Here is a 115343-nt window from a genome sequence, read left to right as displayed (position 1 = left end):
CATGAAAAAGGGCCACTGACTTATCCTGCACTTTAATCACTCGCCCTTTTCCCTCAGGCACATCATCTGTGCGGGCGATGGGGATGAACTCATCTAATTTGCGTTCTGTATTTTTAGATTCCACGGTGCTTCCTTCAAGATGGATGAACCATGCCACGATTACCCGGCAAATGGTGACAGATTACATACGAAGAATAAACTTTAACGGCTCACCCAGCTTCACCTTAGCCTGTCGAACAAACCCTGCACTCGCCTCAATCACGTAACGAGCATTCTTGGGAGGAGGGCCATACCAGGGACACGGATCACTTGAGCAAGGAGGAGCGGCCTCCACAATATGCACCACGAACTTACTTTCATCGACCCACAGGATATCGACCGGAATACGAAATTCTTTCGTCCAGACTTGATGGGCTGCCGATTCATCAAAAATATACAGCATGCCTTCGTCGGATGCTAAATGATTTCGAAACGCAAGACCAAACAGTAACTTCTCGGGTGTATCAGCCACTTCCGCCTTTAACACCTGCCCCCCTGGAAAGGACACGTGAATGCTTTTCGTCTGTTCAGGCCTGTTAAACAGAAGAGCTCCACTGATGAGGAGCAGGGACATGATGACCAAAAAAAATAGCCGTTTTTTATTCGGTTGTTCTTGAAAGAAGGCAGACATCATCAATTCTATTGGTGGTGTGACTTATACGATCTAGAAAGAGAGGGTTATGATTATGAGGCTCAAATGAATAACCTTCTCGTCATGCTCTGACACACAACGTTGTTTTCACAATCAAAAGAAAATCTACACAAGAAGAGTGTTAAAAATATGTGAGAAACCAGTCTGGCGCTCAACTTCTGGCCCCTTAAGAAGAAGTCCGCAGTCCAGCCCTCATGCCATGCTGTTTTTGCAGAAAACCGTCAGACTGCTCTAGGCTGAAACCTCATTCTATTGCTCATAACTCCCATTACGACTATGATGTTATTGAGTTTTTTCTCTAGAAGTCCGATAATTAACTAAGAGAATGTCAAAGGTCTCTGCTAAATAAAACGCCGATTCAGCAAAGGAGGCTCATGATGAAGCGTACCTTTTTCGTGACAATTACCCTATTGGCCGTGTTATTTGGACAAACCTTCACCAGCATTGCCAGCTTTACCAATGTCTCTCAAGCCATCAATGGGTTCGTTGAATCACTCTATCCTAAGGGAAGCCATTATTTTTGGGTGATTAACGATACAACAACAGAATCTCAACGTGAAATGGTGATTGATATTAACACGACCCTTCACGGGGAAGCCAACAAAGCTCAAGACCAACACCGCTTTCTGATTCTCATCGTCAATGGGGAATTTTTTGGTGCCCAGAAAATTCCACTGAATGCTGACGTCAAGTGCAAACCCGAACACGAGGTCTAAACGACGTCTCTCACCCTCTTCAAGATAGACATCCAACGAAAAAGCCCCACTCTCACAAAAGAGAGCGGGGCTTTTTCATTATAAACTCTTGAGCAATCTCTATCGTAAAATCAACAACTGTCCACCCAAGTGAGCGTCATGAAGCTGACACGAATACTTCAGCGTGTTGCTTGCGGTCACATAGGTCAAATCACTTGTTGGAACACCAATGTACTTGGTTTCCCCTGGCTTTAACACAATCTTAATGTCCATCACCCATGGTCCAGCCTGCTGAGAATCAGCTGACAAGTTAAAGCCATGCTCGGTATCCAGAGCATTTGTGACTTTCAGCAAAACGGGTCGACCAGCTCTTCCACCCGTTCCAGATTTTGTCAGATTTAAAACCGACGTTGGGGGATACCATACTTTTTTCCCACCCACCATCATTGCGGTAAACTCAAGATCGACGTCTAAGGCCTTAAATGATTGCCCGACAACGGATCCTGTCTCAAGGTCACCGATTTCCACACCACCAGACTGCAGGGCTAGTGCACCTGTTGATCCAGCCGCAACTAGCACAAGACTTAAAAGGACGGATAGAAGCACTCTGTGCATCGCCTACCTCCCCATGAAAAGCTTGTTAATAATAAAAGAGTTACCAACTCTAAAACGAAGGGCCTTCCAATTACCCTAATGCTCATTCTCAAAAAGAGGGTCCGTTATAGCATATGCCATCGCAGGACGCAAGAAGGATCTTCCAAAGATCAGGCATGAAACCATCTAAAACACACGCCTCTCGTCTCGCCAAGTTCAAGGCCTATGACGTTACTGAGAAAACAAATCGAATAGAATCAGTAGCCTGCGCCGTTCTTAAGGGTGAAACGATCACCGACGAGCAACCTACTACAATTGCACGTGCCCTTCTTCCTCAGTAAAAGATTTTCCTGCTGACTCTAGCAAACTACGCGACACCACGATAGGGGTGCGAAAGTGAATCGCCAGAGCAATAGCATCGGACGACCGACTATCAAATATTTTGAGTTGTCCATTCAAAGATAACGTCATGGTCGCGTAATACACCCCATCTTTTAAAGAAATGAAGACTCGGTCTACCTGAATGCTATACGCTTCCAGCATAGTATGCATCAGGTCATGCGAGAGAGGGCGGGGAAACTTCAGACCATTGAGCGCTCCTTGAATTGACCCAGCGACCGTCGGATCAACATAGATTGGAATGGTATGGTCTCCGGCTTCTAAGAGAACGACAGGTCCCTGAGAGGAAATCTGAACGTCAACTTTTTCAATCACCACCTCCTCATCGTCAATCTCAGGTTGTCCCTGAGCATTGACGCCGACCCCCATCACGACACTGAGAAGCACAATCAACGTCCATCTCATCACGGGTACACCTCGCATAGGGCTTCTCCTTGAGATAGTCTATTATCACGTTACCGACTCAGCGACTCTTAGCCTGTGATAAATGCATTGGATTGCCGTTCAATCCCTATTTGCGTTTCACGACCATGGCCAGGTACCACCACGGTGTTTTCTTGCAATGTATATAAACGTTCTCGTATGGACTCCTCTATCGCTCGTGGATCTCCGCCCCACAAATCCGTCCGGCCAATACCGCCGCGAAACAAGGTATCGCCAGAAAGGAGCAGGTTGTCCTGAGAAAAATAAAAACACAGAGATCCTGGAGTATGCCCTGGCGTATGAATAACAGTACCAACGGCTTCGCCGATATTGAACGCGTCGTCATCACCCAGCCAGGCATTCGGAGGGGGCACAGGAGCATAGGGCACTCCAAACATTTGGCATTGAACCTCTAACATCTCCCAAAGCTGTCGATCATCCTGATGAAGACCTATCGGAGCCTCTGTCGCTTGCTGGATAGCTCCCGAAGCCAGGAAATGATCAAAATGAGCATGGGTGTGGAGAATCATACTGACCTGAAGGCCAAGCTCTTCCACCTCTCTCAGTATTCGCTCAGCGTTTCCTCCTGGATCGACCACGACCGCTTGCTTCGTTTCCGGGTCTCCCAAAATTGAGCAATTGCACGATAGCGGAGGGACCGGAAATGTTCTACGAATAAGTGTTGGCATAGAGCTGTGTCGCGTCTCACGGGAGAACAGAAAGCAAAAGCATAGCCCCTTACCTCTTGCTGGTCAACATGCCTTTCGAACCTTTACATAACACAGCATTTGAAATAGTCTGAGAATCAGCATACAATAAGATTCTGCGAGCGTGTTCGATAGACTTTTTCTTCAAATTGACGATCCACATGACAAATTCACTGACTTGGTGAACGTGACAAAACTTTGGTCATTGTTGACCGATCACCAATTGCTCATACCTTCTCCGCAGAAACCCGACGTTTCTCGTGTTCCCGTCTTGATTGCTTGCGCTGGCATCCTGCTGTTCACTGGATGCCCGGCAGACAACACGTCCACACTCAAACAAGAGAATCTGCAACTCAGAAAACAAGTTGTCAAACTGGAGTCGGTTGTGTCGTCTCTTCAGGAAGGGAATAAAGCTATCCAGCAACAAATCGATTTACTGAATCGTGAGGCTCGTAGCATGCAAGAGGAGCACGAGCTAGAGCTAAAGAAGAAAGAAGACGCCATTAAAAATCTCTCGGCTGGGAACACAAAAGAAACAACACACCTGCACACGCTCGAACAGGAAAACAAAAAACTCCGAGGAGATGCCAGTTGGCTACGGACTCAGCGAAAACAATGGCGGGATGGACTCAGCGTCAAGCAGCAGGGAGGACAGTCAGAAAGCCTTCATTACCCGTTTCCAACCGTTGCTGCCGTGATTCGCTCAGCATTGACAGGAAACGGCTACACCATTCTGGCGAGCATGAAAACCGATCAAAAAGCCGTGTATATCACCAACAGAAAGAACTCACCCCCCGCTTCGATAGAAGTCACAGGCTTCAGGAATCAATACATTCTCACAATCGACAAACATTCTGCACAGGACTCACAGGTATGGGTCAAAGCCGACTTTGAAAAACTTTCCCAACACGGTCAACTTCTCGATGCCAGCAAACCTGAGATTAAAGATATTGAAGACCGATTAATCAAAGAAATTCAAGTGCACTTAGCCAAGCCCAAGCAGCCTTCTCCAAAAAAATAGAGATCTTTGAAGAACACGCTCCGTCCTTGTCCCCTGCACCAGCATCAATTCAATTGACATGCCAGGGCATAGCTGTTGCATAAGTCTGTGGCTTCTTGAGTCGCGAGCAAGGCGTCTTGCGGATAGACTTCCCGTATATACTCGACAAAGTAGTGAACTTTTAGCAGGAAAAAATCATAGGGCTCACACCGACGTTGGGGATGGGAATACCAGTACTCCATAAAACCGTTACCATCGAAGTTCACCCCCTCTAGAGCACGAAAGGTCTTGGGGAACATGTCTTGAAGGTCACCACCCCACTCTAAAACTTCGTGGGGAAGATAATAGTGACGATAACTGCTTACCTCTTTGAGATCGTGTCTCTTGTTCAGGCCAACAACCACAACATCGTCTACGTTTCGGCAGGTCACAAACTGAACATAGTCTTGATAGCACTGCTCGAGATAGGCGTCCTTTCTGTAGGACGAAGTATATGTGGAATTGGCGAATGATCCGCCTTGGGGATTTGATGGGCTAATCGGATTCTGCTCTCTGCGCCGTTGCGATTCCCACGGTTCAAATCTTCCACGAAGCCGTGAGAATTCGTCGACAATAAGCTCAACACCTTTAGTGTCCACTTCCATGGCAAGCCCTTTCACATTGACTAATTTTTGATGTGCCAGGACCTGTTCGAGCATATCAAATAGCACAGGAGGGATTGGAGCTTGATGTGCATCAATCCAGTTTGGCAAACAGGCCAGGCCCCGACCTTCATGCGGTACGGCAGGGTGATAGTCCAACCCGGCAATATGAATCTGAACAACACGCTCCAGAGGGAATTCATTGAGGAATTCTTCCATAAATTGACCATGAGTCTGATGTTCGCATGCCCCTGTATATCGGTAGACAGTCCAAATATGCCCAATATCGAGCACAAACCCACAGGCACACTGGTCTGCAATCATGCGGAAAAACTCTGCATACCCGGTATCTCCAAGAACAAAATAGGTGAGAGGAGGGGTCTCAAGCAGAAAAAGAGGAGAAAGCAACGCCTCTCTGTCTGCCTGTTCATCAAGATAGCCTTGAGCACACTCAACGTTGTGTGCCGTCATACGTGCAGAGGATTCGCTGAATAAGGGCGGGAGATACGTCCCAAAAGAATGCCCACCAATCTGTTTAGTGGCGCATTCTTGATTGATCCAAAAACACCCCATGCTGCGAAGGTGCGTCATAGCCGTCCGTAGTTCATCGTCATATGGATACACGACCGTCCAGTCAGGTTGCGTGACCCACAGACCATCAGCATGATATTCCAAGTACACAGACGGGAGACGTGAACGAACTTCTTCTATGGCACGCTGTTCGGCTTTAAACACCTCCAAATACCCATACGACAACCCATGACGCGTTAATTCTTCAGTCAAATCAAAAATGTCCGGTGTGTAGACATCAACGGAAAGACCGATCCCATGAAAGGGGATATGGTGTATTCGTTGAAAAAACTGTTTATTGATGTCGCTCATGTGAGCTTCTAAGTGAAGAGGGGATTTATGATCGACAGATTGACTCGCAACAATCGACGTAAGAACGCGTAGGCGAAAAAGTCAGATTTGAGACGAGAGGGCTAGCGGAAAAGACTCGTTGCATTGGCCATCAGATATTGATGAATTCCAGCCGCCGCCTTACGACCCTCAGCAATGGCCCAAACAATCAGAGACGCCCCACGCTTGGTATCTCCGGCAGCAAATACCCCATCGACATTGGTCATGAAGTTTTCATCCACATCCACACTTCCCCGAGCCGTATACTGCACCCCCGCAGCATCAAGCAGGCCCTGCTTGACTGGGCCGGTAAACCCCATGGCCAGTAGCACTAAATCGACATCCATCTCAAATTCTGTACCGGCAACAGGCGTTATCTTCCCATGTTCAAACTGCACTTGCTGGGCATGAAGCTTGGTGACATGGCCATTGTGTCCAGAAAATTTCGTTGTCGATACGCTCCACTGACGGTCGCATCCCTCCTCATGGGCATGAGATGTTCGCAATTGCATCGGCCACAAGGGCCAAGGCGTAGAGGTTGCGCGGGTCGGAGGAGGTTCAGGTAACAATTCAAATTGATGGACATCCAAACACCCATGCCGATGCGCCGTCCCCAAACAGTCGGACCCGGTGTCTCCTCCACCAATGATGACGACTCGCTTCCCTTTCGCGGTAATAGGCTCTGCAGTAATGGTATCTCCAGCCACTCGTTTATTTTGTTGCGTGAGAAAGTCCATCGCAAAGTGGACACCCTGCAACTCACGGCCTGGAACCGGCAAATCACGAGGCTGTTCAGCTCCGAGGGTAAGCAACACGGCATCAAAATCTTGTCGCAGCGCATCAATCGTGACATCGTGCCCTACATGCACATTGGTTTCGAAGTTCACACCCTCGACCAACATTTGTTCAAGTCGTCGTTCAAGTACCCACTTTTCCATCTTGAAATCTGGAATACCGTACCGTAACAGACCACCAATTCGATCAGCCTTTTCATACACCGTGACATCATGACCCGCCCTCGCCAATTGCTGAGCAGCGGCAAGGCCGGCTGGCCCAGAACCGACAATAGCCACCCTCTTTCCAGTGACGACAATGGGAAGAACAGGCTCAACCCATCCCTCGTCAAATCCTTTATCAATGATGTTCCACTCGATGACTCGAATGGAAACAGGGTCTTGATTAATTCCTAATACGCAGGCCGACTCACACGGAGCAGGACACAAACGACCCGTAAACTCTGGAAAATTATTGGTCGTATGCAGGGCTTTCAGGGCATCTTTCCATCGACCACGATGGACAAGGTCATTCCACTCAGGAATTAAGTTCACAACAGGACAACCCGATGGACTCTGGCAAAACGGCACACCACAATCCATGCATCGCGCCCCTTGATTCTTGAGTCGCTCATCAGGAAATGGCTCATAGAGCTCTTTCCAATCCAAGACGCGCAACTCCACAGGACGCCGTTGCGGTCCTTCCCGAGTAAACTTCATGAACCCTTTCGGATCAGCCACGACCAGCCATCTCCATTCCTCGTTGTGCATGAGCTTTGGCAAACGCGGCCTTCCGGGCTTGCAGCACACGCTTATAATCTGTTGGCATTACCTTGACGAATTTGGGAAGCATGGAATCCCAAGCATCTAAAATCATTTTCCCTTTTCGACTCCCTGTATAGTGAACATGCGCTTCGATCATGGTCCGTAAGATTTTCTTATCGTCTGGCGTTGACACGGTTTCCAGTTCAACCATTCCCAAGTTGCAACGGAGTTCAAATGTTCCTTCTTCGTTGAGCACATAGGCTTCTCCGCCTGACATGCCTGCGGCAAAGTTTCGCCCCGTCTTCCCAAGAACAACGACCACACCACCCGTCATATACTCACAACCATGATCTCCTACGCCCTCGATGACCGTCCGCGCCCCACTATTTCGAACGGCGAAACGTTCACCCGCCATTCCATAAAAATAGCCCTCGCCACCAGTCGCGCCATACAAAGACGTATTACCAATCAAAATCGTGTCTTCCGGTACAAAGGTGACACCTTGAGGAGGCACGACAATAATTTTCCCGCCGGATAAGCCTTTGCCAAGATAGTCATTCGACTCACCAACTAAGGTGAGGGTAATTCCAGTGGACAAAAAGGCACCAAATGATTGGCCGGCAGACCCTGTGAATCGAATCTTGATGGTATCTTCTGGAAGACCGTTAACTCCGTACTTCCTGGCCACATGACTCGATAGCATGGTCCCTACGGTTCTATTCACATTACGAATTGCAAGTTCATGGGATACGGGCTTGGCCTCATCAATCGCCGGACGACACAGCTCCACTAATTGATTGTCTAAAATGTGGGTTAACCCATGATCCTGCGTCTGAACGCAAGAGGTCTCCACAGTATCTCTCACATTCGGCTTCGTTAACAGTGGAGATAAATCTAATCCTTTGGCCTTCCAGTGATCCACAGCCGCTTCCACGTGCAACTTATCAACACGACCGATCATCTCTTTTACCGTTCGGAACCCCAGTTTTGCCATCAAGCCTCGAATTTCTTCTGCTATGAAGAAAAAGTAATTGACCACATGATCCGGACTTCCCGCAAACTGTTTGCGCAGTTCAGGATCTTGCGTTGCCACACCCACAGGACAGGTGTTGAGATGACATTTCCGCATCATGATGCAGCCTTCAACAATCAAAGGCGCCGTGGAAAATCCAAACTCCTCAGCTCCAAGCAAGGCCGCAATCACCACGTCACGACCCGTCCGTAACTGCCCATCCGTTTCGACTCGAATTCTGCCACGTAGATCATTCAAGACTAAAGTCTGATGGGTTTCCGCCAATCCCAACTCCCATGGAATTCCTGCATACTTGATAGAGGAAAGTGGAGATGCTCCGGTTCCACCGGAATCACCACTAATCAGTACTTTATCTGCATGCGCCTTTGAGACCCCGGCAGCGACAGTTCCCACACCAACCTCAGAGACAAGCTTCACGGAAACGGCAGCTTCTGGATTGGAGTTTTTTAAATCAAAGATTAATTGCGCAAGATCTTCAATCGAGTAAATATCATGATGAGGGGGTGGAGAAATAAGTTGCACGCCTGGAGTCGAATAGCGCAACTGCGCAATGACCTCATCGACTTTATGCCCAGGCAACTGCCCACCCTCTCCAGGCTTGGCACCCTGTGCCATCTTGATCTGCAGCTCTTTGGCGTTGACTAAATAATGGGCCGTTACCCCAAATCGGCCTGACGCCACTTGCTTGATATAGGAGTTTTTCGAATCCCCATTGTCCAGCACACCAAATCGCTCTGGGTCTTCTCCCCCTTCTCCCGTATTGCTTTTGGCCCCGAGACGATTCATGGCAATTGCCAACGTTTCATGCGCCTCTTTACTGATCGCACCAAACGACATCGCTCCGGTGGTAAATCGTTTTACAATATCTTTGGCTGGCTCCACGTCATCCAATGAAAGTGGTTCCTGTGCAAAAGAAAATTCAAACAGCCCGCGAAGCGTGGATCGCCGCTTTTGCTCTTCATTCACAAGTGTTGAAAATTCAGCAAATGTCTTGGGATCATTCGTCTTTGTGGAATGTTGAAGCTTATAAATTACATCAGGATTCCAATTGTGATGTTCGCCCTGAATGCGGTAATGAATCTCTCCGCCAAAATCAAGTTGACGAAGAGGCACAGGGGCATAGGCCTGGGAGTGTCGCCGTAAGGTTTCTTCTCCAATTTCCCGAATCCCAATTCCACCGATTCGAGAAGCAGTCCCCGTAAAGTATCGATCAATGAGTTCAGGGGCTAAACCCAATGCTTCAAAAATCTGCGCTCCACAATAAGATTGAAGTGTTGAAATCCCCATTTTCGAGAATATTTTCAACAACCCTTTATTCACCGCTTTGACAAACTTCCCTTCGGCGGTTTGAGCATCAACCCCTTCCGGGAGATAGTTTTCCCGCTCCATGTCAACGAGAGATTCAAACACCAGGTACGGATTGATGGCACCTGCTCCATAGCCGATTAAACTGGCAAAGTGATGAACATCCCGAGGTTCACCTGTCTCGAGAATCAAACCCACTTCTGTGCGAGTCTCCTGCCGAATCAAATGATGATGGACGGCTGACACTCCAAGCAAACTGGGAATCGGAGCCCATTCACTGTTGACCCCGCGATCACTCAAGATAAGAAACTTTTCTCCGTCTTGGATTGCCTTTGAGGCTTGAGTGCACAGTTGATCTAACGCGGAGGCCAAGCCTTCGGGGCCTTCCGACACTCGAAAACGTAAAGAAAGCGTTTTGCTTTTAAAGTGCGGATCGCCAAAGTCTCGAATTTTTTGGAGTTCAGCATTAGTTAAAATGGGTTGCTGCAATTTAATCCGCCGACAGGCCTCCGGCACTTCCGCAATCACATTGGGTTTCGGACCAATATTCGTCACAAGCGACATCACGAGATGTTCACGAATCGGATCAATTGGTGGATTGGTGACTTGCGCAAACAACTGCTTGAAATACTTAAACAGGAGTTGCGGCCTCTGAGATAGCACTGCCAACGGAGTATCCGTGCCCATGGAAGAAATAGGCTCTTCGCCAGTGACGGCCATAGGAATGAGCACCATTTTCAATTCTTCGATAGTGTAGCCAAACGCCTGTTGGCGCTGGCGAATCGTTGGGTGATCAGGCTGAGGAACGTTAAACGGCTCCGGCAATTCATCTAATGACACACGATATTCAGTCAACCACTGCCGATAGGGTTTCCGCTTCATGATATCTGATTTTATTTCTTCATCATCAATGATCCGACCTTCTACGGTATCGACCAGAAACATCCGACCCGGCTGCAGCCTGCCTTTGGAACGAATATTCTTGGGGTCAGCAGGCAAGACTCCGGCTTCAGACGCCAATACCACCAAATCATCCGAAGTCACTTGATAGCGACATGGACGCAACCCATTACGATCCAAGGTAGCGCCAATTAACTTTCCGTCAGTGAAACACACAGCTGCTGGACCGTCCCAGGGTTCCATCATCGCCGCGTGATATTCATAAAACCCGCGACGATCAAGATCCATTTGAGGATTCCCTACCCAGGGTTCGGGAATCAGCATCATCATGACGTGAGGCAGTGGACGTCCAGCCATCACCAAAAACTCTATGGCATTATCTAGACAGGCTGAATCGCTTTGCATTTCATCATCTGTAATCGGAAATAATTTCTGCAGATCATCCCCGAATAATTTCGAAGCTAAGCGGCCCTGTCGGGCTCTCATCCAGTTGACATTCCCCTTCAGAGTATTAATTTCGCCATTATGCACCGTATACCGGTAGGGATGAGCCAAAGACCAGGTTGGAAAGGTGTTGGTGCTAAATCGAGAATGCACTAATGCCAGCGCGGAAATAAATGTCGGGTCGGCCAGATCAGGAAAAAACTCAGGAACTTGTTCTGGGAGCAGCATCCCTTTATAGACAATCGTCTGACACGAGAGACTACAGAGGTAGACATGTTCACGCCCCACAATAGCCGACTCTCGAGCCGCGCGCGTAATGCGTTTTCGTATGACATAGAGTTTGCGCTCAAATTGCTCTTCATTCAGAAGGTCACGACGAACAAAAAATTGTCGGATAATCGGGAGGGTCGTTCTTGCTTGAACACCAATAGCCTCTTCTTTAACGGGAACATCACGCCACCCCAGAAATTCTTGACCTTCTTCCAGAATAACGTTCTCGATCAAGAGTTCGCACTGTCGTCGTGACTTCTCATCCTGAGGCAAATAGACCATTCCGACTCCGTACCCATCGGCCTGAGGGAGGTCTATTCCCTGTCCTTGTAAAACACGACTAAAAAACTTGTGTGGAATCTGAAGAAGAATCCCTGCACCATCTCCCGTACAGGGATCACATCCCTGAGCGCCACGATGGGATAAATTGTCCAAAATTTTGAGACCATTTTTGACAATACTGTGAGATTTCACGCCTTTAATATGAGCAATGAATCCAACCCCGCACCCATCTTTTTCATTTTTCGGGGTATAGAGACCTTGAGTCGGAGGAAAACCTGGAATGTTCATGAGTGCGCTAGATCCTTACACTGGGGATACAACAAGACTATTTTTCAATTTTCTCTAGAGTGTAGAAATCCATTCCTCATATCGGAGGGTCAATACAGCATGATCCATACCTGAGACAAGAGAATGATTAAGAATTAAGCCCTTGAAAACTAAGGAATCACATTAATCGAAGAATTCAGAGCCTGTCAAGACGAATGCTCCACGGAAAACTTGGACTCCAGTATCGCATTTCTTGTCACATTCTACCCTCATCACAATACGCTCATTTTGCTTGACAATTTTCCAGATACCACCTAGTATCGCCCGCCATGAGTGGTAACAGCCCAACTCTTCAAAACCTCACAAATATGGCCGACGTGTGGGATGCCTATCGAGAGGAATTGAATGAAGTTGAATTACAAGTCCACAAAAATCTGAATTCTGAAGCATCCCTGATCAATACGATCTCCAGCCAAATCATGGCGAGTGGTGGCAAGCGGATTCGCCCGTTATTACTGATCTTAAGCGCCAACCTTTGCGGATTTATTCAACGAGAATACCTCCTTCTTGGCAGTCTCATTGAGTATATCCACACAGCCACACTGCTTCACGATGATGTCCTAGACGAAGCCGATCTTCGTCGCGGCGAAAAAACGGCGCGGCGGATATGGGGAAATCACGCAAGTATCCTTGTTGGTGATTACCTTTACTCCCAAGCCATGACACAGATTGCCTCATTTCACAATCATGGCTTCAACGAATCGCTTGCCGATGCCTGTCGCAAAATGACCGAAGGCGAAGTGTTGCAATTGTGCGCCAATAGCCGCCCAGAGATCACAGAACCTGAATACCTTCAAATTGTCGAGTATAAAACCGCAACCCTCGTAGCTGCATCGTGTAAAATTGGCGCTGCCATTGGCGAAGGGACTCCAGCTGAACAGGCCGCGTTAGCACGATTCGGGTTAAACTTAGGAATGGCCTTTCAACTCACCGATGATTGTTTGGACTATCTAGCCGACGGTGCGCGACTCGGCAAGACCTTAGGCAAAGACATTCGGCAAGGGATGGTGACGCTCCCTCTGCTTCATCTCTTTCAAACGTGTGAAGATGACCAACGCCAGTGGATTAAATCCAAGGTGCAGAGTCGGGCAATCACTGAAGAAGATTTAACGACGATTATCGGTCTGATGCATGAACACCATTCGTTGACCTACGCCACACAAAGAGCTGAGGAATATGTCAAAGCGGCAAGTCTCGACTTAGAACCATTTGCCGATGGCATGGCCAAGCGATCATTGTCGATTGTGTCGCAGTACATGGTTAATCGAGATCAATAGAACGTTCCTCGTTGCTCTTCCTTTCAGTTCAAACACCATTCTCCACACCGGGTGCCTCGCTTCATCACCGCACTACTTCCTGTTGTAACAGAAATCGTTTTGCCCCACGCGCCTTAGACAATATGATGAGAATTATCTCGTATTCAGGATACCCTCGATACTGATAATATGAGAATAATCACGAACAGGAACAGGCATACACCGGCTAGTAATCATCCAGGATTTGCGATAATCTTTGCTCAACAAGAACCTCGTGCTTGCGATGGACTTCAGTGACGATGCATCACGTCGAAACGTGCAGCTGATCTGCCACCAACTCCGCAACAGCTTGATCCTCTTCGCATACTATGCCCAATGAATCTCCACATATTCTCGAACGACTCAAAGCCCTTCCACCAAACCATATCTATGCGCTCGCGCCCAAAGATTACATCCTTCGCGGATATGATTACTATTCACGAGAACGGTTAGAGTTCTATAAATGGAATACTGACCGAACGCTTCTCACCGCCTACGTCAAAGGCAGCCAGCGATACTCCGTTCAATTGTCTGCACACGAACCTGACTTGAGATACACCTGTGATTGCCCCGCCTGGACCTCTACGTCTCAATGCAAGCACGTCATATGCGCATTACTCACGACGATTAATGCCCTTGTGCCTGAGACCTTTTCGCTCCCAGGAAATCACACAGCCCGTCGAAATGTCCTGCGAAAAGAATTACTGCCACCTTCGTCCTCTCACTCGCTCCTCACACAACCAATGCCATCGGCGTCACGACTTGAAGTCGTGCTATCCGATCACGAATCACTACCGAATATCGCTATAAAAAAAGACGGAACATTATGCCGTTCGTTTTACGGCATCCCGACCGAACTCACGTTACTCATGAGAGGAACGTTTGATCCTGCCTGGTTAGCCTATGAAAACTTCATCACGTACTTAGAGCAATACGGTAATACCCATCCACTGGTCTTTGATACACAGGAAGAGCAGACAACGCTGACCTGGCGGCCATCGCGCCACTATCATTCAGCAACCGAACTTGATGTCCGGGAAGATCACATTGATGTCCACAACCGCTGTCTCTTGCGTGGCACGGTACATCCCAACGCGCGCCCATTTCAACGTCTCGTCGCCGACCTTGAGACGCAAACTCTCGCTCCACTCCACGATACCAAGGGTTGGGAAATCTACACCTTAATCGAGAACATGCTTGAAACAGAAATCTGGAGACGACCGTTAGGACTCCGACAACCGCACATCTTGTCAGTGACCAAACAACAGTCTGAGCACACGCGTACACCACCATCTCGCGTGCCAGGAACACGAACACCTCATCAGCCTTTGCAATTACCCATAGAAGCGTTTGGGCAGCTACAAATCAATTTCAGTCGAAAAGAAGACATCGCGCAACATCTCATTTTAAAAATTAATGGACGCAATGTTCCGCTTCAAGAATTCGACCTTCATGAGCATTCGACACCATCGCTCACCTATCGGCTCAGCATACTGCCATCCGATGATGTCACGGCTCCCATCCAGGCCAACTTACGAGAACCACTGGCGACCCTACAAACCGAATGCCGTCTAGGTGGACACAACATTGAAACTCACGCGCAACTGTTCCAAGCAATACTCATCATTGAACAGGCAAAGGATCTGCCTCACACCTTTCGATCGCGAAAACGCAAGACGCTTCTCCTTGAAACATTATTTCGCCTCTTTGGCACAATGCAGCCAACTGACGCCACTCGCATCATTAAAGACGCCATGACGGCAAACGACTTTCAAGCTTACGCCGTCAAATCGGAAGCTCAGCATTTACTCAAAAATTGGCATACGCTCTATCGAGAACAGGATTTCCGACTCGCCTATGCCGATAATCAGTGGGGCTTTTTCCCGAATGATAAAACGAAACAAGCACTCTTATATGCCATTCCCTATGAAATGTTTGGTCTTCACCTCTTCCGGAATATGAATCGACATGACAGGATGACCATCCCGCTATCCGCACTTCACGCGAAACTGCCAGAACTCCACGCCAAGTTGCAGGCAGCCGGCATAGAACTGTTCTATCATCAGAAACCCATCCTCACATCTGAGTGGGAATTTTCATTTGATGCCCAACGCCCACGCAACATTGACTGGTTTGAGATCCGCCCTGAAATCAAATGCAATGGCGTCGTGATGTCAGAAGCCACCTGGCTAGAGACTATGCAGAAAGGCAGTGTGTCCGAGACTGAGGAAGGTGTGCGGATTCTCGATGTGAATGCAATGGAAATCTTGCGTACATTGTCGTCTCTCTATCCAGCGATGCGGAACACGCCAAGCAAAGACCAAAAAAGTAAAGTGGTCCGTGTTCCGACTTTGCAAATTTTAGATTGGATGGTGTTACGAAAGCATGGCGTCAACATCGTACTCTCGGAACATGATGAAGCCTTATTCCAACGTCTCTTGAACTTTGAAAAAATAGACCCAGTCCCGTTGCCGGACAAGTTGAACGCGAAACTTCGGACGTATCAACGAAGAGGGTACCAATGGCTCAGCTTCCTCTATGAACATCGATTCGGCGCCTGCCTTGCTGATGACATGGGATTAGGGAAAACCTTACAAGCCATTAGCCTCTTGGCAGGCATTCAAGAGGGGTTGGTGACGCAACCGACGAACGCCACCAAGGCCCCACACCTCGTCGTCCTCCCCCCAAGCTTGCTCTTTAATTGGGAACATGAAATTACAAGATTTTATCCGGACTTCACCGTTCGTTGGTACAGCGGCAAAGACCGGACTCCCCAATTCGACGATTGCGATATTATCCTTACCACCTATGGCATTATTCGGCGTGACATTGAGATACTCGAAAAAATGCCTTTCAACGTCATTATTTTCGATGAGGCGCAAGCCATCAAAAACATTACCGCACATTCCACGGGAGCCGCGAGACGTTTGAAGGGAACGTTCAAGTTAGCGATGACCGGCACACCGCTCGAAAACCATCTGGGAGAATATTATTCCATCATTGACCTGTGCCTCCCAGGTCTACTTGGCGACTATGATACATTCAAATCTCAAATCAAGCCTCAGGACCCTCCTCGGGTGGAACAACTCCTCCAGCGTACAAAACCATTTGTGCTTCGTCGCACCAAATCGGAAACGCTCAAAGAACTGCCTCCTAAAATTGAAACCGATGTCTATCTGGACCTGACCGATCGACAAAAAGCACTCTATCAACAAACCATTGCACAGATTCGACCGACCATTGAAGATGCCTATCGGACCAAAACAGCTGCACAAGCGAGAATCATTGCCTTAACGGCCATCTTGAAACTTCGGCAAATCTGTTTATCACCTCGACTACTCAATGCTACCAGTACAGACTCTTCCCCAAAAATCACCTGCCTACTTGATCGATTGCACGAACTGTTGGACGAAGGTCATAGTGCATTAGTCTTTTCCCAATTCACTTCGTTTTTAGATTTGGTTGAACAGGAATTTACAACACAACACTTGCCCTACAGTCGACTGGATGGCTCAACTCCGACCAAAACCAGAAAAAAACTGGTGCAAACATTCCAAGAAAGCGAGCAACCATCGGTGTTTCTACTCAGCCTCAAAGCCGGAGGACAAGGACTGAACCTTACGAAAGCCTCCTATGTCTTTCATCTCGACCCCTGGTGGAATCCTGCCGTGGAAAATCAAGCCTCTGATCGCGCACATCGCATTGGCCAGCAACAAAAAGTCTCCATCATGCGGTTTCTCATGCATCACACCATTGAAGAAAAAATGATGGACCTCAAAAAACACAAACTCGCCCTGTACGACGCCGTGATGGAAGGCTCCACGCAACGAGGAGCCGGTGCCGGCATCAGCAAATCCGACTTTGATTTTTTATTGGGATAAAGGGACGAAAAATCCCTTTGACGGAAACAAGGGTTATTCTTTTTCGAATTTTGGAAGCGCCTCAAGAAAAGTATGCTTGAGGGACGGAAATCTTGAAGTCTTGTCGTGGCGATCTTATAGACGAGGGCATCATCGATCTCGCCATATTCATGAACGACAATATTCCGAAATCCCCTGATCGATCGCAGAAGTTCTGCCTGGCCTTTTGAGAGCACCGCATTTCTTTCGAGTTTTTCAAACAGATCGTTGTCTTCATTAGGCAAGCCGAGTTGAAGGCCGCTGACAAATAGCCCGCAGATATCTAACACGACCTCTACAGAAATTTGCAGCAATCGCTCACAGGCACGGCCTTTGTCGTTTGAAGCCACATATTGCGAAAAGTTTTCAGGAACAAGTTACTGGAGTTCGCGATAATATTCATGCAACGCTGAAATTCTTGATAGAATTCGCTCTCGATCACGCATGGGCAACCTGATCGAGATAAGATTGATAGCGTGGACGAAAATCACGATTTTTGAACACTGGCACTTGGCGTGTATCCAGGAAGGCCAAACACTTGCGCGTATGCAACCGCAAATGTACAAAGACCTATTCCATAACCAATGGCCACTCCAACATATTCAAATGCCAAAACAAACAAATTCAATGCAATTTCACCTGCCTCTTCAGAAACATTTTCTGCCAAAATACCCAGTTCTAATGAATGTTGCAGTGAGATCACGAAGAAGCTTTCGGGAAAGACAAAAGTTGCAAGCAAACTGGCAACACCTCCCGTCACCAAAGCAAGTACGCCCGCATTCAGCATCCATCCCAGATGAAGTAAAATCACTTTCACTGCATGATAATTGATGGCGCGAAGACTTGCGTCCAAGCCAACTTTGACACTCACTCCTCGATCGGCCATGAACAGAATTCCAAGCGAGCAACACAATAGAAGGCAAGCGTACAACACACCAAAAACCCCAACGCTGAGTGATGACAATAGTAGCTGGAAACCCCCTTCGTCTCCAGAAATTCCCTCCTGAGATAACCCAAGTAGCCAATCAAGTGCAAAACTTGAAAGCGTGGGTATAAGTCCACAGAGCAAAGGACTTTTGAAGACTGTCCAATCTGTAAAGGTTTCGGCAACGGTTCTTCTACGATTCTGTAAAACGTCCCAGGTCAGATATGCGATACAAACAGGAAGGAATGCCCAGAATATGGCTTCACCAATTACCCAATTCATCGTATAGAGAGAATTCCAACTATCTCTTAGTAGGAGAGCTAGAAAGCACAGAAAGAAGAGCCTGAAAGGACACGCCCTAAACACCTTCCACCCTTCCTTGAACACTTGAGCAAGATGAAAGGTTCGTTTATCTCGAACGACTTGCTCAATGGAGAGAGGAGCTGAGTATTCCATGCAAAGCCTTAGTTAGAATACACGTGTTGTAGAAATGCTCATGACAGGTCACACTCACGGCGCTGGACTAAAACCGATAACTCATGCCGAACGTCGCGCCATGTCGGAAAGTACGGAATTCATTCAGGTTGGCGGTGGACCCGCCGCCGGAGGCCGGGAAGTTTTCCCAATCACCGTCCTCGACGTTTAACCACCAGTATCGATAGCCGCCATGAATGAAGAATTGCTCGAAGATTCGCAATCGCACCCCGCCTTCCAGGTTAAACCCATAGCCTAACCCGGTCATTTTAAAACTCGGGTTGCCTCGAAGATCCGTTCGCAAATGATGCCGATCTTCGTTATGAAGCCACGCGAGCGGAAGAGCAATGGCTTCCCCCTCAAAAGTCAGGCGATCCCAAAAGGTCATTTCACCTTCGGCACCCACTCGCATGGATGTCCATTGGACCGTATTGGTAATGGCCTTGGTCCCGACAAAGGACGCGGTTCCCACCGCACGACAAAACGACCCAACCGACGTACATTCAAGTTGTCTGACACTCCGGGCGACATATTTTTCTCGCCAATATTGAAACCCGAGAACCGCATTCACCAACCCTTTATTGCCTGCAAATCGGTAAAACATCAGCCCAACATCCCCATTCAGGTAGAAGACATAACTATCACTGACGTCGCTTTCTGTGCGAGAGATGCGATGTGGGCCACTCACCGAGGCCCCAAATGCCGTCGCCCCACTCGCACTCACAAAGTCATCGTCAATCAACGTTCCGTCAGTAATGGCCCCATATCCAATTTTCCCTTTGAGCGAAAATCCTTTCTTATGAACCAACCGGGCATTCAACTCCACAATATTGCTCCACACATCTTTGTAATCTAGTGCAGATGTTGGATCCCCTAATAGCGAACTCAAGTTGGACGCATCGTGATTGAAATTGGAGCGACCTTGGCTCATCCAACTGGCTAGCCCCACATCAATGTTCGCCTTTCCATTCATGCTGCGATAAACAATTTTTTCATTTCGATTCAGAGAGTCATCAGCCCCAACCTCAGCGATATTTGAGACGATCGTACAGGCCAGTATCATGCCAATAATGGCTATTCTTCGAACACACTGAAACGGGCTTATAGGATTCAGTTGATACGCCATACTCATCCCCCACGTGAATGGCAAGATACAGGACACACGTGTCCTGACTTATTCGGGAAATTTTTCCAAGAACTATAGCGAATCCAAATACACATCAGTGTGCTTGGACACGGTCGTTGAATCACCTGGATAGGCCTGACGGACGTTCATCATTGCGACCTTGTTCCTACCACTGTCTCGATTACAGGTGTCCAAGTCCAATTGAACTATGAGGACTTTCTACGCGGTATCCAACGCGTCGGGGGTACGGAAGTTCATTGAATCGGCTATAGAATGCCGCGATACACGCACGAGCGGAACGACGGAGAACTGCCTGCATTCACGCCCGAAAATTGAAGCGGATTATTTCACAGATTATAGCGAATTCAAATAAGTTCCAGCTGAGGTCGATCAACTATAGCGAATCTCAAGTCGGTCCAGTTAATGCCTAAAGACTTTCAACGCAGTGTCAAAACCTTCAAGGGTTCGGAAGTTCAGTGAATCGGCTATAGCCCTGCGCGATTACTCACTTCAAGCATGTGGAAGTTATTTGAAACGGCTATAAGCCGGAGTCATTGAAGGGAAATGAAGAGAGCATGCGTATCATGCAAAATGAACACGGAGTTCAGCACGGATTGACTGCGTTGCTCGGAAAAGAAAGAAGAATGAATGAAGCAGAATGATGAAAACAATCGTCAATACATCACTTAATCAGGCAAGGCAATGGACCCGCCTTCGAGATCCATATCAATCCCGTTGAGTTCCAATTTATTACCAACACGCCACCACTCTGGGCTCACTTCAGACAATGTACCTTTGGAGGTATAGAACTTTGCCTGTCCCACAGTCAGACGTGCGTCTTCTTCGGCCTGAAGCTCAATCACGACATTTTTCAAAGTATGGTCAATAATTTTGAGACTCTTCGGTTCAGCCGTGAGCTCAAAGCGCTCACCGTCATTGGACATCCAGACATTACGCTCCAGCTTGGCCACCTGCGTCCCTGTTGGCATATACATATCCATCGTAAGGAGAATTTGACTATTGTCTTCTTGAATTTCGACGTGCAACTGTTGCTGCCCATGCGCTGTCATCACACCATTTGTATTTCGCAGCACATTTGATCCGATCACAATATCCACGGCTCTGTCTCCTTTATCAGAATCCATATCATCGTATGAAGCATTGCTGATTTTGCCAGCATTCGAAACATCAATCAACTCTAAGCCCATGTCGCCTGATTTTCGCAAACAGGCAAGAATGCGTTATCCCTTCGACGCAGCCAAATCATCTGGCTGAAGCGGCTTTCGCCCTTTAAGCATCAGGAGACACAGCAACCCCACGAGAATCCAGAGAATTTCTCGGAGACGTCGAATTAAGGCAAAGGTAATCCCAGTGACATCCGGATACCCATATGCCAGTAAGAGTAAGACATAGCCCCCTTCCTGAGCGCCCAAACTTCCTGGAATAAAAAAGGTACTACCCTTAATAAATACCGTTAACGCCGCTATCGATAGCGAAGTCAACATATCGACATGCACATCTAAATAATACAGGATGGCATAGACCTCTAGCGTTTCCAACATCCAGGCAATGAAAAACGTGAGCAAGGCCACATAGAACGTTTGACGGTGATGGCTGTAAAACGTTCGGATCGTGGCATCCAGTTCCTCCAGTGAGGCTTTTCGTTCCTCCAGAAATTTCAACTTGATTCGACAGAACCGCAAGACGCGAAGACAGCCCATCGCAAGCCCATATCGCTGAACCATCACAAATAGCAGCACCCCAAAGGCTAACAGCCCAACACTGACCAAAGCGGCAACCAGATAATGCTCGGATGCCCCAAGAATCAAAAATGAAAGGCCAATGCCCAGGACAATAAATAGAACCTGCGCGATGCTCATCGTCGTTTTGGCTGTAATCACAGATGCCAGCCCTTCGACAAACGGAATGCCATAGGGCTTCAATAGATAGGCTTTCAGAGGTTCTCCCCCGACATAGGCCGCTGGAGTCGTCACATTGACAGACTCTCCAGCCATTCGGATGGCAAAGAGTTGAGCAAATCCGATTCGTTGAGCATGCGTTCCAAGAGTCAGACGCCAACCAAGAGCTTCAAGGGCATACACGCCTACCATGGGAAGAAGAATCACCCCAAGAGCAAGGGGACCTAATTGTGCGGCCGTATTAATGATAGATGTTGGACCGATGTGCCAGACAATCCCAGCTAAGGCCACACAGCCAACAGCTAGAAAAATGAACTTAAGCACGGGAGAGAAGGGAGTTACGGAGAATCCACCCCATTGAGGCAATAAAGACCCATGAACCTACCGCGGCAATCCACAGAAACCATCCAAGAATATCCAAGCAGGCAAAGAGCAACACAATGACGGAAAAGTCTCGATTGGTCACGTTGCCAAGCATAAACTCCATCCGTGTTCGGGCCGATTCACCCAAGCGACGCAATTCACGGGGGCGAGATCGAAGAAAGCGTGCTCGATTGACGAGCCACAGTGAAATCATATTGGCCACAACGGCACAGGTTCCAAGAATCAATGGCAAACTCATGCCTTCCCACGACCCATGAAGATAGGCACCGGAAGCAATGCCAGCAAAGATCGCCATATGCACAACATTATCAGCCCAAATATCCAATTCTTGCCCAAAGCGTGACTCAGAAAATGTTAAGCGAGCCACCTCACCGTCACAGCAATCAATAATGACAGACAATTGAAAGAGCAACGCACCCACAATACCGAATTGATATGAACCTAACGCAAAAAATCCGGCCGCAATGAGTCCAACAACCATTGACACCATGGTAATCATATTAGGCGACACGCCAAATTTCAAAAAGGCGTGCGTGAAAATTCCGGATAATTTCCGGTTTACATATTGATCAATAATGCCATCCATCCCTCCCTTTAATGACTGAAGAGATTGATAGAGGCTACGTTCAGCCAATTGAAGTCCCTTGGGGCCTCGAACGTCACTATATTGTGAAGTAGAAGTTGGAATCGGCTGAATAATACCCTCGATCGCCGCTTGCTCTAACGCCAGGCGTATCGGGTTTCCTCCACCGGCTTGCAAAACACCAGATACGCCGAGCAATCGAGACGGCAACACGACGAGATCCTCAGCAATAAACGATGATACTGTCGAGGAAACCGTAGCCGATGGCTCTGAGACCACATCATGTTGATCATGAAAGACGACCGTCGTGCCTAAGGTGCTCGGGTCCACCTCTTCTTGAAAGACAACACCAGGATTACCCGTATGCCGATAGTCTTCTGCTTGCCCCACGGCAACCAGGACACGACCATCTGACCCAACCATGCGTAAGGATTGAATCAATGAAGGAGAAAAGACGGCATGACAGCCGATGATCACGCACGACCCTTTTACTTCACCTGACAACGCTTCCCAGGTTTGAGGATCCGTCGGAGGAAACTCTCGAACAGGCAACCAGCGAATGGCGGCTTCTATACGGCCGTCTCCCTGGATTATCGTCCGCAAGGCCTTCTCTTCCTGCCCGGCTAACACCCAGATTTGTGAAATCCCAGCTCGTTGTAACGTCAACACCGCGCGCTGAAACAGGGTCAACCCACTGACCTTCGTCAAGGTGCCGGTTCCGCTCCTCTCCCGATTTGCACCTAAAGTAAAGATGCCGGACGAGGCAAGCAAAATAGCTGTATCAATTACGCTTGTAGCAGGCTTGTGAAGTGTTCCATCCATCGCGACACAAAAATTGAAGGGTTGCGCCTATACGCTCAACAACACGATCGACAAAAGTTCAGACTGATGTATGAGGACATTCCCAGCCATGAACGACGGCTTGTTGCTAAACAACTTCTTTCTCCTGACATGACAACATCGGCAATATTTCGTGTTCGGCTCTCTGCACATCCTCAGGAAAATCAATTTCGATCCAGGGCAGTCCGCCTATCCGCTCATACCCAACGCTCACCTGTTCGAAGAATCCTTTGAGTGCATCTTCATACTCCATATCGAGATGCCCTGATTCAATAGGCCCTTCTACAGATTGAAAAAGCACGGCACTTTCCGCTTTGCCCACCTTTAAAAATCCAACCCCTTCGCCGGTGAAATCATACTGAGCTGGAAGCGTTTTACTCAGACTCGTCACTCGCTCTTCCTGAATCGCCACCATACATTCTTCTGTTTCTTGCGACACGGATTCATCAACTAACAAGGCATTCCGGTGTTTGGATTCGACAAGACGACGGAGAATATCAGGGTGATACAACACATCCGCATCCATGATAATCACGTCATCATCAACTTCCTTACGCGCTTCCCACAATGAAGTAATACTTCCTCGAGTATATTGTTCGTTCACCACAAACTGCACCGCACCAGGAAACGACGAAGACGCCACAGCTTCCCGAATCAGATCTTGCTGGTAACCCACGACCAGCACCACCGTTCGAACACCAAGAGCGGCAAGGTTGTCTAAATGTCGAGACAGAAGCGATTGGCCACCAACTTCAACCAGGCACTTGGGTCGCCCTTCCGCGACAGGACCCAATCGTTTGCCTACGCCAGCTGCTAAAATGATGGCCTTCATCCAGATTCGCCACTTTTCTTGAGAATGACTTCAAAGGCATCAAGAAATCCTGAAATGTCTTTGTCTGAAAGGGCTCCAATGTTGGCCACTCGAAAAATTTTTGATTCCATGTGGCCCTGCCCTGCATAAATGACATACCCTGCTTGCTTCAATTGATCATGCAACTGCTCATACGACATGTGTTCTGGAAGATAAAAAGCCGTCAAGGTATTTGACTGATGTTCCGGCGCGAGGACGGCCTGAATACCAAGCGAGGCCATTCGCTTGCGAATGGTTGTGGCATACCCTCGAAATCGTGCACACCGTTTCGCAACACCTTCTTCCAGTAACTCGTTGAGAGCTTCCCGGAAAGCGTAATAGACCTGCACGGCTGGCGTAAAGGGAATACTCCCTCGCTCTTGTTCTACATAATAATTGGCGAGATTCAGGTACCAATTCCGCTTCGGATAGGTCATGACGCTACGCTCCATGAACCCCTTGCGCACAATGACAAACGCCACACCAGGAAATCCTTGAATACATTTTTGAGACGCACTGGCCACCATATACATATGAGGAGTGGCAATATCGAGGGATTCTCCTCCGAGACCACTGACGGAATCTAAGAGAAACACACGATTCAGCCCATCAACGATTTCCGCAACTTTCTCGACTGGGTTCATAAACCCAAGCGTGGTTTCATGATGAACCATTGCCACAGTATGAATTTCTTTATGTTGACGAAGGGCCAACTTGATCTTATCGAGATCAGGAGCTTTCCCCCAGTCCAAACGTATCTCCAAGCCACCAAGCCGTTGAGTCAACGCCATGTCCCACAAACGCTGGCCATAGACGCCATTGATAATCACCATGATTCGCTTGCCTTGCGGCAAACTCGACAACAGCGCAGCCTCAGCGGCCGCAGTACCTGAACCGGTTAATAAAATAGCGGTATAGTCGGATTCATTTCCTGGAACAAACGCTTGCAGTAATTTTTGTCGAATATCAGCTAAGAGGTCAGCACATTCAGATTCACGATGACAAATGTCAGGCTCAAGCAGTGCTCGCCGTACTCGATCGGAAACATTCACAGGCCCAGGATTTAAAAGAATCATGTTGTGACTTTCGTGAGGCGTAAAACGTTAGACGTGAAACCTAAAGCGTAAGATGATAGCATGTGATTGTACAACCCGTCTTTTATGGCTTTTGGCTACAGAAATTTCACGTATCGAATGTCGCTTTAAATCGTCGTGTCATCTCAGCTGGCTCGATCGCCACTCGGTCAGCCTCTTCGATTTGTTCATTGATCTTAATTAAGAGAAAACTTGGCCCTTCGCTCGCGACCATATCTTTAAACTCATACACAATGTCTTCACGTTCACGAACACGCTCAACATTCACATACCCTGCGGCTTTAGCCACTTTGTCTAGATTCACCAGTCGCGAATAGGTTGGTTGATTCCCCGTCGTCCCGTACACTTCGTTATCAAACACGACATGCACCAAATTCTTTGGCTTCACGGCACCAATCGTCGCAAGCGTCCCCATGCTCATGAGGACATTGCCGTCACCGTCAAAGACCACGACAGTTTTTCCCGGCTGACTCAACGCCAGTCCCAGCCCAATGCCCGCCGTCGCTCCCATTGAGCCAATCATATAAAAATTGGCATCACGATCTCGAAGCTTCTGAGCTTCTCGCGAAGGAAATCCATTACAAATGATGAGGGGCTGATCCGTTATCAGCTCCAACAGCGCGCCCATCGCCTGGGCCCGACTCTGCATCACGCCTTCTTCAGGACCGATCATCTTATCTCCTGCACTAGATCATTAACATCAGAAAATTCATCAGATTTTTCGAAAAGAAAGTCCCCTGAAAACAATAAGGCAACAACATCAAGGCAAAAATTAACAATAATGTGTAAAACCACGATCTCTCTTAAATTTTGCCTTTTGAATTTTTTATTTTGCCTTTCCCACCCTATGGTTGTACGGTTTTGACAATACCTTTTTTCAGCAACAAGGCGAGTGGGATACGTTGCTCCATAAACGTCGCGGCCGTCCATTTCAGATCATCCACCACTGTTTCAGCGGATAACGTACGATGGGGAATTTTGACAGTATCTAACAGTTGCGTCATCGTTTGCCCCATAACCAGATGCTCTGGAGCATCCTTCCCCTCGAACCCACGCCAAGACACAAGGAGTAAACACGGAATCTGGTAAATGAGGTTCAAGGATTCAAGGACATTGAGCGCATTGCCTAATCCGGAGTTCTGCATCAATACGGCAGGAATTTTTCCACCCAAGTAGGCTCCGGCAGCCATCGCGACGGCTTCATCTTCTCGAACGGCGGGAACATACACGCGCGATTCAGTTAGTGTCGCGATGATGCCACCCAAAATAGTATCGGGAACTCCAGTAAAGAAGTCTATACCGATGTCTTGTAACGCCCGAACAAAATCGTCACTATCGATCATGATTCAATTTTCTACCCCAAAATACACACTGACAGTCTTCAGCGCTTCATCTCAGAAGCCCCAAAAAGGACGAGCGCCTTTCTCAGACAATCGTGGGTTTTTCAACAAAAAAATGGAATAGTTGGCTGTTAAAAGCCAGCTAAGAGATGAGTCGATTATAGCGGAGGGGTATAAACATTCTCAACAAAGGGCTTCAGCATATTGATAGAGTTCAGGAGATGAAGGTACACTCATGACACACAGGCCAAATTCTAGCAATTTCAACGAATACAATGACTCTACAGTGGTCCGTGACCAAGAGAGTTACCGAGCCAAGGCGGAATCTAAGCTGATGTTTATGGTGCAATTTCAACCCGACACGAACATCAGGGATTGGGATCTACGTGCCACGGCGAAGAATTGCGCTTCAAGCATCGAAATGTATGTGATTCAGCCACCAAGGAAAACTCGATTATGAAATCAACTCGCCGTAAAGCCGCAACTCGGTATACCGAACAACATGCGAAAAGTGGCTTGCGTACCAAACTGCCAGCCATTGAAACATGGCCCAACCAGTATCAAGGCTATGAAATTACGATTGAAATTCCAGAATATACGGCCATTTGTCCAAAAACAGGATTACCCGACTTTGGGAAAATTCGACTCACCTATGTTCCAAACCAATCCTGTCTCGAGCTCAAATCTCTCAAAGAATATATTCACGCCTATCGCGACCTTGGTATTTTCTACGAAAATGCCGTCAATCGAATTCTGGCTGACCTTGTGAAGGCCTGCCACCCAACCTCTGCCTCCGTCACAGGTGAGTTCACAGCCCGCGGTGGTCTCAGCAGCACGATTCAAGCCTCGTATCCGTAACTGGCCTATAGATCAGACTCCTACGTCGATAGAACGGGATCTACCTGCAGGTCAAACCCTTCAGGATTCTTCAAAAAATTTCTTAATCGTTTGAACAACGTATTGCATCTGCTCAGAAGGCAGTTCAGGGTAAATGGGCAGGGAAAGCACTTCTTGAGCCGCTTGCTCGGATACGGGAAGTTGCCCTTTTTGATAGCCAAGGACTTGGTAGCATTCTTGTAGATGAAGGGGGACTGGGTAATAGATCTTATTTCCTATACCCTGTTCGCTAAGATAGGCACTAAGCTGATCGCGCGAACTAGTCCGAATCGTATACTGGTTGAACACGTGATAATTAGACGGATCGACGGCTGGAGGCGTGACATGCTCTGCAAGACCAGCCTGGGCAAAGAGGCGCTCATATTCCTGCGCATTGCCCCGTCGCTTCTCGGTCCACTGCTCGAGATAGGTGAGTTTGACCTGAAGGACGGCAGCCTGTAACGCATCAAGGCGGCTATTCATCCCGATTAAATGATGATGATAGTCTGATCGACTTCCATGAACGCGAAGGGCACGCAATCGATTGGCAAGATTTTCATCATGCGTGGTAATCATCCCACCGTCCCCAAAGCCTCCTAAATTTTTCGACGGGAAAAAGCTAAAACAGCCTGTCGTCCCCATTCCCCCAGCCCGCACACCATTGTGTGCAGCCCCAATCGCCTGGCACGCATCTTCGACAATCGGGATGCTCCGTGGCGCCACGATCTGAGCAATTTTCTCTATATCCGCACATTGTCCAAATAAATGAACTGGAATAATGGCCTTTGTTCGCTCAGTTATGGCAGCGGCAAGATGATCGGGGTCGAGATTAAACGTATCGGGGCGAATATCGACAAACACTGGAATGGCATGAAGTCGAGAAATAACCCCGGCCGTTGAAAAAAACGTAAACGGTGTCGTAATAATTTCATCACCGGGCTCAATACCTAACGCCATCAACGAAAGCAGCAACGCATCACTTCCTGAGGCGACACCGACGGCATGTGCCGTCCCGGCATATTTCCCTAATGCTTGCTCCAAACAATCGACACGAGGGCCAAGCACAAAGCCCTGATCTTCACAGACCGCTTCAATCGAGGCCAGCAACTCATGTCGAATAGACTGAAACTGCGCTTGTAAATCAAGAAGAGGTACTTTCATGAAGTCCTTTCTACAGTAAAATGGAATAAAGAAACGACTCCAGTTCTCTTAACAACGCAGACTGATGGGAAGAAAAAGGTGTATCACTTCAAAACATGGAACGCAAGGACAATACTCTAGATGCGTTGAAGCAATCCTAGTCATATCTTACCTTGCAGTGGGCCTACACAATCCGCTTACATCACCGCAATAATGACGGCATAGCGAATCGCTTTCCCCAACCCGATATATAGCAAGGCGATGACGCCATTCACACGTAACCACCCGGCAGCCACACAGAGTGGATCGCCAATCACAGGAACCCATGAAAACAGCAACAACGGACTGCCCCACTGCTGTACCCTTTCCACGGCCTGGCGTTGGCGAGGCTTCGTCAAGCCGGAAACCGGAAAGCGCCAACTCATCAGAAATCCAAGTCCCCAGGAACTCATTCCCCCTAATGTATTGCCTGCCGTCGCCACACCAAACAATACCCAAGGATCATACCTGTGCTGTGCAACCAAAACGGCCAGAACAACTTCAGACCCTCCAGGAAAAAGCGTCGACGAAAGAAAGGCACTGAGAAAAAGCCCGCCAAGGGTATATTCCTCAGCCGACATGGACCTCAGGAAGACGGCCCAGCAGCAGCAGCACGCTCAATAGATACAAATTTCTTGTTGCTATCATAAGTGATGAAAAACTTTCCTACGACTCCATTCTGAGTGATGAAGGGACGTAGGACTCGAGCGGGAAATCGTATTTTCCGTCCATCCGAAGCACTCGCCACCACTTCATCGGCCACCCCTTCATAGTATGCTAAGAATCGATGAGGTGGGAGATTAAGGGACACACGGATTTTTGGCATGGACTTGAAATTTCATAAAGGGCAATAATGTGTAACCAGGATCATGACGCACGATTCACGGAAAGACATACGCCCACGTTCGAGTCGTACATGAATGTCCACATACTATGACTAAGGCAACATACGACGACAGCGCACATGAGGTAGCATACAAGCATATCGCTCTGTAAAATCTTACCTTTTTCAAGACATTAGGACAATCCTAGAAATGCGAGAGCAACTTTGACTCATTTTCGAATCACAATTATAGTGAAGCCAAGGAGCGTCGACACGACAAACACCAAATATTATGCAAACACCTCAATCACACACCAACGCCACACATGATCACACAGCTGCTGATTTTCTTCAGTTCATCGCTCGAGAAGCTGGAGCACGAGTCTTAGAGATTGCCAAAGATGGCTTTGACATTTCGATCAAACCCGATTCGTCTCAGGTCACAACGGCTGATTTCGAAGTCGATCGCATGCTGAAGGACCAATTACTTACCAAATACCCACAAGATGGCTGGCTTTCCGAAGAAAGCCCCGATGACCGCAAACGGTTAGAAAAAAGCCGAGTGTGGATTCTTGACCCCATTGATGGAACACGAAATTTCATTTCCAAGATTCCGCAATATGCGATCTCCATTGCCTTGGTAGAAAATCAAGAACTCACGCTAAGCGTGATTTTTAATCCGGCAACCAACGAAATGTTTTCCGCTGTGAAAGGTGAGGGTGCCTATCTCAATGACATGCCGATACATGTTAAAGATACACAAACAGAACAGCTCCTCTGCTTAGCCAACGTGTCACCAAAGCAACGAGCGGCACTAAAAGGGATTGAGCCGACCATTGCCTGTCAGGCCTTTGGTTCAATCGCCTATGCGCTTGCGCTTCAAGCCGCAGGACGCGTGGACATGACGCTCAATCCTGGAAGCCAACATGAATGGGACATTGCCGCTGGAGTTCTTCTGATTCAAGAAGCCGGAGGAACAGTCGCAGACCGGAATTGGCAACCAATTCCGTTCAATCAATCCAACACAACCACCAAGGGAGTCATTGCCACACGTCCCGATAAAGTGTCGACCGTTCGACAACTGCTTGGAGTCCTGCAATCTCCTTAGCCTCCCGTCTTCACCCTAAGAGAAACAACACGGAGTCGAAAAATCCCTCTCCCGTCTGACTGATGGCAAACCCCATACATTCAGATCAGGCTGGATGAGTGCGTAGCTTATTTTCAGCTTGAAAGCTAAGGGAAAACCACGATGTCAAAAAACAACTCATGACGAATATCCTCTCGGATTTCAACGCTACCCAGCTACTTTTCGTGGGATTAGTATTTGTTTGGACGGGCTTTGTTCGAAGTGGACTTGGGTTTGGCGGTGCCGCACTCGGTTTGCCACTCATGCTGTTTCTATACGATCAACCCCTCTTCTGGTTGCCCATCATCGGAACACATCTTTTATTTTTTTCCGCCCTCACTCTACGCACCCGTATTGACAATGTCGATTGGACCTATTTGCGACATGCCAGTCTCTTTATCATCCCTACTACGTTGGTTGGCGTGTTCGGACTGATCACACTACCCACAGAATGGCTTCTCATCTTTATCTATTCCGTCGCACTCTGTTACGGACTGATGTGGGCGCTCAACCTCTCCATCAGCAGCGAGAAAAACTGGAGCGATAGACTATTGCTTGCTCTCGGCGGATATGTGGCAGGCACTTCACTGACCGGTGCACCACTCATGGTTGCCGTGTTCATGAAGAATGTAGCGGCTGAACAACTCCGAAATACGCTGTTCGTACTCTGGTTTATCCTCGTCACAATCAAAATGAGCACCTTCCTTGCGCTAGGGATTGAACTCCATCTGCTTACCGCGCTGGCACTCCTTCCCATCGCCGCCATTGGTCACATGACAGGACTTAAATTTCATGATGCCATTCTGGAAAACGATCGACGGTATAAACAGGTTATCGGTGGAATGCTCGTCTTGATTAGCGGACTGGGATTAGCAAAGGTCTGGACATAACCACAACGTTAACATTAGCCCATATGAAGAAATGTATTTTCAAAAAAACGAGTAGAGCTAGAGCAATTGCAGAGGTGCCCATTTTGCGATGTGCGAAAAATCTTTATCGGTTGTGAGGAGATGACAATTATGGTTGATGGCTGCCGCGGCAATCTGACAGTCTGGAGTCGAGAGGCTCAGACCTTTTGCTGTCGCTTGACGGCGAAGTTTGGCTGCCGCAATAAAGTCACTTCGGGTTAAAGGGAGCAAGGGGAAGGCTTCAAAATGGGAAAGGACTTTCGTGAAGGTGTGTTCTTGCCTAAAACCCTGGAGAATTTCCTGCAAAATGATCCCAATGAGGACAATATCTTGCGTATCTAGCAGAAGGTGTTGGAGTTTCTTAACCGATACGTGATTTGCAGGACCATCCTTTCGAAGAGAGAGTGACCAGACCGATGTATCAACTAAGACGGTCATTTCCGTTTTCGTGCGGTTTTGTAATTATATTTTTGATCCCATTCAAGGGTCCCAAAAATCTCGAGGATTTTTTTCTGTTTTCGGCGAGTCACATATTCACGAAGGGCTTCATTCACGGCTGCTCGTTTTGTTGTGTGACCTCCTAAACGTTTCACTTCATCTACAAGTTTGTCATCAATGGCAAGATTCGTTGGCATACCCCCTCCTCTCTTCACACAACTACTCACACATTATTCTACACATATCCTACTCATTCAGCAATGCGCCAATTTGGAAAGATGATCGTTCATCCTTCGATGGTAAAGCTATAATCTACCCTTGTGTACATAGCTGAACAAAATTGAGTCATTTCCCCAAACGACCATTTCTTGGCAAAAAACTGTTGCTGGTCATAATTGACAGCCCCCAGCTTCTTTGATACTTTTTTCTCACCTCCGAATGACCATATTACATCTCTCTTTTTGGTTTCTTAAGTTTGAGATAACGACTTTTGCACAGAGAATCATATACTATATGTTGGAAGCGGATATTTGCAGGCAGATCTAGGGTTACGATTTAAAAGGAGCACGTATGGAGTGGAGAGCCAGTCATATATTAGTGAAAGAAAAAGGGTTAGCCGACGACCTGCGCAAACGCATTAAAAGCGGAGGGAAGTTTGCCGAATTGGCGAAAGAGTTTTCAACCTGTCCAAGCAAATCCAAAAGTGGTGATCTTGGGTGGTTCGGCCCAGGCAAGATGGTCAAAGCCTTTGAAGATGCCGTCAAACGCTTAGGCCATGGAAGTATTAGCAACGTGGTCAAAACCCAATTTGGATACCATATTATCAAAAAAACTGGGCAGAAGGATTAACCCTCATTACATCTAACGATACGCCAACCTCGCAAGCAAACATACCCATGGCTAGCGTACAGCCAGCCGAGTATTCTGAAGCAAGCGCCACACCCCTTTCACAGCAAATTCGACTTAAAAAGAAATTTGTCCTTATGGACAGATACTTTACGTATAGGCAAACACATTCTATTGTGGGACACAGCCAATTCTGACACCTGTTCTTGGGTGACAGTAGGAAGACAAAAATCCAAATAATATTAAAATGAAGCTATTTCTTTGGAAACCATAAGGGAATGATCTCGTAAACCGATAACATGAATACACCCGCGATATGTCTTGATGAGGGATTAAGGGGAAGGTATGGACGAGAAGACCCAAACTCTTTGGGAACGGTTGACGAGGTATCAACTCGACCCCCAGAACGTTGCCCTTCCTTTTTCAAAACGCCTTGCGCAAGAAAACGGATGGTCTGAACATTACACACAACGAGTGACCGAAGAATACAAGCGGTTCCTCTTACTTGCCGTCGTTGTCAATCACCCAATATGTCCAAGTACGCATATCGATACAGCATGGCACTTACATTTGACATACACACGGTCCTATTGGAATGACCTATGTGAGCAGGTTCTCAAGCAACCCCTCCATCATGAACCAACGCGCGGTGAAAATAAAGAATACAACAAGTATTCTACATGGTATGGCTCCACAGTTTCCGCCTACGTAAAGACATTTGGCGAGAAGCCTCCAACCGATATTTGGCCCGATCCTTCATCTCAATTCCCAAGCAATGACAACCTTGACATTCCTTTATTTCTTCGCCCTTTATTTAGTAGCCAACAGAGAGCTCGTCTTACTGCGACATTCGTCATAATTATAGTATTCGTTACGTTAATCTTTATGAGTCTCGCCGAATCATTAGGACATTGGCCCTCTTTCTATGAACTATGGACAACTCCGCTGCACTTTCTAGAACAATGGATTCGTGCAGACCCCGCGTTCTCAGCCGTGGTCGCACTTGCTGGAGCATGTGTGACGTGGATTCTTATTTCAGCATGGAAATCGTGGAGAGCAAGGCATCTGGAAAGCCAGGGAAGAGCCAGCTGTAGTCACGGTCTGTGTGGAGGAGGGTGTGGTGACTTTGATTGCTAAATTAGGAACTAGGAAAAGGGGACGAGGCACGAGTTTCATAAAAAAATTCGACTTGGGCAATCATCTCCTACGTTAGATGCTCGTCCCCATGTCTCTATCGTAAAAAAATTGAGTCCTTCATTTTTCTTAAAAAGAATGAAGAAAGATAAAAGCTTCCTATCCTGAGAATCTCCCCTCTTCACATTCAATGACATCGACCCAAGTCAACAGCTCGGGCAGTTCCGCAACGGAGACTCCCCGACTTTTGGCAAGTGCCTCGACTAACCCATTGAATCGCTGTTGTGCTTGTTCATTTTGCGGCTTACCAGTCAACACCATAGTGTTCCATTGCACCCGTTCTTCCTCTGAAAGTGTTTTTCCGTTTTTATTAATCCAGGCAAGCAATTCCTCGTCAGTACGCCCGTTCAAAACTTGCTTTTCCAATTCTTCACCGTTCACCTGAATCATCTCAAGCAAGTACCTATCAAACCCAGTTGTCAAATAATGATAATCTTGAATCAACCCCCTATGTCGCATGCGAATTTTGTCGACGACTAATATGCTCACCAAATCGATGACTGTTGATTTGCTACGTAAACTTGTCAAACAGGTTCTGGCACTGGGCAGCATCAACAACATCCTTCAACAAATGACACGTCAACATGTTCAAACCATTCGACCTCACAGTTCTGGGACAGGCATTAGGCTAATACCAGGATAGGTGGTCATGTAGTTGAATAGCGTATTAGTAGCCGGCCAAGGTGACAAATCCCATCTACCTGCATTTTCGGACTACGTGGATATTCTGACATAGGCATATCACTACATTCCTTTCCTCATAGAACAACGGCTTACTCAGACCTGAAACAAAACACTCATTCTTACACAAGCAATAATCCAATCTGTCGCGCCAAACGATACCCGCGTGTCTGTACAAACTCATCAAACCCATCGGCTGCACCAAACGGAAACGTCGAGCGGACGTCTTTGTACGATGGATATCCCTGTGTACTCATATCGCGTCCTGGGGTCGCACGTTGAATGAGATTCAGCAGCCAATCGGCATGTTCTCGTGGTAGCGTAACCTCCCCATCATCAGATCGACTCGGGAAAATAAGCCGACATCGCTTGCTTCCCCGAATTTCACTCACCGGCGTGCCTCCAATCCACACAAATTTTCGTTCCAAGATTGATGGATCTTCAGGTGGTCCAAATGAAAGCACTCGCTTCACCCAATCTCGTCGAACATTCGGACGAGGAACATGTTCGGAAAACCAGGACCGAACATCCCGGTCTAACTCTTCACCTTCCTTAAAGCACACAAGTGCCGTTTTCAAACCATCACCCAACCACTCAGGTACATCACCCACGGGATCATTATGACTCAAGTCATTCTCTGAAAACCCGCTAAACGCTGGCTTGATCAGACGTATACCGTACGTGTCAGGTTGAAGCCCTATTGGACTGTGCGATGTGGCAGTAAACCGATGCCAGAAGGCTGATTGAATCAAATCATGCGCAAACATCTGGCGTACACGCTCCAAGCTCTCCACCGTTTCCGGTATCGTCTCACTCGGTAACCCATACATCAAATAGGCGTGAACAAGAATGCCCGCTTTTTGAAAAGCCGAGACTACTTCAACGGTTTGATCGACGGTAATCCCTTTTTTCACTAATTCCAAGAGGCGATCCGAGGCGGCCTCTAAGCCAGCGCTTACGGCTATACACCCAGACGCGACCAATAACCGGCAGAGGTCTTGTGTAAAAGCTTTTTCAAAACGGATATTCCCCCACCATGAAATCGTGACTCCACGTTCCAACAATGACAAGGCCATGGCTTTTAGGCCAGCCGGAGGAGCCGCTTCGTCTACAAAATGAAATCCACGTCGACCAGTCTCCGCAATCAGTGCTTCGACTCGATCAACCAAGACTTCTGCGGGTGAGGCTTCATAGCGGCCAATGTAATCAAGACCGACATCACAGAATGTACATTGCTTCCAATAACAGCCATGCGCGACGGTGAGTTTATTCCAATGCCCGTCCGACCATAAGCGATGCATCGGGTTCAGCGTATCTAACACCGTCAAATAGTGATCTAACGGTAAGCCGTCGTAAGTTGGCGTCCCTAGGTCTGCTTGAGAAATATCACGCTCCTTCGCCTCATCACACCACATGACCGTTCCCTGAGACCGTAGCAACGTTCGGCATAACGCCGGGTTCTGCTTCGCATTAGCTAGATGCTTCAACAGACAGAGCATGGGCTGCTCGCCGTCGTCTAAGGTTACGTAATCAATCAAATCAAAAACTCTGGGATCGCTTAGCTTTCGTAATTCCGTATTGACATATCCGCCGCCAAGCATCACTTTGATGTCGGGTCTCTTGGCTTTTAGATCGCAGGCCATTCGAAACGCGCCATACACATTGCCGGGAAACGGTACCGTAAACCCCACTATCGATGGAGAGGTTCTGTCTATATGCTTCCAGAACCTCTCTAACATGAATTCATCCGTCAGACTTGGCGCTTCATCAATCGCGTGGCGAATTGCTTGAAATGATGACGCATCTCGCACGATCGATTCAGCATAACGGTTTAACGCAAAATGTGGACTGACGGTCGCCTGAATTAAATCTGTCAGGTCTTCCAGATACAGGGAGGCTAAATGCTTTGCATGATCGGTTTGATTGTTCGATCGGTGCTGTCCTTCATCATCACGATGCATCGCGGACACATGAAAACGTGGACCCTGAGGAAGAAACTCGCCTTGGCAGATACGCGAAGCCAGACTCACATCATGCCCCTGCATAAAACCGATGACTGCATCAATCGTGTCGATATAGGCACGTGCTAAACTCAACATCTGCATCGCTTCACCTGGGAGCTCTTGGCTCTTAAGCCGAAGTTGAGAAAAAACTCGCTGCAACCCAGCGCGTGAAAAGAGCTGCAGCACCATCTCTATTCCAACGTCTGCCTGCTCAACACAATAGCCTCGAGATCGAAGAAATCCTGTAAGGTAGGCGGTTGACGGATAAGGGGTATTCAATTGCGTCAAAGGAGGTATCACTAAAAGGAGAGAGGGATTATGCTTCATCACACAACCTACCAAGCGTTCGGCAAACTCCCGTAACGGGATGTATCGAAACGGCGCTGAGCCACAAGAGACGTGACGCCAGGAACATCTTGCTTTTCCATACATTCATCAGGAAATAATCTGATAATTCTGAAAAACAGCCTATCTGTTTCTCCAATTTCCTTGAAACCTTTTCGAAATACATGAAAGCACAACAATATACCGAGAACATTCAACTCTACACTGAAACGTCCCACAGTGCGACGCCGTAAAACTTGACGATCACCTACCAACACAAAGTCACTCATACTCGTAATAATCATAGGTGTAGAGAGAGAAACACCTGGAATGTCACAAGCCCATCACCAACATTTCCCGAGCCCAACGGGCTCACCGACTCCGCCTTCACTCACTACGAATTTCGACCGATACTCTTTACTGGAGAAAGCCGTGCATTCAGCCAAGGGCACTCGCATGAAGCCAACAAACAGATTTAGATTCGCTATAGCCGTTCCAGTTATGCCGAATCTACAGGGCACCCTATTGAATACTGATTGACCCTTCGTGATTGAACCGTCAATCGTCTGCAGGTCATCCAGGCGGGCATAACCTTCCTTATGTTCACGGTGTACCGCGCGGGGCTATAGCCGATTCACTGAACTTCGGAACCCTTGAAGGTTTTGACACCGCGTTGAAAGTCTTTTGGCATTATAGCGAAACCAAATAACTTCCAGCCGAATGTACATCATGTACACAGCGCAACAACACACGTCGTGCAGACGGAAGTAAATTGGAACGGCTATAACTGGACCGAATTGAGATTCGCTATAGTTGATCAGCCTCAGATGGAACTTATTTGGATTCGCTATAGAGCATTGTGATGACAAACTCTCTAAAAATTTTATTGGTCGAAAGCGAACACGATCAAATCCATTCCTTGCAAGAGGCCTTAAGCGTTGCTCAAATTGTGAGTGTCGAAATTCAAGAAGTAGAAGACGGCGAACAGGCCTTGGCCTACCTACGGCAAGAACATCCATTCATTGATGCCCCTCGCCCCGACCTCATTTTCTTACGATTGAAGTTACCTGGCATGAGCGGATTTGACGTGCTTGAAGAAATTCACCAAGAACCAGAGATCAGCACCATTCCCATTGCGATATTAACCCATACCACGAACCCACGGATTCTCGCCAAAGTACTCAAACCCTCACTACCTCGATATGTCTTTAAGAAACCAAAAAACTGCAATGAATGGATCTACATCCTTCGTTGCGTGGAAGACGTGTGGTTAACGATTCATAGTACCCCAGGACAACGAACGTTGTAGACACCCCGCACCGTCAAGTCATTGAGTGACAACCCCAGATCGACGGCTTTTTCGATGACCGCCCTGGACAAGTTTGAATTCATACAGGCGACATTCAAGATCTCCATTAAATAACGGGACCTTGCGTGTTGGCAACAAACGAATCATTTTGGGAACCCGTCGATCCGCTGTGAAGATATAGGCTCGCCACCCGGAAAACTTTTTCTTGAGCACATCCCCAAATTGCGGATAAAACTTTGCCAATTCCGCATATTCACCAAGCCTGACACCATATGGGGGATTGGAGAGCAAGATGCCTTCTCTCCGAGGAGCATCAAGCGTGAGAACATCCGCATGCTGTAAAGTCAGCATCTCCGATAGCCCCATCGTTTGGCAGTTCATCTCAGCAATCCGCAACGCCTTTTCATTTCGATCCGAACCAAAAAGCGAAACCGAGGTGGGTGCCTGCTGTTTTCCCACGCTGGCACGACAGATTTTCTCCCACAGTTGTGCATCAAACCCTCGGAATTTCTGAAACGCAAAACGTCGCCCAAGCCCTGGCGAAACTCGCTTGGCCATCTGCGCCGCTTCAATGAGAATCGTGCCACCCCCGCACATGGGATCTAACAACGTCTGTGCGTCAGTCCAACCGGCTAACATAAGGAGGCCGGCAGCTAAATTTTCACGAATTGGGGCTTCCGCTCTGATCTGAGACCACCCTCGTTTAAACAATGGCTCGCCAGAGGTATCCAGGTAGACTGTCACCATTCGTTCATCGAGAAAGCCGACAATTTGGATGTCTGGAGCATGTGTGTCGACGTGTGGACGAGCCTTTTTTTTCTTCATAAAGGCATCGCACACAGCATCCTTTATTCGCAATGTCACAAAGTCGAGACTTGAAAGAGGACAACGCTTTGCTTGGACCTTAACTTTTATCGTTTGCTGAACGGTAAACCATTCCCACCAGGCCATTCGAAGCACAATGTGATAAATATCCTGTTCACTGTAATAGTCCTCCTTCGCAAGTTGCAAAAGAACACGACTGGCAATGCGGCTTTCGAGATTCACGTGGTACCCAAGCGTAAACGACCCTTGAAACTCAACCCCTCCCTGCGTGGCGTCTATGGCCAAGGCTCCTAACCGTTCCAATTCGTGAACCAAGGCTGGCTCCAACCCTGGAGGACAGGAGGCAAAGAACGTGTGGGGTTGAGAACTCATAAGCAGGCAAACAAGGCAGGATAGGTAGAACTCATAAACACGATCTCGTTAATTCAAATTAATGAGATTGAGGGGGAACTCATCATGATGCCCTGGCGTTTCTGGATGTTCAAACGAAAAACCTTGAGACTCTTGAAAATCAAGGACAACGCCCTTCATCCGTGGAGCACTGTTTGCCTCTACCGCAATCATGAGTTGATCGATTTCTTGTACATCATCGTCGGGCTGCACCTTATCTTCTAAGGTAATGCTAAACGTAATTTTCTGGTCGTCTTGATCATGAACCTTAATGCGCACAATAGGATCTTCAGGATGCTCAACGACTAAGGCTTTGAGCTTCGCGATTGCTGATTGAGTGACTTTCACCATGGCATGTTCCTTGTGATCTAAGGTTGAGGCGTTTCCGTCTCCAATAATGTTCCCAATTGCTCGATCAATTTTCTACAATTCCCTATTCTAACAATCAGCGGGTCCGCATGCATCAACAATAGTTAGCCATCATACAAATGATGGTAGTCGTAGGCCTCACGCATAGACTTCAGGATTCACGACAAATGGCAATCGTGTTCCCTGCAGTCCTGCAAGGAGATTTTCTACGGCCATGACCGCCATTCTTTCCCGTGTCGCAACCGATGCACTTGCCATGTGTGGAACAATCAAACACTGTGGTTCATGGAACAAGGCATGGTCTAGAGGAATCGGCTCAGGATCGGTCACGTCTAACGCCGCATAGGCAATGTCTCCCGCAGAAAGCGCCAAGGCAAGCGCATTCGAATCAATCACTGCCCCTCTTGATGTATTGACAAGAATCGCACTGCCTTTCATCCGCTCAAGTTCACATTTCCCAATTAAATGATGAGTCGCCTGCGTGTATGGGACGTGAAGACTCACAAAATCTGATTCAGCCAAAATTGTCGGCAAATCGACAAGCTCAACGTCGTCATCATCCTCGCCATGCGTTGGTGCCTGAGCCGAGGAACGACAGGCCAAGATTCTCATACCAAACCCTTTAGCTCGCCTGGCGACAGCCTGCCCGATACGACCACATCCCACAATGCCCAATGTCGCACCATGAAGATCCTGCCCAAGTAATAATGTAGGACTCCACGTCTTCCAATGACCGTCTTTCACATACCTCGCACCTTCCACGATTTTCCGAGCAGCCGTCATGAGGAGGGCAAAGGCAAAGTCGGCTGTGGTTTCTGTCAGGACGCCAGGAGTATGTCCAACGAGGATTCCACGTTTTGAACATTCTTCAACATCAATATTGTCAAATCCCACCGCCATGGTGCTGACAACTTTGAGTGATGGTGCCGAACCAATGACCATGGCATCAATAGCATCAGTCAGAAGGCATAACACTCCAGTCGTCTCTCGAATATGCTCAAGCATCCAATCCCGTGGAGCAACGGAATCATGCTCCCAGAGAATCACATGGCATTGCTCACTCAAGAGGTCAAGCCCGACATCCGGGATTTGCCTGGTGACTAAGACGAGAGGCTTCGACATAGAAGACTACGCGACGCGTAACACCGCAATAAGAAAAATCAGATAGCACAGTCCATTGAAGAGTAAGTGATAGACTTTCACCGTACCCGCCCGGACGATTATCGACAGAAACGAGGCGGCAAGCAAAGTGATCGCCATACCGATAATGGTCTCAGGCTTCGGACTCCAAGGAGTCAGAAAAATACCTAATGCCGGCAAGAGACTTCCCTGAAAAACCATCGCTCCCGTAATATTCCCAAATGCCAGAGTATCGCGCCCTCGCCTAATCCAGAGCACACTGTTCACTTTTTCCGGCAATTCGGTTGCGAGCGGAATGACTAATAATGATAAGGCTAAAGCCGATATTCCCAACAGTGGTGCCAAATGCTCTACGCCATACACAAATCCTTTGGCTCCTAACATGATCAGGACAAAGCCAAAGCCCAATTGAAAGAGAATGACCACCATACGAGTCGGCAATCCTATTTTTGACAGATATAATGGGTGATCGGCTTCGGTCCCATGCCCATCATCAACGAGGTCTGCCGATGCGCGAATGGTCACGAGCAAATACAGTCCATAGGACAGAACCAATATCAAGCTGATACTTCCTCGCACCATGGTCCAATCTTGTGGCACCAGGGCCGCGATCACTCCCAGGGCAAAGACGTAGTTAAACCACGTCAAATCACGCGTCAGTCCAGACATTTCAGGCTGAAAGGTTCCGTTCCAACCTCGCTTCTGCGCAGCAAACCAGGTCATAACCAGAAAGGCTAACGTCGAGAGCATCAGGGGCGCACCTAAAATAGCCCCAACCCCCACTTCATGTCGTACTTCCAAAGATCCAGAACTCGACAGAATTGCAAAAATCGGCACCATGGTCTCAGGCAACGCGGTGCCCACGGCGGCAAAAATTGATCCCGTCACTCCCTCAGAAATACCTAACCGTTCACCCAAATGCTCTAGCGCATTGGTAAATACTTCCGCGCCGATAAGAATGACGACTAACGCGATACAAAGAATGAGAATTTCCATGATTTAGGCAAGAATACTTCGCAGACGCACGGTCAATGGGGATAGGTGAAAACCCACAAAAATCATCAAGCGACTCTGGAATTCAGAATGACCATACTCTAAAATACCTCTAAGCCAAAGAGTCAAGACTATTGGCTCATAACCACATAAACAAAGACTTCACGCGACAACGGAAAAAAGAACGACCGTGCTCTAGGACAACGACCCATGATGGACCTTTCAGAAATCCTCATTGTGGCATTTATCGTCTCCGTGGTCTATTTCCTCACTCATCGATGGTGGCGCCACCGACAAGCCGCAAAACTCGCCGATAAACTTCTCCAGGAAGTGGTGAAGGGAAAAGACTCATTTCGTCGTTAACGGTACCTCTTATAACATACCGCATCGCCTTCACTCACGATAATCCCAACATAACATATTGCTTCTCCTAGAATAGTAAACCGATTATTTTTCTATCCCGTATCCCTACACATCAGTATTCATTTACCCTGTGGTCACACAAGGCATCTTAAGCCAAAGAAGCCAACCCTTTTTGCCTATATGCACGCCTGGCTAATATTATGCGAAAATACGCAATCTACTTGTAGCCATCCCGATAGACAGCTCAAGGCAGAAATAGGTAAGGAGTTGTAGCATGTCCGACAGCGCAGCACGACTGGGAGAAATTTACTTACATCGTGGCAATCTGCTTAAAGCGCGTGAGTGGTATCAACAGGCCGTCCAGGAAGCGCGGGAAAGCGGGTCACGGGAAGACATATCACATGCCCTTGGAAATCTCGGCAATGTATATGCGTTACTCGAAGACCATGCATCCGCCGAAAGTCACTATCAGGAGGTTCTGGACATTCAACGCTCTCAACAAGCCGGAAACGCCATTGGCACAACCCTCGTCAATCTTGGCAATTTACAGGCTGATGCCGGTCGCCCAGAACAAGCTCTCGCCTATTACCTTGAAGCCATTGATCTGCTTACCTCGCTTGACAATGAGCAAGCCTTGGGGATTCTCTATACCAATCTCGCGCTTCAAGAACTTTTACTAAACAAGTCAAAACACGCCATCAATCATTTTCAACTAGCCTTGGACTATCATCGAAAGGTGGGAAATGAGGACGGGCTCGCCACGACCTACGGACAACTAGGGAAAGCCTATATGTTGACGGGTCACTTGAAAAAGGCTGAAGCCTGCCTGAACAATGCCTCAGAACATTTCATCAAGCTCGCCAATAAACCTGGCGAAGCTGGCGCACTCCGACTCCTGGTGACCATCTATCAGACACGAAACGACACCACATCGGCACTTCGATGCATCGAACAAGTCATTCAGATTGATCAACACTATTCGTTACCCCAATATGAAGACGATCTTCAACTCTATCGCCAGCTCCGTCAGTAACTCACGACAGAAGCGCCACACATCTATAGCGAAACATCCAATCTCTAGAGAATTTAAATAGCTACACGAGACTTCATGCGCGACATGGGATATTCACACATGGCTTGAGCGGGTAGAGACGATACAGAAAGGCCAATGGTCTTTACGGACAATTGTCCATCAAAAATCAAAAGCTAACTGTTGAGGCTTTACCTCATCAGACGTTCGAAACTTTCGTAGAGGGTCTTTGCGCAAGGACGAAGAAAAACACTCCGACTCACCTGAACGTTCCTGTTCTTCGATCGAGACATTCAGCAACACCTCTTCCAACCGTCCGTAACATTTTCCGCAACGATGACGACGAGAAGAAATCGTCCGCCGTTGCCGGCGATACGACGTGCCACAGGCAAGACAGCGCCACAAGTACTTGCTGAGCTTTTCCACTTCATGGTCTAACGTATGGCGAACCGTAATCCCCAATCCATCCAGATTCATACGGGCCATCACGTCATAAAAGTCAGGCCCGTGGTTTGGATATCGCTTTTTAACATCGTATTGCCATTGATGAATCATTTCATGTGCCAAGGTCCGGATGATCTCAGACTCTGGTTGATCTTGCAGGAGTGGGGCTGAGAGACGAATGCGGCGAGCCGCGCCATGCCGTTCTTCTTGACTGACATGTTGGCTCCGAGGTCCGACTTGACTGATAAACATTCCCGTCGACGCGGTCAGACGAAAACTCCACTCAATAATGATGGGTGGTAATCGATCGTCAAAATACCGATGAGCCACACGAGTCCATTGAGCCTGAAGAAACTCAACCGAAACAGGACCGGTTCGGGAAGAGGGTTTCGTTGATTTCACATCTACTCACTGAATGAGGTTCTATACACGATGAGAAGCCTCATGGTAGCATTTTCTTCTCCATTTTATCCAAAATAGCCTTCATTATTTGACCTCGTCATCCGAAAAGATGGGAGAAGCGTATAGGATGCTTCCCTGGAGCACGATGAGACGGTCGAATGCCCTTTGAAAACATTCTCACCGGGACATCCTATGACACAGGCGTTCACCACGCATCACGACGAGCCGTATATGCAACTGGCGCTAGAGCAAGCGAAAGAGGCCTTCGAGCGAGGCGATGTGCCTGTAGGGGCCATCATTGTCAAAGACGAGCACGTGATTAGCCAAGGCTACAACACTCGGGAACTCGATCAAGACCCAACGGCTCATGCCGAAATGGCAGCAATTCGTTCTGCCTCATCTAATTTAGGGACTTGGCGGCTGAATGACACCACTCTCTACGTCACCTTGGAGCCCTGTGCCATGTGCGCAGGAGCTCTGGTACAAGCCAGAATCAGCAGAGTCGTCTTTGGCGCATCTGACCCCAAGAGTCGGGCGTACGGATCAATCGCCGACTTTCTCAAAGAACCACATTTCAATCATCTCGTCGATGTGCAAGGCGGAATATTAGCTGATGAATGCAGTGCCATACTCCAATCATTCTTTCAACAATTGCGAGACGATCATGCGACGAACTCAGACTCTTAAGGAATGGATTACCAGAAAGATAGAATTAAGGTGCCACATGGGACAGACACTACTCTCGATCAGTTGTCTCATCATGCTTGGAATTGGACTCACTGGTTGTAGTGGCCCACAGTCAGCACTTCGATCATGGGTTGGGAAATCGGAAATCGAACTGATCAAACATTGGGGAAAACCTGATACCATCAACACATTTGCCAACGGCGAAAAAATCTATACGTGGATAGACCTCAAAATTAATAATGACGGTCCTCACACATGCCAAAAATCAGTAACGATCAGCGTAAAACATACCATCACCAAAGGTATATCGCGTGGATGCCCCTCCGTGGTGTCCTACCGTTAACACGACTGGCTTTGCACAAACCCCTGTCAATAGGGTAGTATCACATTCGTTGAATTGCTACACGCGACGGTGATACCAACAATGCGTTTCTTGCCCAACAAGTCTTCACCAACAGACGACATATAACATTCCTTCCTATGCGGAGAGGTGCTGGAGTCCGGTCGATCAGGACGGTCTCGAAAACCGTTGTCCCGAAAGGGACCGTGGGTTCGAATCCCACCCTCTCCGCCAGCCTTCGCTAAAGCTTCGGCTGGCATGCCAGCTTTGGAGAAAAGACTAAACAAGCAAGTGGCGGTAGGATTTCATTACCAGAAGCGAAGGCTGTCCGCCGAAGTCTTGCTATATCTGTCGATAGCTTTGAGCCCTCACAAGCTAGAAATTAGCTTTCATTGCAAGCATAACATAGTGACGAAGGAGGACTCTTAGTATTCCCCTCTCATGAAATATGTGTATCTTATCAGAAGCCAATCACATCCTAATCAGTGCTACATTGGTATAACTTCAGACCTGGAAAAACGAATATCCGTTCACAACAGTGGTGGATCTATGCATACAAAAAAATTCAAACCATGGAAGTTGGTCACTTACGTCGCTTTTTCAGATACCAAGAAAGCAATCGCTTTTGAGCGATACCTTAAGAGTGGATCAGGAAGAGCCTTTGCCCATAAAAGGCTTTGGTAATCGGGATACGTACAGATCAACATGTGGGCGTAGCGAAGGCACGAGGGGGCTAGCCCCCTAGTGGGAGCGCGAGACTCACAGCACGTGCGACTTCGAATTCCCACCCTCTCCGCCAGCATTTGCTAAAGCTTCGAGTCTACGAGCCGAAGCGCTTCGACGCGCAGGCGGGCTGGCATGCCAGCTTTGGAGAAAAAACTAAACAAGCAGTGCGGTAGGATTTCATTACCAGAGAGGCAATCGAATTACATTTGGAGGGAATGCGACAGATGGTTCCTCAATCCCAGAACCGAGTAGTCAAGTAGAGCACGTGAAAGTGACTGTCTGACAAATAAGGCCAAGCGAAGATAACTTGTTATAAAAAGATAATTTCGTTACCACACACCTTGCTGATGCAGTTTCACGAAGCCCTTCATGACATCACGCCGACTCAGCTGACCCACCAATCGATTTTCTTGTAAGACGGGATATCGTCGATACGGAGTCGTGGTAAATAATTCAGCAATCTCGACGATGCTGGCATCAGCATCAATCGTTTTCACTTCTCGAGTCATGTAATCCCCAACGGTGCCTCCCCATTCATCGTGATACGCCGCATTGAGGCCGACTCGAAGACAGTCTGTTTCTGAAAGCAATCCAACAAGATTTCCACGCAAATCGATGACTGCAGCCCCAGATAGCCACTGCTCCACTAAGGTTTTCATGGCTTCGTGAATATCCATATCTGGGGTAAAGGTCACCGGATTGGCCTTCATAAAATCTTTCACGAGGACCGAATGTAATTGCATACGTTTCTCCCTATGTCTAATTGACGTTTAGGAGACCATGACTTACTTCCAAGGCGTGTTTGCACCACCAGGAACACTACGAAGGATGACTGGGACCTCATGCCTGCGCGAATGAGGACATGGGCGCTCTTGGTATTGCTGAGTCTCACAAGGGGTTGGACAGACCATACAATCAAGCCCCTGGATCGTCTTGAGTCCGCCACAACTCCCCTCCAAACTGTTTCTTCCCGTGAGCACACCGACGGCCATCGCCAGAACCGTCAGGACCATCAACACAAATACGATACTAAAGATCACCATATCAGCCTCTTCTATGATTCCAGGTATTGAGTAAATTCCGTTGTGACTTTTTCATGAAAGCCGTCCTCGTCTATCGTGAGAAACATTGAAGCAATCTGCTCCTGCTCAGCCAGAGCAAAGCCTGCCTCTGGACCAAGCACAAGCAGTGCCGTAGCAAGGGCATCGGCGTTCATTGACGACTCCGAAATGACCGTCACAGAAGACAAATGATGAGTAACGGGTTTCCCGGTTTTCGGATTTATGGTGTGTGAAAATCGAATGCCGTCTCGTTCGAAAAAGTTCCGATAATCCCCGGATGTCGCCACACTGTGATGCTCTAATCGAACCAGACGTTGAATAGATCTTTTCATCGGCATGGGTTGTTCGATGGCTACATTCCAAGGGTTTTCTTGCGCATTATGTCCGTGCGCTCGAAGTTCCCCACCAATTTCAATCAGATAATTCGTGAACTGCAGCGACGTTAAATATTCGGCAACTTGATCGACGGCATACCCTTTCGCAATAGCCGAGAGATCGACGGAAAGGGCGGGCAACGTTTTTCGGATTGCAGGAGGGTCGTCTTGAACCTGTAGATGAGCGTAGCCAACGGCACGCAGTCGAGCATGGATCGCTTCGTTAGAGGGAATGATATTCTGGCGAGCACTGGGACCAAATCCCCAGAGATCCACCAGAGGTCCAACGGACACATCAAAGGCCCCGGATGATAACTCACCAACTTGCAACGCTTCTTTCACGACCCTGTGCAAATCCGGCGAAACGGATACCCACTGCGTCGTCTGATTTCGATTAAATTGTGACAGCTCAGAGTCTGCCTGATAGGTCGACATGCTCGTCGTAATCCGATCCAGAATCTGCTCGATATGCGCGTGAATCGTTGACCGTGAAGTCTGAAGAGAGGGATCAACAATGGTGACCGTATAGGTTGTTCCCATTGTCGAACCGGAAAACGTCAAAGGAGCCGTATCACGTACGAAGGAACTGCACGATGCCAAACTGACTAAGATGCTTGCAATAAAACAGGAGAGCAGACACACTCGGTTCATAAAGAAATAATGTGTCATTGAATGTCGTCCTTCAGAAAATCGTACAGACGAGGCCTATGATATTCGTTCAAGAACACACCGTTCACAATACTAGCCACCAAAATCATCAAGGAAAATTTGAGATCGCTCAACACCCAAGTCTTCTAACATTTTAATAACAGCAGCATTCATGACCGGCGGACCGCACATATAATATTCACAATCTTCAGGAGCTGAATGCTGCTTAAGGTACTCCTCGTATAACACGTGATGAATAAACCCGGTATACCCAGTCCACCGGTCTTCTTCTTTCGGATCCGAGAGAGCCACGTGCCATCGAAAATTCTCGTATTCTCCTTGCAGTTGATCAAAGTCCTCTTGATAGAAAATTTCTCGTTTACTTCTCGCCCCATACCAGAATGAAATTTTTCGCTTCGAATGAATTCGTCGAAGCTGATCGAAGATGTGTGAACGCATAGGAGCCATCCCCGCGCCTCCGCCGATAAAGACCATCTCATGTTCTGTTTCTTTGGCAAAGAATTCACCAAACGGACCAGAAATTGTTACGGTATCGCCAGGCTTAAGATTAAAGATGTACGATGACATTTTCCCTGGAGGAATTGAGTCCTGAGCGCCAAACGGCGGAGTGGCAATACGGACATTGAGCATGATGAGACCGTGTTCTTCCGGATAGTTAGCCATGGAGTAGGCTCGCATCACCGGTTCAGCCACATGGGACTCATAACGCCAGAGATCCGCTCCATCCCATTCTTCTCGATATTCAGGCTCGATAGCAAAATCGGAAAACTTGGCATCATAGGGAGGACATTCAATTTGAATATACCCACCTGCGCGAAAATTCACATGCTCTCCTTCAGGAAGGACGAGAACCAACTCTTTGATAAAGGTCGCGACATTATTATTTGATCGAACCGTACATTCCCATTTCTTGACGCCAAAGACTTCCTCTGGAATCTGAATAGCCATGTCTTGTTTGACTGTCACTTGGCAAGAGAGGCGATCACCTTCAACCGCTTCACGTTTCGTGATGTGAGACGTTTCAGTTGGAAGAATCGAGCCTCCTCCTTCAAACACCTTGACTTTGCATTGTGCGCATGTCCCACCACCACCACACGCCGAAGAGACAAATAATTTGGCTTCCGCAAGAGAACCGAGCAACTTTCCACCGACGGGAGCTTGAATCTCTTTTTCACCATTCACTCGAATAGTGACATTCCCTGACGGAACCAGTTGAGCTTTCGCGCCAATGATCATGAACACCAAAGAGAGGACAATGGTCGTAAACAACGTCACCCCTAATACAACTTCTACCATGTGTGGCCCTCAACAAAAATCATGATGTCACAATTGAATTCCGGAAAATGCCATAAACCCCAATGACATGAGGCCGACAGTAATAAAGGTAATCCCAAGCCCCTGCAGGCCTTCAGGTACATCGCTGTATTTGAGTTTTTCTCGCACTCCCGCTAATGCTGTAATTGCCAATGCCCACCCAAGACCACTCCCAATACCGTAGACCACACTTTCTCCAAAATTGTAGTCCCGTTCCACCATGAAGAGTGTGCCGCCAAGAATTGCGCAATTCACCGTAATCAACGGAAGGAAAATTCCAAGTGCGTGATACAACGCTGGGAAGTAACGATCTAGCAACATCTCAAGAATTTGCACCATCGCGGCAATCACGCCGATATAACAAATCAATCCTAAGAAGCTCAGATCAACGTCTGGAAATCCTGCCCAAGCCAAAGCCCCGTCTTTTAGTAAACACTGATACAAGAGATTATTGGCTGGAACGGTAATCATTTGAACCACAACCACCGCAATGCCTAACCCCGACGCGGTTTCGATTTTCTTGGAGACGGCTAAGAACGTGCACATCCCTAAGAAAAAGGCCAAGGCCAAATTCTCAACAAATACAGACTTGATTAACACATTGATATAGACATCCATTACAACACCTCGGTCCGGTGAACCTGATGGATCCGATACTCAGCTTTTTCCATCTGTTCGGTTTTCCATGCTCGCAATCCCCAGATAAACAAGCCGATCAGAAAAAATGCACTGGGAGGAAGCAACATGATCCCGATAGGGGTAAACCAGCCTCCCTCTGAAACTAGAGGAAAGATCGTATACCCTAAAAGTTTTCCAGCTCCCAGCAACTCCCGAAAGGTACCCACGAAAATGAGTATCACGCTGTAGCCAAGCCCATTGCCGATCCCATCAAGAAAACTGAGGCCCACCCCATGCTTCATGGCATAGGCTTCAGCACGTCCAAGGACAATACAGTTCGTAATAATCAACCCCACAAACACAGAAAGTTGCTTACTGGTTTCAAACGCAAAGGCCTTCAAGAGTTGATCAACCACTATGACAAGAGACGCAATAATGGTCATTTGGACAATGATTCGAATACTGCTGGGAATATGATTTCTGATGAGACTGATCGAGGCATTCGAACAGGCAGTGACTGCCGTTAGGGCGACACACATGATCAATGCCGTGGCCAGTGAAGTCGTAACGGCAAGGGCAGAACACACGCCCAAGACTTGAAGAGCAATCGGATTGTTATCTAACAGTGGATCTTTAACAACTTTTTGTGCTTCCTGGCTCATGATGTCCCTGTCGTCTGATTTCGAACGTTCTGTAAATACGGACCGAACCCGTCTTGACTCAGCCAGTAACGCAACAGGTGTGTCACACCGCGGCTTGTCAGCGTCGCACCAGCTAACCCATCCACTTGGTGGATCGATTCAGCCTTGCTTGAATCCACCGCTCCTCTGACAACTTCGATGCGTGGCGTGCCTTGCGTATCGTAGACCGTCTTTCCTGACCATTTGGTACGCCAGGCGGGATTATCAACTTCCCCCCCGAGCCCAGGCGTTTCGGCATGTTCGTAAAATTGAAGCCCATAAATCGTATTGGCATCGTTGTGAAGCACAACAAAGCCATAGAGCGTTGACCACAAACCATACCCATGAACAGGAAGAATAAAATACTTCATTTCTTCCTGTTCTTTAACTAAATAGACTGTGGCATACTTAGCCCGTTGTTTAATATGAGCGATATCCCGATCTGATGGAATGTGCACATTGCGTAATGGATCTTTTGCGGCTTGCCGTTGATCGAATTCTCCTGGAAGAATCTCATTCACATACTCTCCAGTAGCCAAGTCCACAACTTTTGGCTCAACCTGTTGAAACAGCGTATCAATAGGTTGACCTTCGCGATATAAGCCTGCGACTTGCAGAATATTCCGTTTCTTATCGAGACTTTTATTTTTGAGTTGGAACGGTTTCAGTGTCACAGCGGCGGTTGAGACAAGGACGGAACACACCAAACAGAGGAGGAGGGCCACCACAATCGTCTTGACCGTACTATCATTGGGTAAACGCAAAATATCCCTTATGCCTAAAAACGAAGATTGTTTTCTATCAGAAGATGTCGTCATGTTAGGTATTTCGTAATACTCGTTTTCGGACATTCACTTGAATCACCATGTAATCAATGAGTGGCGCAAAAATATTGGCAAAGAGAATGGCTAACATCATCCCTTCTGGAAAAGCGGGATTCGCCACACGAATGAGAATCGTCATGAACCCGATGAGCAGACCAAAAATCCACCGCCCCACCGTCGTCATCGACGCTGAAACGGGATCGGTGGCCATAAACACCATGCCAAAGGCTGAACCACCAACAACCAAGTGCCAATACCATGGAAGACTCACCATGGGGTTTGAGACACTGCCAAACACGTTGAAGAGAATTGTCGTGCCAATCATACCCAACGCAACCCCTGCCATAATGCGCCAGGACGCCACTCGCGTGTAAATCAAGAATGCCGCCCCGAGGAGACAGGCCAAAGTAGAGGTCTCGCCCATTGAACCTTGGACCGTTCCTAAAAATGATTGCGACCAGATGAGGCCGGCCTCTTGAATCGCGGCTAACCCGCCAATCGCACCAATGCCCAGCGCCGTAGCTCCACTAAACCCGTCCACAGCCGTCCAGACCGTATCGCCTGACATTTCGGCAGGGAAGGCAAAGAACAAAAATGCCCGTGCCGTCAACGCCGGATTTAAAAAGTTCTTCCCTGTTCCGCCAAAGACTTCTTTTCCAAAGACGACGCCAAAGGAAATACCAATCGCCACCTGCCACAAGGGAATATCAGGAGGAAGCGTCAAGACAAATAAAATTGACGTCACAAGAAAACCTTCATTCACCTCATGATTGCGAACAGCCGCAAATAGAACTTCCCACAGGCCACCGGCAACCAAGGTCACGATATAGACAGGAAAGAAATACAAAAATCCATGCCAGACGCAAGCAAAGATATTAGTTGGGGCATAGCCAACCCCCACACTGTCGAGAATGGTTCCTCGCCATCCATCAATCGACGACAATCCTAATTGCGCCATGGCAACATTGGCTTGATAACCTATGTTGTACATCGCCATCGCAATACATGGCGTCACAGCAACAAAGACATACATCATGACTCGCTTGAGATCGGCGCCATCGCGAACATGAGGAGCCGAACGTGTAACGGTCGATGGGGTATAGAGAAATCCATCGATCATCTCATACACCACAAAATACTTTTCGTACCGCCCGCCCTTTTGGAACAGCGGCTGCCAGCGATCTAAGAGTCGACGGAGCCAGGGCATCAACCTTCCCTCTCAATATGCTCAAGACTGGCTCGCAAAAACGGGCCAAAGTTGTATTTACTGGGGCACACGAATGAACATAAGGCAACATCCTCTTCATCCAGCTCAAGACATCCTAGCGCTTGTGCAGAATCCGTATCCTTGACGACCAATGCTCGCAGCAAGGGCGTGGGAAGAATATCCAACGGCATCACATCTTCATACACTCCCACTGGCACAATGGCGCGAGGACTCCCTTGCTCAAGAGAGTTCAATCGAAACGTGATATGTCGAAAGAAACTGGACACGAAGACATTCAAGGCCGAAAATTTCTCTGGGCCGGGAGACAACCATCCCAGGAATGTTCGCTCTCCACCCTCCGGCACCACAGTCAGTTGAGAATGATATCGACCAAGAAACGTGGCCCACCCAATGGCCCAATGGCCCGACAATAACGACCCTGAAATGACTCGACATCGAACAGATTCCAGTTGCCCTTCAACAAGGTCTTCCGTCCTGGCTCCAAGCCGAGTTCGAATCAACCTGGGCTCTCGTACCACTGGTCCTGCAAATGCGATGATGCGATCAGTCCATATTCTTCCAGTTGTAAATAGCTTCCCTACCGCAATCACATCCTGATAGCCGAGATGCCACACCGTTTTCTTAGGTCCCACCGGATCGAGAAAATGAATGTGTGTCCCAACTAATCCCGATGGATGCGGCCCGGCAAATTCGGCAACGGTGAGTTGTGTCGTAGAGATGGACGGAATATCTTCGCCCAAAGCCTTACAGAGAAACACGTTGCCGTCGGTCAAATGGCCGATCAAACGAAGGCCATGAATAAAATCATCTTTGTATTCTCGAATCACACGAGAGACTTGAGGGGCCAAGGGATTGGTATCCATGGCCGTCACAAAAATGGAATGGGGCGTGGTATCTGGAGAAGGGACTTTACTATATGGCCGTGTTCGCAACGCCGTCCACAATCCAGAATCCACAAGATGATCCCTCACGTGATCACGAGTTAATCGAGGAAGCTCTTCGTGACTGTATGACGTAAACGTTTCTTCGTCATTGCCTTCGAGTTGGATCACCACTGACTGCAAAGCACGCTTCGCTCCACGATGAATAGCCGTCACCACTCCACTTCCAGGTGAGGTATACATCACACCAGGATTGGCTTTATCTAAAAAAATTGGCTGCCCCAGTTTAACGCGAGCGCCTTCGTCAACGAGCACGCTAGGCTTCATGCCGACATAATCTTGACCAAGCAGGGCCACGGACTGTACCTGCGGACCGTCGTAAATCACCTGCTCCGGCTCCCCAGTTATGGGGATATGCAATCCATTGCTTATTGAAAAATGTACGGAGTTCATACGTCTAATTACCTAGAACGTAACACACAACTACGCCTATAGCCGTTCCAATATACTTCCGTCTGTATGACGTGTGTTTTTGCGCTGTGTACATGATGTACATTCGGCTGGAAGCTATTTGGTTTCGCTATAGACCTCTTACTCCTTTTCGGTCCTCTTCGTTACATTCTTTAGGTCGTTACCTGTCATCTGAACAAATGTTATCGAATATAGCGAATCCAAATACGTTCCAAACGGAAAAATAGAACAAACTCCGCGCTGTGCAACGTTTGAATCAATGGAAGGTTATCCCCGCTTGAATGTCCTGACAATGCTTGACGTATTCTCTCACGTATTGGATATCACTCGCGGACAAGATCGCGTGTGATCGTTTCGGAATAACTGAGACTATAAACCCAAGAGATGACGTGAGAAGATGATTGATGAGACTCCACACTGATCGTGGAATATTTCCTACCGTACGCATGAGGGTACGTTGAGGATAGACAACAACAGAATACCCGACTGTAGGGACAAGGCTGCCTATCTGTCGTTGATGGGAAAAACGGCTGGAACGTTATTGCTTGGAAAGCGACTGAGGAGGACAAACTTGTGGGGACAGTTGAAAATTCTGAAGTTCGTCTAATATTCGATCGGCAACCATACGTTTGGACATTCGCGGCATAGGCGTGATCTTTCCATGCCGAGTCAACACAATCACTTCGTTCGTCTCATTATCAAAGGCAGACTCAGGGCCTCCGACTTGATTCACCACAACCATATCTAAACGTTTCTTTTGCAGTTTTTCTCGCCCGTTTTCTATCAAATCGTTTGTTTCAGCGGCAAACCCAATTAAGAGCTGATGCGTTCGCTGGGCAGACAAGGCCGCTAAGATGTCGGTCGTTCGTTCAAGCTGTAGAGGTTCTCCCTGCCAATCACGCTTTTTCAATTTCTCTTCACGACAATGTAGCGGTCGAAAATCTCCAACGGCTGCAGTCATTACCAACACATCAGTAGCTCCAAATCGTGACTGCAGCGCATGGGACATGTCTTCTGCAGTATGAACCGAAATGCACTCGACACCACATGGCGGGTCGAGACTCGTCGGGCCACTGACTAAAATAACCTCCGCTCCTCGCAATTGCGCTGCCTTCGCCAGCGCATAGCCCATTTTCCCAGAAGAGCCATTTGAAATAAACCGCACCGCATCAATCGGCTCACGTGTGGGACCGGCTGAGATGAGAATTCGACGCCCGGCCAAATCCTTTGCTGTCGCTACGTTTTCAAGCACTGCCTCAACAATGGTTTCTTCGTTTGGAAGACGCCCACGTCCAAACGTTCCAGAGGCCAGCTCTCCAATCTCCGGCTCCAAGACAACGACCCCTCGCGCTCGTAGGGTTTTCACATGCTGTTTAATTGGCGGCTGTTCCCACATATCTCCATCCATGGCCGGCGCAATAATGACGGGACATTGGGTGGTAAGCAACAACGTGTTCAAGAGATTATCAGCTAATCCTAGGGCATAACTGGCAATCGTATTGGCGGTACAAGGTGCAAGCACAATCAGATCTGCCGATTCTGGCAAAGACAAGTGCGGCATGTCCTGATGGCCGGAAAAAATATCGGTGGCGACTGGATGTTTCGATAAGACCTCAAACGTGAGCGGTGCAATAAATCGCGTGGCCGAATCCGTCATCACAACCGATACATCCGCACCGTGACTCATCAGCGTGCGCAGCAAACCCACGGCTTTATACGCCGCAATACTTCCAGTTACTCCGAGAAGCAGACGCGCCCCCTGTAATTTCGATTCAGCCATAGATGGACAACCTAGGATTCCTCTTCCGCGACAGGCTCATCAACTTTAGGACTATCATCAATATAGACACTCAATTCTTTCTGAATTTCCTGAGCCGTCGCGTCGGTTTGCGCTAACAGCGCTGGATCAAACTCGCGTTCGTTTGCCCCTTTGGCTTTCTTGATCGCGTCTCGAGCATCTTGCCCTTTCAAGTAATTGACCTCGCCGCCCAAGACCTCTTCTAACGCCGTTGACGTCTCTTTGATATATTTGAGGGAACCAGATGTCGGAGCACCACGCATAATTTGCTTGGCACGTTGCGCGGCGATTAATACAATTCGAAAACGAGAATCAAATTGCGTTTGATGATGTTCGGGAAGCAATGATAATGCATCCATCATGAGATCACGTTCCTTTCTCTCAGTTCGTTAAGACACACGGTTACTCTCTTGACGAGCCAAACCATGACGAAAAACCCACGCTGGGTCAAGACGTTTTGTTCGAACATGTTCAGCCACAATAATCGACTCAAACTCCTTTATGGCTTGCTCCAGACAACCATTCTGAATGGTATAGTCGTATTCAACATAATTAGCTATTTCAGCTTGAGCCTTTTGGAATCGATGTTCGACCACATCAGAGTCATCGGTTCCACGAGATTCAAGTCTGGCCTTCAAAACTTCAAGCGACGGCGGCATAAGAAACACGGATACGGCATCAGGCATGTTTTTCATGACATTTCTCGCGCCCTGAACATCGATATCCAAAATCACATCAATACCTTTATCAATCTGCGTCAAGAGTTCTTGACGCGGCGTCCCATACAAATTTCCATACACTTCAGCCCATTCGAGAAATGCTTCTTGGGCAATCATACGGCGAAACTCTTCTTGATCAATAAACCAGTATTCAACCCCGTGCGTTTCCCCGCCACGAATAGACCGTGTCGTATACGACACAGAAAGCTGAACATCTGGAATCGAAGCAATGATGTGTTTGCATAACGTCGATTTCCCTACTCCCGAGGAACCCGATAAAATCAACAGTATTCCGCTATGCGACATTGCGTACAACTTTCATCATGAAGAAACGGTCATAGCCGCGATCATTCAACATTCTGGACTTGTTCACGAATTTTCTCTAGTTCACTTTTCACATCTACCACATGCAAGGCAATCTGCGCATCATTGGCCTTCGATCCAATCGTATTAATTTCTCTACCCATTTCCTGAAGCAGGAAGTCCAGTCGTCGACCTATCGCACCTTTTGTCTTACATGAATCATGAAATTGTGCAAGATGACTATCGAGTCGTGTTAATTCTTCTGTTATATCACAACGATCAGCATAGGTCGCTAACTCTTGATTGAGCCGATCAGAGTTCGAGGGATTGTCACCCAGTAACTTTATGACTCGTTTCTGCATTCGGTCAAAATGTTCTTGAATACTGAAGGGAGCTCGTCGGGTTATGGCTTTCAATGCTAACCGAATTTTCTGAAGACGCTTCCCCATATCATCGGATAATGCCTTGCCTTCTCGTATCCGCATTTTATCCAAATCAGCCAGTGCACCTTTTGTCAGACGCAGGACGACACCCTGCGCATCGGTTCCTTCAATACTCCGCTCGGCAACGGTAAACACATCCCGTAACCCGGCAATTAACCCAACGTCTATGGGACCATTCACTCCAAGCTCTCGTTGAAGTTCTTTCAACAACCGGTGATAGTCTCGTGCGGCCGAACGGTCAAGCACTAAAGACTTCTGACGATTGCCTGTGTGAGTCATTGAGACCGTGAATTCTATTCGTCCCCGTTCACACCGCTGATGAATCAATTGCTTGAGATCCTCTTCCAACCCGGCTAGACTACGAGGAAGTCTCGAAACAATTTCACAAAACCTATGGTTTACGGACCGAAGTTCAACGCCCAAGGCCGCACCTTTCCACTCAGCTTCCCGCTTACCGAATCCCGTCATACTTTTCATGCGATTGATAACTTTCCATCCCACGCACACATCGTATAAATGACACAGTGTTCACACTTCGGCAACCGTGCTTGACACACATATCTGCCATGCAAGAGTAAACGCTGTGCACCAATGGTCCATTGGGCTTTCGGCAGGATCTTCTGGAGATCATATTCAATGGTTGTGGGATCGTCGCTTTCAGTCAAATGCAGTCGATTCGCCACACGTTTGACATGGGTATCGACAACGACCGATGGTCGACCAAAATAACTTCCTAACAACACGTTTGCTGTTTTCCGACCTACACCAGACAACATCGTCAAGTCATCCATATTGTCTGGGACAGTACCGTTAAATCGAGTCGCAATAAGCTTTGCGCACGCAATGATATTTTTCGCCTTACTTTTATAGAACCCCGTCGAACGAATCAGCGCTTCTAATTCAAGGGGCTCAGCCTCTGCATACTCATCGGCAGTATGATAACGTGCGAATAAGGCCGGAGTCACTTTATTCACGCGCTCATCTGTACATTGCGCTGAAAGAATCGTGGCAATTAATAACTCCAGCGGATTGGAAGACGTGAGTTCAACTTCAGGGTCAGGAATAGTATTGCCTAATTCCCTTAAAATTTTCTGGACCCGTGATTTGGAGACTGGCTTTCGCGTCGTCGATGCTAAGGTTCTCGTTCGTCGAATCCCATGCGTGACCGCTTGCGAACCCTTCATGATACACCCACACTCGACGCCTTCGCTATACGTGCACCACGAAATGTATTCCATGCCCCATTCAACTCCCCCTCGCGATCCAGCCGATTCAGCATGTACGCCAATGCCTCTCGAACTTCCGTAACAGTATGGCCTTGCGTCGCCGTAATCCCGATGGCTCGATACCGATGACACAATTGTTCAACATGACCAACAGGGAGTAAGTCACATTTGTTCAACACCATAAGGCGAGGAATGGAATCAAAGCCTAATTGCGTCAAAATGGTCTCAACAGTTTCAATATGTCGATCTGGATCAGGCGTCGCGGCATCCACAACATGCACGAGTACATCTGCATATTTCAACTCCTGTAAGGTCGTGTGAAATGCCGTGACAAGATCTGCCGGTAACTGCCGAATAAAACCGACCGTATCCGTCAGTATGATTTCACCTCGATCCGGGATATACAACTTACGACTCACGGTATCCAGCGTTTCAAACACACGGTCCTTGACTGACTGCGAACTCCCCGTTAAGGCATTCAATAATGTTGACTTTCCTGCATTGGTGTAGCCTACCAATGAGACCACGGGTGTCGCTTGTCGACTACGCATATTTCGTTGTTGCTGACGGCTGCGTGAGACCGCATCCAACTCTTTCTCTAGGCGGCGAATCCGATCTCGTGCTCGCCGACGGTCTGTTTCCAATTTGGTTTCACCTGGTCCCCTCGAACCAATTCCACCCGCCAAGCGGGAAAAGGCCGTATTGGATTGGGATAATCGCGGAAGCCGGTAGCGAAGCTGAGCGAGTTCAACTTGGACCTTTCCGATTCTTGAGTGCGCCCGTTGAGCGAAAATATCTAAAATGACCTGAGTACGATCCAAAACTCGGAGTTCTGTCATTTCAGAAATTCCATGAACTTGTCCCGGGGTCAAATCTCGGTCAAAAATCAACCAGTCAGCGCCAGTTTGTAAGGCCTGGATAATCACTTCTTTCAATTTTCCAAGACCTAACACATATTTCGGATGCAGCGCACTGGGTCGCTGAATGATAGAATCGACCACATGAATATTACTGGCACGAACCAGTTCCCGTAATTCGTCTAAATGTTCCTGTCGTCGAGAGGCACGTTCCGTGGACACACTGACCAAAATGGCCCGTGAAGAGTCCTTCCCTTTCCGCAATCCAATATTTGTCCGTGTGCATTCATTTTCTAATGAGAGAATAAAGTCCTGGCAGTCGAGTTGAAAGCCATGTAAAGAGCAGGGCTCCCATTCTTGACAAGACTTCCCATGAATCGACTGCGGCAACACATGCGCTAAAAACACATCTTGCACACGTCCTTCCTTGCCCACACCAATGGCCATCATCAGATCGAGCCGGAGCAGTGCAAGGTCAGTTAAATCATCACGGGTCAGTGGTTGATTATTCAGATGCGTGTGCACCAACCGGACACCTCGCAATAACCTAAGCCCAGAACGACTGCGCGCCAAATTGGGAATGACAAGTTCATGATCGTTCCCTATTATGACTGACTGAACATGTCCTTGTCGGTCTATGAGCAAACCGATTTGCCGACGGGTTTCAAAGGAAAGCTCCGCGCAGATTCGAGCTAAATCATTGGTCACCACCTTATCAGTCGGAACACGTCGCCGATACAAACGCTCCATTCGACCGATCTGATTTGCCTTTAGCCCGTGAAGATTTCCAAAAACAACTGGAATCGCTACACCTCCGTTGATAGGGGGGCCAACTTGGTCTCAACCGTCGTCTCTGAATGCGTGCGTCGATGTGTCCCAGCGGCTTGACCAATCTCCGTATCGACATCCCAAGCGGCAATGTCTCCTAATCGATATAGCTCCCAACCCGCAGCTGCAATCATCACTGCATTATCAGTGCATAGCGACAAAGCCGGCAGTGCAACGGGGATCGCCGCTTTCTGCGCTCGTTCGGTCATCCGCTCTCGGAGTCGACTGTTGGCGGCAACTCCCCCAACGACAGCAATCCCTTTCGCGCCATATTTCCGTACAGCTCGAAAAGACTTTTCAACCAAGACATCGACAATGGCCTCCTGGTAGCTCGCAGCAATATCTTCTATGGATGGCATCACGCTGTTAGATTTTTTCATGTCCCGCAAATAGTACAGCAACGCAGTTTTAAGCCCACTAAAACTAAAGTCTAATCCTCCACGGGTCAGATAGGGTCGAGGAAAGTGTACGGCATTGGCTTGACCTGCCTTTGATAAGCGATCAATGAGTGGACCACCAGGATAACTCAATCCCAACATTTTCGCGCCCTTATCAAACGCCTCACCAGCAGCATCATCAATTGTTTTGCCTATCAATTCATATTGTCCAGCACCCGCTGCATAAAATAAATGGGTATGGCCTCCTGACACGACCAGCATGATAGACGGCAGAGGAAAGTCTGGCTGTTCAACCCAGGTTGAAGCTAAATGTCCTTTAAGGTGATTCACGGCCAACAATGGAATTTGCAACGCGTAAGCGAGAGCTTTGCCAAAATTCACTCCAACAAGGAGTGCCCCAGCAAGACCAGGCCCATGCGTTACGGCAATGGCTTGTAATTCTTGATACGAAACCTTCGCCTCGGTCATTGCCAATTGCACAATTGATTCGATTGTCTCAATATGGCGACGTGATGCTAACTCTGGAACAACGCCCCCATATCGTGCGTGAATATCAACCTGGGAATCCAAAACATTGGCAAGAACTTCACCATCGGATGTCACAACAGCTGCAGCCGTCTCATCACAAGATGTTTCAATACCTAAGATTGGTCCAATATTTTTCATCGCACACCGAAGCGTCTCTCTGCGTGACAACTTTTTTTAGAGTTACCGATTTTGTCGAATAATCTGGCAGAAGAAATAAGCCTTGCTGGATCCACAAAGACACCACATTGAGCAATGGTGGGAGGATTATTGATTGTACAACAACTGTAAGAAACACAACGACCCTCAGGACCTTGATCCTGAGGGTCGTCTATGTCATCAAACAAAGTCAGTGTATTTTACTTAACTATTTATACGCTTGCCATGGCTTCTTCTTCAACAAAAGCAGGCTCTTGCTCATTTAAGACAACCTTGATCTTTCGAGCATCCTTAAATCGTCCTTTGATCAGTTCTTCAGAAAGAGGGTCTCCCAACCGTTTTTGTATGGTCCGCCTCATCGGTCGTGCTCCATACTGCGGGTCGTACCCTTCTTTAATAAGCCACTGCTTTACTTCTTCACTCACATCCAGTTCAATGCCTCGCTCAGACAAACGGACATTCAGTTCCTTAATGAGAATATCCACAATCGTCACAAGATGGCTCTTATCCAATTGATGGAAAACAACAAAGTCATCGATACGATTGAGGAACTCTGGGCTGAAGTTTCGTTTCAATTCACTCATAACTTCACCCTGGAGTCGACTCGTCTGGGCTGATTCTTCTTCTTTCTGAAAGCCGAGAGAGACTCCTTTTTGAATTAGTTTCGTCCCAAGATTAGAAGTCATCACTAAAATCGTATTTTTAAAGTCGACTTTTCTCCCCAAACTATCAGTTAAAACCCCATCATCTAATACTTGGAGCAATACATTGAAGATATCCGGGTGAGCTTTTTCAATTTCATCGAACAGAACAACTGAATAGGGACGGCGTCGAACCTTTTCTGTAAGCTGCCCACCTTCTTCATACCCGACATACCCTGGAGGAGCTCCAAAAAGACGAGAACTCGTAAACTTCTCTTGATATTCGGACATATCAATACGAACTAAGGAATCTTCGGTGTTAAATAAGAACTCTGACAGAGCTCGTGCTAACTCAGTCTTTCCGACACCTGTTGGTCCAAGGAAAATAAAGGAACCGATAGGCTTTTTCGCCTCTTTCAGACCAGCTCGAGACCGTCGAATGGCTCGAGAAATAGCGGAAATAGCTTCTTCTTGGCCAACGATTCGTTTATGAAGAAACTCTTCCATATGCAAGAGTTTTTCAGATTCTTCTTCTTCTAGCTTAAAGAGCGGAATGCCGGTAATCTTGGAAACAACAAATCCAACATCGTCACCGGTTATGACAGGCTTGTTTTGCTCTTGATTCTTTTTCCAATCACGCTTGGCGTCTTCAAGCAACTTCCTAAGCCGTTCTTCCTCTTCTCTGAACTTCACGGCGTCTTCAAAGTTTTGGACACCAATGGCAACTTCTTTTTCCCGAGCAACACGTTTAAGTTCCTGTTCCAATGACTTGAGTTCAGGTGGAAGGACATACGACTGCAGCTTTGCGCGTGACCCCGTTTCATCTATCAGATCGATGGCCTTGTCAGGTAAAAATCGATCGGTGATATAGCGATCGGTCAATTTCACCGCTTCAGTGACCGCTTCATCCGTAATTTCAACACCATGATGCTCTTCGTATCGATCACGAAGACCTTGAATAATACTAATGGTTTCTTCAACGGAGGGTGGTTGCACATAGATAGGCTGGAATCGCCGTTTTAACGCCCCATCCTTTTCAATATGCTTTCTATACTCATCCAATGTTGTGGCACCGATACATTGGATTTCACCTCGAGAAAGTGCCGGCTTGAGCATATTGGCAGCATCTATCGACCCTTCCGCAGCTCCGGCACCGACTAAGGTGTGCAACTCATCGATAAACAAAATAACATTACCCGCTTGGGCAATTTCCTTCATCACAACTTTGAGGCGCTCTTCAAATTGCCCGCGATATTTTGTCCCGGCAACGAGTGACCCTAAGTCCAGCGCAATGACTCGTCGATTCAATAAATTATCAGGCACATCCATGGAGACAATGCGTTGAGCCAACCCCTCGACAATGGCTGTCTTCCCAACCCCTGACTCCCCAATCAATGCAGGGTTGTTTTTCGTTCGTCGACTTAGGATTTGTAGCACCCGTTCTATTTCATCTTGACGACCGATGACTGGATCCAACGATGCTTCTTGAGCTAATTGCGTCAGATCTCGACCGAACTCATCAAGAGCTGGAGTGCTGCTCTTTTTATCACGCTCACGAGATCCTGACTTACGCAAAAATGTGACAGTGAGCTGACGTGCAGTCAGCAGATTAGCACCAAGACTTCGAAGGACTTTCCCGCCAATGCCTTCCTCTTCACGAAGTAGGCCAAGCAGCAAGTGCTCACTCCCGATGTGATTATGTCCCAGTAGTCGAGCCTCTTCAACACCATATTCAATAACTTTTTTCACCCGCGGGCTAAATGGAATTTCACCAAAGGTGACCGTCGTTCCACCTCCAGGCAAATTCCGCTCAATCTCTAATCGAATTTGCTCAGGCGATAGTCCCATTTTCTTAATGATCATCAAGGCAATGCCATCAGATTCACGAAGAATCGCCAAGACTAAATGTTCTGTTCCTAAATAATCATTCTGATGGCGCTCAGCTTCTTCCCTTGCCAGAATGATAATTTTTCGACCTCGGTCCGTGAATCGTTCGAACATTTTTCCTCCCTTCTCTCACATCCACAAAACTGAACAGATGTGCTGGAAGAGCCCAGTTAAACTACAAACCACTTCTTATAACTGCTTATAAAGTAAGTCTATCCATGGAATAGTAAAACTGTCAAGACGAAAGTGCAGAAGCGAGAACCTAGCAAGTGTGAACATGCATCACAACACTTGACAAATCAATATTTATAGCATCTGATTTTTTATGAGAAAGTAGAGGCATTCTCGTTAATTTTAAAACGAGAAAAACAGAAGGTCATGGATAATATACCTCAATTTCTTATACCTGAGGATCGATTTCAGATTTTTCTCTGTTGCGTCATGCTTGCCTTCTCTCAACGCAAATTACTACCATCACCTTCGTTAACGAAAAGGGCATGAAATAATCTGAACATCAGGAACATCTGTGAATACAATTGGAATCCTCACCAAACCTCAATCGGAGAATATCCAACCCGTCTTGAAGCATATTGTTGAGTGGCTCAGGACTCAAGACAAAAAGGTCATACTTGATACCCCCACCACACAAGAACTTCGGACAAACACACGAAACGCTCATCGCACTCAAATCGCCGAAGAAGCCGACCTGTTAATCGTACTGGGTGGTGATGGAACAATGCTCCATGCCGCACGCTTAGTCGAACGGCGCTCGGTTCCCATCCTTGGGGTCAATATGGGAGGGCTAGGGTTTTTAACGGAAACGACCGTGGATCGCATCTATGACTCCCTAACGCAAATTTTTTCCGAAGACTACATTATTGAAAAACGAGTCATGCTTCGGACAAAGATTCAGCGCGGGGAACACATTATCGGGGAAGGACCAGCTTTAAACGATGTGGTCGTGAACAAAGGGCATTTAGCAAGAATGATTGCCATCAAGATCTCCCTCAACGGAACCTTCATGACAAACTTACGTGGAGATGGGCTTATTATTGCCACACCCACAGGCTCAACGGGTTATTCTTTATCAGCGAATGGACCAATTCTCGACCCTTCACTTAATGTCTTCACACTGAATCCCATATGTCCACATACACTCTCCCACCGGCCATTCATCATCCCAAGTCAGGCGTCTATTTCAGTGACGCTCACCAGTCAAGAAAATGCCATGACGACCTTTGATGGACAAGTAGGGTTTGAAATGAAAGAAGGCGACACTGTCCATATCTGTGCATCCAACCATCAAGCTCACCTCATTCGATTTCCAGGCCGGAGCTATTACGATGTCCTTCGCAACAAACTCAAATGGGGGGATGGGTAACGCATTATTGACTTTCCTAATATACACGCCTTCGCCTCAATACCTACCTCCCTGTCTTCTTCACTAACCTCGACCGTTCCGTCATATTCAATGAATCCAATGAATTTTGTAATTGTTTGTCAGACAAGACTTGTCGTTGACGCGCGACCTCACGGACAGTTTTGCCCGTTCGGTACGATTCTTTCGCAATGGCTGCTGCAGCCTCATACCCAATCAGCGGTGCCAACGCCGTGCACATCGCAAGACTATCCTCAATGTATCTTTCACAAGTCTTTTTATTGGCAACAATCCCCTCAATGCAACGCACCGAAAAGTTTTTCGCTGCCGTACTCAATAGTTCAATTGACTGTAAAAGGTTGTAAGCCATAACCGGTAGCATCGCATTGAGTTCAAAATTTCCGGTTTGCCCAGCAATGGCAATCGTGGCATCATTGCCCATTACTTGCACCGCGACCATCGCGACCGATTCCGCAATCACCGGATTGACCTTTCCAGGCATCATACTCGATCCCGGTTGAGTTTCTGGTAGTGTAATTTCACCAAGCCCGCATCGAGGACCAGATCCCATCCACCGAACATCGTTCGCCATTTTCAGGAGACTCACGGCAATTGTCCGCAAACACCCGCTAGCCTCAACTAATGAATCTTGAGCCGACTGCGCTTCAAAATGATTGTCGGCCTCTCTTAGTGGGCACCGAATGGCTTTGGAAATCTGCCGAATCACACGTTTAGCAAATAAGGGATGCGTATTGAGCCCAGTCCCTATAGCAGTCCCCCCCAACGCCAGTTCGGTCAATACCTCCTGGGCCCGCTTGGCACGTGTAATACCCAACTCAATCTGCCTCGCATATCCCCCAAACTCCTGACCTAATCGAATAGGGGTCGCATCCTGTAGGTGAGTGCGACCTATTTTAATTATCTTGTCAAATTGACGAGCTTTGTTCTGGAGTGTACGCTGCAGACGACTGAGAGCAGGAAGCAATTCTCGATGAATCTGTTCAATGGCCGCAATATGAATAGCTGAAGGGATCACATCATTACTGGATTGCCCGAGATTGACATGATCATTCGGATGAACCAGTCGATTTTCACGTGTGCCACCCAATAATTCCGAGGCTCGATTAGCAATCACTTCATTGCTATTCATGTTCGTTGACGTACCCGATCCTGTTTGGAAGATGTCAACTGGAAACTCGGCGTCCCATATTCCTCGAATAACTTCTTCTGCTGCGTCTTGAATTGCACGCGATTGCTTGCGTCCAAGCAATCGCAACGAATGATTGACAGATGCAGCCGCCTGCTTAATAAGCCCGAGCGCCCGAATAAATGATCGAGAAAACCGAAGTTCACTGATGGGAAAGTTTTGCATCGCCCGAGCTGTTTGCGCGCCGTAATAGGCTTGAGCTGGCACTAAGACCTCACCCATCGTGTCTCGTTCAACCCTCGTAGGCGTAGTCTTCGCATAAGATGCACTCAACTTGCCTGCTGGTGAAAAAGACCGTTTTTTTCGAATCTGTTGCTTCTTAACGGATTGATTGATATTTGAGAGAGACCTTGGCATACGCTATGACCCTCATATTGAAGTATAAAGAGAAATTATTAGCACAGTGCTCTCAACAAAGATTGAAGAATGATCGCAGGAAAAATGATTAGGATGGTAAGGAGAGAAATATTGAAATCATGCTAAGATTAGGCGGGGAATATAGTTACGATTACGAATGATGTTAGCAAAAAACGGCCACGACCTGAGAACAATAAACGGCCGTTTATCACAAATAAGAAATTACAAGCAGATAACCCTTCTCGGCCTACAGAAAACGATTACAGCGCACATTCCGGACAAGTTGTGGGTTCCTGCTCTGCCCAGAATTCCTCGGCAGTGAGGGGAAAGACTTGATCACATTGATCGCAATAGCGAATTTCAAAGTAGGCTTCTCCACTTTCATGGATTTCACAGGGAAGCAGGAGGTCTAAGGGATCAAACCCTACAGACTTTCCATTGGCAAATTTCACCACCGCCAATCGAACATTAAAGGATTCGAAGACGCCTTCCTGTCCTTTATACTGTTCATCATGACCTAACACATAGACCGGCTGGCCTTTACGTTTGACACGTAAGTCTTTTAAGGTACGTTGAGTTTCGCTCGTGCAGCCAAACTCACTCTCGGAAGTTGTTTCTGTAGTCGACATGTTTTACACCAATGCCTGAAAGCCACAATAAGAATGAACGCACAGTATACATGAGTTTTGCTTGTAGCACGGCTTCTGAAAAGAGGTCAAGATTGCGATTGCCCCTTGAAAGAGCCCGTGAAAGAGAATGATAGGCCCGACCCACAATAAGGAGAAATAATGGAAAAAGTCATCATTTACCAGAAACCCACCTGCTCAACCTGTCGACAAGTTGTCAAACTCGCAGAAGCAAGCGGAAAACCCTATGAAGCCATCAATTATTACGAAACGCCCTTCTCCAAAAAGAAGCTGAAAGACCTGTTAAAAAAAGGAGGGATCAAAGCTGCGGAAATTTTGAGAACCAAAGAAGATATCTACAAAACGCTTAAACAGAACATCACGACCATGAATGACGATCAAATCATTGACCTGATGATTCAACACCCTGATCTCATTCAACGACCTCTTGTGGAAAAAGGCGAGACGGTAATCTTAGCTAGACCACCAGAAATGATGAATACGTTACTCGGAAAATAACTATCCCCCAGAAGCCGAAGGCTCCGAAGGGAAGGCCGCATGATCGTCTTTTAAAAATTGATAGGCCTCAATGATCTTACGCAGCTCTGGCTCAGAGCTTCGATCTCCCTTGCGCACATCTGGATGGATTTTCTTAATCTGCTGACGAAAAGCTCGCGTCACAGCCGACATGGGACTCCCAAATTCCAGGCCCAAGGCAGAATACGCTTCCCCTGCAGAGTTAATCTCGCCCTTTGCCGCAGTCGGATCTCCTCCCCCTCCACCTGCAGCTTTAAAGAAATTAAAGAGGTTGATTTTCTTTCGACGTCGACGCGGACGTTGGCGTATTTCACTGTCAAATTCATCAAACCGATCCTCGATAAACTCCAAGCGCGATTCCAGGCGTTCAGCCGCATGAAGTTCGTGGGTGTCTTCAATATCACCCTCGACGACATTTAACATTCGATCGACCTCGGCCAACCCTTCTTCCAAGCGAAGGTAGGCCTCCACACGCTCCTGAAACATCGTATCAATCGCAAATTCCAAACTCTCCTCGGTTTTCACACGAAGCTCAGCAATTCGACGCGTCATGCCAGCAACAAACTTTTGACGATTTCTCTCGTTCAAGGCCATAGAGCGGCGCAGTCCCCATATTTCAGGAAATTAGATTCAACGTTGTTCCGCATCTTAGCACATTCAACTCGTGCATTCTGTAGGAACAGCATCCCCCCCTTGCCTGTCAAGCCTTAATTGCTCAGAGTCCAATCACATGGTATCCTGCCTCGTCATATAGCAACTGAGACATCCAGAATGAGAGTACCGATACTTTTCCAACTCTGGTCAAAGGGAGGGTTTCATGAAGATAGTCTTGCTTCTCATTGGGCTCGGCATAATAACATCATTGGTCAGTATTGACCGTGCATTTGCCGTCAATCCTACTGGATACGGTCAAGCGGGCGGGGAATTTGATATTCGTGTCAAACGTGTCCCGAAGCCTGAACTCGCCGCAGCAAAAAAAATGAAACCGCCATTTGAGGCCACCAAAGAAATCCTCGCAGAAGGGAAAGAAATTTTCCTTGGCCGTGGCGGCTGCATTAGTTGCCATGGGGCAGAAGGCAAGGGTGATGGCGGGGCAGCTAGTAATCTCCCTATCCAACCACGAAATTTCACCAATCCCAAGTTTAAGAAATATCGTACGGAAGGTGAGCTGATGTGGGTATTAAAGAATGGAAGCATGGGCCAGTCAGGGAAAGTACCAGGAACCGGAATGCTGCCGGTGGTTCAACCCAAGGGATTCATCTCTGAAACAGATGGATGGAAGGTCCTCTTGTATGAACGAAGTCTAGGAGAGAAAAAATAACCACATCATACCGGTACGGCAACGCTTCCCCTTCCTTTATGAGGGGAAGCAACCTCAATCCTTCATTACCACACAATCATGAATCGGCATGTCTTCTTTTTCATACTATTTATTTAAGGGCACCTCTAACAACCAGGATTTTTGTGTGAATGCAAGGAAGCTGCGTGCGCAAAACCAGAGTGTATGGCCAATACATGAGGATTTACGTACGCGACTGACGCCGCAATCGCAGAAAAGGACGGTTTTTAGAGATGCCCATAAGAAAGTCATCATCTCATGAGTGACCAAACCTCAGAACGTAAGGCCAATCAATTAATTCATGAAACCAGTCCATATTTACTCCAACACGCCTATAACCCCGTTGACTGGTATCCATGGAATACAGAAGCCTTAAATCGATCCAAACAAGAGAATAAACCGATTCTTCTCTCTGTTGGCTATTCGGCATGCCATTGGTGTCACGTCATGGAGCATGAGTCTTTTGAAAACGATGCAATTGCAAACTTAATGAATGACCATTTTATTAACATCAAAGTCGATCGCGAAGAACGACCGGATATTGATGAAATCTATATGCAAGCCACCGTGGCCATGAATCAAGGGCATGGAGGATGGCCGATGACCGTCTTCTTGACGCCTGATCAGGAGCCAATCTTCGCTGGCACCTATTTTCCGCCAACAGATAAATGGGGTCGCCCTGGTTTTTCAACCGTACTCAAGAACATTGCGGCTGCTTGGGATAAGGATCGTGAAAGCATTGTGAAGCAAGCGACACACTTCACGAGTCGACTCCGCGAGTCCATTCGTGTGACCTCGCCTATGACAGTCGGACAAACAGAAATAGAAACGGCCGTTGAACAATATGCCCAAGACTTTGATCCGACACACGGCGGGTTTGGACAAGCTCCAAAGTTTCCCCCGGCAACAGGACTGTCATTTCTGCTCCGACAATATCAGCAGACCAAAGATGAGCACACGCTCCGCATTGTTCGAAAAACCTTGGATGCCATGGCAGCCGGAGGCCTCTACGATCACATCGGAGGAGGCTTTGCACGCTATTCAACCGATGCCCGATGGTTGGTTCCGCATTTTGAAAAAATGCTGTACGACAACGCACTCTTAGCACGAACCTATGTAGAAGCGTATCAAGCCACACAAGAGGAATACTATCGGCGCATCGCCACCGAAACACTTGATTACATCCTTCGTGAAATGACCTCGCCAGAAGGTGGTTTCTACTCAGCGACCGATGCCGACTCTGAAGGAGTGGAGGGCAAATTTTTTGTATGGACGCCTCAGCAGATCCGATCCATCGTCGTCAATCAAGAAGATGCCAAACGATTTTGCGCCTACTACGACATTACAGACGAAGGAAACTGGGAACATCAGAGCATACCCAACACTCCGAAAACCATTGAACAGGTCGCCAAAGAGGTCGACTGTTCCACGGAGGAACTGTGGGCAACCATCGAACGAGTCCGCCCTCTCGTCTACCAGGCTCGCCTTCAGCGCATTCCGCCAGGCTTAGATGACAAAGTCATCACGGCGTGGAATGGCATGATGATTGGAGCCATGGCCGAAGCGGCACGGATACTAGGACATCAGCGATATCTCGATGCGGCCCAGAGAGCTGCCGATTTCCTGCTCACCACCCTAACCCAACCTGGCAATCGACTCCTTCGAACCTATCGAGAAGGCAAAGCCCATTTGGATGCATGCTTAGAAGACTATGCCTACCTCGCAGAAGCACTCATTGATGTGTATGAAGCAGGAGCATCGGAACGATATCTCTATGAGGCGGTGAGTCTCGCAGAACGAATCCTGGAAGACTTTGCCGATCATGAGCACGGTGGATTTTTTACCACCTCCATTGATCACGAATCGCTCATTCTTCGTAGTCGGGAAGGGCCAGACGGCGCAACGCCGAGTGGAAATGCTGTCGCCTCCTCGGCCCTGGCTCGCTTATCATTTCATTTCAATCGCGATGATTTCCGCGAGGCCGCGACTAAGGCCATTCGAGCATATGGTCACCACATTTCACAAATTCCTCGAGGATATGCAAAAAGCTTACTGGTCGTTGACCTATTGCTCCATGGCCCAATTGAACTGGCATTGGTCGGCCACGTTGGCGAATCGAGTTACGAAGCATTGAGCACTGAAATTCATCGTCACTTCATTCCCAATCGAATCTTTGCCCATCAGAATAATGAGGACGCGGAAACCACACATCCCCTGCTCAGAGACAAAACCCTGATAGAAGGAAAAGCCGCGCTGTATCTCTGCAGAAACTTTGCATGTGAAGCGCCAATTACCGACCCTCACGCCATTGCGCCCGCCCTCACGCAGCAGCAAGAGCCCGCGAAAAATGATACATCTGAGTCTCTCCAAACTCTCAAAACCCGTGGACTTTCCGGCCAGGCAACGCCGGGAGGAACAGCGACCTATGTCGCAAGAATCTTGGCGAGTCCTTCCCCAACACGCCCTATCGGCCAAAGCTATGCCGCTATGGGGGCAACAGGACTCACAACCTCCCGCATCGGCTTCGGCGGATATCGTATTGATATCGCCGCCGATGAACACCGTCATGCCTTAACCCAAGCCCTGCGTGAAGGCTGCAATCTCATTGACACTTCAACAAATTATGCGGATGGAGGAAGCGAGCGATTAGTGGGAAGCGTCCTGAGCGGGTTAATCAAAGCAAACGAGCTCACACGAGAAGAAGTCATCGTCGTATCAAAAATTGGATATGTGCAAGGACAAAATCTCAAACGCGCCGAAGCCCGAGAGAAAGCCGGCAATCCGTTTCCGGACATGGTGAAATATGGTGAAGGAATCTGGCACTGCCTTCATCCTGATTTTCTTGATGAGCAACTCACCCTCTCGCTCGATCGTTTGGGTTTAGCCACACTGGATGTCTGCTTGCTACATAACCCTGAATACTTTCTCTCAGATGCCAAAAACCGAAAATTGTCCATTGAAGCCGCAGCGTTACAAGACTTACGAACAACGTTTTACCAACGCCTGCAACAGGCCTTCGTGTACTTTGAGAAACAAGTGGCAGCAGGTCGCCTCCAATACTACGGTGTATCATCGAATACGTGTACCACCACCCCTGATGATCCAGAAGCCACGTCTCTCTCACACATGCTTGAAGCCGCTCACGCAGCCGCACAGGAGCTTGGACAAACCAGTCATCATTTTCACGTACTGCAATTACCGATGAATCTCTTTGAGTCTGGGGCAATACTGACGCCCAATACAGGCACTGACAACAAACACACGGTGCTGGAACTTGCTCAACAGCGCAATATTGCCGTCCTCGTGAATCGCCCTTTTAACGCCATACCGACCAAGCACGCGGGAATGATCCGTCTTGCCGATCCACAAGCTGAGCGACCAGAAACCACCTTTGACGAGCAAATCGCCAAAGTTCGTGCATTGGAAGAAGAGTACGTGAAAGAGATTGCTCCCCTGGTTCCACTTTCAGATAAAGGCATTTCTGCTCATGAGTTTTTCAAATGGGCTGATGAACTTTCACGACTTCGGCCTGCGCTCAAGAACCTAGAGCATTGGGATCAAATTGAAAATCAAATGATTGCTCCTCATGCCAATCAAGTCTTCCAAGTCCTCACCCGTCAACTGACAGGAGAGAAAGAAGCGATTTGGGATACCTGGCGTCGACGCTATGTTCCTGAATTTCTCTCGTTGTTGAAAGTGCTCCGAATGGAGTCTGCAGAAAAAAGCGCAAAAAAAATTCACGAATTGCGGGAAATCATCGACCCATTACTCCCAGCATCCCAACATGATGAACCATTTTCCCGAAAAGCCCTCTGGGTCCTTGCCAGCACACCGGGCATCACCAGCGTCTTAAATGGCATGCGAAAAACACCGTATGTGGAAGACTCCATGACGATGATGAGATGGGAACCGATCTCCAACCCTCGAAAAATCTTTGAAGCTCTATCGCCCTAGACATTCCAAAAAAGAATCATGACGTTCGTGTCTTATGATGGATAACAAGATGAAGTACGTTCTTACAATCTTCCAGTCCACGCCCTCCATAATCGTTTCCAGTTTTTCCATTCATTATGTAAAACATTCCTATCAAATTTTATAGGATGCAACCTCCGTTCCTCTGCAGTATCGATCGTCATATCTGAGGAATCCAGATGAGCCGTGACCCACACGGCGCCATCTAGATCTGTTCGATAGAGCGGTATTCCTTCTTGAGCATAGGCTTCGACTACCTTTGGATATGGATGGCCATATCGATTGTGTTGTCCGGCTGAGACAACCGCCATTTCAGCATCTAACTGTTTGATCCATTTTTTATGAAGAGAGCTCTTTGCCCCATGATGGGGAACCTTCACCACTCGGGCCGTACGCACAATAGGCAATTGATTGAGTTTCGCAAGAGCTTCCTCTTCGGCATCAGCAGTCAACAGAAAAGAATGTTGCCCACAATCGAGTCTTGTAATGATCGATTGATTATTGAGTACCGATCCGCTCATCGAAGATAGAGAGGCGCGAGGAAGATCCCCCGCACTCAGAACAGGATTCAAGACCTGGAAGATACAAGGACGCGCACTCGTAATCTCCTTTCCTTTCCATGCGACCTGCTCCTTGAGCCCAATCTCTTGAATCGCGTTTTGGAGACGTTGGGAGAAAGCTTGTTCACGCACAATCCCATTACTCCAATACTGTCCAACATCAAACGACTTTAAGATCCACGGCAACCCTCCCACATGATCCCATTGCGGATGCGTCGCAATGACATGATCGATACGTCGTATACCCCGGTCCCACAAATACGGACCAATAACGGCTTGTCCCATATCAAGCCGCCGATAGGCTGGCCCACCGTCAATCAGGATTGTTTGTCCATCAGGTAATTCAATAACCGTGGCATCCCCTTGTCCGACATCCAAGAAGGTCACTCGTACGGTATTAAGGTCAAGGTCCAATCGAGGAGACCAGCCCCACCACAGGAGAATCGCCAGCACGCCGGCCCCACAACTCACCTGAAGCGTTGGCTTGTGAATACGGAGAACAAGAACGAGAAGCAGCCCATAATACACCATGATCATCAATATACTCGGCGAAGCCACATGCCACTCGGCACCCGGGATATGCGCCAACACGGAGACCGTCTTGACTAAAAAGTCTGCAATCGCTTGATGAAGAAACCCGAGAGGAAGCATCTCTGCCCCTGTCAATAACACCCATACGACTGACAACAAACCGAGGGGAATCATCAGAAATCCAACCAATGGGACGATAATCAGATTGCTGAACAGTCCAAGCCAGGCGATGTGATTAAAGTAATACGCCACCAATGGCCATGTCGCAAGCGTCACCGCCAAGGTTATCCACCATGCTTGCATGATTCGTTGCCAGAGCTGCTCCACCAGTCCACTCGGCAATTCCCCCATACCCTGACCATTGTCAGCCTTTCGTTGCTGCATCTGAATCACTAAGGCGATGGCCAAAACCGCTGAATAAGAAAGTTGAAACGAGGTGTCATACATCTCCTGAGGATTTCCGATGAGAGCAAGCATGGCGGCTATCCCCAGAGCGGTTAACAAATGTTTCTCCCGTCCTATCCAGACGGCAACAAGAAACAACATAATCATCACCCATGACCGGACAGTGGCGATCTCGCTACCAGCTAGCAACGTATAAAAGGAAACGACGGGCATCGTCATAAGCACGGCTAGACGCGTCGCAGTGAGACGCAAAGAAAGCCATTCAAGCCAGACGAGAGGTAAACGTAGGACAATGCCTTTCACGCAAAAAAACATGAGAAAGGCAATCAACCCAAGATGAGACCCGGAAATTGAAATGATATGCACGGTTCCCGTCACCATAAACGCATCTCGTACTTCAGATGTAATGAAGCTTTGCTCGCCAATAATCATTCCCAAAAATAACCCCAGGGCAGGATTCTTCAAGGCTGCCATCGCCGCACGATGAACATGCTCCCGCCAGATATCTATCTGTTGCCAAAATAATGGGAATATCCGCACAGTCGTTGCTTGACGAATCTGTATAGCTCCTGGTCCAGTAACCGAGGCAACGACATGAACGCCCTTGCGCGTGAGATACTCACCAAAATGAAATCCTCCCGGATTACGTGTTCCATAGGGCTCGCGCAATCGAGTCATCACGTCAATGAGGTCGCCTTGATGAATCGAATGGTCCGCCTCTCGCCATGTGAGACGAAGTAGACCCGACGTGGGATTCAGCTCACCAGCCTTTCCTATCTGAGAAACCTCAACCATCATCACGAGACGATCAGGAGCTCGCTTGACCGGACCAACGACTTCCCCCACAACGCGTAGTGATTCACCATTAACCCATTGAAGAAGATCTGCCTTGCCTTGACCTGTAGCCATCATCACCCACCAAATTAACCCTGCAATGGTACAGGCAAACACGATTCCGCCTTTTGTGGTTGTGATTCGGGCAGACCGCTCTAGCCAAACAAGGGCAAAGCCTTGCATGACAAGTAGTGAGAATATGGATATTGGAAGATAGAAAAGAAACGACCCGAGGAGGAGCCCAAAGAAAAACGCGACGAGAAGGGGAAGGATCACAAACTCAAGGGGTAGGCACTCATGTAATACACGATTTGACGACACTCACTAATTCTTCAGCCACTTCTTGGATGATCGAATCACTTTGTCCCTCAACCATGACACGAACCAGTGGCTCTGTCCCAGAATATCTGACTAAGATACGTCCTGTGCCATTTAACCGTTCCTGATTTACTGAAATAGCATGTTGTAATGTTGGCAAAGACTGTAAGTCTGGCTTATGCGGCACTTTGACGCCAAGTAACACCTGCGGAAACGACGTCATGCATTGTGTGATTTCAGACAATGGCTTTCCCGAACGCTTCATGAGCTTGAGCATTTGCAAACCTGAAATCATTCCATCTCCACTTGAATGATAATCAAGAAAAATCATATGCCCTGACTGCTCTCCCCCAAGCCGGAAGTCTTCCTTCACCATACGTTCAAGAATATAGCGATCACCCACAGGAGTCCGTTCGACCTTGATATCAGACTGCGTCATGGCCAATTCAAATCCAAAATTACTCATTACGGTCCCAACAACCGTATCATGCTTCAACATTCCCCGTTCCTTGAGGTCCAATGCAAACGCAGCTAATGCGTGATCACCATCGACCACGTCCCCTCCCTCACACACAAACACACAGCGATCAGCATCGCCATCGAGCGCAATCCCAATATCGGCCTGATGAGCACGGACAGCTTCCTGTAATTTTTCGGGGTGAACCGCACCACAATTCAGATTAATATTTATTCCATCGGGCTTATCTCCAATCACCCACACCTTGGCCCCCAATTCTTGCACCACCTTTGGGAACACATGATATCCCGCTCCATTCGCGCAATCGAGAACCACGCGTAACCCTTGAAAGTCCATTTCCCTGGGAAGCGAGCGTTTCACAAATTCAATGTAACGCCCTTCAGCATCATCGATCCTGAAGGCCTTTCCAATTTCTCCAGCTGTAGGACGGATATGTTCAATTTCATTCGAGAGAATCAATGCTTCTAATCGCAGTTCCATTTCATCTGGCAACTTAAACCCATCGTTGGAAAAAAACTTAATCCCATTATCTTGATACGGATTATGAGAGGCCGAAATCATCACGCCAGCATCAGCTCTCAGGCTTCGTGTCAGAAAGGCAATCGCTGGAGTTGGCAATGGCCCGACTAACAATACATCCACTCCGAGCGAACAAATTCCCGATACCAATGCCGACTCCAACATGTAGCCGGAAAGCCTCGTATCTTTTCCAATGACAATTTGATGACGACCTTCCCGTCGCTTAAACACATGAGCGACAGCTCGCCCAAGTTTCATGGCTGTTTCACTGGTCATCGGTTCAAGATTCGCCACTCCACGAACACCATCGGTACCAAATAATTTTTTCATATACGCTCCTGTCAAGACTGTTGGTCCCATGCGTTGGATTTTCGCAGCGCCTGAGCGATCTGCATCGCTTCTCGCATGACCCCAACTTCATGAACTCGAATGATTTTGGCCCCTTGGAATATGGCAATTGCCACAGCCGCGACCGTGCCGATCATTCGTCCACCTATCGGCTTACCTATGATCTTACCAATAAATTCTTTATTTGACAGCCCAACCAAGATTGGCCTGCCTAACTCTAATAGTTGGGCACATTGACTCACTAATGTCAAATTATGTTCACGCGTTTTTCCAAACCCGATGCCCGGATCTAACAGAATAGATTCGTGAGAAATTCCCGCGTTCGTCGCGACCTCAAGACGCATGGCTAAAAAACGTTTGACCTCCTCTAGCACATCGCAATAATCAGGACATTCTTGCATGTGCTCAGGGGTTCCCTGCATATGCATCAGCACAAGTCCAGCTCTGGCTTCTGACACCACCTTTGCCATCATGCGATCATGCCCTAACGCGCTCACATCATTCACAATCACAGCCCCTAGGTCTAACGCCATTTTTGCGACGGAAGATTTTCGTGTATCAATAGAAATCGGTACCGTACTTCGGTGTCCCACCGCTTGTAACACCGGCTTGAGCCGTCGCATTTCTTCCTGTTCATCAACAGACTGGGACCGCGGTCTCGTTGACTCACCCCCAATATCGATGATGTCTGCCCCTTCTTCGATCATCAACGCAACACGATCTACGGCTTTTTCAGGATCAATATACTTTCCGCCATCTGAAAACGAGTCTGGAGTCACATTTAATACTCCCATGACCAAGACCCGTGACATAAGATCGATATGATGGTGACATGCACGGAAACTGCTCATATCATGTTCGTGTGCGATCATACGTGTACAGTTTGAGGGAAAGTGGACGTATCTTGATTCATGAGATGAAACGATGTCCCACTATAGCGAAACCAAATAACTTCCAGCCGAATATATAGCATGTACACAGCGCAAAAACACACGTCGTACAGACGGAGTATATCGGAACGGCTATAACTGATTCGGCATAACTGGAACGGCTATAGAAATATATGAAACAACATTCATCAGATCTAATGAAATGGAGAGGCGGTCATTTGTAAGATTCGAATATCCTGGCCAGAGTTTCATGACTATCACCAACAACGCTTGGTGAATTGAAACTCTGACCAGAGTCTGGCTAGACAGCGGCAGGTTGAACCGACGATGTTTGCTGAACAATTTCCTCGACTTCCATAGCGTCAAGGACTTCTTTCTCTAGCAACGCCTCGGCAAGAGCCTTCAGCGTATGAATGTTTTCGGTGAGCATTCGTTTTGTGCGCTCATAGGATTCGAGAATAAGCCGTTTGACTTCCCGATCAATTTCTAGAGCCACTTGGTCACTAAAGTCTCGTCGGGTGTTAATTTCACGACCGAGGAAAATTTCTTCATCTTTTTTGCCAAAAGTCAATGGCCCAAGTGTGTCACTCATGCCCCATTCACAGACCATTTTTCTGGCAAGCTCAGTGGCTCGTTCAATATCGTTGCCTGCTCCTGTCGTAATATTTTTGAATATGAGCTCTTCAGCCACTCGACCACCAAATAAAATAGCAAGCGTATTGTACAGAAAGTCTTTCGAATAGCTATGACGATCATCAATGGGTAACTGCATGGTCATGCCAAGGGCACGACCTCTCGGGATAATCGTGACTTTATGGACTGGGTCTGTCCCGGGCAATAACTTAGCCATCAACGCATGGCCTGCTTCATGATAGGCTGTGGTCCGTTTTTCTTCATCACTCAAGACCATACTCTTCCGCTCAGCCCCCATCATGACCTTATCCTTCGCATTTTCAAAATCCACTAATTCAACTGACTTTTTATCAAGTCGAGCAGCCCATAATGCGGCTTCGTTGACTAAATTCTCCAGATCTGCCCCTGAAAAACCAGGCGTTCCTCTGGCAATTTGCTCAAGATCCACATCTTCATTGACTGGGACCTTTTTCGTATGCACTTTCAGAATCTCGATTCGACCACGTACGTCAGGCCGGTTCACGATGACCTGCCGATCAAAACGGCCAGGACGAAGCAGGGCAGGATCAAGCACATCAGGTCTATTCGTCGCCGCAATGAGAATGACGCCTTCAGTTGTATCAAACCCATCCATTTCAACAAGCAACTGATTAAGAGTTTGCTCACGCTCGTCATGACCGCCTCCTAATCCAGCACCACGCAACCGACCGACAGCATCGATTTCATCAATGAAAATAATGCAGGGAGCATGCTTTTTCCCTTGTTCAAAAAGATCTCGAACCCGCGAAGCCCCGACTCCCACAAACATTTCCACAAAGTCAGACCCACTGATGCTAAAAAATGGAACTCCCGCCTCACCGGCGATCGCCTTAGCTAACAGAGTCTTTCCGGTTCCTGGCGGTCCAACAACCAAGACGCCTTTGGGAATCCGACCTCCCAACTTTTGAAATTTTTGAGGATCTTTTAAAAACTCAATGATTTCAACGACATCTTGCTTTGCCTCATCGACACCAGCCACATCGGCAAACGTCACTTTCTTTTTGTCTTCCGTCAGCAAGCGAGCTCGACTTTTCCCAAAGGATAGCGCGCGATTGCCGCCGATTTGCATCTGGCGCATAAGGAAAAACCAAAGTCCCAAAAACAGGATGAACGGTCCCCACGTCACAAGGAATGTGATATACCACGGATTCTCATCTGGTGGCTTCGCTTCAATCTGCACGGCTCGCTCTCGCAGAACTTTCACCAAATCCGGGTACTCAACGGAATACGTACGAACTCTGGTTCCATCCTTTAAAATTGCACTAATATTGTTATGCTTAATCACCACTTTTTCGATTTCATTCCGATCCAAATGAGCCATAAAATCACTAAAAATAATGTTTTCTTCTGGCGGATTGGTGGGAACGGTAAAGAGGTTGAAGAGCAAGATCATAAACAAGCAGACAACAACCCAAAAAAGTAAATTCTTCACCCGTGAATTCATACGAAAACCTCCTGAACCTCCTACCAACTTGATTAACTCCGCTCAAATAATAGAGAAGAGCTATTAGATTCTATCATGCAAATTGAGATACTGACAACTAAGAATTGGCGTCTATGGCGCTTCGACACTCTTGGGATCAAGGACGGCTAAATATGGAAGATTACGATATTGTTGTTGATAATCCAATCCATACCCAACAACATAATGATTTGGGATCTCAAAGCCGACATATTGAACGTTTACATCGATTTCTCGTCCAGCCGGCTTGCTCAACAAGGCGCAAACCTGAAGACTCTTGGGTTTTCGTTTGGAAAGCTGTTTCGTTAAATATTGGACGGTCAGCCCAGAATCGACAATATCTTCCACCAGCAACACATCGCGTCCTTGTATCTCTTCGGTCAAATCAGTGAGAACTTTGACCTTACCAGTTGATTTCCCATGCTGTTGACTTTTGACGATCATAAAGTCAACCACCACCGGCAATCGTATTGCCCGAACCAAATCGGCATAGAACATAAACGCTCCCTTTAAGATACCAACCAGGACAAGATCTTTTTCCTGATAGTGCAGCGTAATATCCCTGCCAAGCTCCTTTATCCGAGTTCGCATCGCCTCTTGCGTTACTAAAGGCTTACCAAAGATTTGCGTCATACAGGATTTGACTCCTGACTCAACTGTGCAACAAGTACATGCTGCGTGGTTTCTGTAACTCGAAAACGATGGTCCATTCGATATCCTCCAACCCACACAATGCCTTCAGGTGCCACGAGGAGTGGAACTAGGGGACGCTGGGAGCGTGCCAATTTGATATCTGAAAAAAAGTCTTGGAGTTTTTTCCTCTTTCCGCTCATCCCGAGGGGATGAAATCGATCTCCCTCCTGCCAACTTCTCAGAACCAATGAATGCTGAAACGAATCTGCATCAAATGTTGCCTGATACGGAGACGATTCATGCTTCATATTCGACCGTATGCCTGCTCCCGTAAACACCTTGAATGTTTGTCCAGTCAATGGCCATACAATTTGAGAAGGAATAGAGAGTTCCTGACTACACCAGCGATGTTTATCGAGAGCGCCACCCGCTTCCTGAATCGAATGAACATGCAGACATTCATATTCACGAATAATCAACACGCCATGAATAGTTATCTCAGAACCTGATCGACTGTTACTGAGAAACTGGAGAACCGTCTCGACCGCATCAAACCCCGGAGGATCCTCCAACTGAGTCACAGCATGTAGAACACGTCGAATGACACGACGGCGCAGAGCCAATGGCAAGTCAAGCATTCTAGCCCGAAACAGGCTTAAGGTATCATTCGTCTTACTTTTTTGGATATCGGCTAATGCAGCTACGGCGAGTTGATCAAGATAGGCCTCTTCCTGATAAACAATTTCAGCTTGACGTGCAATCGTGTTCAGCACATTAGGATTGTACTGCTTTAGCCGTGGCATCACTTCATGACGGATTCGATTCCGTAAATATGTGAGGGTATGGTTACTGGAGTCAACCCGATAGCTCAAACCTTGCTGTTGCAAATACGACAATAGATCATTTCGACTCGTCTCCAGCAACGGACGAATGATATGCGCGTCTCGAATAGCTGGAATCCCACAGAGACCACTAGTGCCAGATCCACGAACCATCCGCATGACCATTGTTTCAGCTTGATCGTCAAGGGTATGTCCTGTTGCAATCTTGGTGGCTCCAATTTTCGCCGCAATGCGAGACAATGCCTGGTATCGCATGTTCCGTGCATACTCCTGGAGGCCACCGCCCGATGACTGGACATCATTCATCTGCACGTATAACTCTTCCACAATACAAGGCACATCAAGTTTTCGGCATAATTGAACAACAAAAACTGCATCCTCGTCAGATTCTTTTCCGCGCAATCCATGGTCAATGTGCACAACACTCAGCGTTACATTCCATTTCTCTCGTAATCCATGAAGCACTGAAAGCAACGCGACAGAATCCGGACCACCAGAAACCGAAACCAGAACATGGTCCCCCTTCGCCAGCATCTGCTTCATATTCATGAAGTGTTCAATAGGAGTCATGAAGATCATGAGTACCTGAAGAGCTTAGAGACACGAAGTTGAATGAAAGGCGATCAAACGAGAATATTGCGAATCATCTTTATTCCATACATCTAATAGACGCCGTGCCTGAATAGCGTCGAAATCCATCTGACGAAGCAGTTCATCAACGGTCAAAAACTGTTGATCGCCTCGAATATAGTCGATGAAGCTGACGTGAATACGCTGACCATACAGCGAACGGCATTGGTCGAAGAGGTGAACTTCCAGCAAGCGCTCTCCTTCGACAAACGTCGGCCGACGCCCAATGTACGAAATCGAAGGCATCCACTCACCTTGAATACAGGCCATCGTGGCGTAAATGCCATCGGCAGGAACGACACGATCAGGAGCCAGACGAAGATTGCCTGTCGGCCATCCTATTTTCGCTCCTCGATGCTCACCATGAATAACCTGTTCAGACAGACAATATGGACGACCAAGGCAGGCTGCAGCCTCTTTGACCTTTCCAGCTTGAAGCAAGTGCCGAATTCGCGTCGAACTCACGATCGCTCCTTCGACCTGAACGGGAGGAACCGGATGAACCTGAAAGTTAGACTCCACCCCCAATTTGGCTAAATCTTGAATATTCCCACTGCGCCTCGTGCCAAATACAAAGTTTTCTCCAACTAACACCTCGCGAACCCCTAGCCCATCACGTAAAACCTTGCACGTAAATTCTTGAGGCGTCAAACTGGCCAACTGTTTGGTAAATTCCAAAATGACGAGTTCTGTGATGCCAAGTCTTTCAAAGAAGTCAAATTTTTCTTCTTGCGAGGTCAGATATTGCAGTGCAATTCCAGGCGAGAGCACCTTGGCAGGATGCGGATCAAATGTGAGGACCATCGGAGAGCCCTGGTGGCGCTTTGCGGTCTCGACAACCTCAGCAATTAAGGACTGGTGCCCCACATGCTGCCCATCAAAATTCCCTATCGTCACGACAGGATGGCGCGCATGAGACAACGCCTGAAGGTCTCGAATCACCCTCATGACAACCTATATTGAGTCAGGAGTCGTGCTGCATCTTTGGCAAAGTACGTCAAGATCATGTCCGCTCCGGCTCGCTTGATGGCCAACAGCGACTCCATCATCACATTCTGTTCATCAATCCACTCGAGTTGAGCTCCGGCCTTTATCATGCTGTATTCTCCACTCACCTGATAGGCCGCCAATGGAACAGTCACCGTATCACGGAGCATTCGAATGATGTCTAGATAAAATGAAGCGGGCTTCACCATCACAATATCAGCGCCCTCTTCAATATCTAGCTCCACTTCACGAACCGCCTCTCGGGCATTGGCAGGATCCATCTGATACGACCTGCGATCCCCAAACGACGGACTTGATAACGCCGCATCACGAAAAGGCGCATAGAGACTCGAAGCATATTTAGCAGAATAGGCCATGATGGGCAGGTCTTGAAATCCAGACTGATCCAATTCATCTCGAATTGAACCCACTCGGCCATCCATCATATCGGAGGGCGCAACAAGATCAACACCGGCCTCGGCATGCGACCGGGCCATTAACCGGAGACACTCTAAGGTTTCATCATTGATGATTTGACCATCTCGCACAATACCACAATGCCCATGCGACGTATATTCATCAATACACACATCTGTCATCACCAACAAGTCTGGCAGTGCTGTCTTCAAGGCACGAACCGCTTGTTGAACCACTCCCGACTTCTCATACGCGCTCGTCCCGCGTTCATCTTTATGTTCGGGAATCCCAAAAAGGATCACAGCCGGCACGCCAAGCGCTTGGGCCTCAGCCGCCTCTTTCACCAACAGGTCGACTGACCATCGATACTGTCCTGGCATCGAAGCAATCGGTTCCCGACGTGTGCTCCCAAATGTCACAAATAATGGATAGACAAAGTCAGACGGCGAGAGACCCGTTTCTTGAACCATGCCTCGTAATACCTGATGCTGACGCAACCGTCTCAACCGTTGCCGTGGAAATCCCATACAGTCCCCTCACGCATGAAACACCGTGGCGATACCTCACCCGTGTTCGTACGTTTCCTGTTTTATTTTCTTGGAAGATTTGTCAAAAAGACAACTAAGTCCCGTACGGAAATCATTCCGACCAACTCTTCATTTTTCGTCACACCTAAATGACGAATATGTTCATGGGCCATAAGATCGTTCGCGTCCAGTAAGGTTTTATCACCGTCGATGGTTAAAATTGGAGCAGACATCACTTTCTCAACTTCCGTTTTGGCAGGATCCAACCCTGCAGCGACGATGCGTCGGACTAAATCCGTATCCGTTAAAATGCCAATGATCTTGTCTCCAGCCGTCACAAACACACTTCCAACTCCATTCGCCCGCATCATTTCTGCAGCCTGACGAACGTTGACATCTCGATCAACTTTAATAAACTTTTCAATCGGCACCATAAATGATTTGACTGGAACCATAAGATCACTCCTCCGTAATAAGACCCTTCACGTAAAGATCAATAAAATATCAACATGACACCATTCGTCACCATCTTTTCATGAGTCACGACACCGAACACATCCCTTTAACCGGTTCATCATGTTGCACATACTGAACGATCGCCTCAGCCAATGCAGGAATGGTATTTTCTTTTGCCATAATACCAACCGACAAGCCACATTCCTCAACGGTTTTTGCCGTAATTGGCCCTATGCATGCAATCGTCGTGTGCGTAGCCAACTGTTTGAGCTCCTCTTGACTGTCGAACAATTGGCAAAAATTTCGTACAGTCGAGGAACTGGCAAAGGTCAAAAAGTGGATTGTCTGTTCATGCAATTGATGCTTCAATTCTTTAATGTCGACGGAAGGCGGAATCGCACGGTAAGCAGTCACTACGTCGACCGTCGCCCCCATCTCTCGCAATTGCTGAGGCAGAATCTCGCGCGCAACTTCGGCTCGCGGGATTAAGACTCGTTGACCGCCAACCCCAGCCTGCTTCATCACTTCAAGCACGCCTTCGGCCTGATACTCATCAGGCACACAATCAGCAAGAATACCAAACAAGGAAGCTTCCTCTGCCGTTCGAGGACCAATACAACACAAACGAAGCCCTGACAAACTACGAATGTCTCGACGAGAAAACTTGAGCCGCTCCATAAACGCTCGCACCCCATTGACGCTGGTAAACACAAGCCATTGATACGTGGACAACGCGGCAATAGCCTCATCCATCGCCTGCCAGCTCTCAGGTGGAACAATTTCCAATGTTGCACAGTCAACAGGCTCCGCACCGTACTCTTCAAGCAAACGAGAAAATGCAGGTGCCTGATGTTTCGGCCTCGTTACAAGAATCCGCTTTCCAAAGAGCGGACGCTGTTCAAACCAATCCAGTCGATCCCGTAACCCGACCACGGCTCCGACCACAATAACCGTTGGCGGCTGCAAATTGACGGACTTCGCCTTCTCGACTATATCAGCTAATGTCCCGGTGAGGCTCTGTTGCCGCATATACGTACCCCAGCGAATCAGTGCGACAGGCGTCTGAGACTCTTTGCCTTCAGATAAAAGTTTTTCGACAATTAATGGTAAGTTTTTAACCCCCATCAGAAACACAAGCGTACCATTGACCGTGGCTAATCGTGGCCACTCCAACACACTTTCTGGTTTGGTCGGATCTTCATGGCCCGTTACAAAGGTGACAGTTGACGCTAAGGTCCGATGGGTCACGGGAATTCCGGCATACGCAGGAACTGCCACAGCTGAGGTCACCCCGGGCACAACTTCATAGGGCAAGCCAGCTTCGGCGACAACTTCAGCTTCTTCCCCTCCACGCCCAAAAACAAACGGATCTCCCCCCTTTAACCGAACCACACACTTTCCTTCACGCGCTTTGTTGACTAAAAGCAGATTAATCTCTTCCTGACTTTCATACGCTCCCCGACCTCGTCGCCCCAGATATATTTTTTCCGCGTCAGGAGGAGCAAAGTCCAATAAGGTAGGATTAGCCAAATAGTCAAATAGCACGACATCCGCCTGCTCCAAACAGGCTTTGCCTTTTAGGGTTAGTAACCCTGGATCGCCAGGTCCGGCTCCCACGATGAAGACTTTCCCCTTGGACTTTGATCCGTACATCATGCCGTCCCATAGATTTCTTGCAAGATTGGTTGACCTCCAGCCGCTAACAGTCGGTCAGCTAACTCCACGCCTAACGTCTCTGCATCATCACAAGAGCCAGAAATCGTGTCACGAATGTAGCGTTTCCCATCTACACTCGCAATCAACCCATCCAAAGACAATTGGTTGTTCTGTAAAACAGCATAGCCAGCAATGGGGACTTGGCACCCCCCTTCCAATCGCGTCAAAAATGCCCGCTCGGCATTGACGGTGGCACGGCTTGGCCCATCCTCCAATTGAACCATCAGATCTTTGAGAAAAGTATCATCGGTACGACCTTCTAGCCCCAGCGCTCCTTGCCCAATCGCCGGAAGACACACATCGGGAGGAAGATATTCAGAAATTTCCTGGCTCCACCCCAAACGACGAAGACCCGCAGCCGCGAGAATAATCGCATCGTACTTACCTTCTTGGAGTTTTTTGAGACGTGTATCGAGATTGCCCCGTAACATTTGAATATCAAAATCGGCACGATGATGGAGAATCTGCGCTTGGCGTCGTAAGCTACTGGTCCCAATTGTGGCTCCTCGCCGCAAGTCCTGGAGGGACGTTCCATCACGACACACCCATGCATCCCGAGGATCTTCCCGCTCCGGGACACAGACAATCGCTAACCCATCCGGTAACACGGACGGGACATCTTTCATGCTATGAACGGCAACGTCAATCTCACCCTTCAGCAATGCGTCTTCTATTTCTTTGACAAACAGCCCCTTTCCTCCAATTTTGGCTAACGGGACATCCAGTATTTTATCCCCGCTAGTCTGTATTCGTTGAAGACTCACGGACACCTCTGGGGCAATCTGTTGTAATTGCGACTTCACCCACTCCGCTTGCCACAGTGCCAAACGACTGCCACGCGTCCCAATCACTAACGATGAGCGACGACCATTTCGCTCCGTCACGACCGCCCCTCATCACCATCGATACCTTTGTCATTACAGTCATTACACTTCATAGTCTTGTGTTTTTTCCTTTTCCTCATATGCCTCTTCAGCATCATGACTCGTGGAAGACGATTCCCCCTCCACGCTCTCTTGCTGAGACATCGAGTCCTTACCAACATCGACACCATGTTGCACGTGATTCATTTCAGCTTCAGTTAAATCAAAAAACCGTCGGGCAGCTTCGATAAAGACAAATCCGTTCTTTGACTGAGCTTCAGACTTGAGCGTCACCAATGAACCATGCAAAAGTTTATTCACAATGGCAGAGGCCAGCGCTTCAATGGCAAGTTGTTCTTTTGGAGAAATATGCTCTAAGCGACTGAGAACTTTTTCGACCTCTGCACGCTTAATCTCCTCTGCCCGTTTCCGCAAGGCCACAATGGTCGGGGTCGCCTCTAATCCACGCAACCACGAAAGCATAACCTCAACTTCATCTTTCACCAACCCTTCAGCCTTCTCCGCCTCTTTGCGCCGCTCCTCCTGATTCTGCCCAACATGCGTTTTGAGGTCATCGATATCAAACACAAACGCGTTGTCGATATCCTTACCTGATGGGTCAATATTTCGTGGCACCGAAATATCAATCAGAAACATTGGACGATTCATCCGTTGACGAATAGCCCATTGAATGTCTTCTGCCGTGATGACATAGTACGGAGCTCCGGTGGCACACAACACAATATCTGCCTTGGGCAAAGCCGAACGAAAGTCTTCGAATGGAATAACAGTCCCGTTAAATTGCTCGGCAAGATTCAGCGCACGGTGAGTATTTCTTGTGGTGACCATCATCTGCTTCACCCCAGAATTGACGAGATGACGGGCGGCTAACTTCCCCATCTCTCCAGCACCCACCAATAAAACCGTTTGATCTTTTAAACTTGAAAAAATTTTCTTTGCCAGTTCGACCCCGGCATAACTGACGGAAACCGCATATTCCGCAATCTTCGTTTGCGTTCGAACACCCTTCCCAACTGAGATCGCCTTTTTGACAAACTTGTTGAGAATGACACCACTCGTTCGATGGGAAAGCGTCAGTTCATACGCATCCTTTACCTGCCCAAGAATTTGTGGTTCCCCAATGACCATTGAATCAAGACTGGACGTCACGCGAAACAAATGTTTAATGGTTGACTCATCAGCATATCGATACACATGGGGAAATAATTCATCAGCTGATAACGAAAAATGTGTCGAAACCAAAAAGTCTTGAATCTGAGAAAACCCTTCCTCCATGTCCTTGACAACCGCATAGACTTCTACACGATTACATGTTGACAGAAACATCCCTTCTTTGACGCTTGGGTAGGCCAGGAGTCGAGTCAAGGCTTCTCCCATACGGCTTTCTGGTATGGCTAAACGCTCACGGAGTTCGACTGGAGCAGTTTTATGACTCAGCCCGACGACAATAATATTCATAGGGTTCCCAACTGACTCTGATTTTTCAGAACCACCCCCACGAATGTCAGAATCACCGCGGCAAAACCTACGATCGTGAGATACGCCGCCTTCTTAGCCCGCCACCCAACGGTCACCCGACCAAGAAGGACTGCAAAATAAAAAATCCACGTCACGAGCGCCCACACTTGCTCTGGATTCCAGCTCATGTATGACCCAAGGGTGACATGGGCCGACAATGAACCCGTTAAAATACCAAGGGTCAGAAAGGGAAAGCCTAAAAGGATCGAACGTTGGTTTAACGAATCCAAGAAATCTAATGGTGGAAGCTTTACGTATAGCGAATTAAATTGTTTTGATTTGAGCATGCGATCTTGCATGAGGTACATAATGCCTGCCACAAAAGCCACGGCAAACCCAACGGTTCCCAACATGCTCAACGTCACATGCACCCACACTGTTTCGAACACCGGTTGAAACCCTTGTGTGCCAGCTGGAGCAATACTCGCCGATATTAAGGAAAGAAACGCCAAGGGCAATATAAACGCACCGAGTACATGTAAGCCTCGCTTCAGCGCAACACTTAAAAAAACTAATACCAGAGTCCAGGCAAAAAAGGACATGGCCTGTTGAAAAGTCATGATCGGAATCTGGCCCAGGCTCACGGATTTGGCCAACAACGCAACGGTATGAGACGCAAACCCAAGCCAGGCAAACGCCGAAGCCCATTTGGACAAAAATTCAGAGCGTCGTAAGAGATACGTGAGAAAGACAATTGTCCCCGAAAAATAGAGGACCATTGTGACTCCAATGAGAGTCTCAGCCATAAAGCCTTCGTTTTAAGGGAAAAATACAAAACCCCCTGTCAATCCAACTTTTGAGTATAGACTTGGGCCTAATGGAGGTCAAGGAACAGAAGAGGCAGAAACCCCCTTGGATGCTGACCTCTTCACGTTAATATTAACGATACGATTCTTTTAATATCCAACAAAAGTCTAGATCTCCAGCAAGCAAGAAACATCATCGCCGAAAGACGTATAGCCGATTCAGTTATACCGAAACGATACGGCGCCACTGTGTACACGTTTAATTTCCAATACGCGAGAGAACACGTCAAGCATTGTCAGTTATAGCCGATTCCATGAGCTTCCGTACTCTTGACACGTTGAATATCACATTGAAAGTCCTTACTTGGACACCTGTAATCAAGACATAAGAAGCCGCCAGGTCGCAACCATGCCGGCCCGCCAGGCCCAGATAGTTCGCCCAACAACCGTGTCCAAGGACACCTGCAATGGAGATATACGTAGCCAGAACGATCACAACAACGATTACCCTTCAGGTGCAACCGGGTCGTTCAACGACCGTGTCCAAGCATACTGATGTATATGTAGATTCGCTATAATGGGTCTGTTGAAAAAATCCGCCAGCGGCGTTCTCGCCATTTTGCCGTGCTCACGTATAACCAGTACGCTCCGCGCGTCAAAATGGCTGTGGCCTTGCTGGACGGACTTTTTTGAACCGACCCGAGGCTTCTGGCATCCAACACGTGCTCGAGGAATATTGCAGCTCGATATCAGCATTACTCAACACTCTCATAATAGAAAATCACCGAAACTCCTACTGGCGAAAGACTCGGCAAAAGATGTCTTTTTCCACTCCATCTATGGTATCCAACCATTAACAGGAACATTCTTTAAGAAAATTCCTGACCCGTATAACTACGGATTAGGACATCGCTTATTTCATCAAGAGGGCATCAGCATCTAAAGACTCATGGCTGGAACGCTTTTCATCGTTAGTACTCCAATCGGAAACCTCGAAGACATGACATTTCGAGCCATTCGAACCTTAAAAGACGTTTCAATCATTGCGGCCGAAGATACACGACGAACTCAAAAAATATGCACGTATTACGATATCCAAACGACCCTCACCAGTTACCACGATTTCAATAAAGAAGAAAAAACGCCTGTCCTCCTTCAACGACTAGAGGAAGGAACTGACGTGGCAATAGTCTCTGACGCTGGAACTCCATTAATTTCAGACCCAGGGTATTATCTCACTCGAGCAGCTATTGCACAGCAAATTTCAGTCGTCCCAATACCTGGAGCGTCTGCAATTCTCGCGGCATTAACAGCCTCAGGCCTCCCACCTGATGCGTTTGTGTTTCAGGGGTTTCTTCCTAAAAAATCAGGGGCTCGGACACAAATACTCACCAAACTCGTTGAAGAAACCCGGACAATTATCTTATTCGAAACACCGTATCGAATCAGAATAACACTCGAGTCAATTCAACAGGTATTCGGGGCAAGACAAGTCGTGGTCGCACGAGAACTCACAAAACTTAATGAGGAATTTTTGAGAGGATCGGCGGAAGAGCTACTAAAGACTGGCTTAGCACAACGGGTGAAAGGTGAGATAACCCTCCTGATCGAAGGACTTCACTCAAAAAAGCTCAAACGACTTGAATAACGACACCTATTTTAGTCAGATTTTTTTTGTATATACACCCGAAAAGCCTGCTCGACGGATTCTTGATGTAGCACCGTATGACCTTCATTTTGTACACTTTGTGGAACATTTCGAATAGGGTCTCCGTCATCTAATACAACAGCCAAAACAGATCCTGGATTCATGTCTTCAAGCTTTAACTTTGTTTTCACAAAATTATACGGACAAATTACTCCACGTAAATCGAGTTCTTCCTCTGCTTCATTCTGCGTCACAACCGCTCCCCCTAATTCGAAAAGAATAATACGCTGAAGCACTCAAAGGTTATAGTGAATCTCAATTCGGTCCAGTTATAGCCGTTCCAATTTACTTCCGTCTGCACGACGTGTGTTGTTGCGCTGTGTACATGATGTACATTCGGTTGGAAGTTATTTGGTTTCGCTATAATGCCAAAAGACTTTCAACGCGGTGTCAAACGCCAAACATCGGAAGGTTATACCCGCTTGGATTGATTGACAATGCTTGACGTTGCCTTTCACGTATTGGATGGCACTTGTACACGGTGGTGTTTTATCGTTTCGGTATAACTGAATCGGCTATAGCCCCGCGCGATACACCGTGAAAATAAGGAAGGTTATGCCCGCCTGGATGACCTGCAGTCGATTGACGGTTCAATAACGAAGGGGCAATCAGTATTCAATAGGGTGACCTGTAGATTCGGCATAACTGAAACGGCTATAATCGTTGAAATTCGTTCAAATATAAAAATAGATAGCTACAGTTATAATAGTAACGTTATTCACTGCTTGCGTTTGCATCCTCATTCTTTAGTAGTGGCTACTAAGAATCTATTATTTCGATGTATGTACCAGGTATTTTAGTAGGACAGTAAATAGCACGTAAACATGTAATTAAAAAAAGAGCGTGGCGACCTCCAAAGCCACCACGCTCTTTTCAATATGGGTAAAGGCTGCTCGAATTATTTATTGAACAGTACCTTTGTTGTAATTCTTCCCATCTGATCCGTAGTCACTCGCGACATTCTTCTGGGTTTTTTCGTTTACCGTGTCTGGCTGTGGAGCACATTGCCAGCAAGGCGCAGCACCGGTCATTTTCCCAACAGGCGTTGAAATTCCAGTGTTGATTGAACCCATTTGAATCCCACCCTCTGGAACGCCAGTATAGCTGCCACCTGTGGCAGGAAGAGCTGTCGCATTAAGAGGGTCTGGACGCTGACCAAATCCACCACCGAAGTTTGGATTGTCTTCACCGGCAAGCAACTGACTACCCTCTACAACATACACTTCTCGAACAAGCTTCCGACCTGTGCTGAACTGGTGCGCAGAATCGGTCTCTTGAACTGCAGAAACGGCGATCAGATCGCCCCTACCGACCATTTTAATGCTTTCAATGTTCGTTTTGTCGTCAAAATACAGCGTCTGGATGTTCTTACCACCAATCCCCATCTCACGGTGATCTCTGGAACTTCCACCCATCTCAAGATAGAGGGCTCCCGCTGCGTAATTGACGCCAAGCACTTCTCCGTGAATAGTCTCTGGAGCAGAAAGATATCGCAGCATGTCATCTTCATTCATGACGCGAGACCGAGTTCCAGACCCTTGAGACTCTCCAACTCCTGAACCGAAACCAGAATGTTGAGGCGCTCGCTCTTGCGCCACTGCCACGCTCACCGAGCTTGCAAGAATAATTGCTGCTCCAAAGTAACCTAACTTCCGCATGTGGCTCCTCCTTGGAAGTGTAAGTGAATAATCGGTCAAATAATAATGGATTGAAACCAACGTACCATCTTACTTTACTTTTTTACTCTTACTTCTTATTTCCAGTTTTAAGGGGTCAAACTATAGTCAACTGTCATGGCCCTGTCAAGTGCAATCGTCTGTCATCATGGAAATTTCGGATTCATGTAACTTTAACGCTTTCAAAACATCAATAACCAGCGTTTTGTAAGTCGTTGGTGCCCGGAGGGAGGGTCGAACTCCCACTCTCTTGCGAGAACCGGATTTTGAGTCCGGCGCGTCTGCCAGTTCCGCCATCCGGGCCAAGAAGCGATTTTTAGCATGAACTTTTAAGGAGGTCAAACCCTTAAAAATCAAAAAACGCTGAAATTTCAAAATTTTGTGATTATAGCGAATCCAAATACGTTCCAAACAGGAAAAGACAACTAACCCAGCGCGGCACAACGTTTCAACCAGCGGAAATTATTTGAAACGGCTATAATATAGCGAATTCAAATAAGTTCCAGTTTAACTGTGAGGACTTTCTACGCGGTATCAATGCCAAACACCAAACATCGGAAGGTTATACCCGCTTGCCTTGACTGACAATGCTTGACGTGTTCTCTCACGTATTGGAGATCAAACGTGTACACAGTGGCACCGTATCGTTTCGGTATAACTGAATCGGCTATATTTCCATCCGTTACCCTATCCGATAGAACCTAATTCAAATGCTTCCCCCCACTTTCGCAACATGGTCGTTTTTAGGCTCTGATATTTAGGCGATTTGAGCTGAGGGTCTTGAGAAAGACATTCCCCTGCAATCCGCTTGGCTTGAACAAGGAGTTCATGGTCTCGAAAAGGCTGAGCCACCCGAAAATCAACCGATCCCCATTGTTGGACTCCTAAAACATTACCTGGACCACGAAGCTTGAGATCTTCCTCAGCTAACGCAAATCCATCAGCACAACGCGCGAATATCTGGAGTCGATGACTCTCGGCTTGAGCAGGACTCTCATTAAAATTACCCAGGCCATTTGGTGACGCAGGCATTTGTGGAAATGGTAATTCCAAATCTCCGGAGGCAGGGCTCTCTTGAACAACAGGCTTGATCGCCGAACGTACCAATACACACAGCGCCTGTTGCGCACCACGTCCGACCCGACCTCGCAATTGGTGTAATTGCGCTAATCCAAATCGCTCAGCATGCTCAATTAAGATGATGGTGGCATTTGGCACATCAACGCCAACCTCAATGACTGTCGTGGCCACAAGGACATGGATACGGCCCTTTTTAAATGCAGCCATGGTTGCCTGCTTCTCTTTTGATTTCATTCGTCCATGGAGTAAGCCAACCTTCAACTCTCGGAACGCTTCTTGCTGTAAGCGTTCTGCCGCTTCAACCGCTGCCTGCAAGTCTATTTTTTCAGAGGGTTCAACAAGGGGATAGACAATATACGCTTGTCGCCCGGCATGCACTTCTTTTTGTACTAAAGCATAGGCTCGCTCCCGCTCCTGAGCATCAAACACAAGCGTTCGCACAGGCTTTCTCCCCGGTGGAAGCCGATCAATCACGGAAACATCCAAGTCACCGTATACCGTCATCGCTAATGTTCGAGGAATCGGCGTTGCCGTCATCACTAAGACATCTGGGGGATAGGCTCCTTTCTTACGAAGTTGAGCGCGCTGCACCACTCCAAACTTGTGTTGCTCATCCACAATCACCAACCCAAGGTTTTTGAAGTCGACTTCTGGTTGAAGCAAGGCATGAGTACCCACTGCGACCTGCGCGTGACCTGAAGCAAGCTGCCGAAGCACTCGTGTCCGTTCCTGAGCGGTTTGTCCGCCTTTGACACGCACCACAGTGATGCCCAATTGCCTGAAATACGGTTCAATGGTTAAAAAATGTTGCTCACTTAACACTTCGGTCGGTGCCATCAACGCCGCCTGATAGCCCGATCCGCAGGCTGTCACAATCGCATGAAGCGCGACCATCGTCTTTCCTGCCCCAACATCTCCCTGAAGCAGACGATTCATTGAAGAAGAACCAGCCATATCCGACTGAATTTCTTGAATCACACGTTCCTGTGCGGCAGTTAAGGTAAAAGGCAAAAGAGTTCGAAATTCTTTCACCAATTGCGTATGCACAGAAAACTCAATTCCTCGAGACTCCGTTTTGATCATTCTCCGGCGGACAGCCAGCGCAAGCTGAAGAAGCAGCAATTCTTCGAACGCAAACCGTTGGTGGGCAGTCGTCGTACCATGAGTCAGCTCTTCCACATTCTCGGAATTTTCAGGAAAATGCAGTGCCGTAACCGAGGTCTTCAGCGAAGGCAACTTCAACTTTCTTAAAAGATCGGATGGGAGAATCTCTTCAATGGCATCGCGATAGCGCTCATAGAGTTCAGTCAGAATTCGTCGAAGCTGCCGCGATGTCATCCCTTTTGTTTCGTGATACACCGGGACAAGACGACCCACGCCATCGCTCGTCTCTCCATCATGCCGAATCAGGTCATGCTGAGGCGCTCGCATGTGAAGAGATGCGCGACGCTTATTCTCCATAGAGACCTCGCCATGCAAAAGCAGGCATGTTCCTGGCACAAACAATTGCTCTAAAAATGGTTGATTGAAAAACACGGCATGAAGAACGCCAGTGCCATCATCAATAGCGATGGATACAATCACCAACCCCTTTCGCGACGTTCGCCGTGATTGACAAGACGTCACACGTCCACAGACAGTCACGTTCATTGCAGGTCGAAGTTGATGAATGGGTGTAATCGTGGACCAATCTTCATACCGCCAGGGGAGAAACCAGAACGCATCTTCAACTGTGATAATTCCCAGTTTCTCCAAAAGTCGAGCCCGGGTTGGGCCAACGCCTTTTCCAAAACGTACGGGCAGATTCCACAGATGTGTCGGAGCAGATGAAGACACGTGATTTATTTCTGCTTTTGACGCGACAGGAGCCAGGAAAGGCTTGCTATTCTGCACAGCGGCATCAGAATGCATGGCAACATGCAAACCGCTCAAAATAGTCCGAGCTTGAGCCACACGAATATTTCGCTCATGTTGGGTTTGAAGCGCATCGAAATCAACAAATAATTGCCTCAGGCACATCAGATCGGCTTCAAGTTGTGACGAAAAGATACCACGACCCAATAAATCAAAAACCTGCCGAGAAATCTCAGCTCCAACCTGCCGATTACCGGGAAAAGGGTGGACAATTGGAGAAGTGGAAGAAGAATGCGAAGGGAGAGAAGCACTGAGTTGCTTGAGCAATGACTGCCAAGCCATGTATAGGTCGAATAATTTTGCTGATGCCCCTTGCCTCACCATGGTAATTTTTCGATAATAATGAGGAATATCAAACGACCCGCCCCTCCATGAAGACTTGTCTTCGACCAACAGCGTATGGTATCAAGGACGTTTGTTCCTCACAACTATTACTAAGAGTAGGAGAGTACGCCATGGCTTATGCCTGTGAAATATGTGGAAAGCTTCGACAAGTCGGAAATAATGTAAGTCATGCGAATAATCGAACCAAACGAGTCTTTCGGCCCAATCTCCAAACGGTCAAAGCCCTAATCAAGGGTGCGGCACGAAGAATCAAGGTTTGCACTCGATGTCTCAGATCAGGACTTGTTCAAAAAGCTGTATAATGACTGCACGATATTGAATTTATCCCTTCATCCGCCCCTACCAGATTCGAATTCATCGTTTCTGAGAAACTTGTAACAAGCTATCCTTACCAGCCTTCTGAAAATTGAATACGGTTGAGAATACTGAACGCTCAAAAATGGAAGAGGGCTGGAAAAATTTCTACTTCTTCCACATGCAGATTGAGAAAGACCAAGGAACTTGACGAAGATGACGACAATGGGTATGACACAATACATTTGTCACATCGACGATCGAATACTCAGCGTCAAATATTTCAAGCGACTTCCAATACATCATGATTGAGAGAAATCTCTTGAAATCTTTTCTTGCCACTCCTGACCTGTTCTCCTATACCCTTGTTCTGTGAAGATTTTTTCCACACCACGACTTCTTGCTGTCTTTCTTACCGGAATTTTGTACCCCTTGTGCTTTCCCAACTTGGATTTTGGATGGGTGGCTTGGATCATGTTGGTCCCGCTTCATATGGCGATTGACGGCCTCTCGCCAAAACAATCGTTTTGGTGTGGGTGGTTCGCCGGCACCTTGGGATTTGCCGGGACCGTGAATTGGGTGATTACCGCCATGCATTCGTATGGTCAGGTGCCTTTAGTGATTAGTATTGGCCTGATGATCTTACTCGCAAGCTACCTCGGACTCTATGTCGGGCTTTACACTTTTGGAGTCTCCTGGTTCACACACTCGACACAGCTCATTATATGGCTGGCCGCCCCTAGTCTCTGGGTCGTCCTCGAATTCATTCGAACGTATGTGTTCAGTGGATTTCCCTGGGCACTCCTCGGCTATTCACAATATCAGTGGCTTTCCGTCATTCAGATTGCCGATATCACAGGCGTCTACGGACTTTCATTCATGATTGTGTCAACAAACGTGATGATCTTTCAGTTCATTTGCTGGGCAAAAAGTAGGCTGAATAAGAACGTACGGCCCTTTCCTTGGCCTACTGTTGCATCCGCCATTGGGATACTTGGACTCACGCTCGTCTACGGAATATGGCAACTAGATCGGTATACCGAAAGCCATGCCTCAACTCGTTCGCTTAGAGTAGGCGTCGTGCAAGGCAATATTGATCAGGCTAAAAAATGGGATGAAACCTACCGTCAAGAAACGGTCAACCGCTATAACACCCTCAGTCGCCAAGCCGCCAAAGAGACCGATCTTTTAATTTGGCCGGAATCGGCTACGCCGTTCTTCTTTGAGCGAGAACCCAATTATCAACGACAAGTGGCCTTGGTTGTCCAAGAGACCAATACCCCCTTGCTGTTTGGAAGTCCGACCCTTCGTCGCCACCAAGACGGCAGTCCCTATCTCATGAACAGTGCCTATTTGTTAATGCCTGAAGGAGAAATTGTCGGACGATATGACAAACGTCATCTTGTCCCATTTGGAGAATATATTCCCCTCCGAACCATTTTATTTTTCCTCGATAAACTCGTTGTCGGTATTGGGGACTTTCGGTCCGGCGTTGGCCCGATGACCGTCACCTTGCCTCAAAAGGATGAACGACCAACTCTCAATTTTGGTGTGGCGATTTGCTTTGAGGTGATCTTTCCAGATTTGGTCAGACGCATGGCGAAGGAGGGTGCCGACTTCCTCGTCACAATTACGAACGATGCCTGGTTTGGTGATTCAGTTGCACCGTATCAACACTTCGGGATGGTGGTCTTCCGAGCCGTCGAGAATCGCTTAGCCTTTGCTCGATCTGCGAATACCGGAATTTCCGGATTTATTGCACCCACGGGGCACATTCTTGCGACCACGCCAATCTTCACGCAAGAAGCGCTGACTGGAACAATCCCACTACGCACAACGACAACATTTTATTCACAAAATGGAGATGTGTTTGCCTGGAGTTGTGTTATACTGCTCACCATATGTGCGTGGCATCAACATCGTCGAACTCGTCAGACCAAGATCTAAGACATCTCAGTCTTAACGACATAACTTAAAAAAGGAGACCAGAATGCTCGAAGACATTCGGACCCGCATGACCCATATTGCCAATCACATTACCGACCTACGGAGGTCTCTTTGACCTCCCTCGCCTAAAGACTGAACTCGACGAGCTCGAACAAGAAACCGCTCAACCAGATTTCTGGAAAGACGCGAATAACGCGGCAAAAGTCGGTCGTCGACAAGCGACGATTGAACGTGACATTCAACGCGTCACAGATTTTGAGCGGCAGTATAGCGACTTGGAAGCCCTCGTTGAACTCACGAAGGAAGAGGAAGATGCTGAACTCCAACATGAATTGGACGCCGGCCTTCAGCAAATCGAAGCAACGCTGGAAGCCTGGCAGCTCGAACGTCTCCTTTCCGGCCCACACGACCACCGTCCGGCAATCTTGAGCCTCTACCCAGGAGCCGGCGGCACAGAATCTCAAGATTGGGGACAAATGCTTATGCGGATGTACGTTCGCTGGGCAGAGGAAAAAAGGTATAAAGTCGAAACGATTGACTTGCAGCCTGGAGACGAAGCTGGCATCAAGAGTGTCACCCTCGGGATTTCTGGCCTCAATGCCTATGGTTATTTAAAAGCCGAAGCAGGAGTACATCGATTAGTGAGAATTTCCCCCTTTGATGCGAATAAACGACGGCATACCTCGTTCGTCGCAGTTGGAGTCTATCCCGAACTTGATGATGACGTAGAAGTCACAATTGACGACAAAGACCTCAAAATCGATACGTTTCGCGCTGGTGGAGCCGGAGGTCAGAACGTCAATAAGGTGGAAACAGCCATACGCATGACCCATCTACCTACAGGCATCGTCGTGCAATGTCAAAACGAACGATCTCAGTTGCAAAATCGCATGGGAGCGATGCGAGTACTGAAGGGGAAACTCTTTGAACTCGAACAAAAAAAGAAAGAAGCGGAGTTTCAAAATATCGTCGGCGAAAAAAAGGACATTGCCTGGGGAAGTCAGATTCGGTCCTATGTGTTTCAACCCTATCAAATGGTGAAAGACCATCGAACGAATCACGAGTCTGGTAACGTCCCCGCCGTCATGGACGGGGCATTAACCCCTTTTATTGAAGCATATCTCCGAAAGGCCGTCTCTGATGAAGCGTAAACCGTATTTCGTCGTTCGTTGTTCGTCGTTCGAAAAAGAAGGATGAGTACGCCTTTCCTACACGAGATACGAAATACAAGCAACGAACGACAGGTATCCCAATGGATGAATTAAACGACCAACAAGTTCAGCGATTAGAAAAGCTTGATATATTGAAAGGCCTTGGGGCCTCTCCCTACGGCCTTCGCTACGAACCGACACATACGGTTGCGGAAATCATTGCGTCCCATAGCACCAAACAGAAAGAGGAGTTGGATACAGATCATATCCCCTGCAAGATTGCTGGACGCATCGTCGCGTTGAGACGGTTTGGCAAAGCCGCATTCGCCACCTTGCAAGACGGAGGCGATCGGCTCCAAGTCTACCTCAAGCAAGATGTGGTCGGGATAGAACTGTATACAATCTCCAAAGAGTTCGACCTTGGTGATTGGATTGGAGTAGAAGGACGATTGTTTCGTACCAAAACGGATGAACTGACGGTAGAAGTCAAAACGTTTGTGTTTTTAGCCAAAGGCTTGCGTCCCCTGCCAGAAAAATGGCATGGACTCACGGATATCGAGACACGGTACCGTCAACGGTATGTCGATCTTATCGCAAATCCCGAGATTCACCGCACCTTTCGAATGCGGAGTCAGATTGTGTCTGAGATTCGAAACTTTCTCACCGAACGTGGGTTTCTGGAAGTCGAAACCCCCATGATGCAGCCAATTCCTGGGGGAGCAGCCGCCCGCCCCTTTGTCACCCATCACAACACACTGGACATCGACCTTTATTTGAGAATTGCTCCGGAATTATATCTCAAACGTCTTATTGTTGGAGGGCTTCGTCGTGTCTTTGAGATTAACCGGAATTTTCGAAATGAAGGCATCTCAACGATTCATAATCCAGAATTTACGATGCTGGAGTTTTATCAAGCCTATGCGGACTATCATGATCTCATGACTCTCACAGAGGAACTGTTTTCAGGCCTCGCGACCACCGTGTGCGGCACGACAACAATTGACTATCAAGGTCAATCTATCGACTTAGCTCCTCCCTGGCGTCGCATGCCGTATTTAGATGCGGTCGTGGAAGTGAATCAGGTCGATCCGTCCATATTAACGGACCTGGGGAAAGCCGTCGAAGTCGCCAAGTCTCTCAAGGTCCACATAGAACCGGAGAAGGGATTGATTCCTGTCCTCACTCAACTGTTTGAGGCCACCGTGGAACCGACATTAATACAGCCCACGTTTATTACAGATTTCCCAATCGAGATCTCGCCCCTCGCGCGACGGAAAGACACAAATCCCGCCTTAACCGACCGTTTTGAATTATTTGTAGGCGGTCGAGAACTGGCGAATGGATTTTCAGAGCTGAATGACCCCATTGACCAACGGCAACGCTTTGAGGGACAAGTCGAACAGCGTGCAGCCGGCGATGATGAAGCTCACTATCTTGACGAAGACTTTCTGCGTGCCTTGGAATTCGGTATGCCCCCGACAGCCGGTGAAGGTATCGGCATTGACCGGCTTGTGATGCTCCTGACGAATCAAGCCTCGATTCGAGACGTGATCCTCTTTCCTCAACTTCGTCCGGATAAATCCTTGTGAGTATGCCCTACGAAATATTCGTCGGGCTTCGATACCTTCGGGCCAAACGACGCCAGCGCACGATTTCCCTCAATACATTTATTTCCATTGCCGGCATTACCCTTGGCGTTGCTGCGCTCATCGGCACATTAGGAATCATGACGGGATTCAAAGAAGATCTTCAATCAAAAATCCTTGGGACAACAGCACATATCATTGTCCAAGAACGTGGCATCCCCAACATGAGTAACTATACAACGGTACTCGAACAAGTGGGGAAAATACCTCACACCCTTGCCGCGGCACCGTTTATCTATAAGCAAGTACTCCTCTCATCGAAATCTGGGGTACAAGGGATTATCCTACGAGGCATAGACCCGGAGAAAGAATCGCAAGTGACGGAACTCGCTTCAAATCTGAAATATGGGGCACTTCCTGATCTTGAACATCCTCCAGCTTCCGTGCAATCACCACATTCACAACCCACTCCCCCACCAGATACATCAAGCAAGATGAAACCAGGAATTTTCCTTGGGAAAGAATTGGCTGCCCGCCTCGGCCTATTTCTTGGAGATCCCGTCAATGTCGTTTCACCTGTCGGCCCTATCAATGCACTCTCCATGACTCCCAAAATTCGACCGTATGTGGTTGTGGGAATTTTTGAATCTGGCATGTATGAATATGATTCGTCGCTGGCTTATATTTCACTCTCGCAAGCACAGGAGTTTTTTAACCTGGGAGATACCGTCACCGGTATTCAACTCAAAGTCGATGATGTATTCCAAGCCAATTCCATTGCGCGAGACATTGAAATGACGCTCGGCCCATCCGTCTCCGCCAAGGATTGGATGCATCTCAATCGTAATTTATTCTCAGCTCTCAAGCTTGAAAAAACCATGATGTTCCTCCTTCTTGTCCTCATCACGCTCGTGGCCTCATTTAATATCGTGGGCACGTTAACCATGATTGTGAATGAAAAACAGCGCGAAATCGCAATTTTGAAAGCTATGGGATCGACCCCAAAATCCATCATGCGTATTTTCATGCTCAATGGACTCGTCATTGGGTTAACCGGAACGGCTATCGGAATTCCTCTCGGCTATACATTCTTATGGCTGATTCAAAATTACTGGACGTTTGATGCCTCGGTCTACTACATCTCGAAGATCCCGGTACATGTCCTCGGGATGGATGTGGCGCTTGTCGCCATTTCAGCCATCATCATTAGCTTTGCCGCCACCCTGTACCCATCATGGCAGGCCGCCAAACTCAATCCCGTGAGCGCGCTTCGCTATGAATGAGCCTGCTGCCTCCCAACAACAGCCCTCACGTATGCCGCTACTTGAGATTCATGATCTCCACAAGACATTTTACTTGGAACAACAACGTGTCGATATTTTGAAAGGGATTCACTTGACCATTCATCGTCAAGAAATGATCTCAATCATCGGGGCGTCAGGGGCGGGAAAAAGTACCTTGCTCCATATCATGGGCACATTGGATAAACCCACTCAAGGCATGCTGACCTATGAAGGGCAAGAACTGCTCAGCATGAACGAATCAGCCTTAGCGGACTTTCGAAATCGCCGCCTCGGCTTTGTCTTTCAATTCCATCATCTTCTTCCAGAATTTACGGCACTCGAAAACACGTATCTCCCAGCCCTCATTCAACGCCAGCCCAAACACACAGCCTGCGAAGCAGCCAAGGCTCTGCTAGAAGAAGTCGGGCTCTCTCACCGAATGCATCACAAACCAGGAGAGCTTTCAGGCGGGGAACAACAACGAATAGCGGTCGCCAGGGCCTTAATTCGAAATCCAGACCTGGTACTGGCAGATGAACCCACAGGCAATTTAGACAGCCATACTGGAGATTCGTTATTTACAATGTTGAGGAACTTGAATCAACGGCGAGGGACGGCATTTGTGATCGTCACCCACAATGAAAAACTTTCCGCGCAATCTGATCGATTGATTCATCTTGAAGACGGCGTCATTACTGAAGATCGAACCCTATGAAAAGAAATGCGAGAAATATCCCGACAGCAGCATTCAAGTAAAACCAAGAAGTGTATGATTTGAAGTCTCATGCATTCTGCCAAACTTGAGACTTGCGGGATATGTGATCATTCAAAGGCTGCGTCAACGGCTGTGAGTCTCCGCCAACACTCACTCCTCCTGTCAACGGCCCTTATCGGGCTGCAGTAATTCTATCTTTGATCACATCAAATGTCGCCTTCGGCACCACCTGCTTGGCAACGAGTTCACCTCGTAAGCGGTAGGGACGATTGGCCACAACCTCATCGGCCACTTCTTTCGTCAATCCAAGAAACAAGATGAGATCGCTTGCCGATGCTTTGTTGATATTGACCAACTGCATCTTTTTCCCTGGCACGGAAGACCGGGCACCCGCCGTTGCTGCAGACTTCATGTCTGGCATGGCCGTCGATCCAAGAGACTTTTGCGAAGATGAGGAAGGCGCTAATGCCGAGACCTTCTTTTCTCTATTAGCCTTCAATTCTTTTTGATATCGAACGACCGTATCCTTTAATGCGGCATTCTGACTCTTCACCTTTTGGTATTCCTTCGCTAACCGCTTGTGCTTCACTAGCACCTGCTTGAGATTTCGCTCCATGTCTTTTTGGCGGTTTTGTAAGAGCGCCTGCTCGCCTTTTCGACCTTCCTTGATGCGCTGCACCTCGGCCGTCATCACCTCCAGGTCAGTTGACACCGATTCATTCGCATTTTTGAGTGTCTTCATTTGCTGGTCAAGTGCATCTCGATGCATGCGCATTTTTTCTAATTCGGCCTTTGCTGATTCCATATCAGAAACAGCCGCATCATACGTCGACTTTGAAACCATACAACCTGACAACACAAAGGCCATCATCATAATGGCACTGATCAACCAGATTCTCATGAATTTCCTCCCTGTATGTTAGCGATCAGCACTCGTGCAACACTCTCGTTGCGTACCCATCCCTGCGATCCCGCTACCAGCCCAACGCAGGCGATATCTCGACCCTCGGGGATACGCCACGTATCTATAGAATAGCCTCAATCAACGCAATTGGCAAAGCGTATCCACAAACATCATTGGGCACCTCTAAAAACCAGGATTTTTTCGTGCGTGCAAGGAAGTCACGCGCGCAAAACCACAGTGTATTGACACATACATGAGGATTTGAGCACGCGGCTGACGCCGCAATCGCGGAAAATGACGACTTTTAGAAGTGCCCTATTCATAATATTGAGGACGACGATCACGCAACAGGTCATTATAGGGATTCAAGTTTTTATCTCGCGCTTGCATGGGATCGATATCCAGCAGGACAAGTTCCGATTCCGTCTCAGAGGCACGATGCAAAATGTTCCCTGACGGAGAGATAATTTCACTTTTCCCAATAAAGCGCAAAGCTGGTTTCTCTCCTCGTGCTTCTTCACCAATTCGATTCGCGGTAATGCCAAACACTCGATTTTCCAAACAACGAGTCACCATAGCATCGGGACAGTGAGGAAGAACAAGATTCGATGGGTGGCAAAGAATATCCGCCCCCATGAGGGACAACGTTCTGGCAGCTTCAGGATAAAACCAATCAAAGCAAATCAGCAGACCGATACGTGTATCGCCAATGGGCCAGACTTGAAAACCCAAGTTTCCCGGTGAAAAAAATAATGTCTCTTCAAAAAATAAATGCACCTTTCGATAGACACCAATAAACCCTGACGGGCCCACAAGGACAGCCGAATTATAAAATTTCCCGGCATGCTGTTCCGGCAATCCTGCAACAATATAGCAATGGCGCTGTTTCGCCAATTCCGTCAATCGTCGAGTCGTCAGTCCATCAGGCACAGATTCAGCCAATCGTGCGACCTCTTCACCCGAACAGAACTGATAGCCAGACATGGCTAATTCCGGTAACACGAGTACATCGCAGTCGATCGACTCCAATTGGCCGATGACCGCATCGACATTATGCTGAATCTCCCCAAATCGAGGAGCGTATTGATAGAACCCAACTCGCATGACCACCCCTAACACATACCACATATCCCCAGGGAAAACCGTATGTCGTCGCCCCAAAATTGTCGTTCGTTGTTCGTCTTTCGTATCTCGTTTCTGAAAAGCGTCCTCATCCTACTTTGACGAACGACGAGCAACGAATGACGAAATACGGTTTTCTGAGATACGCTTCACGATCTACGAGATACGGTATTTCAAATACCTGGCCAGACAAAAAGGGCGGGTAGGGGGTCCCCTACCCGCCCTTTCTGGTCACCAAAATCTAATAATTCAGTGAACCTCTTTCATATGCATCACGGCACTATTGGCATGCTTCGTTCCAACATCAGCATGGCCTTGCTTTCCATGTTCAATCGCTGCCTCTAATTCACTCACGCCCTCATCCAAATGCGGATTCTGGACGTCTTTCTGTGCGGCTTGTGCATGAGTCAGCGCTTCTTCAGCATGAGTCACTAAAGCATCGGCATGGCCTTCTCCACCATGTTTTGCCGCGCCTTCAGCATGCGCGATGGCTTCTGTGACATGAGGATTCATATCCGCCACTGCGGAAGATGAAAATACCCCTAAAGATAAGAGCGCCATCATACTACCAACGACCAACGCCTTCCGGCCAACCATTCGGATCATCTGCAACCTCCTTCGTTTATAAAAAGTCAGAAATGAAGAAACGCAAACCTGATACATCCTCGCATGCCTCCGCGCGAAGATCAAGATGGCTTCACTTCCGTTGGATTAGATACTTTATGTAACAATCGAACATCCTTTTCTACGGGAGCGGCAAAATCTCGGCTCCACTCCCACCACGATCCTGGATAACACTTCACATGCTCGAAATCGACGAGACGCATGATAAAATACAGCCAGGCGGCACGAACACCGCCTAAGCAATAGGTGACAATTTCTTTTTGAGGGTCAATTCCGCGGTCTTCAAAGACCTTCTTGATCGAATCCAGGTCTCGCACAGTTGCGTCTGAATTGAGAAAACCGCTCCACGGCATATTAATGGCCATGGGAATATGTCCGGCTCGGGGCAAGCCATCAACTTCCTTCCCCGCATATTCCTCAACACTTCGCGCATCAATAATTTCCGTTCCCGGATTGGACTGCTTCACTAATTTCTTCAGCTGATCTTTCGAGATGATCAACTCAGGGCGAACGGTCACAGTAAAATCACCCGGCGGCAATCGCACCATTTGATGCTCATAGGGCCGCTGCTCGGCAACCCACTTCACCCAACCTCCATCAAGAATACGGACACTCTGATGTCCCAGGTATTGCAACATCCAATACATTCGGCCTTCATCGCCCCAGTTATCAAACGGGTTGGAATAGATAATGACATCACTATTCTGGTGAATTCCTAAGGCTTGCAACCGTTGTTCAATAACTTTGAGATCTGGATTTAACAAGCCTTTCGCCACCGCTTGCGGATCACTATATTCGTGCCATGTACTATGCACAGCACCAGGAATATGCGAAGAATAGGCGGCCGGGCCACGGACATCAATAATCACCAGTCCCTCTCGGCCAAGGTTTTGCGCCAACGTTTCCGTGTCAATTAAAAAATCTTCAATCATGGGGTCTCCTTCATGAACACAAAACGGTTATCCCACTGTGTCGGCTTCCGCTGGCTTGGCACAGCCTAATCTCGGATCGACAGGCTGCGCATCCAACGCAACAGACAGAGTTTCATTCAATGGGAAATCTCGCTCATAGATAGTAAATACATACGGATCATTTCCGGTTAAGCCGTAGCTTTCACGCAGCATTTCATGCTGGCCATCTGTCAAAATATGGTAGCGAATCTTCACCTGAACCTTCCAGTCCGTTGCCCCTTCTGGTAAGTCATAGTCAAATTGATAATCTCGACTGGCCAACGGCAAGAGGCGATTATCATAGACTTCCAAAATCACGGGCTGCCAGAGAATCCAACGTCCCATCGTTTCAGCTTGATGCTCCACAATATTGCCTTCACCATCGAGAATGACGAATTCAACGGAAAAATGTCGATCCGGATCTCCCGTCGGGATTTTATGTCCGGCTCCGGCATTAATGAGGGTCAAGGTGAAATCAACCCTGTCCCCCGGTTCTGGCTGTAGTGGCTCAGCTACAACTTGCACCGCAATCGCCCGCTTAATCATCTCAGGGTCATGCCCTCCCCGCCACAGATGTCGCCGTCCATTCCGTATGGGGCCGCCTTTGGCGACAGGCCTGGTCACTTCAGGCATATGACAACTCTGGCAGATTAACCCCTTTTCCTTCATGAAAAACTCACCTTCATACTCGGTATAGGTCCCACAAGGACCACCATTGTAAAACTGAAAGGGTCCAGAGACCACACTATGGCATCGATGACACATCTGGGTCGTCCGAAACGCAGGGTCAAACTTGGTGGGATGTGGTGCGACAGAATCTCCGTATGGGCCATGAATCACCCCATCACGAACATGGCATGCCGCACAGGTGACCCCTTCACGCTCAAAACCCTTGTCATAGCGATAATTGGGAATTTGCGTCGCTCGTTCAACGCGATCATTGGGAATATCTTGAATCAACATCGGCTGCTGATTTTCGAGAGGCGCATGGCAATTCAAACATACAAAGACATGCTTGTCTTTGTTCCAATAGGCCTGAAAAAATGGATCGTCGTACGCATGCGCATGAATACTCGTTTTCCATTCTTTATATATTTCCTGATGACACGATCCGCAATCTTCGGCTTTTAAACTTTGCAGTCCAACTGGGACTTTTTGAAATGGAATAGCTCGTGCATAGTCATCGCGAAGGCCAAAAATAACGGTTGGGCGAAACTCGGTATAAAAGATATAAACGAGGACACCTATAACAATGGTCAGTAAAAACAACACAGGACCACGCCGCATACGCTTTCGTTTCATATTCATGCCTCTAACATCGTGAGAAGATGTTGATCAACCGATTGCGCCAAACCTTGTAAATGATAGCCACCCTCTAAACACGAAATCACCCGGCCCGAAGCATGGTGCGCGGCAATATCCAGCACAATCCTCGTAAGGTCGGCATACCCTGTTTCAGTCAGATTCATACTTGCCAAGGGATCATCGCGATGGGCATCAAATCCTGCAGAAATGATCACGCAATCGGGTTTAAATTGGTCGGCAGCCGGAACCAGCACCTTTTGGAAAATCTCACGATACTCGTCATCCCCTTGGCCACCCGACATCGGAACATTCACCGTCAGTCCATTTCCATCACCTCGGCCAGTTTCTGTCGACCTGCCCGTACCGGGATAATACGGAAATTGATGCGTACTAAAGAATAAGACCGAAGGATCATCATAAAAGGTGTGCTGAGTACCATTGCCGTGATGAACATCCCAATCGACAATTAGGACACGCGCAAGCCCATGATGTTCCTGAAGATATTTGGCAACTATTGCAACATTATTGAACACACAAAACCCCATGGCCCGATCGGCTTCAGCATGGTGGCCCGGTGGCCGAACCGCACAAAATGCATGATCGACCTCCTGCATCATGACCGCATCAGCCGCAGCCATAGCTCCTCCAGCTGCCAGATAGGCGGCGGTAAGCGAACCCGGACAAAGCGTGGTGTCAGCATCCAGCGACGCATATCCTGAGCTCGGAGACTTCGTCTCAAGCTTTTGCACATAAGAGGACTCGTGCACTCGTTCAATCCACTCCTTTTGCGCCGCTTGTGCAGGAATCTGGCTTAACCGGTCAGACGTGCCTGTTGACAGAAGGCGAGCCTGAATCGCTCGAAGTCGGTCAGGTGATTCTGGATGACCTGAACCCATCTCATGGTCCAAATACGCGGTATCAGTAACAAGTCCTACACGGCCCATCTCAAAAACTCCTTCGATAGATTCTAGTCACAACATGCCCCTATTTCATCACGAAGAAAAATACTTGCACAAGACCTCGTTTTGGATACATCGTGTGGAGAAGAGTTACGTGAATCAGGAAGGAGTATAGCGAATCCACATAGGTTCCAACCAGGAACATACCACGAACGTTGCCCGGTATGATGTTTCAACTAGCGGTAGTTATAGCCGTTCCTTGTATCTATTGCTTGTACGACATGTGTGGTTGCGCTGTGTACGTGATATCAATTCGGCTTAGAGTTATACGGTTACGCTATATAGTAGGAGGGCAGATCGTAGCATAGGCCTGTATGTTAGACAACGAGAACAGTCTCATGATACGTTTCCATCCAACGCTTTGAATATACAAACACATTGCTAGCCAGTTAAACTTATGCCAAACCCTAAAATCGAGCAGTTTAAAAAAGTTCTAAAAATGGATCCCAAAGATGAAACTCTCTGGTTTGGTCTCGGGAAAGCCTATATGGGCGATGAAAATTGGCCTGAAGCCATTTCGGCGCTCGAAAGTTGTATCGATGTGAAACCGACATATTCTGCAGCCTACATGGCTCTCGCCCAAGCTCTTCAAAAAATAGAGAATGTCGAACAATGCCGTGAAGTGTGTACAAAGGGTATTAGTGTGGCGACAGAGAACGGTGACCTCATGGTCATTAAAAGTCTCGAAGAACTTCAGGCCTCCCTTCCATAAGGCGCTCAACGTATCCCTTCTCTAGAGGACAGTCTTTAACGCAACAATCTCTTTGTCACCAAGACGGTACGTCCCAGACGTATTCGTCACCAATAAGCGGATTCTCGGTAAGATGCTTTCCGCTTCCGAACGAGTCACCCACGCAGCATTACACAATCGTATGTTGGACCGAGCTGGCTTGGCCGACAGATTCCAGCAGGTAAATAAAACGGCACTCAATTGCGGAATGCTGACAAGCGCGGTACTGAGTAAGCCCGCCAAACGCTGAAGATCGACTTGCTCCTGACAGGACTTCTCCTCCAACCACTCGATCGGTGGAATCGTGATCGCGAGGAGCACCGGAGCACAATACCGATCAAGTTGCCTGGCTTTTTCGGCCATTCTGGCAATGAGTCGACGAACGAGGGCATCTTGCTGGAAATCATCGTCACAGCTTGTTTCGTCAATTTTTCGAGAGACAGTTGTCCACGCATCCCGCCAGCTTGAAGAGCTTGGCACAATCGCGGTAACTTCAACGAACAATCTCTCGTTATCGAGATAACATTCTAAGTCTGCTGTACGCGTGTGCGACTCTTCAAGAAATGCAATTGAAAACCCTGCGGCATTCATCAAGACAGCAACTTCTGTTTCGACTTGAGCCGGTTCTGAGACCCCACGCTTCTGACGATTAAACTGCTCACGCAATCCGACTAACCGGGTACGACTTCCAGAATCGGGACAATGGTCATACAATTGTTGCCACTGAGCCTGGAATATGCCTCGCTGCTTCGCGAGCTTCTTGACTTGTTCCTTAACGGCACGCCTGACTTCTTGATCTCCAGACTGATTCGCGTGGATTCCAACACGACTTTTTCCACGAAATCGCTTTCTCATGTCTGCCTAAACCTCTTAAACTAACAATCCAAGGACTACTATCTGTGGTCATGATAGCAAATTTACTCCCTCGATATGTTAGGAATCTCTGGAGAAAGCTATGCGGCTGCTCAAGATCGAGAACGCTCATTTTTTCGGATTCTTTGAATAGTCGATAGAAACGAAAGACGTTCAGAAGGGGAAAGAACCGGCCAAAATGGGTACGAGGCACTAGGTACGGCAGATGAGAGCAGTCATTGAAAATGAGGAAGAATGAACGGCGCTCGATTCATCACCATTTTGCATAATCCTTTTTTATGATGTCACGCCAACATTTGAAGTCATCATTCCTCACTGGATTCTGACGTTCCCCGCTTTATTATCCAGGCGACTTCGGCCACTCGCTTCCCTAAGGTCTGTGCATCAGTCAACTCTTGCTGGTCAATCCCAGGGCTGTTTCCTTCAGTCGTGGCCGATGCACCAAAGGCACCCCCTTCACTCACAATGATCATCTTGTTCCCAAGCATTGCCGCGAGGATGGTCAGCATCGTCACTTCCTTGCCACTTGAGACTTGCCCGCCAGTCGCAAAGGCTGCCCCAACTTTATTTTGCATTTTAAACTCGGGGAACACACCAAACTTGAATTGCCAATTATCAAAGAATGTTTTCACTTCTCCCGACATATTGGACCAATAGACAGGTGATCCAACAATGAGCGCGTCACTCCCGAATAATTCTTCGGCTGTCACCTCGCCAACTCGCTTCACTGTCACCTCGGTGCCTGGGACCGTCTTCACCCCCTCCACCACGCCCATGGCCATTTTCTCTGTACTACCCGTCAGTGAATGGTAGGTCACAAGCACCCTGACCGTTTCATGTTTTTCTGTCGAAACTGCTGCCTGGGCAAACCCAACCGATGCCCAGGACAGAAACCCAACACAGAGACAACACCATATTCGAAAATGTCTAACCATTGAAGGGGAATGAAGCGAGAGGCAGTTCAAAGAAGCTTGCAACATACCGCTCCCCCCTGAGGGGAGGGTGAATAAAAGAATGGGATTATCATACAGGAACCATCAGTAGCACAATGCATCTTCGCGCGTTCACCGCCGTTCAATCTCTTCATCCATATGCTCTTCAACCGAGACATGCGTTAACGTCCCTCGGTAATCGCACTTGTGGCAGCGTACCCGCCATTCTTCTAGCCATTTCTCTTGCACAAAGGTTTGATGACATTTGGGACAGGTAAAAACCCCTCGCACATAATGGACTTGTTTCTTGTATTTCATAATGATCCACCTCTCTTAAAATTAAGGCTCAAATAGGCGTTAAGCCTGCCACAAGCCTTTTTGGAATTGCAACTCATAGCCATCAGGAACTTCAGAAAGTTCTGAGTAACCAATCCATGCAGGGCTCAATCAAGGTGGCATTTCACTCTCAGGCCTGATTTGTTATGGTTTCCAATATTGGTCTTGGATGATAATAATGAAATCTCATGACATAAATGGAGCCATAATGAACATGCTCAGAAAAACCTTGCTTCCAGGCATCTTGATGATACTGCTCACGACTTCGGGATGCGGAATATTTATTCACACTCCGCCCCCACCCCTCGAACCACCGGTTATGGAATTTTCAGCACTGTGCCAACTACCAACCACAGTTTTTTGTCAGGATTTCGATGACCCGATACCGACAGACAACAGCGACCTACGCGAAGCCATTACCTCCAATGACGGGAAGTGTGAGAAGCTCAAGAGTGATCCGACAAAGGGTTGTCCTGAGATTGTCGATGGCACCTTACAATTTACGGTGCCATCAAACAGTGGAAGCGGCGGGTCGGGGCAGTATCATGTTCGCTTTGCCGACTTTCTTGATGGCCAATCAATCGGTCCTGGCCAAAAAGTGTTTATTCAGTGGAAGCAACGCTTTTCTGCAAGCTTCTTAAACACGAAGTTTAAGCCAGGTGCCGGCTGGAAGCAGGGCATGATCGGAGCCGCCAATGAATCTTCATGCTCCAGTAACGAAATTGTGATCGTCAATACCGATCAACATGGCTATCCCAACATGTACCATGCCTGTGGCTTTAACGAAGGATTCGTCCAAAAAGCCGGACGCTATGACTTTGACTATCAACCGGGAGGAGATAGTTATTGTCTCAGGTCTGCGTGGCCAGACAATTCCTCATCATGCGTCCAGTATGTGCCGGATGAATGGATGACCTTTCAGATCGGTCTCACGCATGGACAACCAGGCGAGAAAAGCCGAGTTCGCTTATGGGTGTCTCGCGAAGGGCATCAAAGCGCCTTGGCAATCGATTTCGAGAAGAAACTACGCAACAACAAAGGCTACGGCAAACTCTGGTTTCTCCCCTATCAAACCAGAAAAAATAAAAACCACACACACCCGGTCGGGTATATCTGGTACGATCAACTCATCATCAGCCACACGCAAATACCTGACAGATAATTGAGCGATTCACTTGGAACCTGAATATGCATAACAAAACAACAAACGTATAAGCATCAAATCGCTACATGCCCTTTAACCCTACCCCCAAAGAGTTCCTAGCTAAAGTACGTATATCGGCTAAAACACTAAAATTGCCTTTGGTAAAATGACCCCTTCAACCAAACTTCAGCAATGACTAACAGCGTTGCTGACTTTAGAGTTAGAAGTAAATACCTCGAGTAAAGATATTTAGAACTCATAATAGAAGGATAGGGTAAAAGGAAAACTTGCTCCAACTTACCCAGAAAAACAGTCCCCTATCTATGTAATGATTTTTTTGAACTTACAGAAATTCCTCTTACATACTCGTCCAACTCCATACTTATACCAAGCTGTTCATTCGAGAGTGAGAAGTGTCGTACATTACCCCCTAGAAAAACAGCATTTTTCTTGTTTGCATAGGAAAAATGCTGTGAGCACAAACCAAAGATCTCTCAAAAATGCGTTGCTTAAGAAGCGGAATCATTCCCTTTTTTATACTTCCAAAACCCAAGTCCGACAAGACCAGTACCCAAAAGGAAAACCGTCCCTGGCTCTGGAACCGGAGCAGGCGCGGGCCCGGGGCTAGGACCAGGGCCAGGACCAGGACCAGGTGGAGGAATCGTCACAATCTCTTGTACCTTAATGCTCACAAAAGCATTGGCAAAAGACTCTGCCGTATTTCCCCCTTGACGAAGAAGATTTAAGTCCCAAACAGCTCCTCCTAGGTTATGAGCAAGTGGCACATAGTCTGTTTCAGTACTTCCAGATCCATTGCCGACGATTCCACCGGCACTTGTCATGAACCCTCCAGTTCCATCAGCTGTAAATGCCGTCCCATCTGCGGCTAAACCTAAGGCCCTAGCACCGCCTGCACTGGATAACGGATTGTCAAGAATAGCATTGAGGACAACACCTTCATTCTGCAAGTCACTTTCCACAGAACTAAAATTTAACCCTGAACCGGCATTATTACCACCAGCTGTCCCATTGTTAATATCTCGATCTTCGTCAGTGACAAGAATGACTTGCTGCGCAAAATCTCCATTCCTAAATGTATAGTTATTCAGAGCAAAGTCGATGGCTTGATATCCATCTTCGGTTCCACCACTGGTCACAAGCCCTGAGGCCGCAGTGGCAAACTGACTTGCACTACCAAAATCACCGCCTCCAACTTGATGTGAATGTGGTAACTGGCCCGTGAAGTCAAATCCCCCATAACCAACGATTGCATATCGGTTTACATTGGAACCGGTCCCCACACCAGCCGCTTGAAGCCCCATTTCTAGATCTGGAATTGCGGTTTGAAGGAAAGAATGTTCACCCGCCATCGATCCCGATTCATCCACAACCACAATAACATCCGCGGCTAACGGTACAGCGAAAGCCTGAAATGGAGAACATATTACACACATCGCCGAAATAAAAAATGATACCAGCCTTGCATCTAAGACTTGTCGAATCATTTCCTGACCCTCCCGTTCTTTTGCCAAATAGTATGGATAAATAAAAACGATAAGACTCCCCATGTTTTTGGTACAACAAACACATCAACCTCAAAAAAAAAGACCATTCCTCTTGATCAAGAAGAATGGCCCTTGGGCGCTCTTAATGGCGCAAACAGGCTCTATACTTTATTTTGCTACAATGGGAGGCAGTTTGCGAAAAACTAAACTCCCCTCTGCATTAATGACTTGGAAGCGTAATTTACATTTCTCACATTTAATTTGCAAGAGAGA

Annotated in this window: 104 protein-coding genes, 2 tRNA genes and 1 pseudogene (1 of these 107 only partly in view); 30 read left to right on the top strand and 77 right to left on the bottom strand. The window is 47.8% G+C overall.

What is annotated here, in order from left to right:
* Together ACWHX8_RS04835 and ACWHX8_RS04830 are read right to left on the bottom strand one after the other, a co-directional pair.
* Positions 1-124, bottom strand: the 5' end (the start) of a protein-coding gene (locus ACWHX8_RS04835) for a Rieske (2Fe-2S) protein (RefSeq protein WP_447970830.1). Its footprint begins 236 nt before the window's first position; the window shows 124 of its 360 coding nt (coding positions 1-124); the start codon lies at positions 122-124; its stop codon lies beyond the left edge, outside the window.
* 57 nt (positions 125-181) lie between these two features.
* A complete protein-coding gene (locus tag ACWHX8_RS04830) occupies positions 182-673 on the bottom strand; it encodes a DUF192 domain-containing protein (RefSeq protein ID WP_447970829.1) in 492 nt (163 codons plus the stop codon).
* Positions 674-1065: 392 nt separating this feature from the next.
* Between ACWHX8_RS04830 and ACWHX8_RS04825 the strand changes: the two genes are divergently transcribed.
* A complete protein-coding gene (locus tag ACWHX8_RS04825) occupies positions 1066-1407 on the top strand; it encodes a hypothetical protein (protein WP_447970828.1) in 342 nt (113 codons plus the stop codon).
* Between the two features lie 99 nt (positions 1408-1506).
* Here ACWHX8_RS04825 and ACWHX8_RS04820 read toward each other — a convergent pair whose 3' ends face one another.
* The 3 genes from ACWHX8_RS04820 to ACWHX8_RS04810 form a co-directional block, all read right to left on the bottom strand.
* A complete protein-coding gene (locus ACWHX8_RS04820; RefSeq protein ID WP_447970827.1) occupies positions 1507-2001 on the bottom strand; it encodes a hypothetical protein in 495 nt (164 codons plus the stop codon).
* A gap of 288 nt (positions 2002-2289) precedes the next feature.
* On the bottom strand, positions 2290-2802 hold the full coding sequence (locus ACWHX8_RS04815) for a bifunctional nuclease family protein (RefSeq protein ID WP_447970826.1): 513 nt from the start codon (positions 2800-2802) through the stop codon (positions 2290-2292).
* A gap of 50 nt (positions 2803-2852) precedes the next feature.
* Positions 2853-3491, bottom strand: coding sequence for an MBL fold metallo-hydrolase (locus ACWHX8_RS04810; RefSeq protein ID WP_447970825.1), 639 nt, complete (start codon positions 3489-3491; stop codon positions 2853-2855).
* Between the two features lie 205 nt (positions 3492-3696).
* Here ACWHX8_RS04810 and ACWHX8_RS04805 point away from each other — a divergent pair, with 205 nt between their 5' ends.
* Positions 3697-4530 carry a hypothetical protein gene (locus tag ACWHX8_RS04805; protein WP_447970824.1) on the top strand — a complete coding sequence of 278 codons (834 nt, stop codon included), beginning with the start codon at positions 3697-3699 and terminating at the stop codon, positions 4528-4530.
* A 44-nt stretch (positions 4531-4574) separates the two neighbouring features.
* Here ACWHX8_RS04805 and ACWHX8_RS04800 read toward each other — a convergent pair whose 3' ends face one another.
* The 3 genes from ACWHX8_RS04800 to gltB form a co-directional block, all read right to left on the bottom strand.
* On the bottom strand, positions 4575-6032 hold the full coding sequence (locus ACWHX8_RS04800) for a multinuclear nonheme iron-dependent oxidase (RefSeq protein WP_447970823.1): 1458 nt from the start codon (positions 6030-6032) through the stop codon (positions 4575-4577).
* 101 nt (positions 6033-6133) lie between these two features.
* Positions 6134-7564: a glutamate synthase subunit beta gene (locus ACWHX8_RS04795; protein ID WP_447970822.1), complete on the bottom strand. Its 1431-nt coding sequence runs from the start codon at positions 7562-7564 to the stop codon at positions 6134-6136.
* Complete coding sequence (gene gltB, locus ACWHX8_RS04790; RefSeq protein ID WP_447970821.1) at positions 7557-12110, bottom strand: glutamate synthase large subunit; 4554 nt, start codon at positions 12108-12110, stop codon at positions 7557-7559. Before gltB ends, ACWHX8_RS04795 begins: the two co-directional genes overlap by 8 nt.
* 308 nt (positions 12111-12418) lie before the next feature.
* On the opposite strand from gltB, the gene ACWHX8_RS04785 reads away from it, so the two are divergent.
* Positions 12419-13426, top strand: coding sequence for a polyprenyl synthetase family protein (locus tag ACWHX8_RS04785; protein WP_447970820.1), 1008 nt, complete (start codon positions 12419-12421; stop codon positions 13424-13426).
* A 347-nt stretch (positions 13427-13773) separates the two neighbouring features.
* Positions 13774-17325 carry a DEAD/DEAH box helicase gene (locus ACWHX8_RS04780; protein ID WP_447970819.1) on the top strand — a complete coding sequence of 1184 codons (3552 nt, stop codon included), beginning with the start codon at positions 13774-13776 and terminating at the stop codon, positions 17323-17325.
* Positions 17326-17420: 95 nt separating this feature from the next.
* On the opposite strand, the pseudogene hepT reads toward ACWHX8_RS04780, so the two are convergent.
* The 10 genes and pseudogenes from hepT to ACWHX8_RS04730 form a co-directional block, all read right to left on the bottom strand.
* A pseudogene (gene hepT / locus ACWHX8_RS04775) lies at positions 17421-17696 on the bottom strand (type VII toxin-antitoxin system HepT family RNase toxin); the annotation flags it as partial.
* A 134-nt stretch (positions 17697-17830) separates the two neighbouring features.
* The gene (locus ACWHX8_RS04770; protein WP_447970818.1) at positions 17831-18550 is read right to left on the bottom strand and encodes a hypothetical protein; all 720 of its coding nucleotides are present in this window, start codon (positions 18548-18550) and stop codon (positions 17831-17833) included.
* Between the two features lie 241 nt (positions 18551-18791).
* A complete protein-coding gene (locus ACWHX8_RS04765; RefSeq protein ID WP_447970817.1) occupies positions 18792-19868 on the bottom strand; it encodes a hypothetical protein in 1077 nt (358 codons plus the stop codon).
* 686 nt (positions 19869-20554) lie between these two features.
* The gene (locus ACWHX8_RS04760; RefSeq protein WP_447970816.1) at positions 20555-20986 is read right to left on the bottom strand and encodes a hypothetical protein; all 432 of its coding nucleotides are present in this window, start codon (positions 20984-20986) and stop codon (positions 20555-20557) included.
* A 123-nt stretch (positions 20987-21109) separates the two neighbouring features.
* A complete protein-coding gene (locus ACWHX8_RS04755; protein ID WP_447970815.1) occupies positions 21110-22111 on the bottom strand; it encodes a flippase-like domain-containing protein in 1002 nt (333 codons plus the stop codon).
* Positions 22104-23576: a CDP-alcohol phosphatidyltransferase family protein gene (locus ACWHX8_RS04750; RefSeq protein WP_447970814.1), complete on the bottom strand. Its 1473-nt coding sequence runs from the start codon at positions 23574-23576 to the stop codon at positions 22104-22106. Before ACWHX8_RS04750 ends, ACWHX8_RS04755 begins: the two co-directional genes overlap by 8 nt.
* Before the next feature lie 106 nt (positions 23577-23682).
* Complete coding sequence (locus tag ACWHX8_RS04745) at positions 23683-24426, bottom strand: phosphocholine cytidylyltransferase family protein (protein WP_447970813.1); 744 nt, start codon at positions 24424-24426, stop codon at positions 23683-23685.
* On the bottom strand, positions 24423-25520 hold the full coding sequence (locus tag ACWHX8_RS04740; RefSeq protein WP_447970812.1) for a pyridoxal-phosphate-dependent aminotransferase family protein: 1098 nt from the start codon (positions 25518-25520) through the stop codon (positions 24423-24425). The genes ACWHX8_RS04745 and ACWHX8_RS04740 overlap by 4 nt, the downstream gene beginning before the upstream one ends.
* Before the next feature lie 106 nt (positions 25521-25626).
* Positions 25627-26211: a thiamine pyrophosphate-dependent enzyme gene (locus ACWHX8_RS04735; RefSeq protein WP_447970811.1), complete on the bottom strand. Its 585-nt coding sequence runs from the start codon at positions 26209-26211 to the stop codon at positions 25627-25629.
* Positions 26212-26383: 172 nt separating this feature from the next.
* Positions 26384-26881 carry a thiamine pyrophosphate-binding protein gene (locus tag ACWHX8_RS04730; RefSeq protein ID WP_447970810.1) on the bottom strand — a complete coding sequence of 166 codons (498 nt, stop codon included), beginning with the start codon at positions 26879-26881 and terminating at the stop codon, positions 26384-26386.
* A gap of 453 nt (positions 26882-27334) precedes the next feature.
* Here ACWHX8_RS04730 and queF point away from each other — a divergent pair, with 453 nt between their 5' ends.
* Entirely contained in the window at positions 27335-27736 is a 402-nt protein-coding gene (gene queF, locus ACWHX8_RS04725) for a preQ(1) synthase (RefSeq protein WP_447970809.1), read from the top strand.
* 60 nt (positions 27737-27796) lie between these two features.
* Here queF and ACWHX8_RS04720 read toward each other — a convergent pair whose 3' ends face one another.
* The 3 genes from ACWHX8_RS04720 to ACWHX8_RS04710 all read right to left on the bottom strand — a co-directional run bounded on the left by ACWHX8_RS04720 (position 27797) and on the right by ACWHX8_RS04710 (position 29759).
* Positions 27797-28915, bottom strand: a complete 1119-nt coding sequence (locus tag ACWHX8_RS04720) for a DegT/DnrJ/EryC1/StrS family aminotransferase (RefSeq protein WP_447970808.1) — start codon at positions 28913-28915, stop codon at positions 27797-27799.
* Between the two features lie 176 nt (positions 28916-29091).
* The gene (locus tag ACWHX8_RS04715; protein ID WP_447970807.1) at positions 29092-29514 is read right to left on the bottom strand and encodes a YqaA family protein; all 423 of its coding nucleotides are present in this window, start codon (positions 29512-29514) and stop codon (positions 29092-29094) included.
* 5 nt (positions 29515-29519) lie between these two features.
* A complete protein-coding gene (locus tag ACWHX8_RS04710) occupies positions 29520-29759 on the bottom strand; it encodes a DUF2835 domain-containing protein (RefSeq protein WP_447970806.1) in 240 nt (79 codons plus the stop codon).
* Positions 29760-30048: 289 nt separating this feature from the next.
* On the opposite strand from ACWHX8_RS04710, the gene ACWHX8_RS04705 reads away from it, so the two are divergent.
* Positions 30049-30864, top strand: a complete 816-nt coding sequence (locus ACWHX8_RS04705; RefSeq protein WP_447970805.1) for an inositol monophosphatase family protein — start codon at positions 30049-30051, stop codon at positions 30862-30864.
* 158 nt (positions 30865-31022) lie between these two features.
* Positions 31023-31772 (top strand): TSUP family transporter, encoded by a 750-nt coding sequence (locus ACWHX8_RS04700; protein ID WP_447970804.1) that lies wholly within the window; start codon positions 31023-31025, stop codon positions 31770-31772.
* Positions 31773-31829: 57 nt separating this feature from the next.
* Here the strand turns inward: ACWHX8_RS04700 and vapC are convergent, their stop codons facing one another.
* Together vapC and ACWHX8_RS04690 are read right to left on the bottom strand one after the other, a co-directional pair.
* Positions 31830-32228, bottom strand: coding sequence for a type II toxin-antitoxin system VapC family toxin (vapC, locus tag ACWHX8_RS04695; RefSeq protein ID WP_447970803.1), 399 nt, complete (start codon positions 32226-32228; stop codon positions 31830-31832).
* Positions 32225-32425, bottom strand: a complete 201-nt coding sequence (locus ACWHX8_RS04690; RefSeq protein WP_447970802.1) for a type II toxin-antitoxin system VapB family antitoxin — start codon at positions 32423-32425, stop codon at positions 32225-32227. Before ACWHX8_RS04690 ends, vapC begins: the two co-directional genes overlap by 4 nt.
* 373 nt (positions 32426-32798) lie before the next feature.
* Here ACWHX8_RS04690 and ACWHX8_RS04685 point away from each other — a divergent pair, with 373 nt between their 5' ends.
* Positions 32799-33077, top strand: coding sequence for a peptidylprolyl isomerase (locus tag ACWHX8_RS04685; RefSeq protein ID WP_447970801.1), 279 nt, complete (start codon positions 32799-32801; stop codon positions 33075-33077).
* Between the two features lie 342 nt (positions 33078-33419).
* Positions 33420-34211: a glycine-rich domain-containing protein gene (locus ACWHX8_RS04680; RefSeq protein WP_447970800.1), complete on the top strand. Its 792-nt coding sequence runs from the start codon at positions 33420-33422 to the stop codon at positions 34209-34211.
* 156 nt (positions 34212-34367) lie between these two features.
* Here ACWHX8_RS04680 and ACWHX8_RS04675 read toward each other — a convergent pair whose 3' ends face one another.
* Positions 34368-34820, bottom strand: a complete 453-nt coding sequence (locus ACWHX8_RS04675; protein ID WP_447970799.1) for a DUF5069 domain-containing protein — start codon at positions 34818-34820, stop codon at positions 34368-34370.
* A 251-nt stretch (positions 34821-35071) separates the two neighbouring features.
* A complete protein-coding gene (locus ACWHX8_RS04670) occupies positions 35072-37279 on the bottom strand; it encodes a B12-binding domain-containing radical SAM protein (protein WP_447970798.1) in 2208 nt (735 codons plus the stop codon).
* 859 nt (positions 37280-38138) lie between these two features.
* On the opposite strand from ACWHX8_RS04670, the gene ACWHX8_RS04665 reads away from it, so the two are divergent.
* On the top strand, positions 38139-38585 hold the full coding sequence (locus ACWHX8_RS04665; protein ID WP_447970797.1) for a response regulator: 447 nt from the start codon (positions 38139-38141) through the stop codon (positions 38583-38585).
* Between the two features lie 18 nt (positions 38586-38603).
* Here ACWHX8_RS04665 and ACWHX8_RS04660 read toward each other — a convergent pair whose 3' ends face one another.
* The 4 genes from ACWHX8_RS04660 to ACWHX8_RS04645 all read right to left on the bottom strand — a co-directional run bounded on the left by ACWHX8_RS04660 (position 38604) and on the right by ACWHX8_RS04645 (position 42305).
* A complete protein-coding gene (locus ACWHX8_RS04660; RefSeq protein ID WP_447970796.1) occupies positions 38604-39782 on the bottom strand; it encodes a THUMP domain-containing class I SAM-dependent RNA methyltransferase in 1179 nt (392 codons plus the stop codon).
* Positions 39783-39830: 48 nt separating this feature from the next.
* On the bottom strand, positions 39831-40151 hold the full coding sequence (locus ACWHX8_RS04655) for an iron-sulfur cluster biosynthesis family protein (RefSeq protein WP_447970795.1): 321 nt from the start codon (positions 40149-40151) through the stop codon (positions 39831-39833).
* A 156-nt stretch (positions 40152-40307) separates the two neighbouring features.
* Positions 40308-41291: a 2-hydroxyacid dehydrogenase gene (locus ACWHX8_RS04650; protein WP_447970794.1), complete on the bottom strand. Its 984-nt coding sequence runs from the start codon at positions 41289-41291 to the stop codon at positions 40308-40310.
* Positions 41292-41297: 6 nt separating this feature from the next.
* The gene (locus ACWHX8_RS04645) at positions 41298-42305 is read right to left on the bottom strand and encodes a sodium:calcium antiporter (RefSeq protein WP_447970793.1); all 1008 of its coding nucleotides are present in this window, start codon (positions 42303-42305) and stop codon (positions 41298-41300) included.
* Positions 42306-42512: 207 nt separating this feature from the next.
* Between ACWHX8_RS04645 and ACWHX8_RS04640 the strand changes: the two genes are divergently transcribed.
* Entirely contained in the window at positions 42513-42665 is a 153-nt protein-coding gene (locus tag ACWHX8_RS04640) for a hypothetical protein (RefSeq protein ID WP_447970792.1), read from the top strand.
* 274 nt (positions 42666-42939) lie between these two features.
* Positions 42940-43698 (top strand): tetratricopeptide repeat protein, encoded by a 759-nt coding sequence (locus ACWHX8_RS04635; RefSeq protein ID WP_447970791.1) that lies wholly within the window; start codon positions 42940-42942, stop codon positions 43696-43698.
* Between the two features lie 159 nt (positions 43699-43857).
* Here ACWHX8_RS04635 and ACWHX8_RS04630 read toward each other — a convergent pair whose 3' ends face one another.
* On the bottom strand, positions 43858-44541 hold the full coding sequence (locus tag ACWHX8_RS04630) for a SprT-like domain-containing protein (RefSeq protein WP_447970790.1): 684 nt from the start codon (positions 44539-44541) through the stop codon (positions 43858-43860).
* Between the two features lie 192 nt (positions 44542-44733).
* On the opposite strand from ACWHX8_RS04630, the gene tadA reads away from it, so the two are divergent.
* From tadA to ACWHX8_RS04610, 4 genes are all read left to right on the top strand, one after another.
* Positions 44734-45228, top strand: coding sequence for a tRNA adenosine(34) deaminase TadA (gene tadA, locus ACWHX8_RS04625; RefSeq protein WP_447970789.1), 495 nt, complete (start codon positions 44734-44736; stop codon positions 45226-45228).
* 37 nt (positions 45229-45265) lie between these two features.
* Positions 45266-45571 (top strand): hypothetical protein, encoded by a 306-nt coding sequence (locus tag ACWHX8_RS04620; RefSeq protein WP_447970788.1) that lies wholly within the window; start codon positions 45266-45268, stop codon positions 45569-45571.
* Between the two features lie 141 nt (positions 45572-45712).
* Positions 45713-45802, top strand: a tRNA-Ser gene (locus ACWHX8_RS04615).
* 207 nt (positions 45803-46009) lie between these two features.
* Positions 46010-46252: a GIY-YIG nuclease family protein gene (locus ACWHX8_RS04610; RefSeq protein ID WP_447970787.1), complete on the top strand. Its 243-nt coding sequence runs from the start codon at positions 46010-46012 to the stop codon at positions 46250-46252.
* Between the two features lie 371 nt (positions 46253-46623).
* Here ACWHX8_RS04610 and ACWHX8_RS04605 read toward each other — a convergent pair whose 3' ends face one another.
* The 17 genes from ACWHX8_RS04605 to ACWHX8_RS04525 form a co-directional block, all read right to left on the bottom strand.
* On the bottom strand, positions 46624-47037 hold the full coding sequence (locus ACWHX8_RS04605; protein WP_447970786.1) for a CBS domain-containing protein: 414 nt from the start codon (positions 47035-47037) through the stop codon (positions 46624-46626).
* A 42-nt stretch (positions 47038-47079) separates the two neighbouring features.
* Positions 47080-47337: a (Na+)-NQR maturation NqrM gene (gene nqrM / locus ACWHX8_RS04600; RefSeq protein ID WP_447970785.1), complete on the bottom strand. Its 258-nt coding sequence runs from the start codon at positions 47335-47337 to the stop codon at positions 47080-47082.
* A gap of 11 nt (positions 47338-47348) precedes the next feature.
* On the bottom strand, positions 47349-48398 hold the full coding sequence (locus tag ACWHX8_RS04595) for an FAD:protein FMN transferase (protein WP_447970784.1): 1050 nt from the start codon (positions 48396-48398) through the stop codon (positions 47349-47351).
* A 72-nt stretch (positions 48399-48470) separates the two neighbouring features.
* Entirely contained in the window at positions 48471-49694 is a 1224-nt protein-coding gene (gene nqrF, locus ACWHX8_RS04590; RefSeq protein ID WP_447970783.1) for an NADH:ubiquinone reductase (Na(+)-transporting) subunit F, read from the bottom strand.
* 27 nt (positions 49695-49721) lie between these two features.
* A complete protein-coding gene (gene nqrE / locus ACWHX8_RS04585) occupies positions 49722-50330 on the bottom strand; it encodes an NADH:ubiquinone reductase (Na(+)-transporting) subunit E (protein ID WP_447970782.1) in 609 nt (202 codons plus the stop codon).
* Positions 50330-50992, bottom strand: coding sequence for an NADH:ubiquinone reductase (Na(+)-transporting) subunit D (locus tag ACWHX8_RS04580; protein ID WP_447970781.1), 663 nt, complete (start codon positions 50990-50992; stop codon positions 50330-50332). The genes nqrE and ACWHX8_RS04580 overlap by 1 nt, the downstream gene beginning before the upstream one ends.
* Positions 50989-51828, bottom strand: a complete 840-nt coding sequence (locus tag ACWHX8_RS04575; protein WP_447970780.1) for a Na(+)-translocating NADH-quinone reductase subunit C — start codon at positions 51826-51828, stop codon at positions 50989-50991. The genes ACWHX8_RS04580 and ACWHX8_RS04575 overlap by 4 nt, the downstream gene beginning before the upstream one ends.
* 1 nt (position 51829) lies before the next feature.
* Positions 51830-53041: an NADH:ubiquinone reductase (Na(+)-transporting) subunit B gene (locus ACWHX8_RS04570; RefSeq protein ID WP_447970779.1), complete on the bottom strand. Its 1212-nt coding sequence runs from the start codon at positions 53039-53041 to the stop codon at positions 51830-51832.
* Positions 53041-54396, bottom strand: a complete 1356-nt coding sequence (locus ACWHX8_RS04565) for a Na(+)-translocating NADH-quinone reductase subunit A (protein ID WP_447970778.1) — start codon at positions 54394-54396, stop codon at positions 53041-53043. Before ACWHX8_RS04565 ends, ACWHX8_RS04570 begins: the two co-directional genes overlap by 1 nt.
* A 556-nt stretch (positions 54397-54952) precedes the next feature.
* The gene (coaBC, locus tag ACWHX8_RS04560) at positions 54953-56194 is read right to left on the bottom strand and encodes a bifunctional phosphopantothenoylcysteine decarboxylase/phosphopantothenate--cysteine ligase CoaBC (RefSeq protein WP_447970777.1); all 1242 of its coding nucleotides are present in this window, start codon (positions 56192-56194) and stop codon (positions 54953-54955) included.
* Between the two features lie 11 nt (positions 56195-56205).
* Positions 56206-56574, bottom strand: a complete 369-nt coding sequence (locus ACWHX8_RS04555) for a DNA-directed RNA polymerase subunit omega (protein WP_447970776.1) — start codon at positions 56572-56574, stop codon at positions 56206-56208.
* Positions 56575-56601: 27 nt separating this feature from the next.
* Positions 56602-57237 carry a guanylate kinase gene (gene gmk / locus ACWHX8_RS04550; RefSeq protein WP_447970775.1) on the bottom strand — a complete coding sequence of 212 codons (636 nt, stop codon included), beginning with the start codon at positions 57235-57237 and terminating at the stop codon, positions 56602-56604.
* 41 nt (positions 57238-57278) lie between these two features.
* Positions 57279-58154, bottom strand: a complete 876-nt coding sequence (locus tag ACWHX8_RS04545) for a YicC/YloC family endoribonuclease (protein ID WP_447970774.1) — start codon at positions 58152-58154, stop codon at positions 57279-57281.
* Positions 58151-58861, bottom strand: coding sequence for an endonuclease III (gene nth / locus ACWHX8_RS04540; RefSeq protein ID WP_447970773.1), 711 nt, complete (start codon positions 58859-58861; stop codon positions 58151-58153). The genes ACWHX8_RS04545 and nth overlap by 4 nt, the downstream gene beginning before the upstream one ends.
* Positions 58858-60510 carry a GTPase HflX gene (gene hflX, locus ACWHX8_RS04535; protein ID WP_447970772.1) on the bottom strand — a complete coding sequence of 551 codons (1653 nt, stop codon included), beginning with the start codon at positions 60508-60510 and terminating at the stop codon, positions 58858-58860. The genes nth and hflX overlap by 4 nt, the downstream gene beginning before the upstream one ends.
* A gap of 56 nt (positions 60511-60566) precedes the next feature.
* Complete coding sequence (gene tsaD / locus ACWHX8_RS04530) at positions 60567-61652, bottom strand: tRNA (adenosine(37)-N6)-threonylcarbamoyltransferase complex transferase subunit TsaD (protein WP_447970771.1); 1086 nt, start codon at positions 61650-61652, stop codon at positions 60567-60569.
* Positions 61653-61882: 230 nt separating this feature from the next.
* The gene (locus ACWHX8_RS04525) at positions 61883-64312 is read right to left on the bottom strand and encodes an ATP-dependent Clp protease ATP-binding subunit (RefSeq protein ID WP_447970770.1); all 2430 of its coding nucleotides are present in this window, start codon (positions 64310-64312) and stop codon (positions 61883-61885) included.
* Positions 64313-64724: 412 nt separating this feature from the next.
* Between ACWHX8_RS04525 and ACWHX8_RS04520 the strand changes: the two genes are divergently transcribed.
* Positions 64725-65579, top strand: coding sequence for an NAD(+)/NADH kinase (locus ACWHX8_RS04520; protein WP_447970769.1), 855 nt, complete (start codon positions 64725-64727; stop codon positions 65577-65579).
* A gap of 43 nt (positions 65580-65622) precedes the next feature.
* Here ACWHX8_RS04520 and ACWHX8_RS04515 read toward each other — a convergent pair whose 3' ends face one another.
* Positions 65623-67140: a class II fumarate hydratase gene (locus ACWHX8_RS04515; RefSeq protein WP_447970768.1), complete on the bottom strand. Its 1518-nt coding sequence runs from the start codon at positions 67138-67140 to the stop codon at positions 65623-65625.
* A gap of 260 nt (positions 67141-67400) precedes the next feature.
* Positions 67401-67769, bottom strand: a complete 369-nt coding sequence (locus ACWHX8_RS04510) for a hypothetical protein (protein ID WP_447970767.1) — start codon at positions 67767-67769, stop codon at positions 67401-67403.
* Positions 67770-67928: 159 nt separating this feature from the next.
* Between ACWHX8_RS04510 and ACWHX8_RS04505 the strand changes: the two genes are divergently transcribed.
* On the top strand, positions 67929-68285 hold the full coding sequence (locus ACWHX8_RS04505; RefSeq protein ID WP_447970766.1) for an ArsC/Spx/MgsR family protein: 357 nt from the start codon (positions 67929-67931) through the stop codon (positions 68283-68285).
* On the opposite strand, the gene ACWHX8_RS04500 is transcribed toward ACWHX8_RS04505, so the two are convergent.
* Positions 68286-68897 (bottom strand): J domain-containing protein, encoded by a 612-nt coding sequence (locus tag ACWHX8_RS04500; RefSeq protein ID WP_447970765.1) that lies wholly within the window; start codon positions 68895-68897, stop codon positions 68286-68288.
* Positions 68898-69120: 223 nt separating this feature from the next.
* Between ACWHX8_RS04500 and ACWHX8_RS04495 the strand changes: the two genes are divergently transcribed.
* Positions 69121-69624 carry a c-type cytochrome gene (locus ACWHX8_RS04495; protein WP_447970764.1) on the top strand — a complete coding sequence of 168 codons (504 nt, stop codon included), beginning with the start codon at positions 69121-69123 and terminating at the stop codon, positions 69622-69624.
* Between the two features lie 276 nt (positions 69625-69900).
* Entirely contained in the window at positions 69901-73596 is a 3696-nt protein-coding gene (locus ACWHX8_RS04490; RefSeq protein ID WP_447970763.1) for an aldo/keto reductase, read from the top strand.
* 62 nt (positions 73597-73658) lie between these two features.
* On the opposite strand, the gene ACWHX8_RS04485 is transcribed toward ACWHX8_RS04490, so the two are convergent.
* The 13 genes from ACWHX8_RS04485 to ACWHX8_RS04425 form a co-directional block, all read right to left on the bottom strand.
* Complete coding sequence (locus ACWHX8_RS04485; RefSeq protein ID WP_447970762.1) at positions 73659-76220, bottom strand: DNA internalization-related competence protein ComEC/Rec2; 2562 nt, start codon at positions 76218-76220, stop codon at positions 73659-73661.
* A 19-nt stretch (positions 76221-76239) separates the two neighbouring features.
* A complete protein-coding gene (gene glmM / locus ACWHX8_RS04480) occupies positions 76240-77589 on the bottom strand; it encodes a phosphoglucosamine mutase (protein ID WP_447970761.1) in 1350 nt (449 codons plus the stop codon).
* Positions 77590-77600: 11 nt separating this feature from the next.
* Complete coding sequence (gene folP / locus ACWHX8_RS04475; RefSeq protein ID WP_447970760.1) at positions 77601-78458, bottom strand: dihydropteroate synthase; 858 nt, start codon at positions 78456-78458, stop codon at positions 77601-77603.
* A gap of 340 nt (positions 78459-78798) precedes the next feature.
* Positions 78799-80613 (bottom strand): ATP-dependent zinc metalloprotease FtsH, encoded by a 1815-nt coding sequence (gene ftsH, locus ACWHX8_RS04470; RefSeq protein ID WP_447970759.1) that lies wholly within the window; start codon positions 80611-80613, stop codon positions 78799-78801.
* Between the two features lie 111 nt (positions 80614-80724).
* The gene (gene hpt, locus ACWHX8_RS04465; RefSeq protein ID WP_447970758.1) at positions 80725-81264 is read right to left on the bottom strand and encodes a hypoxanthine phosphoribosyltransferase; all 540 of its coding nucleotides are present in this window, start codon (positions 81262-81264) and stop codon (positions 80725-80727) included.
* A complete protein-coding gene (gene tilS / locus ACWHX8_RS04460; RefSeq protein WP_447970757.1) occupies positions 81261-82655 on the bottom strand; it encodes a tRNA lysidine(34) synthetase TilS in 1395 nt (464 codons plus the stop codon). Before tilS ends, hpt begins: the two co-directional genes overlap by 4 nt.
* Positions 82656-82700: 45 nt before the next feature.
* Positions 82701-83684 carry a bifunctional riboflavin kinase/FAD synthetase gene (locus ACWHX8_RS04455; RefSeq protein WP_447970756.1) on the bottom strand — a complete coding sequence of 328 codons (984 nt, stop codon included), beginning with the start codon at positions 83682-83684 and terminating at the stop codon, positions 82701-82703.
* A complete protein-coding gene (gene hemB, locus ACWHX8_RS04450; RefSeq protein WP_447970755.1) occupies positions 83681-84667 on the bottom strand; it encodes a porphobilinogen synthase in 987 nt (328 codons plus the stop codon). The genes ACWHX8_RS04455 and hemB overlap by 4 nt, the downstream gene beginning before the upstream one ends.
* Before the next feature lie 62 nt (positions 84668-84729).
* Positions 84730-85122 carry a CBS domain-containing protein gene (locus tag ACWHX8_RS04445; RefSeq protein ID WP_447970754.1) on the bottom strand — a complete coding sequence of 131 codons (393 nt, stop codon included), beginning with the start codon at positions 85120-85122 and terminating at the stop codon, positions 84730-84732.
* An 85-nt stretch (positions 85123-85207) separates the two neighbouring features.
* Entirely contained in the window at positions 85208-86779 is a 1572-nt protein-coding gene (gene cobA / locus ACWHX8_RS04440; protein WP_447970753.1) for a uroporphyrinogen-III C-methyltransferase, read from the bottom strand.
* Positions 86776-87723 (bottom strand): hydroxymethylbilane synthase, encoded by a 948-nt coding sequence (gene hemC, locus ACWHX8_RS04435; RefSeq protein WP_447970752.1) that lies wholly within the window; start codon positions 87721-87723, stop codon positions 86776-86778. Before hemC ends, cobA begins: the two co-directional genes overlap by 4 nt.
* A 42-nt stretch (positions 87724-87765) precedes the next feature.
* Entirely contained in the window at positions 87766-89181 is a 1416-nt protein-coding gene (gene hemA, locus ACWHX8_RS04430; RefSeq protein ID WP_447970751.1) for a glutamyl-tRNA reductase, read from the bottom strand.
* The gene (locus ACWHX8_RS04425; RefSeq protein WP_447970750.1) at positions 89178-89987 is read right to left on the bottom strand and encodes a cytochrome C assembly family protein; all 810 of its coding nucleotides are present in this window, start codon (positions 89985-89987) and stop codon (positions 89178-89180) included. Before ACWHX8_RS04425 ends, hemA begins: the two co-directional genes overlap by 4 nt.
* Before the next feature lie 577 nt (positions 89988-90564).
* Between ACWHX8_RS04425 and ACWHX8_RS04420 the strand changes: the two genes are divergently transcribed.
* Positions 90565-90930: a hypothetical protein gene (locus ACWHX8_RS04420; RefSeq protein ID WP_447970749.1), complete on the top strand. Its 366-nt coding sequence runs from the start codon at positions 90565-90567 to the stop codon at positions 90928-90930.
* A 6-nt stretch (positions 90931-90936) separates the two neighbouring features.
* A complete protein-coding gene (gene rsmI, locus ACWHX8_RS04415; protein WP_447970748.1) occupies positions 90937-91635 on the top strand; it encodes a 16S rRNA (cytidine(1402)-2'-O)-methyltransferase in 699 nt (232 codons plus the stop codon).
* An 11-nt stretch (positions 91636-91646) separates the two neighbouring features.
* Here rsmI and ACWHX8_RS04410 read toward each other — a convergent pair whose 3' ends face one another.
* The 4 genes from ACWHX8_RS04410 to recG all read right to left on the bottom strand — a co-directional run bounded on the left by ACWHX8_RS04410 (position 91647) and on the right by recG (position 96689).
* Positions 91647-91889, bottom strand: a complete 243-nt coding sequence (locus ACWHX8_RS04410; protein WP_447970747.1) for a sulfurtransferase TusA family protein — start codon at positions 91887-91889, stop codon at positions 91647-91649.
* Positions 91890-92597: 708 nt separating this feature from the next.
* A complete protein-coding gene (locus tag ACWHX8_RS04405; protein WP_447970746.1) occupies positions 92598-93353 on the bottom strand; it encodes a hypothetical protein in 756 nt (251 codons plus the stop codon).
* A gap of 234 nt (positions 93354-93587) precedes the next feature.
* Positions 93588-93674, bottom strand: a tRNA-Leu gene (locus ACWHX8_RS04400).
* Positions 93675-94058: 384 nt separating this feature from the next.
* On the bottom strand, positions 94059-96689 hold the full coding sequence (gene recG / locus ACWHX8_RS04395) for an ATP-dependent DNA helicase RecG (protein WP_447970745.1): 2631 nt from the start codon (positions 96687-96689) through the stop codon (positions 94059-94061).
* Positions 96690-96820: 131 nt separating this feature from the next.
* Between recG and rpmB the strand changes: the two genes are divergently transcribed.
* From rpmB to ACWHX8_RS04365, 6 genes are all read left to right on the top strand, one after another.
* Positions 96821-97012, top strand: coding sequence for a 50S ribosomal protein L28 (gene rpmB, locus ACWHX8_RS04390; protein WP_447970744.1), 192 nt, complete (start codon positions 96821-96823; stop codon positions 97010-97012).
* Between the two features lie 364 nt (positions 97013-97376).
* Positions 97377-98951, top strand: coding sequence for an apolipoprotein N-acyltransferase (lnt, locus tag ACWHX8_RS04385; protein ID WP_447970743.1), 1575 nt, complete (start codon positions 97377-97379; stop codon positions 98949-98951).
* A gap of 43 nt (positions 98952-98994) precedes the next feature.
* Positions 98995-100102, top strand: a protein-coding gene (gene prfB, locus ACWHX8_RS04380) for a peptide chain release factor 2 (protein ID WP_447970742.1) whose coding sequence is annotated in 2 segments (ribosomal slippage) — positions 98995-99063 and positions 99065-100102 — 1107 coding nt in all. Because the reading frame shifts where the segments join, the coding sequence is not laid out codon by codon here.
* Between the two features lie 101 nt (positions 100103-100203).
* Entirely contained in the window at positions 100204-101691 is a 1488-nt protein-coding gene (gene lysS / locus ACWHX8_RS04375) for a lysine--tRNA ligase (protein WP_447970741.1), read from the top strand.
* Positions 101692-101693: 2 nt separating this feature from the next.
* Positions 101694-102971, top strand: coding sequence for an FtsX-like permease family protein (locus tag ACWHX8_RS04370; protein WP_447971863.1), 1278 nt, complete (start codon positions 101694-101696; stop codon positions 102969-102971).
* Between the two features lie 31 nt (positions 102972-103002).
* Entirely contained in the window at positions 103003-103686 is a 684-nt protein-coding gene (locus ACWHX8_RS04365; protein WP_447971862.1) for an ABC transporter ATP-binding protein, read from the top strand.
* A gap of 172 nt (positions 103687-103858) precedes the next feature.
* Here the strand turns inward: ACWHX8_RS04365 and ACWHX8_RS04360 are convergent, their stop codons facing one another.
* The 6 genes from ACWHX8_RS04360 to ACWHX8_RS04335 all read right to left on the bottom strand — a co-directional run bounded on the left by ACWHX8_RS04360 (position 103859) and on the right by ACWHX8_RS04335 (position 109535).
* Positions 103859-104587: a helix-hairpin-helix domain-containing protein gene (locus tag ACWHX8_RS04360; RefSeq protein ID WP_447970740.1), complete on the bottom strand. Its 729-nt coding sequence runs from the start codon at positions 104585-104587 to the stop codon at positions 103859-103861.
* Positions 104588-104905: 318 nt separating this feature from the next.
* Entirely contained in the window at positions 104906-105751 is an 846-nt protein-coding gene (locus ACWHX8_RS04355) for a nitrilase-related carbon-nitrogen hydrolase (protein WP_447970739.1), read from the bottom strand.
* A gap of 210 nt (positions 105752-105961) precedes the next feature.
* Positions 105962-106318, bottom strand: a complete 357-nt coding sequence (gene smbP / locus ACWHX8_RS04350; protein ID WP_447970738.1) for a small metal-binding protein SmbP — start codon at positions 106316-106318, stop codon at positions 105962-105964.
* An 80-nt stretch (positions 106319-106398) separates the two neighbouring features.
* Entirely contained in the window at positions 106399-107268 is an 870-nt protein-coding gene (locus tag ACWHX8_RS04345) for a sulfurtransferase (protein ID WP_447970737.1), read from the bottom strand.
* 27 nt (positions 107269-107295) lie between these two features.
* A complete protein-coding gene (locus ACWHX8_RS04340; RefSeq protein ID WP_447970736.1) occupies positions 107296-108588 on the bottom strand; it encodes a hypothetical protein in 1293 nt (430 codons plus the stop codon).
* A 2-nt stretch (positions 108589-108590) separates the two neighbouring features.
* A complete protein-coding gene (locus tag ACWHX8_RS04335; RefSeq protein WP_447970735.1) occupies positions 108591-109535 on the bottom strand; it encodes a histone deacetylase family protein in 945 nt (314 codons plus the stop codon).
* A 412-nt stretch (positions 109536-109947) separates the two neighbouring features.
* Here ACWHX8_RS04335 and ACWHX8_RS04330 point away from each other — a divergent pair, with 412 nt between their 5' ends.
* Complete coding sequence (locus ACWHX8_RS04330) at positions 109948-110262, top strand: tetratricopeptide repeat protein (RefSeq protein ID WP_447970734.1); 315 nt, start codon at positions 109948-109950, stop codon at positions 110260-110262.
* A gap of 21 nt (positions 110263-110283) precedes the next feature.
* Here the strand turns inward: ACWHX8_RS04330 and ACWHX8_RS04325 are convergent, their stop codons facing one another.
* From ACWHX8_RS04325 to ACWHX8_RS04315, 3 genes are all read right to left on the bottom strand, one after another.
* The gene (locus tag ACWHX8_RS04325; RefSeq protein WP_447970733.1) at positions 110284-111135 is read right to left on the bottom strand and encodes a hypothetical protein; all 852 of its coding nucleotides are present in this window, start codon (positions 111133-111135) and stop codon (positions 110284-110286) included.
* Positions 111136-111458: 323 nt separating this feature from the next.
* Positions 111459-112133: a flavodoxin family protein gene (locus ACWHX8_RS04320; RefSeq protein WP_447970732.1), complete on the bottom strand. Its 675-nt coding sequence runs from the start codon at positions 112131-112133 to the stop codon at positions 111459-111461.
* Positions 112134-112217: 84 nt separating this feature from the next.
* The gene (locus tag ACWHX8_RS04315; protein ID WP_447970731.1) at positions 112218-112403 is read right to left on the bottom strand and encodes a hypothetical protein; all 186 of its coding nucleotides are present in this window, start codon (positions 112401-112403) and stop codon (positions 112218-112220) included.
* 226 nt (positions 112404-112629) lie between these two features.
* Here ACWHX8_RS04315 and ACWHX8_RS04310 point away from each other — a divergent pair, with 226 nt between their 5' ends.
* Entirely contained in the window at positions 112630-113583 is a 954-nt protein-coding gene (locus tag ACWHX8_RS04310) for a hypothetical protein (protein WP_447970730.1), read from the top strand.
* A gap of 491 nt (positions 113584-114074) precedes the next feature.
* On the opposite strand, the gene ACWHX8_RS04305 is transcribed toward ACWHX8_RS04310, so the two are convergent.
* Positions 114075-115070 carry a vWA domain-containing protein gene (locus ACWHX8_RS04305; RefSeq protein WP_447970729.1) on the bottom strand — a complete coding sequence of 332 codons (996 nt, stop codon included), beginning with the start codon at positions 115068-115070 and terminating at the stop codon, positions 114075-114077.
* Positions 115071-115343 lie beyond the last annotated feature (273 nt).

It is taken from the genome of Nitrospira sp. M1 (genome assembly GCF_965152605.1).
This window is presented reverse-complemented; position numbering and strand designations above follow the sequence as displayed.

Excerpts from the sequence above, each read along its gene's own strand:
- ACWHX8_RS04830 (WP_447970829.1), bottom strand. The coding sequence starts at position 673 with ATGATGTCTGCCTTCTTTCAAGAACAACCGAATAAAAAACGGCTATTT.
- ACWHX8_RS04825 (WP_447970828.1), top strand. The coding sequence starts at position 1,066 with ATGATGAAGCGTACCTTTTTCGTGACAATTACCCTATTGGCCGTGTTA.
- ACWHX8_RS04820 (WP_447970827.1), bottom strand. The coding sequence starts at position 2,001 with ATGCACAGAGTGCTTCTATCCGTCCTTTTAAGTCTTGTGCTAGTTGCG.
- ACWHX8_RS04815 (WP_447970826.1), bottom strand. The coding sequence starts at position 2,802 with ATGCGAGGTGTACCCGTGATGAGATGGACGTTGATTGTGCTTCTCAGT.
- ACWHX8_RS04810 (WP_447970825.1), bottom strand. The coding sequence starts at position 3,491 with ATGCCAACACTTATTCGTAGAACATTTCCGGTCCCTCCGCTATCGTGC.
- ACWHX8_RS04800 (WP_447970823.1), bottom strand. The coding sequence starts at position 6,032 with ATGAGCGACATCAATAAACAGTTTTTTCAACGAATACACCATATCCCC.
- gltB (WP_447970821.1), bottom strand. The coding sequence starts at position 12,110 with ATGAACATTCCAGGTTTTCCTCCGACTCAAGGTCTCTATACCCCGAAA.
- ACWHX8_RS04785 (WP_447970820.1), top strand. The coding sequence starts at position 12,419 with ATGAGTGGTAACAGCCCAACTCTTCAAAACCTCACAAATATGGCCGAC.
- ACWHX8_RS04780 (WP_447970819.1), top strand. The coding sequence starts at position 13,774 with ATGCCCAATGAATCTCCACATATTCTCGAACGACTCAAAGCCCTTCCA.
- ACWHX8_RS04770 (WP_447970818.1), bottom strand. The coding sequence starts at position 18,550 with ATGAATTGGGTAATTGGTGAAGCCATATTCTGGGCATTCCTTCCTGTT.
- ACWHX8_RS04765 (WP_447970817.1), bottom strand. The coding sequence starts at position 19,868 with ATGGCGTATCAACTGAATCCTATAAGCCCGTTTCAGTGTGTTCGAAGA.
- ACWHX8_RS04750 (WP_447970814.1), bottom strand. The coding sequence starts at position 23,576 with ATGGATGGAACACTTCACAAGCCTGCTACAAGCGTAATTGATACAGCT.
- ACWHX8_RS04745 (WP_447970813.1), bottom strand. The coding sequence starts at position 24,426 with ATGAAGGCCATCATTTTAGCAGCTGGCGTAGGCAAACGATTGGGTCCT.
- ACWHX8_RS04740 (WP_447970812.1), bottom strand. The coding sequence starts at position 25,520 with ATGATTCTTTTAAATCCTGGGCCTGTGAATGTTTCCGATCGAGTACGG.
- ACWHX8_RS04735 (WP_447970811.1), bottom strand. The coding sequence starts at position 26,211 with ATGATCGGTCCTGAAGAAGGCGTGATGCAGAGTCGGGCCCAGGCGATG.
- ACWHX8_RS04730 (WP_447970810.1), bottom strand. The coding sequence starts at position 26,881 with ATGATCGATAGTGACGATTTTGTTCGGGCGTTACAAGACATCGGTATA.
- queF (WP_447970809.1), top strand. The coding sequence starts at position 27,335 with ATGAAATCAACTCGCCGTAAAGCCGCAACTCGGTATACCGAACAACAT.
- ACWHX8_RS04720 (WP_447970808.1), bottom strand. The coding sequence starts at position 28,915 with ATGAAAGTACCTCTTCTTGATTTACAAGCGCAGTTTCAGTCTATTCGA.
- ACWHX8_RS04715 (WP_447970807.1), bottom strand. The coding sequence starts at position 29,514 with ATGTCGGCTGAGGAATATACCCTTGGCGGGCTTTTTCTCAGTGCCTTT.
- ACWHX8_RS04710 (WP_447970806.1), bottom strand. The coding sequence starts at position 29,759 with ATGCCAAAAATCCGTGTGTCCCTTAATCTCCCACCTCATCGATTCTTA.
- ACWHX8_RS04705 (WP_447970805.1), top strand. The coding sequence starts at position 30,049 with ATGCAAACACCTCAATCACACACCAACGCCACACATGATCACACAGCT.
- ACWHX8_RS04700 (WP_447970804.1), top strand. The coding sequence starts at position 31,023 with ATGACGAATATCCTCTCGGATTTCAACGCTACCCAGCTACTTTTCGTG.
- vapC (WP_447970803.1), bottom strand. The coding sequence starts at position 32,228 with ATGACCGTCTTAGTTGATACATCGGTCTGGTCACTCTCTCTTCGAAAG.
- ACWHX8_RS04690 (WP_447970802.1), bottom strand. The coding sequence starts at position 32,425 with ATGCCAACGAATCTTGCCATTGATGACAAACTTGTAGATGAAGTGAAA.
- ACWHX8_RS04685 (WP_447970801.1), top strand. The coding sequence starts at position 32,799 with ATGGAGTGGAGAGCCAGTCATATATTAGTGAAAGAAAAAGGGTTAGCC.
- ACWHX8_RS04680 (WP_447970800.1), top strand. The coding sequence starts at position 33,420 with ATGGACGAGAAGACCCAAACTCTTTGGGAACGGTTGACGAGGTATCAA.
- ACWHX8_RS04675 (WP_447970799.1), bottom strand. The coding sequence starts at position 34,820 with ATGCTGCCCAGTGCCAGAACCTGTTTGACAAGTTTACGTAGCAAATCA.
- ACWHX8_RS04670 (WP_447970798.1), bottom strand. The coding sequence starts at position 37,279 with ATGAAGCATAATCCCTCTCTCCTTTTAGTGATACCTCCTTTGACGCAA.
- ACWHX8_RS04665 (WP_447970797.1), top strand. The coding sequence starts at position 38,139 with ATGACAAACTCTCTAAAAATTTTATTGGTCGAAAGCGAACACGATCAA.
- ACWHX8_RS04660 (WP_447970796.1), bottom strand. The coding sequence starts at position 39,782 with ATGAGTTCTCAACCCCACACGTTCTTTGCCTCCTGTCCTCCAGGGTTG.
- ACWHX8_RS04655 (WP_447970795.1), bottom strand. The coding sequence starts at position 40,151 with ATGGTGAAAGTCACTCAATCAGCAATCGCGAAGCTCAAAGCCTTAGTC.
- ACWHX8_RS04650 (WP_447970794.1), bottom strand. The coding sequence starts at position 41,291 with ATGTCGAAGCCTCTCGTCTTAGTCACCAGGCAAATCCCGGATGTCGGG.
- ACWHX8_RS04645 (WP_447970793.1), bottom strand. The coding sequence starts at position 42,305 with ATGGAAATTCTCATTCTTTGTATCGCGTTAGTCGTCATTCTTATCGGC.
- ACWHX8_RS04640 (WP_447970792.1), top strand. The coding sequence starts at position 42,513 with ATGATGGACCTTTCAGAAATCCTCATTGTGGCATTTATCGTCTCCGTG.
- ACWHX8_RS04635 (WP_447970791.1), top strand. The coding sequence starts at position 42,940 with ATGTCCGACAGCGCAGCACGACTGGGAGAAATTTACTTACATCGTGGC.
- tadA (WP_447970789.1), top strand. The coding sequence starts at position 44,734 with ATGACACAGGCGTTCACCACGCATCACGACGAGCCGTATATGCAACTG.
- ACWHX8_RS04620 (WP_447970788.1), top strand. The coding sequence starts at position 45,266 with ATGGGACAGACACTACTCTCGATCAGTTGTCTCATCATGCTTGGAATT.
- ACWHX8_RS04610 (WP_447970787.1), top strand. The coding sequence starts at position 46,010 with ATGAAATATGTGTATCTTATCAGAAGCCAATCACATCCTAATCAGTGC.
- ACWHX8_RS04605 (WP_447970786.1), bottom strand. The coding sequence starts at position 47,037 with ATGCAATTACATTCGGTCCTCGTGAAAGATTTTATGAAGGCCAATCCG.
- nqrM (WP_447970785.1), bottom strand. The coding sequence starts at position 47,337 with ATGGTGATCTTTAGTATCGTATTTGTGTTGATGGTCCTGACGGTTCTG.
- ACWHX8_RS04595 (WP_447970784.1), bottom strand. The coding sequence starts at position 48,398 with ATGACACATTATTTCTTTATGAACCGAGTGTGTCTGCTCTCCTGTTTT.
- nqrF (WP_447970783.1), bottom strand. The coding sequence starts at position 49,694 with ATGGTAGAAGTTGTATTAGGGGTGACGTTGTTTACGACCATTGTCCTC.
- nqrE (WP_447970782.1), bottom strand. The coding sequence starts at position 50,330 with ATGGATGTCTATATCAATGTGTTAATCAAGTCTGTATTTGTTGAGAAT.
- ACWHX8_RS04580 (WP_447970781.1), bottom strand. The coding sequence starts at position 50,992 with ATGAGCCAGGAAGCACAAAAAGTTGTTAAAGATCCACTGTTAGATAAC.
- ACWHX8_RS04575 (WP_447970780.1), bottom strand. The coding sequence starts at position 51,828 with ATGACGACATCTTCTGATAGAAAACAATCTTCGTTTTTAGGCATAAGG.
- ACWHX8_RS04570 (WP_447970779.1), bottom strand. The coding sequence starts at position 53,041 with ATGCCCTGGCTCCGTCGACTCTTAGATCGCTGGCAGCCGCTGTTCCAA.
- ACWHX8_RS04565 (WP_447970778.1), bottom strand. The coding sequence starts at position 54,396 with ATGAACTCCGTACATTTTTCAATAAGCAATGGATTGCATATCCCCATA.
- coaBC (WP_447970777.1), bottom strand. The coding sequence starts at position 56,194 with ATGGCTGAATCGAAATTACAGGGGGCGCGTCTGCTTCTCGGAGTAACT.
- ACWHX8_RS04555 (WP_447970776.1), bottom strand. The coding sequence starts at position 56,574 with ATGATGGATGCATTATCATTGCTTCCCGAACATCATCAAACGCAATTT.
- gmk (WP_447970775.1), bottom strand. The coding sequence starts at position 57,237 with ATGTCGCATAGCGGAATACTGTTGATTTTATCGGGTTCCTCGGGAGTA.
- ACWHX8_RS04545 (WP_447970774.1), bottom strand. The coding sequence starts at position 58,154 with ATGAAAAGTATGACGGGATTCGGTAAGCGGGAAGCTGAGTGGAAAGGT.
- nth (WP_447970773.1), bottom strand. The coding sequence starts at position 58,861 with ATGAAGGGTTCGCAAGCGGTCACGCATGGGATTCGACGAACGAGAACC.
- hflX (WP_447970772.1), bottom strand. The coding sequence starts at position 60,510 with ATGGAGCGTTTGTATCGGCGACGTGTTCCGACTGATAAGGTGGTGACC.
- tsaD (WP_447970771.1), bottom strand. The coding sequence starts at position 61,652 with ATGAAAAATATTGGACCAATCTTAGGTATTGAAACATCTTGTGATGAG.
- ACWHX8_RS04525 (WP_447970770.1), bottom strand. The coding sequence starts at position 64,312 with ATGTTCGAACGATTCACGGACCGAGGTCGAAAAATTATCATTCTGGCA.
- ACWHX8_RS04515 (WP_447970768.1), bottom strand. The coding sequence starts at position 67,140 with ATGCCAAGGTCTCTCTCAAATATCAATCAATCCGTTAAGAAGCAACAG.
- ACWHX8_RS04510 (WP_447970767.1), bottom strand. The coding sequence starts at position 67,769 with ATGTCGACTACAGAAACAACTTCCGAGAGTGAGTTTGGCTGCACGAGC.
- ACWHX8_RS04505 (WP_447970766.1), top strand. The coding sequence starts at position 67,929 with ATGGAAAAAGTCATCATTTACCAGAAACCCACCTGCTCAACCTGTCGA.
- ACWHX8_RS04500 (WP_447970765.1), bottom strand. The coding sequence starts at position 68,897 with ATGGCCTTGAACGAGAGAAATCGTCAAAAGTTTGTTGCTGGCATGACG.
- ACWHX8_RS04495 (WP_447970764.1), top strand. The coding sequence starts at position 69,121 with ATGAAGATAGTCTTGCTTCTCATTGGGCTCGGCATAATAACATCATTG.
- ACWHX8_RS04490 (WP_447970763.1), top strand. The coding sequence starts at position 69,901 with ATGAGTGACCAAACCTCAGAACGTAAGGCCAATCAATTAATTCATGAA.
- glmM (WP_447970761.1), bottom strand. The coding sequence starts at position 77,589 with ATGAAAAAATTATTTGGTACCGATGGTGTTCGTGGAGTGGCGAATCTT.
- folP (WP_447970760.1), bottom strand. The coding sequence starts at position 78,458 with ATGAGCAGTTTCCGTGCATGTCACCATCATATCGATCTTATGTCACGG.
- ftsH (WP_447970759.1), bottom strand. The coding sequence starts at position 80,613 with ATGAATTCACGGGTGAAGAATTTACTTTTTTGGGTTGTTGTCTGCTTG.
- hpt (WP_447970758.1), bottom strand. The coding sequence starts at position 81,264 with ATGACGCAAATCTTTGGTAAGCCTTTAGTAACGCAAGAGGCGATGCGA.
- tilS (WP_447970757.1), bottom strand. The coding sequence starts at position 82,655 with ATGAATATGAAGCAGATGCTGGCGAAGGGGGACCATGTTCTGGTTTCG.
- ACWHX8_RS04455 (WP_447970756.1), bottom strand. The coding sequence starts at position 83,684 with ATGAGGGTGATTCGAGACCTTCAGGCGTTGTCTCATGCGCGCCATCCT.
- hemB (WP_447970755.1), bottom strand. The coding sequence starts at position 84,667 with ATGGGATTTCCACGGCAACGGTTGAGACGGTTGCGTCAGCATCAGGTA.
- ACWHX8_RS04445 (WP_447970754.1), bottom strand. The coding sequence starts at position 85,122 with ATGGTTCCAGTCAAATCATTTATGGTGCCGATTGAAAAGTTTATTAAA.
- cobA (WP_447970753.1), bottom strand. The coding sequence starts at position 86,779 with ATGATGTACGGATCAAAGTCCAAGGGGAAAGTCTTCATCGTGGGAGCC.
- hemA (WP_447970751.1), bottom strand. The coding sequence starts at position 89,181 with ATGAATATTATTGTCGTCGGGCTGAGTCATAAAACTGCTCCAGTCGAA.
- ACWHX8_RS04425 (WP_447970750.1), bottom strand. The coding sequence starts at position 89,987 with ATGGCTGAGACTCTCATTGGAGTCACAATGGTCCTCTATTTTTCGGGG.
- ACWHX8_RS04420 (WP_447970749.1), top strand. The coding sequence starts at position 90,565 with ATGGGTCTGTTGAAAAAATCCGCCAGCGGCGTTCTCGCCATTTTGCCG.
- rsmI (WP_447970748.1), top strand. The coding sequence starts at position 90,937 with ATGGCTGGAACGCTTTTCATCGTTAGTACTCCAATCGGAAACCTCGAA.
- ACWHX8_RS04405 (WP_447970746.1), bottom strand. The coding sequence starts at position 93,353 with ATGCGGAAGTTAGGTTACTTTGGAGCAGCAATTATTCTTGCAAGCTCG.
- recG (WP_447970745.1), bottom strand. The coding sequence starts at position 96,689 with ATGGTGAGGCAAGGGGCATCAGCAAAATTATTCGACCTATACATGGCT.
- rpmB (WP_447970744.1), top strand. The coding sequence starts at position 96,821 with ATGGCTTATGCCTGTGAAATATGTGGAAAGCTTCGACAAGTCGGAAAT.
- lysS (WP_447970741.1), top strand. The coding sequence starts at position 100,204 with ATGGATGAATTAAACGACCAACAAGTTCAGCGATTAGAAAAGCTTGAT.
- ACWHX8_RS04370 (WP_447971863.1), top strand. The coding sequence starts at position 101,694 with ATGCCCTACGAAATATTCGTCGGGCTTCGATACCTTCGGGCCAAACGA.
- ACWHX8_RS04365 (WP_447971862.1), top strand. The coding sequence starts at position 103,003 with ATGCCGCTACTTGAGATTCATGATCTCCACAAGACATTTTACTTGGAA.
- ACWHX8_RS04360 (WP_447970740.1), bottom strand. The coding sequence starts at position 104,587 with ATGAGAATCTGGTTGATCAGTGCCATTATGATGATGGCCTTTGTGTTG.
- smbP (WP_447970738.1), bottom strand. The coding sequence starts at position 106,318 with ATGATCCGAATGGTTGGCCGGAAGGCGTTGGTCGTTGGTAGTATGATG.
- ACWHX8_RS04345 (WP_447970737.1), bottom strand. The coding sequence starts at position 107,268 with ATGATTGAAGATTTTTTAATTGACACGGAAACGTTGGCGCAAAACCTT.
- ACWHX8_RS04340 (WP_447970736.1), bottom strand. The coding sequence starts at position 108,588 with ATGAAACGAAAGCGTATGCGGCGTGGTCCTGTGTTGTTTTTACTGACC.
- ACWHX8_RS04335 (WP_447970735.1), bottom strand. The coding sequence starts at position 109,535 with ATGGGCCGTGTAGGACTTGTTACTGATACCGCGTATTTGGACCATGAG.
- ACWHX8_RS04330 (WP_447970734.1), top strand. The coding sequence starts at position 109,948 with ATGCCAAACCCTAAAATCGAGCAGTTTAAAAAAGTTCTAAAAATGGAT.
- ACWHX8_RS04325 (WP_447970733.1), bottom strand. The coding sequence starts at position 111,135 with ATGAGAAAGCGATTTCGTGGAAAAAGTCGTGTTGGAATCCACGCGAAT.
- ACWHX8_RS04320 (WP_447970732.1), bottom strand. The coding sequence starts at position 112,133 with ATGTTGCAAGCTTCTTTGAACTGCCTCTCGCTTCATTCCCCTTCAATG.
- ACWHX8_RS04315 (WP_447970731.1), bottom strand. The coding sequence starts at position 112,403 with ATGAAATACAAGAAACAAGTCCATTATGTGCGAGGGGTTTTTACCTGT.
- ACWHX8_RS04310 (WP_447970730.1), top strand. The coding sequence starts at position 112,630 with ATGAACATGCTCAGAAAAACCTTGCTTCCAGGCATCTTGATGATACTG.
- ACWHX8_RS04305 (WP_447970729.1), bottom strand. The coding sequence starts at position 115,070 with ATGATTCGACAAGTCTTAGATGCAAGGCTGGTATCATTTTTTATTTCG.